Genomic DNA, 115,343 nt, shown 5'->3' with positions numbered 1-115,343 from the left:
TCAAAGATTTCTTTCGGCATACAATAGGTGCAGCGAAAATTGCATTGATCAGTGACTGAGATCCGCAAATCTTTAAGCGGTCTTTTCAGCCGATCATAAATCCCATTTTCTATAGCCATCTATACCACACTTCTTCGTTTAAATGATAGTTCAACATTATCATACTTCCAGTAGATTGAAAAATGATAAGAACAAAAGGGAACTTCACTTCCGGCGCTTCTTGAACATCAATCCCAGAGAAAAAGGGACCATGCCAAAAAGCGAAACGAGCACAGGCTGTTTTCGTTCCGCTTTTTGCTGTTTTAACATTTGTTTTTCCTCTGGAGACCTGCTCATTCTCTTAACGATTGCTTCAATGACAAACTTAAAATAGGTATTCATAAGATGACATCACCTTTTTATTGTTTGTCACCAGTTTGCCCGAAATCGGAACGACCTAACCTCGCTGTAATTTCTTCGACCGTTTCTTCTGGCTCATATCCCCCGGTCTCGAGTACCCAATGGCAATCACGGTAAAGAGGAAGCCTCCTATCGTACAGCTTCTCCATCTCTATCTTTTTTTCATGATTGAACAATGGCCGGCTTCTGTCTTCTTTCAGTCTCTCAAAAATGGTATCGAGCGGGCAGCTTAGAAAAATAACAAACCCCTTTTCCAGCATGTATTTCCGGTTTTCCGCTGAAACGGCCATTCCTCCGCCCGTCGTAATGATCGCATCCTGCTGAGGAAGTTCAGGAAGGATAGAAGCTTCATAGCCCCTAAACACTACTTCTCCATGAACTGCAAAGATTTCTGCCACTTTTTGATTGTATTTTTCTTCAATGTAGTGATCGGTATCAACGACCGGCAAGTCTAATCTCTTGCCGAGCAGCGAACCGATCGTGGTTTTGCCGGATCCCATGAATCCTGTTAAAAAAATCGGTTTCAACTTGCACCCTCCACCCACTTCGTAATGCTTTTAGTCTCGCTATTATAATATATAACCACGCTTTTTGTCTGATGGTTTCGCAAACTTGCCGATATTTTTATTTCCATTGCAGGAGGCTGCCCTGTGGACACCACGCAATCCACCACTCCATGGTCGAACGCAAACCGGCCGGCTGGATTCTTATTTTTCTTTATGCTGTTAATCGCATCCCGGCTGGACTTCTCGATCATTGCATCCAGCTGCATCCGTCCCCTCTGTGCGTCAATGAACTGTTTCTCACCGATAAAAATGAGAAGCTGATGTGCTGCCAGCATCGAGAAGATAAGACAAAAAACGAGAACCGCGGGGAAAATATATCCTCGGCTATTCAAGAATTCACCAGAACAATTTCTGCCTGTCTGGCAAACACGCGTTTATAGACATGGGAGGCTGTGTCAGTGATGGATACCGTAACCAGCTGGCCAGTTACAGAAGGGCGAAAACGCTTTACAGAAAACAGCCAGATTTCATATCCTTGTCCATTGATCTGCTTTCGTATCCGGTTTTGATAGAAGGAATAGGTGACGGACTGTCCAGAAGAAGTGGTTAAGGTAAGTTTCTCTTCGCTTGCTTCCGCATTAACCGCTTCCCTTATGGCCTGACCGATCGCTGAATAAAAAGATTCCAATTCTTCCATTGAGACACCGCTTTGCACCGGAGGCGAAAGTACTTTTATGAGCAGCGGTGCAAAGCCCGCCAGCACGATAAAGATGGACAGCGCCACCATTGCTTCAACGAGCGTAAACCCTTTTTGGCTAACCTTCATTGTTTAACAACATCACATTCACGATAGGCTCTTCCATTCTTCCCCGTAAATTCAATGCAGATCCTCCCTTCTTTCTTCTTCCATTGAAACTCTGCCGTACGTCCACGGATTATGGACGTCCCCCCTTCATCATCATTTCCGAATTCAATCAGTTTGTTAGATAAAAGCTCTAAAGCCTCCCTGTCTTGCTTAAGAGTGAAGCGTTCTGTATAAAGGGTGTGCAAGACCGGGCTAACTCCGCTAATTACGATTGACAAGACACTTAAGGCGAGAAGTGCTTCAAGCAAATAGTAACCTTTAGAATCTTTCAGCATAGAACCTGCCTTTTCCCAACAGAAATACCACCTTATATCTGCCAGCATCTGTTTTGATAATCATCGTTCCTGAAGTACTGATGTTTCCTATTTTATTGTACGTAATCTTCAAGGACATCGTTGCAGATTCAAATTGAATCTGCTTTGGGAATTTAACATTCTTATACACTTCGTTCATGCCGGTGGTAATAATATACCGGTTCTCACCCGGGAAAATATGCAAATGAACTAGCTTTTGCTCGTTTATCGCTGTTCGCTGTGTAAAATACAAGTCGCGCTTGAATTGCTCCAGAAAAAAATGCACTTCCCTTCCTTTGTAGTATTTCTGAAGTGAGGCACAGGCAACACTCAACAGGATACTCCCGATCGAAAGAACGATGATCAGCTCCAGCAAGGTATAGCCGTTGATCCGTTTAATCTGCCGTTTCAACGACCGTTCCGCCTTTTAATTCCAGCGCGTTTCCGTTCGGACATTTGACCGTATCCACATACCCTTCCGTCACCAACGTATCTAAATCCGTCAATTTTTCTTCTTTATCGGCTTCATAGGCACCTACCTGGCCCTGAACCAGATCCAGTGTTGCCTTGCATCCGAGATTTTTAGCGACGCCAAGGTTTTTTGCCATGCTCGGCAGCGCTATTAAAAGCAATACAGAAATGATGAGGAGAACTATCATCATTTCGATCAGCGTGAAACCTTTTTCGTTCATATCTTTCATCCTAACTCTCCTTAATTATTGAATGGAATCCATCATTTTAAACATAGGCAAAAGCATCGAAACAAACATGACAAGAATCATGACCCCTATGAATAGAAACAGTACCGGCTGAACCACAACGATGTACTTTGCCATTTTTTCTTCTGCATAAGCGAGCAGTATTTCACTGTAAGCAATCAATTCTTTACCGAGCATTCCGCAGGATTGTCCATGAGCAATAATCATAGACAGCTCAGGAACAAAGTAGCGCTTTTGAGCAACGATATCTTCAAATCTTAGCCCGTTCACGAGCTCTTGTTTCATCAAAGCAGCCTCTGTTCGAAAAAATCGCATGTATTGATTTTGTTCGAGGATCTTTAACGCCTCATTGATCGCCAATCCTCCTTTTAGCAGGCTGCCCAGCTGAATAGAAAATTGATGGGTGATCAGGACAGGAAGTGTTCTTTTTACAATGGGGATTCTTAAGAGCAGCGAGATGCGTTTGGAAGGAGAAATTTTTTTCATTACAGCGATATACGCTGCAGCAGCCGTGACAGTAAACGCAGCAAACAGAAAAAAGAGGAAAGGAACTTTCTTTATTATGGAAATCATTACGATTGTAAAATAAGGGAAATTGATGTCTAAAGAGGAGTACAAAGATAAAAAGTGGGGGATCAGCAAGCGAAACATGATGAAACATATCGACAAAACGACAGCAAATAAGAATATCGGGTACCTTGTCGCTTTAATGAATCGTTCTTTGATTTCTTCCCTCTTCTGCAGCATTTTGGCACCTTCCATGACACTGAAGCGCAAATCACCATGTTTTTCGGACAACTCAAGAAAACCGAGCACATCGCTTGAAAATCTCTCTCGTGCCAATGCTTCATGAAGGGAGTATCCTCTTTTCAGGCAATCATACACTCGGTGAAGACCGTCTTGCATCCAGCGGTTCTGATGCAGCTTAAGTATTGCAATTGCTTTTGGGAGTGTGTAGCCCTGTTCCAGCAGCCTGCCAAGGCGCATCAAAAAAGCTCCCTGCTGTTTGTTCGACCAGTTCCTTCCCTTTTTCACAGCCTGTCCACCCCCCATCTCTCAAGGCTATGGGCAGGCAGAAATCCTAGAGCAATGCCTTGTTTTATAAAATGATTCAATGTTCTCTCACCATCCGGCCGATTCGAGTTGCCCCGAATCCACTCTATACCTTTTTCCAGCCCGGATCCTGACAGCAGTTCAAATAAACCCATTCTTTTATTTTTTCTTCTCATAAAACAATTAGTGTCGCACACTTCACCGCAATAGGGGCAGCTCAGCGAAATCAACCGCTGAGCAACAATGCCGAGCAGTGTTTGTTCAAGTTCCTGAATGGTCAAACCAAATTCGATCAACCGGAATAAACAGCCTAATGTGTCTTCTGCATGGACTGTCGAAAGCACTAAATGCCCCGTCATTCCGGCCCGGACCACGAGCCTGGCTGTAGCTTCATCCCTGATCTCACCGATCATGATAACATCGGGATCATGGCGAAGGAGTGATTTAAAGCCTTCCCCATACGTAATTCCTGCTTTTTCATTCACTTCCATCTGCAAAAACAGATCGACTTTCTTTTCCACGGGATCTTCGAGTGTTAAGATATGGCGGGTATACAAGGATTGGATATGCTGAAGAAGAGAATACATGATGGTCGTTTTTCCTGAACCGGTCGGTCCTGAGAAGAGAATAAGGCCGCTGGCACGCCGCAATAGGGGGGAAAGTCCTTCGAGTGAGTGCGGAAACAGGGCTAAGGATTGAAATTCTGAAGGATGGGTCTGGGGAAGCAAGCGGATGACAAGGCTTTCATGAAAGGCAGTAGGCAGCGTGGAAAGCCTGAGATGAAGGAGATGGTCTTTGATGGTAACATCCATCGAACCGTCCTGTGGCCTGCGGCGTTCACCGATGTCCATACCAGCCTTAAATTTGAAATGGGAAACAAGTCTTTCAAAAAATACATAGGCTAATTCTTCTACCTGATGAAGCTGGCCATCGATCCTGAACTGGATCAGGCCTTTTTCCCTCTTGGGGACAAAATGAATATCTGAGGCATTGGTTCTTGCTGCGAGTTGAAGCAGTTCATCACTTTTCTTTTCAATGGGCAACGCGTTATCACCTTCTTTCTTATCTTAAAGGTAACTTTACGACATAATCTGCTAAATCCCTTCAAATAATTTACACTTTCTTGCATAAAATTTTCGACACAACCCATACTAAAATTATTCCGATGGGCTATAGCCAAGTGGTAAGGCAACGGACTTTGACTCCGTCATTCGTTGGTTCGAATCCAGCTAGCCCAGCCATCTTTTACGAAGAACACCTGCCATGTGTTCTTTTTTTGTTTTTCCAAATCCAGTTAGAATGGCATTTACAATCCAGTAAAAATTCATATATAATACAGAGGGAATGAGTTCTTCGGTGAAAAGGGAGGGATACATATGGCAAGAATGTACAAGGTCTTGGGCTTTTGGACTGGGATTATCGCAGTAATGGCCTATCTTGGGGACTTAACCAACATGTCACTGTTGTTTTTGGGCCAAACTATTTTATTTGTTTCACTAAGCTACTTAAATTTATCTGAGCGTATGTATATTTACATTTTTGGAGCTTATCTAACAGTCTTTTTTGTAGGTTTTACATACTGGACAACGTTCATGATGACTCCCGGAGCGGGTGGCCATTAATCATTAAAAAGAAAAAGAAAACGGTTGCCGTTTAACGGCAGCCGTCTTTTTTTTGGATTAGAACTTGAAAATAAGAGCTGATGGAGTTCTCCATGATCAGGGAACGGATCGCTCTGTTCTTCTTATGCACAGGTGAGAACGGATCTTGGCTGCCAGTATCGCGCAGATGATCTAGAATCCCGTTCTCCAGAAGAAAATCTGTCTGCTTTTGAAAATCATCCGCCCGGAATCCTGCTATTTTACCGATCGTTTTTACACTGTCCCAATGAACATGAGACGTTAGGTCCATCTCCCCGGGGAATTTCAGCGGATCGTTGATTTGCTGATGACGAAAATAACCGCGCAGACTCCCGTTTAAAAGATGGGGCATGTCCCACTCTTCCCTCGTATATCCGTAATCGACGAGCACTACTGCTCCGTTTTCAACCCATCCATAAAGATCGTTAAGCCAGTGTGTCATAGCCAGCGGAACCTCGATGGTCTGCCCGATGGAAAGCCCTCCGAGGTGTTCTGCGATCCACATGCCGAGTTCTGCATTAACCAATGGTTGTTCCTGCTCTACCAGGTTTCCTGTCTCATCTATGGATACCATGATTTCAGTCATACCTGTTTTTTCCTGTTTAACAACATGAACAGGCATCGCATCAAGAAGTTCATTGGCAAATAGAATCCCTTGAAAAAATGGGTATTCAGCCTTCATGTCTTCAAGAGAAAAATAATGGATGAAACGGTCCTCAGAAAGCTTGTCCTTTATTTTTCGTGCATGATAAGGACTCGACTCAACCACGATATATTCCAGATGCGGATAACCATTGGCCACCCATTCATGGAGGACGCTTTTGGCAAACCTGCCGTCCCCTGCTCCGATCTCACAAAGAATAAAAGGTAGCTGCTGTTCCTGGAACATTCTATAAAACGCGTTTGCCCAAACGGCTCCAAAAGCATCGGCAGCTGCACTGCTCGTATAAAAATCCCCGTTCCTTCCAATCTTCACCCGCTCGTTTTGATAATAGCCCATTTGAGGAGCATACAGAGCCAGTCTCATATATTCTTCATAGGATATGACCTGGTTTGGCGAGTTTTTTATCTTCTCCCTGATCAAAGAGAGCATTTTAAAAACCGCTTAAGAAAGGATTGGAATCCATTTCGGCGCCAATTGCTGTCTCCGGTCCGTGGCCCGAAAGAACCATCGTTTCTTCAGGAAGGTTCAAGAGCTTGTCATGAATGCTCTTCAAGAGCAGCTCCTGATTCCCGCCATATAAATCTGTCCTTCCGATACTTCCTGCGAAAAGAGCGTCTCCTGAGAAGACCGTTTCCATGCTTGAAACATAATAAGATACACTGCCAGGAGAATGTCCTGGAGTTTCCAGCACCTGCAGGGAAATGCTGCCGATCTGCAGCTCTCCTTCCTCCGTGATCAGATGGTCTGCTTTTTTTGCTGTTATATCCTGCATGAAATGAGCGGAACCGTTCTTGTTCGGGTCTTCCAGCCAGTCCTTTTCCTTTTTATGGACATAAACAGGAATCTGCCATTTTTCCCTTACATCGTCTACAGCACCGATATGATCAAAATGGGCATGTGTCAGCAACACAGCAAGCGGCTTTACCCCTCGTTTTTCAACCAAGGAGATAATCTTTTTGCTCTCGCCGCCCGGGTCAAAAATGATCCCTTCCTTTTTTTCATTCCATAAAACATATGTATTCTCCTGAACTGGTCCGACAGTCAGCCGTTCCCATTTCATATGTATCCCTCCATTGCAATCTATTTCCCCCTATTTTACACTAAAATTAAAAAAGATGCGGAGGAGATGGCTTTGTCGCTTTGTTATGGAATTGAGATAAAACCGGTTTCTAAAAAACACCCTGCTGCTGCAGCCCAAGTTGTCAGAAAGACAGCCGAACTGGCCAATGTGTTCGACCGGAGCGGAGAGATCATTATTGTAAAAACGATGGAAGAAGCTCTTGCACTAAAAGCCTATTATGAAACGCAGAACTATTTCGAAGAGTTGCATCCCCTTTACTCTCCAGAATCCTTCCAGCCTACAGACCGCTTTTGGGACTATGGATTCCGATCAGCTTCTCAACACTTTTACCTCTTTGAAGACACTGTTCTATCCTTCACGATAAACGGAGGTACCAGCCAGGAGATCAGCATGGCCCTGTTTCAGCTCGACGAACATTTAATTGGGACAGAACAACGGGACTACAGCTCAAAGTACTTCGTTGACAAAGAAGAAAGAGAACTGATCGAAAAATATGCAAGTGCTTACAATATTGCCATTACAGTCCAATCTTAATAAAATGGAGACTGTACAAAAGTTAACAAAACAAGTAAAATAGTACAAGGCAGTACCCGGATTTTTTGCTATACATAGGGAATTCAGTATTTAAGTAGATTACTCCAGAGTAAGGGGGGCATAGGATATGGCTTTAGCCATTATTTTCGCAATTGTTACAATTTTTGCTGCTCTAGGTTTACTGCGGTCATTAAAAATTAAGAATATGTTAGGTTCTGGTTTTGCGTTTCTTACATTTGCAGTATTTGGCTGGTTTACCATCATGACCTTTATCGATTTGTTCACAGGCGGAGGCTCTACAGGCCACTAAACCGAACAGCAAGAAACCATCCGCGAAGTATCGCGGATGGTTTTTTATTTACCCTTGCATTTTGTTCCGTACGCTTTCCAGTTTGGATTTCATCGTAGATTTCTTGTCTCTTCGATCATCAATGCGGATATTTGTAGCCACCCGCTGTATGCCCTCCTGAAAGGGCGCTTCATGCATTTCTTTGATGACGTTTAATAAAACATCCAGCTCCCCTTCTACAATGGTGTTCATCGGAGTCAGTTCGTAGTTAATCTGATCATTATATTTTTCAAGAACACGCTGTATTCCTGCAACATATGTACTGACACTCGGGGATTCTGTCCCGATCGGGATAACCGTAATGTCTATAATAGCCATAATAACCTCCTGAGTTAATAGAATCGAGAATACTAACAGTGTACCATGATTTAACCCATAAGAAAAAACCAGCACCTAGTGAAGTGCCCCCAATCGTTAGTTTGGACTCACAATTGGGGGCAATTCTTTTATGGCTGCTGGTTTCTCCGCTTCTTTACATGTACAGACTGGCCAGAAATATACCAAGCGTATCTTTATAAATTTCCTGGAATTGCGAAAGAGGAAGCGGATTTACACCGATCCCCAGTTCGATAGTAAAACCCGGTTTGCGAAACTCCTGTATGAACCAGTCTTTGTATCCCGCGTAACTGTCTACGTAGCGGACTGCTTTATAGCCGCTTACACGTTCGAATTCTTCGGCGATCTTTTCGGCTTCATCCGGTTCTTCCTTCTCAAAGCCCCAATAAAATTCTTTCCCTTGGGTGTGAAGAGCGATAACACGGTCAAAATTTTCGTCGACCGTCAGATTGGCTATCGCCTTCGCTTCGGGCTCGGAAAGCGGATAATCTCCCGGATAATCTCTTGGAGCCGGTTCTGCCGGCTTTCTAGCTTTTTCGATCTCCCACCGTGCCGGAAGCTGGTTGTTTAAATCCACTCCCCTGATGTTGGCCTTCCAGTCTTTAAAATTGGGATGCTGCTTGTTTAAGGTTTTGACCAGGCTGCGGTACGGCTCTATATCGGGCGGACCCTGCAGGACGAGATCGACACCATCAGGATCGACCATTGGAACGGCTGACAGCGTCGCTGATTCGTACAAAGGCAGCATATTGATTCCCCGGATGGGTGTATTATTTGTCAGCGCCAACAAGTAATCGTTTAAAAAAACCATCAAGATGCCGGTCGTTATCCATTCATTTGCATGAAAAGAGGCATTCACGTGCACCTTCTTTCGCCCTCTTCCGCATTTCAGCTGAACAAGGTCTTTTTTTAATACCGATTGTCCAAAACAGTCAGAGTGAATGAAGGGATAAAGTGAGCATAAACGCTGAAGATCGTATTTCAGAACACTATAATCATACGGCACACCGACTGAAACGACACGGTGTACCGCTCGCTCCGGAACATTCACGACCATTCCCTCTTTGAGAAGCTGTGCATTATTTTCCTGATTCAATATAAACAAGCCATCTAAAGAGACATTGTATCTCCTAGAGAGGGAATGGAATGTGTCTCCTTTTTTTACCGTATGCTCATGATGAAAATAGCCGGGAATGAGCAGCGAAGATCCGGGCAGCAAATATTCGGGATCCGTTTGCAAGTTGGAATCCAGCAGCAGCTGTAAGGGGAGTCCAAATAATTGGCTGTAATAAGAAAACGTATCTCCCTTTCTTACCGTTATTTTCATAAGCTCCTCCTCATCATGTAACTTCTACCTTTCAGTGTATTCATACAGAAGTTAAGTCATGAATGAAAAGAAAAAACCATGCTGGGCATGGTCTTTTAAAAAACTATGGATCGTTTATAAAATAGTTTCCTCATGCAATTTTTTCGCCATCCAGGCTCCCCCGTATACACCTGCATCGTTTCCTAGTGAAGCAATAGCAAATTCCGCTCCTTCTTTTACACGCGGAAGTGCAAACTTATCAAAGTTTTGTTTGACAGGCTGAAGGATTTTATCTCCAGCTTTTGATACTCCGCCGCCAAAAACAATTTTCCCTGGATTGATCGCATTCCCAAGGTTCGCGATCATAAAACCGAGGTGATATCCCACGAGCTCCAAGACATACAGCGCCAGCTCATCCTTCTTATCAGCAGCGTCAAAAACATCCTTAGACGTGATTCCATCCTCTTTTTCCTGTTCTTTATGAAGGATGGAATCCGGATATTTTTCCAAACCTTCACGAGCAAGGCGGCATATGCCTGTAGCAGATGCTATGGTTTCAATACACCCGGTTTTGCCGCAGTTGCATGGTGCACCAACTTCAGGAATGGCTGTAATGTGCCCGATCTCTCCTGCCATTCCGTTGGTTCCGTGAAGAATTTTCCCATTGGCGACGATTCCGCCTCCAACACCCGTACCAAGTGTTACACAAAGGAGGTCTTTGGCTCCATCGCCGGCCCCCCTCCACATTTCTCCGACAGCTGCAAGATTGGCATCATTATCTACGACTACAGGCAGCCCTGTCTCCATTTCCAGACGTTCTTTCAGCGGGAAGTTTACCCAGCCGATGTTGACCGCATGGTAGATAAATCCGCGGGACAGATCTATAAATCCAGGAGCTCCCATGCCGATTCCATTGAGCCTGGATTTCTTTTCGCCAAGCTCCTCCAGAACAGAGTCGATGCTTTTCGCAATATCTGTTGTGATATTTTTTCCTTTTTCAGAGATATCCGTTGGGATCTCCCACTTCTTGATCAGATCACCATAGTCGCTGATAAATGCCATTTTAATTGTTGTTCCGCCAAGATCTACGCCTACATACCATTTCTCAATCATAGCTGTCACCCTTTTATATCAATTTTATTAGCTGAATTTTTGATAGTTAGCTTTAATAATCAGCAGTGCCATCTTAAATTCCTGTTGATCGATCAAACCTGAATCGTACAGGGTTCTTAGTTCATCCTGCATCAGCTCAAGATCAGCCATCCGGTGTCCGGTATAAATAAAGATTCCAAATCTCTTTAAGAGCTGCTGCACATCATATAGCGTTTTCATTTTATCACCCTGATTATTATAGCAGAGACAGAAGAAAAAAACCGCTGAAAAGACAGCGGTTTCTTTCTGTTTCTTATGAAAAAATCTTCAAACTCATCAGACGAGTTCAGACTGCATGTAATGAAGCAGCAAAGTCGCCGTATGCCGCAAGGACTGTACGTGAGTGCGTTCATAGGCATGTGAAGCATCGATCCCTGCTCCTACCAATCCGTGCTTAATGTCATAGCCTGCTTTAATGGCCGCCGATGCATCAGAGCCATAAAAAGGATAGATATCCACACGGTAGTCGACACTATGCTCTTCAGCCAGTTTGACTAAATGTTTGCGCAGTCCGTAATGATAAGGGCCGCTGGAATCTTTCGCACAGATCGACACAGTGTACTCATCGGTCGCCTGCCCGTCACCGATCGCTCCCATGTCGACTGCGATATATTCAACCGTCTCTTCTGAAATATTGGAATTTCCGCCGTACCCGATCTCTTCATTGTTTGAGATAAGGAAATTCACAGTATAAGGCAGTTCAATCCTTTGATCTTTAATCACTTTAATAAGATGCATCAATATACCGACGCTTGCTTTATCATCGAGATGCCTCGATTTAATAAATCCGCTCTCTGTAATTTCCACCCTTGGTTCAAAGGATACGAAATCCCCTACCGAGATACCGAGTTTTTCTGTCTCCTCTTTTGTTTTCACCTGCTGGTCGATCCGAACTTCAATATTCACTTCGTCCCTTTTTGCGTCTCCCGCATCTTTATAAACATGGACAGACGTCTGATGCATTAGGATGGTCCCTGTATAAATTTTTCCGTCAGTTGTATGTATCTTGCAATATTCTCCTTCGACTGCGTTCCAGCGGAATCCTCCGATCATGGTGAGCTTCAGGCGTCCGCTGCCCTTTATCTCTTTCACCATTGCACCCAGCGTATCCACATGCGCCGTCAGCAAACGATGCTTCGAATCGTCCTTTCCTTTAATTGTCGCGATCAGTCCCCCTTTATGGTTAATGTAATAAGGAACGTTTTCCTTTTTCAGGAAATCGCTCACATAGGAAATCGCGTGATCTGTATAGCCCGCTGGGCTTGGAATACTGACTAAGTCACTAATATTCTGAAGTATTTCTTGTTCATTGATCATGATGTGCCTCTCTCCTATAATCGTCTAGTTTTTCACTATAAGAATTTCTTTCCTTCTCATTAAATTCCTTCTTCTTTCTTTAGCCGGCTATGCATAAACATGGAACAACAGTCTGTCCAGCGGGGTGGTTAATTCCTATGAAAATGAGAAATTGGCTTGGTGTCGTTCTGCCTGTTTTTTTCGCAATACTCTTTTTTATGTATTATTTTGGCAGGGAACCTGTTAAAGAAAGTATCATCTTCTTTCCCATAGACACCCAAGTAACCTTCACAAAAGCAACGACGAATGTAACTTTGGGCGGCTCAACTGCTGAAAATTATACACTCAATTGGGATGTATCATCTGAAACGAACAAGCCTGCCTATCTTCGGCAAGATATTTCCATGCTGTATGCGAACGGTGTATTAACAAGCACGATGAACAAATGGGAACAAGACACCAGAACACTTAATCAGTCTAAAAAAGTGCCTGGAGGGAACGATCAATTGTCTCAGAGTGTCAGCTATCACTATGCTGAAATTCATAGAAATGAAGACACCTATCGCAGCGCCCAGGCGATGAGCAAAAAAAATCTTTATGTCTATCACAAAGGCAGCTCCTTCTCTTCTTTCCAAAACCCAAAGAACAGCAGTGAGCGATCTGTAAAAACCAAATTGGATGTTAAGACCTATCCATTTCTTCAGCAGACCTGGAGCGGGGCCAAACAGTTCTACAATGTGAACGGCGCGAATTACAATGCTGTGGCACTAAACGATCTGCCCCAGTACCAAAACAGTCCGCTCCCTGGTTTCACACAAGACCAGACGAATAAAATTATCGGCAACCTGTGGGAAGGACTGTATAAAAATTATTTTCTCGGTGTCAAGAAAAGCAATGGATCCAAAGTGGGCCCCATCGGCAGCAGCATGCCGCTTATCCTGTTCAGCAAGGATAAGACCCATTTGATGGTTCTGTTTAAGCTCAAGGACGGAGAGTATATCCAGCTCATTCAATATACGAGATAAGAAGCTGATTCAGTTCAGAAACCGAAGCAGCTCTTCTGTATTCCAAATGACTGCCTTGTGTTTTCGGCTCACTCCTTCTTGTAGTGAGCCAGACCGCTTTCCATCCGGACACGGTGGCAGGAAAAATATCCTGGTCCCAAGAATCACCGACATAAAGAGGATTGCTGCAATCCGTTTTCTCTTGAATCTTTTCAAATATGGCGGGATTGGGTTTTTGTACATTCATCTCGTCAGATATAAAGACATGTTGAGGCTTTATCCAGTTCGTAAGGTTTAAGGCTGCTATTTTATTTCTCTGAACCGTTTTCTCTCCATTGGTAATGATGCCCATCAACATTTTACGATCACAAAGTTCCTGTAAGATTTGTGAGACCCCTGCATACAGCCTACAATACGATGGGATGTATGTTCTGAGACGTTCTTCAAAAACAGCAGCAGCCCTATGGGATCCTGCTTGCAGTCCGCATGCCTGCAAAGAAGTTATAAATCTTTTGTTCTGATACGCGGTACGGGAAAGATCACCGCACTCATAGCCAGCCCAAAAATGGTCGCAGTATGTTTTGAAAATTTTAAACCAATCCAGTTCAATATTCACTTTGGTGCACCCTACTATCATCCGTTCCCCATACATTTCTGAGAAGCTTTGCATAGCGGCAAGCCCAAAAGCACGGTCATAATCAAAAAGGGTATTATCAAGATCAAAAAAGATTCCGTTTGCTTTCATACCAAAAAGAAGAGGCGCGAACAGCGCCTCAGAACATTTCCTTCATAAATTTATCACGCAAACCCGGAAACGACATCATTCGGCCAACCGCGAATCTTCGGAGCAAAGGCACTCCCAGTATGACATTGAGCAGCCGATATCTGTACTGATAACCTATCAGGATCAAGGCAACAACAAGGGCAAGCTTGAATATAAATCTAGTCACAGAGCATTCCTCCTTGCTCTTACTTTTTGCCATGATTGTGCAAATTATTCCCTTAGCCCTTTTTCAATATAAAGGGAGTAATCTTCCTGTGTATTAATATTTATAAAATCATGTGGATTCCAATCGCCGCAGAGTTCATCGATGTACTTCGTATTTACAGATTGCAGCAAACCATGCATGCTCCTCTTTCCTTCAGTAAGAAGCTGGGATATGACCGGTTTGCAGCTCTTATGGTAAAGTGCGGCAAGCGGCTGCTGGCGTTCTTCCACCACAGGCACAACTGCCTGAATTCCCGGAATACTCAACGCAGCGGTTAAAAGGATCTCATATATTTCAGTTTTCATGAGAGGCATATCACACGTGATGACCGCGTACCAGTCAGCTTCCTCTCTGATGTTCATCGCCGTAAGAATTCCCGCCAGCGGCCCTTGTCCTTGCAGGTATGGAAGGTCCTGGATCACCATTGCAGATGAAGCTGACAGTTTATGGGCGATGGATGGATGCGCAACGAGATAAACAGAGGATACAACAGGTTTCAAACAAGAGACAGCCCTTTCATAAAAATATTCACCATCATAATGAGCAAATGATTTATGAATGGGAAAACGGGATGATTCTCCTCCGGCAAGTACTACACCCGTACAATTCATTTTCATAACCATAGGATAAGCACCCCTGCTGCTAGCCCTGCAGCTGCACTGGAAACAAAATTCACGGCATTGTTTGTGACTGCAGGCGAGCCTTTTAGTTTGCTGCATTTTACACCGCAGTGATCCGCCTCTTCCACTTCAATTCCACATACCTTACATCGGTAGGAAAGCTGAATTGTCCCGCCGATCAGAGTATCGAGAACATTGCCAAAAAATCCGGCAATGCCCACAGCCAAGAAGACGATAAAGGCCCGGGGGCCATGAAAAAACAGCATTGCCCCTGCCACACTGATCACAAAAGAACCCAGTGCTGCTGCCGTGAGCCCAAGGGGAGACACCGCGCCCGATATTCCTCTTTCTACCCTTTGTCTCCGGAGGATATGATATGGTTTTGCTCTAGAGAGGACTCCCACTTCAGAAGCCCAAGTATCAGCTGCGGCTTCTGCCAAACTGCCGAGCAAGAGAAGCAGCCAAAAAGGATGCGGAAACATTAAATAGCCTGCTCCTGCAAAAAACGCGCCGCCTCCATTCGCAAAGACCTGTCCCGCATCTCTCCCTTTTGATTCTTTTACGATCGTTCTCATCTGCTGCTTTTTCACTTTTCCCCATTTACTTAAAAGTGAGGAGCTGATAAAGAAAAGAAGGAGCACGCTCAGCCCGTTGAAACCAAAAGCCCCATAAACAACCATACCCATTCCCCAGCTGGCAAATGCTCCGCTCAGTGTGAGCATTTTAAGTTTAAAGGACGCAAAAACAAAGCAGCCCAGGATGATGCCAAAGACGATCCATCCCATCAAAATTCCGCCTTATGAACACCTAGATCTGTTACAATCCATTGGACAGGAATATCGAACGGTTCAACAGGTATCGAATGTGAGAGCTGAAAGTCGAAAGCCAAAGAAACCGTATTTCCGTCATAGGATGCCAGGTACCTGTCATAAAATCCGCCCCCAAAACCGATGCGGTAACCTTCTGGACTAAAGATCAAGCCAGGTACGATCATCAACTCGATATTATCGGCAGAAGAAAGCTGAGTTTTGGAACGAATGGGTTCATAAAGGTCCATGTATACATTTTCCAGGTCCTCAAAAGAGGTGATCTTATAAAAATCCATCGCCCTCTCCCCATCAGTACTGCACTTTGGAACACTTACTTCTTTTCCTTCAACCCATGCTTTTTTTATAATCTCCCGGGTATCTACTTCAAATCCCCTTGAAATCGTAATCCCGATATGCTCCGCGTTCGACCATAACGGCATGTTGAATAACTGCCTGGCAATATCTTTACTTTTCGTTTTATGTAACGTTGAGTCCAGAGTCAGCAGTTTGTTTTTCATTTCTTTTCTTAAGTTCTTCTTCTCCATACCGCATCTCCTCTTATAAATCATTCTCATTCTTATTTTACCAGTTACTTATCTAACAGCAACTGTATACTGACTGTTATTCCCTGCATCAAAACTTCCTCCATACAGCAAGGACTGCCGTTATCACTCCCTTTAAAGCTATGTGCTCATTATCAAAGGGTAATGGAGAAGTGATGAAGAGAAAAAACGGAAATAAAAAAGCCACCTAATCCCTTGTCTACCAAGGATTTAGGTGGCTTTTCCTTACATTACTTCGTTTCACGGTGCAATGTATATTTTTTTAGTCTTGGGCTGTACTTTTTAAGCTCTAAGCGCTCTGGGTTATTACGTTTGTTTTTCTTCGTAATATAGTTGCGATCACCAGTTTCAGTGCAAGCAAGAGTGATGTTTACACGCATGTATTTTCCCTCCAAACCTTAACCATTACAAAAATGGCGTACTGCTTTGATTGATTTGTTTCCAAATTAATTCATACTTTAATATAATACCAGACACATTTAATTTCAGCAAGTGCATTTTATTCAAGACGTTCATAAGCTTGAATATAATCGACAACGACATCCACGAAGGTCGCGTGGGACCATGTTAATGGTGCGACGGACAGCGGTTCACCAGAGAATGGATGCAGCTGCTCAGGCAGAACTCCGCTTGAAAATGCGTGGGAGACCACCCAGTGCAAGTATTCCCTGCATTGTTTGAGGCCGTTCCGGTCAACGGCTGCAGCAATTTTCCATTTCGCAAGCCACAGTGTACAGATTAGCCAAGGATTGCCTGGCACCTTCTCCACTTCATGGGTCTGCTGAAAATAATAATCGTTAAAATACCTTGCGACTCCGCCAATCGGTGTTTTGATATACAGTTCCCGCTCAATCGCCTCCATCGTAGACTGCACTCTTTCATCATTGGCGGAAAAAACACCGAATGCAAACAAGCCGTACATGCTGCTTTCTATCGTATAATCTTTCGTTATTTCCCGATTTTCCTCGTTCAAGTAAATTCCCCGGAGGAACCGTCCGGCTTCTTGATCGTAAAGATGGTTCTCCATTCCTTTTTTTACGCGCTCTGCTCCCGCTTTGTACCTTGCAGCCCTGTCATCTTCCCCAAATAAAAGAGCAAAAGAGTGAGCTGCCATCAAACCGCCGTAAACAGCTGAGCACGTAAACGAAAAGACTCCCCTTCTTTCTTCCCACAAGTCATAGGACGGATTGGGCAGATCAAGCTCCTCATCCATGAACTGAAGAAGAAAACGGGCACCCGGCCTTATAAGCGATCGGTAAAGAGATTGGGCAAATTCGATATCCCCGGTCTCTTTATAGTGCTCCCAAAACGCCCATAATACGAGTGCCGTTTCATCCTCTTGTATCGGCAGCTGTTCTTTCCCGTCTTTTCCGACAGTCGGATGCCAGCTTGAACCGATCGAGCCGTCTGGATTGTATTTATGGTGCAGAAAACCTTCTTTTGTCAGCACGTCTGCACACCTTCTATAGAAATTTTTCACCATCCCCTGATAGCCGGCTTTGGCGATTGCCGCTGCCACAAGTGCACCGTCCCTCGGCCACATATAGCTGTAATGATCCCGGTTATATTGCTGGATGTCAGAATCATTGGCAGCCATGATATAGCCATTTTCATTAGTCTGAGTACGGACAATGAGCAGGCTCCGTTTATACAGAGCTAAAATCTCTTCCTCCAGATCTGTATCTGGCAGCGGTGATTTATTCGCCCATCTCCTCCAGTAGATCATGATCTTATCAATAGTCAATGATGGTCCGATTTCTTTGATGTATTCGTTCAGTGCAAGGATCTCTTCCCTGTTCCTCCCAATGGTCATCCAATAAAAGGCTTCAACGGTTTCTTCTCCTCGAACTTCATGTTCCACAGAAAAGGTGCTGTCTACAGATCCCTGGGCGATCGGATTAATGTGCAGCGATCCATCCTCGGCATCCTTCCATGTTCCTTCAGCGCTTTGGAACCGTTTGATTCCTGTCGTATACTGTGATATGCCATTATCTCCAAAAAGAGCATTAAACAAAAAATAGCGATTCTTTTTGTAATGGATAATAGACCTTGAATCCGGGGCGTAAAAAGCAGTATCTCCAACCTCTGTCTCATAAATATTTAAATCCTGATGAAAAAAGAGCCGGATTTTCTTTTCCCTCTTCGAGGTGTTCGTCACTTTTATTCGGCGCAAAAACATATTTTCACGCTGATGAACACCGTCTTCAAATACAAGGCGAATGCCCATCTGTTTGTTTTCAGCCGTACAGCAGGTTACAAGAGAATCCTTATGATAGTCCGTATGGACGCTCCAGTGTTCCGAAGACAGCCAGGAGAAATGGCCATCTGACCATATCCCCACTCTGTTTGCATGTCCCTGAACGTGATTTTGCTGTCCGACATAAGGATAATAAATGTCTCTAATCTGAAGGTGCTGATCAATGTTTACGAGAATTTTTCCGTTTCCGGCTACAAGCTGCCTCGGCATGATCCATTAAACCTTCTGATACAGCCGGATTTTATCGATGAACTCAGCTGCAGCTTCTTTCGCCTGATCCATGTTCGATCCCTGCGAATACACAGTGAAGACCGGCTGTTCTACATCCGGAAGAATCAGTGTCCAGCCGCCTTCAGGATGAAAGACTTTGATGCCGTCGACGAGTTCCACTTTATTATCACGGATATCCTCCATAAGCTTTCTCATGACTTTTCCCTTTTTATCCCATGGACAAGGAACATACTCTCTCAGCATATTCACATTTGGCAGCAACCCTACTAGTTCTGACAGTGTGATCTTCTGGGTAGCCATCATCTCCAGGATGTGAATGAGTGCATACTGGGCGTCGTACTGAAAATTCATCACCCCGGTGCCGACTTCCATAATGGATCGAGGATTGGCTTTCGTGCGGATGAGCCTTCCGTTCAAACGGCCTGCCAGGCTGTCAAGGTCAGAAGAACCATAGACCGGGATAGCCATTTCGTGTTGTTTTCCTTCGTAAAACGTCACGAGAACATATAGAGAAAGCATCGTTTCCTCATCGAGCAGTTTTCCAGACTCCGTGATCAGGCTGAGCGTTTCTCCGGCCTCACCGACAAGAATCCCAAGATTGGCATTCGTCACTCTGACAAAGGAAGCCATTTCCTCAGGTCCCGTCTCAGATGGAACGGTCAAGAACTCACAATCCAATTTATGAAAAAGGATAGGAATAAAGCTGAGATACGGCTGGTGATTATAGTTTACAACGATTCGAAACTTTGAATTTCTGATTCTTTTTTTATTGACGGTCTGTAAAAGGGCTTCAATATATTCTTCGTTTTTATAATTGTTGTAGGTACTTTTGCCGATCATGTCAAAAGCGGCACGTCGGTAATCTTCTTGCCAATAAGCATTCTCGATCTTCCGTTCCTGATCAGGATGGATCGGCAGGCCTTTGTGGTCATAGAACTCGATTAACACTTGCTTTTCTCCGCCTCTGTTTGAAAAACGGATGTAGACACCGCCTTGAAGATTATCCATCTCAATCGCAAAACGGACGACAGGAGCTACCGTAGGGCTCGTATCAAGAGTATTTACCCCAGATGACAACAATCCCTGGATAAAGGCCTGTTTAATCATTCCGGAGAAAGAATGAGAATCACTGGCGATCGCGATGTTGGAACCGTAAGGCAGCACAGCTCCATACGCAGAAGCAAGTCTTGCGATATAATCAGGTGTGATCTCTACATTGGCGATCCCTGAGACCCCGCGGCTGCCGAACAATGACTTGGTCGCTTTTCTTCCCCAGATCAATGAAGTATGCACAAGTGCTTCATCATAGATCTCTTTTTCCGGCCAGATTTTCACTTCCGGCTTTAAAGTGGAGCGTTTTCCGATCTTGCAATGATCGCCGACAACAGCATGCTCGTAGATCGCTGCTCCCTGCTCGACCATCGTTCCATTTGCAATGGTTGCACCCCTCAGCTCGCTTTCGGATCCCACATAAACATCATGCCAAAGAATGCTTTTCTTTAATGACGCTTGAGAAGAAATGACATTATTCCGGCCAATGACAGAATAGCTTTTTATATCCGCTCCTGCCCTGACGACTGTTCCATCCGCAATATGTACCGGCCGTTCGAGTTTTGCGCCGTCTTCAATGACAACATTGTTCCCGACCCAGATTCCCTGGTCGATCTCATGCCCTGAGAACGGCAGGTTGACAAGGCCATCCAGCATGTCGCGGTGTGATTGCCGGTACTGATGGAGGCTTCCGATATCCGACCAGTAGCCTTCTGCCGGGTAGCCATACAATGGCCGCTCTTCTTTCATCAGGAGAGGGAACAAGTCTTTGCTGAAATCCGTCTGAAATTCCTTCTCCATATATTGAAAAATTTCCGGTTCGAGGACATAAATGCCGGTGTTGACTGTATCGCTGAATACTTCATTCCAGCTTGGTTTTTCAAGGAAACGGATGATCTCTCCGTTCTGATTGGTCATGATCACACCGTATTCAAGCGGAGATTCGACCTGTTTCATAAAGATCGTAACGAGGGCGTCCTTTTCCTGATGGTATTGGATTCCCTTTAGTAGATCAAAATCCGTCAAGGCATCACCGCTGATCACGATGAAGCGCTCATCCAAGAAATCTTCTGCGTTTTTAATGCTCCCTGCTGTCCCTAGCGGCGTCGTTTCCTCAAAATAATGAAGGTTAACGCCAAAGTCACTGCCATCTCCAAAATAATTTTTGATGGCCTCTGGCATATAATGCAGCGTTACTGCGATATCCGTGATGCCATATTTTTTCAGCAGCTCAATGCTGTACTCCATTACGGGTTTATGCAGCAGCGGCACCATTGGTTTAGGCAGATTGCAAGTCAGTGGACGAAGACGGGTTCCTTTTCCCCCAGCCATTATTACACCTTTCATTTATACACAGCCCCTTATACCGGATTTTTTTCTAAACATTGTTCATACAATGCGCTTGTTTGTTGAGCAATTTCTTTCCAGTTAAATACGGTTTCCGCTTCTCTCTTGCCGTTGATGGCGAGAGTGCGCCGTAAATGTTCATCTTGAGCAAGCGTCAGAACTGCCCATGCCAGACTTTCCGGATTGCCGGGATAGATTTTCAGCCCGGTCTCTTCATGGCGGATAATGTCTCTCAGTCCGCCCGTATCTGAAACAACGGTTGCTTTTCCTGCCACCATCCCTTCCAGGGCAACAATGCCGAACGGTTCATACAGGCTCGGAAATAACGCAATATCGCATTCCGACAGGATCCGGTTTCTGTCATCATCTGATACAAAACCGGTAAAAGTAACGTAATCTTCAAGTCCCTCCCTATGAATTCGATCGCGGTATTCATCCAGCATCGGACCTTTGCCGGCAATCATAAACTTGATGTTGCCCATCCTCTGTTTGACCAGATGAGCGGCTTCGATGATGGTCTGGAATCCTTTTTCTTTTACTACACGCCCTACTGAGAAAACAAGGATTTCATGGTGCTCTTTAAAACGGAAACCATCCAAAACCTCTTCTGTCTGAATCAGTTCAGGATCAACCCCGTTTGGAAGGATATGAATCTTTTCTTCAGGTAACCTGAACACCGCGGCAACTTCTTTTTTCATATATGGGCTGCACACGATGACTTGGCTCGCTTCATAGCAAAGTTCCCACTCTTTTTGATTGATCTCATATTGAAGGGCGTTATGAATTCCATTGTTGCGGCCATGTTCGGTCGCATGGATCGTTGCGATCAGCGGGATATTCAGTTCCTGTTTTAATCCTTTAGCGGCCACACTGACAAGCCAGTCATGGGCATGAATGCAATCAAAATCAATTTTTTTGGAAAGTTCTCTCCCTTGATCGGCGATCGCAAGGTTCAGGCTGCCCGTCCAGTGGAAGAACTCCTCGGTCTGAGGCTGATTGGACCTTACTCGATAAACATATATTCCCTGGTTGATCTCATAGTCAGGGTAACCGTCTACATGGCATGTGACGACATGGACCTCGTGGCCTTGTTTAACAAGCGTTTTGGCTAGATCAAATACATGACGGGCGAGCCCGCCGACTACCATTGGCGGAAACTCCCAGGATAGCATAAGGATTTTTCGTTTTTCTTGTTCAGGCTTCTGGTTGTAGTGCTGCTGTATATAGAGGTCATGCGTAGTTTCAAAATAACTTGTATCAATACTTTTTAAAAATGGGAAATCCTTTTCAAAAGCTTCGATTGATGCAGTATTATTTGGAGTTTGCTGTAACAGTTCCTTGATGGTATGGAATCGTTCAATGTGGGTTTTAAAACGCTCATTGGCATACTGTGCTGATGTTTCATTATCAATGATAAATGCCCAGTCTGAGCTGGCAGCCAGCATCCATTCCCTAATCAACTGTTGAACGTAGCGTTTTGTAACAGGTGTGAGCGGCGAGTGCAGCGCAACGGCTGATATGATCTCTCTTTCACATTTATGCAGATGCCGGTACATCCACGCATTCTTCTCATTTAACCAGACTTCTCCGTATTCATTGCGTCCCCAAGTTGAAAAAGAAGCGTGTACAGTTTCAAGGTCACGATAATGGCGGCTTATAAATTCAGATGGAGTAATCCATTCTACTCTCCCGGCACTTGCCTGCTGAAACGCAGAGATCCAATCTGTACCCTCGAACCACCAGTGCCCGAACAATTCAGCATCAAAAGGTGCCGTAATAAGATGAGGAGGGAAGCATTCGTCTTCCTTTTCTCTGAGCCGGGTTTCTATCGTCTCTGTAAAGTGCTCTGCGTGCTGTCTTATTTTTCCTTCTGCCCATTCACGGACATAGATCTGTTTATCTTCGACGGGACCTGTGATCCGGTGATATTTCAGGCCGGTATCGATCCTGATTCCTTCTGGATGGATATGAGGAAGGATATAATCAAGCTCCCTGTTATAGGCGATATCCCGGTAAAATTCACGGTAGTCTACATCACCCGGATAACCGTTCACCGAACTCCATACTTTTCCGGATATTTCGCGGTTTCTTGGAAATAGTGCCACTCCATGCGGCGAGTAGACGGGGGAACCGATGCCTCGTGCAGATTTGGGGCTGCTGTTCAGGAGCGTTTGTTCATCGACAAATGTGTACAAGATCCCTTTCTGATGGAGCAGCTGATCGATGCCGGGAGTGTACGCACACTCCGGGAGCCAGAATCCTTTAGGTTTTTCACCGAAATGATGTTTAAATGTTGCGATACCCATATCGATTTGAGCATGTAAGGCTTCGCGGGTCTGAACGTAAGGTAAGAACGTATGTGTAGCCGCTGTTGTGAAGCATTCGAGTGCTCCCGCCGAATGGTAATGTTTAAAACCATTGAGCAGATTCTGGTTCCATTTAAAAAATGTGTCCCGAATGTTCTTATAACGCTCACTGTAAAATTGGATGGCTTTCGCTTCGTCTTGATCGAGAGTGCGAAGTTTTTCTTTTTTAATGAGATTTTCCGTACTATCCAGATACTCCAAATATCTTCTTTGCAGTACAGGGTCTGCCAGCATTTCCATCACCGGCGGCGAAAAGGAAATACTCCAGGTGAAGCCTTCAGGCTGACGCTCAAGCACCCAAAGCAGCGGGATGTAGGTCTCTGTCATTGCTTCGAACACCCATCGTTCTTCGAGCCGGTTAGCCTCTCTGTGCTTTACGTAGGGAAGATGGGCATGCAGTATAAATGTGAAATAGCCACTTTTCATTGATTTAGAGCTCCTATCTGATTTTTTGATAGTATGAATAACTGCTGAAATTTTCCATCCATTCTGGTACATCAGCGTTACCATTCTTCCAGTTCATAACGCTCCCGGTACGGTGTTCATTTGACTGGTCCCTTGGTGTCTCTACAGGATTAGATCTAAGCACTGTGAAGAAGCTTCCATCAAACGTTCTTGTTCCTACATCAATGACGTAGGTACGATCAGGTTCCAAGTGCTGGATAAACCAGTTGTTGGTCATCTCAGGGATCTCGATTTCAAAGTTTCGGTGTGCGTTATGACCCTGGAAGATGATATCTGTTACATCATAGATTTTCATTCGTTTAGGCAGTTCACTCCAGGGTGTTCTGAAGTGATGTTCAACCATCTTTTGCTTCATGGACGAAATACTCCAGTATACATAAATACTCGTTGGGGACTGAACCATGGCAAACAAAGTATCTTCGTCAAATTCGTATGGCATCACCCACTGGATGCTATGCTCCTGTTTTGGAGGATCTGCCAGAATCAGTTCCTCTGCATTCTCCTCTTCCCTCACTTTTCCAGCTTCTTGCCGATACTTGTTCCACCGGTATTGCACTTTGCCGAGTGAGAGGTTCATCTTTTCGGCGATCTGCTGAAGGGTAAGACCCTTTTCCTTCATTTTGACGATCTCATTAATCATTTTTTTCCCCCCGGTCGTTTAGTTAGACATTGGTCTATTACATCTTGCAGAATAGTATTTATATGCCTCCCTATTAATTTGAAGTAATCGTATCATCACAAAATTTTTTTCACAATAAACGGAAATTGTAGAAAAATGTAGATTGCTTAGCATGTCTGATAGAATAAGCTTTGTAAATTTTTTGAAACCGTTTGCTTTACAAACTATTTACTGAATAGTATTAAAAATCGTCATTTTTCTACAAATCTTTGAGCAGATGCAGCAGTTTGCTAAATAAGAGGCCGAAGGGGATGTCGAAACACCGCAAAAATTTCGACAATTTGGCGAAAAATCTACTCTTCACATGAATACTATGGTATAAAAATAAGTGGTATGTTTTTATAAGAGGAGGATACAATGGAAATTATCATTTTTTCCCTATTGGCATTAGGAATCATTTTACTCGTCATCTCGTTCCGCAAGGACAAAAGCAATAACCTGGAAGTACAGCTTGAAAACTTTTCGATTCAATTAATGAAAGAAATGTATCAAGTAAGGAAAAAGCTTAAAGTGCTTGAAGATGAAATGATGATCAACGAGAAAGCTAAATAAATTAATTACGAGGGATTCATGATGACAAATAATACATTAAGAGGTTTCTCAGCCGGGATGATCCTGGCTACAGGATTAATTGCAGGAGTTTACTTTACACAGGCTCCTCCGGAGAAAGAAGCCGAATTAAATGACAATACAGTAAATACCTATCTACACTCCAAAAATATGACGGCTATTACCACCGAAGAACTTCAAACCCTCAAAGCAAGCCGGGCAGCTGCCGCTCCAAAAGCGAGTGAGCCTGCTACTGAGGCGAAACCTGCAGAAAAAGTAGTCTACAACACTACTTTGCACGTTTCAAGAGGAATGAGCACAGGAGAGGTTTGTGACTTCCTTGAAAAAGAGAAGATCATCAAGGACGGAAAATCGTTCCTTAAATATCTCCGCAGCCATAAGCTTGAAGGGGAAGTCCGGTTTGGAAGTTATAAGGTGAACAGCAAGATGAATTTCAAAAAGCTTGCTGACACCCTCACCTAATACACTCATTAACAAAATAAAAAAAAGGGGGGCCAGCTTAACTGCTGACTCCCTTTCTGTTGTGCTATTCATTTAAGCCGTAGCGTTTGCCCTTTACGAGATATAAAATGTTTTCAGCGATATTCGTCGCATGGTCTGCCGTTCTTTCAATATAGCGGCATACGAAAGACAGCTGGGTGATCTGAGCGAGAGAATCTGGATGCTGGGTCATCAGCTCTAACAGCTCCTGAATAATCTTTCCATACAGTTCATCGACGGAATCGTCGGTATCAGCAAGGTTTTTCGCCAGTACTATATCTTCGTCAACATATGCTCTGATGGAATCAGAGAGCATGCCGATCGCGATATCAGCCATCCTCGGAAGATCTACGAGTGGTTTGATCAGTGGTTTTTCACCGATTCGAATCGTTGATTTTGCGATATTGACGGCAAAATCAGCCATGCGCTCCACATCGGAAGAGATCTTAATCGCGGCAATGATTCTGCGCAGATCTGAAGCCACTGGTGCCTGCTTGGCGATAAGGAGGATTGCTGCGTCATTGATCTCATCTTCGAGCTGGTTGATCCGCTGGTCATTTTCAATTACCTCAAGAGCTTTATCCACATTTTGTTCCTTTAACGCTTCCATGGATTCTTTTAATGCGTACTCTGTTAATTCACCGATTTCAACGAGCATTTCTTTAAGTTCATTCAATTGGATCTGAAAGTTTTCACGTACCACCATTTTTCGTCACTCCTCTTCTTATTATCCAAAACGTCCGGTCACATAGTCCTCTGTCCGTTTATCTGAAGGAGCGGAAAAGATTTTGCTCGTCAGATCGTATTCAATCAGTTCACCCATCAAGAAGAATGCCGTACGGTCAGAAACCCTTGCCGCCTGCTGCATGTTATGGGTAACCATAACAATGGAATAGTTTTTTTTCAGCTCAAGAGCGAGTTCCTCGATTTTTATAGTTGAGATCGGATCGAGTGCAGATGTTGGTTCATCCATCAAAATGACATCCGGCTTGGTGGCAATGGCTCTGGCAATACATAACCGCTGCTGCTGGCCTCCTGACAAGCCTAAAGCAGATGTATTTAGCCGGTCCTTCACTTCATCCCACAAAAACACATCTCTTAATGAACGTTCTACAATCTCATCCAGTTTCCCTTTTTTCTTTACCCCATGAATTTTGGGTCCGTAGGCTACATTTTCATAGATTGACTTTGGAAAAGGATTGGCTTTCTGGAACACCATACCGACTTTTTTTCTCAAATCGACAAGGTCCACCTTTCCATTAATTAAGTTATGATGGCCGTAATTAATTTCACCGGACATCCTGACTCCCGGGATATTCTGGATCATTAGGTTCAACGTTTTGATAAACGTTGATTTCCCGCATCCCGATGGTCCGATGATTGCTGTTATCTCATTATTGTAAATCGTAAAATCAATATCTTTCAGTGCCAGATTTTTTCCGTACCACAAATTTAAATTCTTGATATCAAAAACCATTTTCTCTGCTGCCAATACTGCTTGTCCCATCATTATCCCCCTTATCCGAAGCGGCCTGTAATATAGTCTTCTGTATCCTTTTTTGATGGATTCGTAAAGATCTTATCTGTCTTATCAAATTCAACCAGCACTCCATTTAAGAAGAAAGCGGTCTTATCTGAAATACGTGAAGCCTGATGCATGTTATGCGTCACAATTACAATGGTATAATCCTTTTTCAGCTCTATGATCAGGTCTTCAACCTTAGCATTAGAAATAGGATCCAATGCAGACGCAGGCTCATCAAGGAGAAGGATGTTCGGTTTCATGGCCAGGGTTCTGGCAATACAAAGGCGCTGCTGCTGCCCGCCAGACAATGATAAAGCCGACTCATGAAGCCTGTCTTTAACTTCATCCCACAAAGCGGCCTTCCGAAGGCTTTCTTCCACAATTTCATCAAGCTTCTTTCTCGAACGGATTCCGTTGAACTTCAAAGCATGCGTAATATTATTGTAGATAGACTTAGGAAATGGATTGGGCTTTTGAAACACCATGCCGATTTCTTTCCGAAGAGCGACAACATTTATGTCATCGCCGATCAGATTAACATCGTCGTAGATGATTCCACCTGTGCTTCGTGCCCCGGGAATCAGGTCATTCATACGGTTAATGGAACGAAGGAAGGTTGATTTTCCGCAGCCTGACGGACCGATCAACGCTGTCACACCGTTCTTCTCGATTGAAAAATTGACCTCTTTTACCGCATGGTTGTCACCGTAATAAATATTCAAGTTTTCGATATTTAAAGCAACCGGATTATTCTCTTTATTCGGTTGTTCAGTTAATGGTTTTGTCTCTTTTTTTTCCATCACAGTTTTCATGTTACCCCACCTATATTCTAAAGTTATTTAGAAGCTGTTATCTTTCTGTGAACCACACTGCCGATCCAGCGGGCCAGCAAGTTAAAGATCAATACAGAGATAATCAGAACTGCTGAGGATCCGTCTGCCACTTCGCGCACATCTGGAATTAACCCTTGTGTGTTAACCGCCCAAATATGCACCGCAAGTGTTTCTGCCGGACGGAACACGTTAAGAGGAGAAGTCGAATCAAACGGATTCCAGTTTGCGAAATCAAGCGTTGGCGTTGTAAGTCCTGCCGTAAAGAGCAATGCTGCAGCTTCACCGAACACACGGCCTGATGCAAGAATCGCTCCAGTTAGAATGCTTGGAAATGCTGCCGGAAGCAGGACCGTTTTGATCGTGTGCCAGTGTGTGATTCCGAGAGCAAGACTAGCTTCTTTTTGGTCTCTTTGAACCGTACGGAGGGCATCTTCACAAACCCTTACCATAACAGGAAGATTAAACACTGTAAGTGCCAGTGCGCCGCCGAGGATTGAATATCCCCAGCCAGTAAGATTAACGAACATTAATAATCCAAACATACCGATGACAATCGATGGCAATGAAGCCAATACTTCAATACATGTTCTGATCGCATTTGTCAGCTTCCCTGGACGTGCATATTCTGCCATGTAAATTCCGCCTCCAAGTCCAAGCGGAATCGTGAACACCATGGTTAGGAAGAGAATATAGAAAGAGTTAAAAAGCTGGTTCCCAATACCTCCGCCTGCTCTGAAGGAGCTTGATGGTGAGGTTAAAAATTCAAGGTTAAGCTTTGAAAAACCATGAAAAATAATATATCCGAGCAGTCCGACTAGAACAGTAACGATCGTTGCTGCGATCAAGTAAAAAATAAAAGTAGCAATGCGGTCTGTAACTTTGCTGTTCATTAGAACTGCCTCCTTGAAGAAAGATAACGAATTAAGATGATAAAGATAAAGGACATCGCTAAAAGAATAAGCGCAAGCGACCAAAGAACATTATTTTCCACGCTACCAAAGGTCGTGTGCCCCATGTTCAACGTAATGATGGTCGTTAATGTAGCTGATGGATCAGTGATCGCAGATGGAAGTGTACGAACGTTTCCGATGACCATCTGAACAGCAAGTGCTTCACCGAACGCACGAGCCATCCCAAGAACAACAGCGGTTAAAAGTGTGGGCATAGCCGCAGGAATCAGTACTCTCCAAATGGTTTGCCAACGTGTCGCACCGATCGCGTAAGAAGATTCCCTTAGCCCCTTTGGCAACGAGCTCATCGCATCTGTAGCGATACTTGTTACTGTAGGGAGAATCATAATGGAAAGGACAATCATACCTGCGAGCAAACTGAATCCTTGTCCGCCCACTGTATCGCGGAGGAACGGAACAAGAACGGAAAGGCCGATGAATCCATAAACAACAGATGGAATACCAACAAGCAATTCAATAACCGGCTGGAGAATCTTTTTTCCCCAGGAAGGCGCAATTTCCGTCATAAAGATTGCACCGCCAATACCAAGAGGTGCTGCAATTAAAGCAGATAGGATGGTAACAGCAAAAGAACCGATTATGAATGGCAGGGCACCATAGGCTGGACTCTCTGCGTTGGTTGGATTCCAGTTCGTGCTGGTTAAAAATTCATAAATACTTACCCCGTTATTAAAAAAGGCTTGTAATCCTTTAGTACCTAGGAAAATCGTAATAGCAATCGTGGCACTTATAATGATCAGCGCACTGATTAACACTATGGACTTCCCCCGCATTTCCATTTGAAGTGCAGACTTGTTTGATTTTTTCAGCAGCCTTTGACTGGCTGTCATTGTCTTATTATCCATTTTCGTACCTCCCCAAAACGCCCTAACAGGGTAAATATCCAATTCAATATGGATACTTACCCTGATTTAGGCCTTCTTAACTTTCTTTATGGTTACTTTTTCGTAACTTTCCCTTCGGCATCACGTTTAACTTTCATTTTGCTTGCAGGGATGTATCCTTGATCAGGAACAAGTTTATTTTGAATGTCATCGCTCATTAAATAATCAAGGAACTGTTTTTCCAAGCCTTTTGGCTCTCCTTTAGTATAAGAGTGCTCATAAGCCCAGATTGGGAATTTACCTGTTTGTACATTTTCATCAGTTGGCTTAACTCCGTCAATGCTAAGTGGTGTCACACCGCTGTTATCTGTGAAGTAAGAGAAAGCAAGGTATCCGACTGCACCAGGAGTTTCTTTGATTAGCTTTTGAACTGTATTAGAAGAATCTTCTGTAGCTGCACCTTCAACAGGTGTGTTGCCGTCAAGACCGTATTTTACGAATGTAGCACGAGTTCCAGAAGAATCAGGACGGTTGATTAAAGCGATCTTTTGGTCTTTTCCGCCAAGCTCTTTCCAGTTTTTAACTTTTCCTGTGAATACTTTGATTAGGTCTTTTTTAGAAATATCTTTAATGCCTACTTCAGGGTTAACTGCTGCAGACATCCCGACTACTGCAACTTGGTGATCTTTAAGCTTGTCAGCTGGGATCCCTTCTTTTTCTTCAGCGAAAACATCAGAGTTACCGATCTTTACAGCGCCTTCAGATACTTGGCTCAAGCCAGTTCCGCTTCCGCCTGCTTGTACTTGAATATCAGCGTCAGGGTTATCTTGTTTAAATTGTTCTGCTGCTGCTGCAACGAGCGGCTGCATTGCACTTGATCCGGAGATAACGATAGAGCCTGATGCTTTTTTGCCGCCATCTGTTGATGCACCTTCATTGTTTTTGTTTCCACATGCTGTAGCGAACACGAGGAGCATAGCGAGTACTGCTAAAAGGTAAGCTGATTTCATTTTCTTCATGTTTTAGGTCCCCCTAGAATGGTTTTAAAAAGATTTTTTGATTTGATAGAGATTTAGCTTCTTCTATGTGTTCCTTGTCTCTATCGCACACCCCCAACAAGTTCTGTTAATCACTTTACATTTCTAGAATAAGCGACGATTATTAACGCTGTTTGAACGGAATGTAAAGAGATTGTAAATAAAGCGAGACTACAGTACTATGTTTTTCTAACTAGAATAATTTATGCACAATAAAAAAACACGCCCAAAGGACGCGTTTTTTATCATCATATCTAGTTAATTTTTCTTATTTCCGTCTTTCTTTAACTTAAAGTACTCATCAAGTGCCGCCGCACCGATCTCATTGTTGAGTGAGCCTTCGCGAATATTCGGCACAACAACGGCAAAAGCCACTTCAGGATGGTCATAAGGAGCATAACCAATTAATGTTTTATTGTTTAAGCGGGATTTCTTGTCCACCTCAGCCGTCCCGGTTTTGCCGGCGGGATTATAACTCTTATGTTTAAAATAAGCTGCGGCAGTCCCCTTGCTTCCGACCATAACCTGGCGGAACCCCTGGTGGACAACATCAAGATATTCCTGCTTCATTTCAATCTTGTTCATAACATTCGGTTCAAACTTATAGACGAGTTTACCCATTTTGCCAGGCTGAACAGATGGCTCGCGCACTTCCTTCAGCAGATGTGGCTGCATGCGGTATCCATTGTTTGCAATGGTTGAGACATACTGAGCCATCTGCAGAGGCGTATACGTATCAAATTGTCCGATCGCAAAAAACATCGCCTGTGCCAATTGGTGACTGACCCCTGTATTATAACCAGTCGCTTCGGACGGCAGATCGATTCCGGTCGGCACACCAAGACCAAACTGGCTGTAAGAATCTCTTAAGGTTTTAAAAGCCTGGTCGACATGGCGGTCAATGTAACGCTTATGGGAATAGTCATAGCCGGCAAGCTTCATGGCGATATTCCACATATAAACGTTCGAGGAAGCTTCCAGCGCTTTAACAGGGCCAATACTGCCCAAGCTTTCATGCGATTTCATCTTTCTGCCATCGCCAAACGTTAGGGGCGCATCGTAAAAATGCGTGTTCGGCGTGATCGCGCCTTGCTGCAAACCGGTAAGCACTGTTGCTCCTTTAACGGCAGAACCCATGGCAAATGAATTATAAACCGTTCCAAATGGAGCATTCTTATATTTTCCTGTTTTCTTATCATATTCCTTACCTGCCATAGAAAGGACTTCTCCGTTTTCCGGATTGAGCATGACGACATAAGCAGACGTCAAATCGCGGTTCGCGTAAGCGGAGCCTCCAGACTTGGCTTGTTTTAGTTCTTTTTCAATAATTTGTTCCACTTTTTGCTGAAGCTGCATGTTCACGGTGAGTATGAGGTCTTTGCCCCTGGATCCATCAACCTCTACCGGATCACCAACCGGATTGCCCGATTTATCGGTCACAAACTCCATTTTCGATTTTTGTCCTCTAAGCAGTGACTCATACTGCTGTTCAAGGAAACTGGTTCCCACTAGATCATTGCGTTCATTTCCCCGTGAAACATAATAATCCATCTTACTCTGCGGGATCTGTTTTACTTGCCCGAACAGTGCCTTGAACGTGTCACCATAAGGATAATCCCTTTTCGCATCAGGCTTTATATCTACTCCCGGCAATTCAGCCAAATGCTCACTTATGGCTGCAATCTCTTTTTGAGTTGCACCAATCTTAATTCGCTGAGGTGTCAGGGCATATCCTCTGTCCATCTCCCGTTTGATGGCCAATACCTCAATTTGATGAGGAGTAAAACTTTTCAGATCCTTCTTAGTGATCCGATCAAGCATAAGATTGTAATAAGCATCATCGCTCAGGCCTTTTTTCTCTTTCAGGCTGATCCTGCTTTCTACTTCTTTTTTATTTAAAAAGATAAAATAATCTTTCTTATCCCGTTCTGTTACGCTTTTTGTATCTTTCTGAATATAGCCCGCCAATTTTTTGGCGATCGCCTGGCGGTCCTCTGCACTCGTCTTCTGAGTGCGGGTATACGTGATGGAATAAAGCGGCTTGTTGTCAACCACCACTCGATCCTGTGTGTCGAACATTTTCCCTCTCGGAGCATCCAGCCTTGCAGTCACATTTTCCTTTTTATCAGCGGACCTGTGATATTCTTCACCTTGTACGATCTGAACATAGCCCAATCTGAAGATCAAAACTGAAAAAAGGAAAAAAACAGCCAGAAACAACGCATTCAGACGAACCGGTACATGATTCTTTTTCTTTTTTTCTTTAGTCATTCATTCCACCCTTACTTATGTATGGAAATAGTTCGATACTATTTTTCCATTTTCGACAAATTGATTTACTAAAATAATTTTAACAGTAAATCAATGTTTCCGAAAGAAAAATGTCATACCCTAGTTCCATCTTCCTTGTCTGAATTGTTCTGTGAATAGTTCGACATGATCTCAGATTTTTGAAGGGTAGCAAACCGAATTGATCTTACACAAAAATAAATGATAAAGTGACCGGCTCCCAGTACAGGCAGCAGCACCGGAATACTGTAGTCTCCATTAAAGTAAGTGATCGTTATAAGCAAAATAACAATAGAAAGAATCCGTCCTGCATTTAAATACAATTCCCTCACGACAATATATTCGACCCTCATCGGCCCAGCGTTATCCGAGCGTCCAATCACATCATATGTCAGGGAAACATACGGAACGAGCAGCAGCGGATAGGCGATGGAAATGACCACACCATAAAAGAGAAGCAGCGGAAACGTGACTTGAAGCAGAAAGAGGAACGGAGAAAGGAATAGGATCAATCCTCCGACAAAGATGGATTTCTTCCTTCTATCTCTGGTCATCATCCGGGAGACGATAAAATAACCAACAAAAGAAACGGCAGATTGAACAAGCCCAAATGTTCCAAGCGCAAATTCACTGTCTGAAATAATGTATACCCATATGACGATCAAAAAAATGAACGTCCCTTCCCTGAATCCCTGAAAAAAATGGGCATTTAGGATTCGGCCCCAATTTAAGTTGGTTTCTCTCGACTTAAGGATCTTCCAGACAAAAAACTTCCCCTCGGCCTTCTGTCTGCTTAAGAAAAAACTGATGATAACCGCACTGAAAAATAAAACCAATGAAACGCTGAAGATGATGCGGTAGCCAGTAAACTTATCCAGCTGCGAGATTAAGAATCCGGAGCTAATCGGACCGACCATACCGGACAAGGAAGTTAGCACCCCAAGGTAGCCGTTAAAGTTATCCCTTGTATCAGGTTCTGTCACTTCAAAGGTCAGCACGTTAAAAGCGAGCCAATAAAATCCAAGCCCAGCTCCGAGCAGTCCGCCAAGAATGAGCAGATACTCACTCGCCTGCTTCCCGAGGAAAAGCACATACAAATAAAAAAGCGATAATATGATGACACCAATCCGCAGTACAATAACCCTGTCAATTTTTTTTGTCAGCTTACCTGCAATAAAAAAAGCAACAGGCTGAATGCACACAATCGATAAATTATACAGAGCGATATCCTTCAGCTCACCAGATTGCTTCCATAAATAAATGTTAACAAACGTATTAGACAGAGCCGTACTCAATGCAAAAAGCCCTCCTACCACAAGCAATAGCAGCAATTCTTTCGTTCTGTCCGTGTCTCCAAACAAATTGAACTTCATTTTGTTCTCGCCCCTTTGCAATTCACATGTAGTTTTCACATCCTGAAAGGGGCTATTCGCCAAACGAAGAATTGGTTTTTATTGTATATCATTAGAAAAAGAGTATAAAAAAACCGGCCAGGGTCTTTTTCAAAGAACCTGGCCGGCTTTACCGCATTATTTTGCTTCGTTATAACGTTTTTCAACTTCATCCCAGTTTACTACATTCCAGAATGCATTAATGTAATCTGGACGTTTGTTTTGATAGTTCAAGTAATATGCATGCTCCCAAACATCAAGACCTAAGATTGGAGTTTTGCCTTCCATCACAGGGTTATCTTGATTCGCTGTGCTTGTTACTTCAAGCTCACCGTTATTAACAACTAGCCAAGCCCAACCAGATCCGAAACGGCCTTTTGCAGCATTTGCAAACTCTTCCTTGAATGAATCAAGGCTTCCGAATTTGCTGTTGATGCGTTCAGCTACTTCACCAGTAGGTTCGTTGGATCCGCCTGGTTTCAGGATTTCCCAGAATAAGCTGTGGTTCGCATGTCCGCCGCCATTGTTGCGTACAGCTGTGCGAATGTTTTCAGGCAATGCATCAAGATTGGAAAGAAGGTCCTCTAGGCCTTTGTTTTCAAACTCAGCTTGGCCTTCAAGCGCTGCGTTCAAGTTATCAACATACGTTTTGTGATGACGGTCGTGGTGAATATTCATTGTAGTCTCATCAATGTGTGGTTCCAGTGCATTTGCAGCATAAGGTAAAGCAGGCAGTTCAAACTTTGCCATGATCAATCTCCTCCTTGGTATGTAAACATTTTTTTATATTTCATTTTGGAGAAAAAACCCCAAAATTGAAAACATAGTTAAGCAACAATAATGTTTAATAAGTATCCCAACTCATACATTATCAGATTTACCCGGAACTTTCAACGATTAACCCTCTTTAATCAAAGCTTATTATGTACATAGCTGGACTTCTTTTATCCCTTGTTATGGGAGATATTAAAACAAAAGTTTTCTCATTAAAAACAAAAAACCTTCACCACGCTGGGCAAAGGTTGACTATGTATGAAAATGGTGGCTCGAGACGGAATCGAACCGCCGACACGAGGATTTTCAGTCCTCTGCTCTACCGACTGAGCTATCGAGCCACTTTAGGTATTATGGTTGCGGGGACAGGATTTGAACCTGCGACCTTTGGGTTATGAGCCCAACGAGCTACCAGACTGCTCCACCCCGCGATGGTATTAAGTTTACGGACGATGTTATTCCTCCGTAATTATTGACTGTCTCTCAGAGGCTTTACCTCTTCCACTACTCGAGTAATCATTGGAGTGTATCCGTCGAGATTACTCACAGCATAATCATGCTGTAACGCTCGTTGCTCCACCCTGCGATGATATAAAAATTAAGAAATTATGGAGGAGGTAGAGGGATTCGAACCCCCGCGGGTTGTTACACCCCTGTCGGTTTTCAAGACCGATCCCTTCAGCCGGACTTGGGTATACCTCCACGTGCTGAAAAATGGTGGACCCTGTAGGACTCGAACCTACGACCAATCGGTTATGAGCCGACCGCTCTGACCAACTGAGCTAAGGGTCCATTTTATGTATTAAGATAGTTATGTAAATAAAAATGGGGCGACCGATGGGAATTGAACCCACGAATGCCGGAATCACAATCCGGTGCGTTAACCACTTCGCCACGATCGCCATCGCCTTAAAAAATATGGTAGCGGCGGAGGGAGTCGAACCCACGACCTCACGGGTATGAACCGTACGCTCTAGCCAGCTGAGCTACACCGCCATATTTTGGCTCCACAGGTAGGACTCGAACCTACGACCGATCGGTTAACAGCCGATAGCTCTACCACTGAGCTACTGTGGAACAATGTTGTCCTCTAAGGGACAAGAATTACTATACCATTTTCAAGCTATGTAAGTCAAACCTTTTTTTCATGACCATTTTGAAAGCCCTCGGTGAGACAGACATAAATATAGCACGTCTCCAACATTTTAGCAAGCACTATTTTTATAATACGACAAAAAGAAAATAGCCAATCATGATCACTTGAATGATGATCTTGGCAACCGTTCCTCCCAAAAAACCAAGAACTGAGCCAAACCCTACCTTAGCCGCTTCTCCTATTGATTTTCGCCCGATGATCAATTCTGCAATAAACGCACCCAGAAACGGTCCGGCGATGATGCCGGCAACAGGAATCACAAATGGGCCAAGGAGCAGGCCGATCGTGCTGCCCCATACGGCCGCTTTGGAACCGCCCCGTTTTTTTACTCCATACAAATTGCTGAAATAATCCACTACAAAAAGAGTTGCCAGCAAAAACACTTCTACCCCGATGAAAAAGGGCGTAAATGGCTGAAAGGAATAAAAAATACCATAGAGCACAAACCCGAGAGCCAGAAAAAGCGCTCCAGGCAGTATGGGAAAGATCAGGGCAGCGAATGCCAGAACGAACGACAGGCCGATTAATATCCAATATACATAATCCATCAGTAAGCCTCCTGTAGTGTTTTAAGTAGGTTTATCGTTCAAGCACTGCTTCTGCAATATTGACAGAATGGTCTCCGATCCGTTCCAGATTGCTGATAAAGTCAACATACACTACACTTTCTTGGCCGGTGCTTAAATTGTTGTTGATGTCCTGAATGTGTTTCTTTCTCAGAGTTTTCTCCATTTCATCAATATCGTCCTCAATGTTCAGAACTTCCTCAGCCATCGGTTTATCGTTCGTCTCAAGAGAAATAATCGCTTTTGTCAGGCAGGATTGGGTCAGGATCATCATGTTTTCAAAGTCGCGTGATGTTACTTCTGAAAGTTTAATATTATTTCGTGCCATAAAGCAGACCAGATCAATCATATTTTTCATATGATCCCCGATTCTTTCGATGTCCTTGCACAGATTTAGAAGCATCGTATGCTCTTTAGATTCATTCTTGGACAATGAATGAATAGAAAGTTTAACGAGAAACTTGGTGATTTGCCTGTCAAACCGGTTAATCTCTTCTTCATACTGCATGGCTGTATCGGCATGCTTATTTTTCCGGGTCTGGAAGAAAAGCAATGCCTGGCTAAGCCCCTCTCTTGAATAGTCAGCCATTTTTAGCAGCTCCTGCCTAGCTTGATGCAGGGCAAATTCCGGAGAACTGTTGATGACTTTCTCGTCCAATTTTACCGTCTTGCTGTCGACAGACCATTGATCATCTTTAATCAATTTTGAGACTGTAAAGACCAGCAATGAAATAAATGGAAACAGGATAATAACATTGCCGATGTTGAAAATTCCGTGCGCAAAGGCAATTTGCATGGGCGGCTCCAGATGGAGACTGCTTGAAATCCATTGGATCAACCCTTTGTAAGGGATAAAGATAATCACAAAAATAATCGTCCCTATGATATTGAACAGCACATGAACCAGTGCTGCTCTCTTGGCATTCTGAGAGGCCCCGAACGATGCAATCACAGCTGTGATGGTGGTTCCGATATTATCACCAAAAAGAACAGCAAGGGCACCGTTTAAATGAATCAGGTCCATTGAAAACATCTGCTGCAGTATGCCCACGGTCGCGCTTGAGGACTGAAGGATCATTGTTGCCAAGGTTCCAATGGCGATGCCCAAAAACGGCTGATCGTTTAAATGTGCCGTGATGTTTTGAAAATCAAGGGAGGACTGCAAAGGTTCCATCCCTGCTCCCATTAGCTGCAGGCCATAAAATAGCCCGCCCAGTCCGAATAAAATTCTTCCGATGAAAACATATTTGTAATTCCGGATAAAAAAAACGAAGAATGCCCCTGCCGCAAGCATGGGCAGACCAAATCCCGCTGCATCAAATCCAATGATAAAGGCAGTGAATGTAGTTCCGATATTGGCCCCCATGATGATCCCAACTGCCTGTCTAAGCGTCAGCATTCTTGCATTTACGAGCCCTACCGTCAAAACCGTGGTGGCAGAACTGGATTGAATGAGCATGGTTACGAATAAGCCAGCCAGAATTCCTGTAAATGTATTGGTCGTCAGACTGTCCAAAAGGTTCCTCAGCCGATCACCGGCAGAGTTTTGCAGACCCTCACCTAAATATTTAATTCCAAATAGAAAAAGGCCGAGCCCGCCTAAGAATTGAAACAGCATATCCTGAACACCCAATTGAATTACAACCCCTTTTATCTAATCATTCTTATGCCATTATCTAGTTTTATGAAGGTGATGTAAAGGCGCTTCGCAAAACCTTTACAAAGGAATGGTCTTCTCATTGTCTGTTTCCACATTATTCGCTAAAATTAATACAGACCATTCAGGAAATGAGGAGTTCAATGAGAATTTTCAACCATTTTTTCAAAAGCCTGTATTCCCCTCCGATGATTGCCCGTCTTCGTTTTCAGGGAATCGGCAAAGCCATAGGCTATGTATTTTTTTTGATCCTGCTGACATCTATCCCGGTGGGTATTGCCTTTTCTTTAGCTTTTAAATCGGGCATAGATGAATTCAAGCAATCAATGACTTCTGAGATTCCTGACTTTTCGCTGCAAAACGGAAAGCTAACATCCGATCTGAAAAAGCCTGTTGTTCATACAGACAGCAGTGAAACCTTCATTTTTGATACAACAGGATCAATAAAAGAAGATGATCTATCAGATTATACAAACGTGATCGCTCTCTTGCATAACGAAGCAATCGTCATATCTGGCGGGGAAACTCAGAAGGTTCCTTACAATACCCTCGGCGATGTGAAGTTGACCAAGAAAGATATCAGCTCCTGGACAAACACCTTATTCGATCTGCTGCCGGTGCTGATACCTTTGTTATTTTTATTTATCTATGTCTTTACGGTCGCGTTAAAGTTTATCGGAGTTACGGTTTTGGCCGTCATCGGATTGGTGCTGCAAAATATCAGCCATCGAAAGCTTTCTTACAGGCAGCTGTGGATCATGTCTGCCTATGCCGTAACACTTCCTACTGTTTTCTTTGCCATCATGAAACTTTTACATACAGACGTCCCCTTCTCTTTTCTCATCTATTGGGCAGTGGCTTCTGTTTTTCTTCATTCTTCCATTAAAGAAACTCCACAGCCAAAAGGATAAAAAAAGAAGGAGCCCTAACTAGGCTCCTTCTTTGCTTTATCTTATTTTTGGAACAGGCCTTTTATGCCATCAATTATGGAAATAATAAAGTCGATGAACTTTTGGAGAAAAGATTGCGTTTCGTCTTTATTTAAAAATCCATCCAGGTTATCACGGACATTCTGCAGCTGATTTTGAACATTATCCCAATTAATGTTAAGATCCTTCATTTTGTTAAATAGTGAAACGAGTCCGTTCAGCTCTTCATCTGTCAGCTGAATTCCGAGACGCTCAGCTACCCGTTTGATGAGATCACGAAGTTCATCTTCATTATTAACCGGATGTTTGGCCAGCTCTTGTTTGATTTCTGTAATAAGCTGTGTGGCTTCCTTCGTTCCGATTCGATCACCAAGCTGTGCCGTTCTTACAACCTCTTCATTGGCAACTTGCTTCTTTTCCTCAGGGATATTCACGTTAGCTTTCTGTTCATAGGCCTTAAGGATTCCTGTAAGAGCAGCTGTTCCAGACACTTCGAACGGAGCAGTAACATAGATGTCTGCATCCTTTACTCCTGCTGTTACAAGAGCATTAACAATCATGCTGTCGGTTACCCAGTTGATGTTTTTCGAATCCACATGCAGCCCTTTCCCCTTCTCAGCAAGTGTGATTTTTGAAGATGAGATAGCACGTGTTCCTAATTGCGCTTTGGAAATATACTTACCGAGATATTGATGCTCTTCTTCGTTCGTTACATTTACGGAATCAACGTTAGAGTCAACACCCATCTCTTCTAAGATTTTTGCCTTTTGGTCCGGTGTCAGATCTTCGCCAAGTGTTACGATTACATCTCCAGGCGCTGCATCAGCAAATGCTTTTAAAGGTACCATGAATGTAAGTACGACCATTATGGGCACTAACCATTTTGCATTCCATTTCATGTTTATACTCCACCTCATTGTTTGTATTTCCCTTTTTGACCCTGTATCTTTCTCTTTTTCTTGCAGATATACTTCCATTTTACACCACATAACTTTCAAGGAGCAATTTAATACTTGAAAAATAGGTGTCTAAAGGAATAAACCGAGAGGCCGCAGCATATATATTCTCCATATATCAAAAGGGGGACAAGCCTTTGAAAAAATTTCTGCTCTTCTGCCTGTCACTAGTTATTGTTTATACCATTGCTTATGATCTCAAAATTGGAACTCTACAGTCCTATAGCTCAAAACCAGCCCCCGTTTCTGCGGTCAGTATAAAAAATAGCACACCTTATAAAAAAGTGAAAGTTTCTTCTGGAGATACAGTTCTTTCGATCATTGAAAAGGTGAACCCCGCTTCCCTTTCCAAGCCAATTCCTGAGATTATTAAGGACTTTCAGAGATATAATCACAATATCCGGCCTGAAAGCATTCAAGTTGGAAAGATGTATAATTTTCCGGTCTATAAAGAACTAAAACACTAGATTTCTTGCCAAACTAAAGGAACCCTTGATAAAATGTACTACTGTACAGATGTTGCTTTTTATCTGTCATACTAGAAATTAAAGGAGCGGTTCACCAATGAGTGAAATTACGCATCGTTCAAAAACGAGACCTGTCAAAGTCGGCCCTTTAACAATCGGCGGCAACGACCAGGTAATCGTTCAAAGCATGACGACTACAAAAACACATGATGTTGAAGCTACTGTTGCAGAAATCAAACGCCTGGAAGAGGCAGGATGCCAAATTGTCCGCGTCGCCTGTCCTGACATGCGCGCAGCAGAGGCTATTGCCGATATAAAAAAACAAATATCCATTCCGCTTGTCGTTGATATTCATTTTGATTATAAGCTCGCTCTTAAAGCGATTGAAGGCGGCGCCGACAAGATCAGAATCAACCCGGGCAACATCGGGCGCAAAGAAAAAGTAGAAGCTGTCGTTAAAGCAGCAAAAGCTAAAGGTATTCCGATTCGTATCGGTGTTAACGCGGGTTCTCTCGAGAAGAAATATCTTGAAAAATACGGATACCCGACAGCAGAAGGCATGGTTGAGAGTGCACTTGATCATATTAAGATTCTCGAAGATCTTGATTTTCATGACATCATCGTGTCCATGAAGGCTTCTGATGTTAACTTGGCAATAGAAGCGTATGAAAAAGCAGCACAAGCCTTTGACTATCCCCTCCATCTCGGCATCACCGAATCCGGTACTCTTTTTGCCGGAACCGTAAAAAGTGCAGCAGGATTGGGTGTTATCCTCAGCAAAGGAATCGGAAACACACTCCGTATATCTTTAAGTGCAGACCCTGTTGAGGAAGTGAAGGTGGCAAGAGAGCTGCTGAAATCGTTCGGATTGCTTTCTGATGCAGCTACACTGATTTCTTGTCCTACATGCGGAAGAATTGAAATTGACCTGATTTCAATCGCCAATGAAGTAGAGGAATATATCTCTAAAATCCGAGCGCCGATTAAGGTTGCTGTACTCGGCTGCGCGGTTAACGGACCAGGAGAAGCGCGCGAAGCTGATATTGGCATCGCAGGCGCAAGAGGCGAAGGTTTGCTTTTCCGCCACGGAGAAATTGTACGCAAGATTCCAGAAGATCAGCTGCTTGATGAACTGAAAAAAGAAATCGATAAATTGGCTGAAGAACATCATGCCAAACAACAAGCTGAATTTGTAAAATAACAAAAAGCCTGCCGGATGAACCGGCAGGCTTTTTTTGCTCCTGTATTTAAAAGAAGGGGGCAAATAATAAACTGATGACAATGGAAGCAATCCCAATTCCGATCGCCCAGTAACCTGAAGTGGTTGCTCCCCGCCTAGCTGCAATAAAACCGCCGATAATACCGGCAGCCCCGAAAAGGACAGGAAGAATGAACAATGACAGAACAGACAGGATAACGGAAAACATTCCGATTACCCTTCCTGCCTGGCCGCGGTCATCTCTTTCTTCATGTCTTTCTCTTTCTACATGCTCACGTTCGTCTCGGGGACGATCATACTCAGGAAGAGCTGCTCCGCTCGTGATCGGGACAACATCAGCAGCCATTTCCTCTCTGTAATCCGAATCCCGGTTAACAGGTTCTCTTCTGTATTCCGATTCAAATTCTTTATCTTCTGCCATACCGAATCCCTCACTTTCTTTGGTGGAGCGTTTTTAGTATGGCTTTAAACAAGGTAAATATAGTTGTTAATTTAATGAAAAGCTGAAGCGGCAAATAAAAAAGGAGCGGTAAACGCTCCTTTTTTATCATTGTTTTCGCTTGAATGTATGGCAGCAGGTTTCAGCCGGTTTATCGGCGTTGTCTTTGTGATTGGCATCTCCGCTCAGTTCACCGCTTGCTTCCATATCGTATCTATTGTTGGCATGCTTATCGATTTCAACAAGGATGGCATCGGCTACACAATTGTTGCCTTCTCCCCAATATGTGCAGTTGGCTACATTACATTTTACTGTTGGCAAAATGACTCTCCTCCTTTACGGCTAGGATGCCACATTTAGAGGAAAGTCATACCTCAATCCTCGATCAGTTTACACATACCTGGCAGATACCATAAATTTCAAATTTATGTCCGGTAACGGTAAAGTCCGACAAATCTGTGGTTACATTTTCCATCGGACAGGCATTGATTTCCTTTGTCTTTCCGCACTTCAAACAGATCAAATGATGATGATGTTCCTGTGTAGGACAAGTGAACCGGAATTTTTTCTCCCCTTCCAGTTCAGTCTCTTCTAATATATCCAGATCTGAGAAGGTAGAAAGATTGCGGTAAATGGTATCAAAACTCAATCCAGGATAATTCTCTTTCAGTGAATCTTGAACATCTCTGGCGCTTAGATACCTTTTTTCATCGGAAAACAATTGAAGGATGTCTTTCCGTTTATCGGTATATTTATAGCCCTTCTTTTTCAATAAATCAATGGCGGTTAAAACGTCCATACTGCACCTCCACTATTGGTTAATCGCTATTTTTCTTCTGGAACGCAGCTTTTTCCACAAGAGCGACAGCAATAAAATGATGACCGAGATCATTACGATAGTGCCTCCAGGGGCAAAGTCCAGATAATAAGACAGAATGAGGCCAAGAATGACCGCTGTTTCGCCAAAGATGACAGACAAAACAAATGTATGCTTAAACCCGTTCGCAAGCCGGATACTGGCTGCAACCGGCAATGTCATCAAAGAAGAAACAAGCAAAATGCCTACAATTTTCATGGAAGAAGCAATGACAAGAGCCACCATGACAATGAATAGAAACTGTATCCACTTTCCTCTAATCCCAGAAACAGTAGCCTGCTCCTCATCAAAGGAGAGCACAAATAATTCTTTATATAAAAACAGTACAAAGGCAAACACAAGCAAAAGAATAAAAAAGATTGTCCATACATCGGATTCTTTAACAGCCAGTACGCTTCCGAATAAATAATTGAATAAGTCCGTGTTAAAACCATTCGCAAGTGAGATAAAAATAACACTCAGTCCGATTCCGGCTGACATGATAATTGGTATGGCAAGTTCTTCATAATGCTTATATACTTTGCGCAGCTGTTCGATCCCCACTGCGCCCCCGACCGAGAATACCATCCCCATATATAGAGGATTCAGCCCGCTGAAAAATGCGACGTTACGGCCCAGCATCAGGTTTGCTGCAATTCCTGCCAGTGTAATATGCGACAGTGCATCTGCAATTAAAGATTGTCTTCTAACAACAATAAATACACCAAGTACAGGGGCCAATAGACCAATCATAATTCCTGTAAGAAATGCATTCTGCAAAAAATCATATTGAAAAAACGGGAATGACATCCACTCTTCCTCCGGTTAATGTTGATGTTCTATTACATGGACATGGTGCCCATACATTTGTGAAAAGCCTTCTTTAGAGGTTTTCTCAAACTCAGCTGTATTTCCATGAAAGTGCAGCTGTTTATTCAAACAGGCCACATGGGTGACATAGTCAGACATGACACCTACATCATGTGTAACAAGGAGCAGTGTCAGGCCTTTCTCGCGGTTCAGGTTTTTCAGCATCTGATAGAAGCTGGAAACCGATGCAGAATCGACACCGACAGTCGGTTCATCCAGGATAAGCAGATTCGGGTCGCTGACAAGCGCTCTCGCGATGAACACCCTTTGCTGCTGGCCGCCCGAAAGTTCACCAATATTTCGGTTCATGTAAGGTGTCATGCCTACGGTTTCAATCGCCTCAATGATTTTCTGCTTATGTTTCTTGGTCAAAAACCGGAACAGGCCAACCTTGCCGAACAGCCCCATCGATACCACCTCATAGACAGTCGCTGGAAAAGCTGTATTAAAACTATTGGCTTTTTGGGACACGTACCCTATCTCATCCCAGTTTCTAAATTGGCTCAAGTGCTCCCCGAACAAAAAAACTTTGCCGGATTGCGGTTTTAACAGCCCTAAAATACATTTGATCAAGGTGGATTTGCCAGAGCCGTTCGGACCGACAAGTCCCATAAACGATCCTTCAGGAATCTCAAATGTAATATGTTCAAGAACGTTTCGGTCTCCATAATGGAAGGAAAGATCCTCTATCTTAACGGCTGGTTTAACAGCTTGCTGTGACATACGCGCCTCCATCTAATAGTAACGGTTACGATTTAAATTCCAATAAAGTATACAAGAAACCTCTCATTTTGTAAAATAGCGAGCTTATCCTCTCAGCTTTCTCAGCAAGTACTCCTTCAACCTCCCATGATCTTTGAGAATTTCATCTGCCCTGGACTGCTTTTCTTCAGGAAGTGTGGTCAGCAGCGCAAGAACATAGGCACCGGAATCATCAGCGGCCTGAATACCAAGCGGTGCGTTTTCAACGACAATCCATTCTTCAGCTGAATACGAAAACTGCTTAAACACTCTTTCATAAGGCTCTGGTGAAGGCTTACCTTTTTTAACATCATCGCCTGTAATTACAGCATCAAATGAGACCCGGAGCTTTTCAAGTACTTCCTGTACAAACTCTTTTCTGCTCCCTGTCGCAAGAGCGATCGGTATCCCTGCTTCCTTTAAAGCCAGGATGGCATCAACGGTTTCGTCATAGAAGGCATAGGTAGAATTTTGTATAAAATGCGACCGTTTATTATGATAGATTTCTTCTTGTTCAGTATCAGATAATTTGAGCAGATGGCGGTTATTGACATGAAGAATGGTCTGCATCCCCGGCATTCCTTCCAGCTCGTAAAAGTAATCTTCACTAATGATGTGGCCCTGCTCACCAAAGGCATAGATCCACGCCTTTGCATGGTCTTTCATCGTATCAACCAATACACCGTCCATATCAAAACATACTGCTTTATATGTCATTTCTATCATCCTTTGCTCTGTTTAATGCTACTTCCCCTCCACTTTGAAACCTTTAAAAAGAAGGAGTAGTCAAGAAGGAGGCATTGCGTTATAATTTTTAATTGGCAGCTCTTGGCTGCTGGGTGGGAGAGGGATATAAGTAAATAAAGAAGGGAAACACTTGAACGTATCAAAATTTTTTCAGTTAGAGAAACACAGCAGTTCCATAAAACAGGAAGTACTTGCGGGTGTTACATCATTTTTCACCATTGCTTATATTATTATCGTCAATCCTTTAATACTGGCTGATGCAGGAATGCCTTATTACGGCGTACTTCTTGCCACTATCCTGACCTCTGTAGCCGGATGCTTTTTTATGGGATTCTATGCGAACGCTCCGATCATTTTAACGCCGGGTATGGGCGTAAACGCCTTTTTTACCTATACCATCATACAAGGTATGGGGCTTTCATGGAGAGAAGCGCTTGCTGCTGTTATCATCTCAGGTATTTTATTTTTGGCTGTTGCCTCAACCCGGCTTAAGGATGTACTGTCAGAAAGTATTCCAGCTTCTTTAAAGCATAGTATAACGGTTGGCATTGGATTATTTCTAGCATTTATCGGTCTGCAAAAAGGCGGAATTATTGAAGCCAGTTCTACTACTTTTGTGAAGCTTGGACATTTAGGGCATCCGACCACTTTGCTCACCATCATAGGGCTGGTCGTAACCTTGTTTCTTTTTTCAAGAAATGTGAAAGGCAGCTTCTTGATTGGAATTGCGCTTACTTGCCTGATCGGTTATCTAACCGGCTGGGCGCATGGCACGGAGGATACTCATAATAAGCTTGAATTGGCGCCCTTTATGGAGCTCTTTTTCGGAGCAGATTTCAAAGGAATCTTCAGCCTTCCATTCTGGATTGCTACGTTTTCACTTACGATGATTGTTACATTTGAAAACATGGGGCTCCTTCACGGCCTTCTGCCAGATCGCGGAAAATTCCCAAAAGCCTTTCAGGCAAATGCTGTTGCATCTCTCATTTCAGGCGTACTTGGTACAAGCCCTACCATTTCTACAGTAGAGAGTGCTGCTGGGATTTCCGAAGGAGGCAGAACGGGTTTGACGAGTGTCGTTACAGGGATCTTGTTCCTTGCCTCGATTGCTGTCACTCCATTCCTCAGCATGATACCAGACGGAGCAATCGCGCCTGTACTGATCATTATTGGCGGTCTTATGGTCCAAAATATACAGCATATCCCGCTTTCTGATTTTACAGAAGGATTTCCTGCGTTTTTGATCATCGCGCTCATCCCCTTAACATACAGCATTGTTGACGGGCTGGCCTTCGGTTTCATCGCTTATCCCGTTTTGAAAATGGCAGTGGGACAGCGCAAGCAGATCCCTGCACCACTGTATGTAATCGCCTTATTATTTCTGATAAATTTCATGTTTCATTCTGTGATATAAATTACTAAAAAGCCGCTCTAAGCGGCTTTTTTCTGTTCACTTTTTTTCCGCTCCTTCATAGGATAGGGTGAATAGGAGGGGATAAAATGAATCCTTTTATGGTCCACATGGTCAACTCGAAATTAAATCAGCTTACTGCCCAGGAACTCGTTCAATTGGCAGGACAGTATCAGTTTCCGGTTTCCATGCAGGAAGCCAATAAAGTGATCGGGATTTTAAGAAGATACAACATTAACATAACAAATGCTGCCCAGCGTGCAGAAATCATTGAAGCGATTGCCGCAGAAGTGAGCCGCGAGAAAGCAAATTACATCCAATACTTAATCAACAATTATTTAAACAGATAAAAAAGAGGCGTTTTTCCGCCTCTTTTTTTATACAGTTAGGAGCTGTTCCTGCAAAGTCGGAACAAACTCTTTATTCTTCAGCATTTCGATCTCCAGTTGATATGGAGGTTTTTTATTGTTCTTATCTGTTCCAACATAAGGTGTCTCTAATATTTTAGGGACATCGCCAAGCTGCGGATGGTGGACGATATAGTTTAATGCATCAAAACCGATCTTTCCGAATCCGATGTTCTCGTGGCGGTCCTTTCGGGCGCCGCGCTCATTCTTGCTGTCATTGATATGAAGAACCTTCAGACGATCAAGGCCGATCAATTTGTCAAATGTGTTCAGCACTCCATCAAAATCATTGATGATATCATATCCAGAGTCATGCGTATGACAAGTATCAAAGCAGATGGAAAGCTTATCGTTAAGGTGAACCCCATCAAAGATAGAGGCCAATTCTTCAAACGTACAGCCGCATTCCGAACCCTTTCCTGCCATAGTCTCCAGTGCAATCTGAACATTTTGTTCAGGTGTCAGCACCTCATTCAAACCTTCAATAATTTTCTTGATCCCATCTTCTGTTCCCGCACCAACATGGGCTCCGGGATGAAGAACGATTTGCTTTCCGCCAATGGCAGCTGTACGTTCGATCTCAGAAGTAAGAAAGTCAACGCCCAGCTGGAAAGTTTCCGGTTTGACTGAGTTTCCGATGTTAATGATGTATGGTGCGTGCACGACCAATTCTGTCATGCCATTTTCTTGCATATGCTTGATACCCGCTTCAATGTTCAGATCTTCAATCTTTTTTCTGCGGGTATTCTGAGGCGCACCAGTATAAACCATGAAAGTATTGGCTCCATAGGAAGCTGCTTCTTCACTTGCCCCAAGAAGCATTTTCTTTCCGCTCATTGATACGTGTGATCCTAGTTTCAGCATACTTGATCTCCTTCTCTAACCTTGATGATTATCTTTTATTGCGATTTTGCTTTTTTTCCATTCTGCGTTTTTCTTCTGCCATCTTCTTTTTATAGCCTGGCTTCACTTTTTTAGGTTTCTGTACACTTACTCCTGAGCTTCCTTTTTGGACAGCGGCCTTTCTTATTCGAAGGGGCACCTCTTTCCATTCCCCGTTCTTCAGCTCTTCTTGAACAAACAAAATTTTACGATTCTGCAGTTTTTGAATAGCTAGCTGATCAGACGGTTCAATGAGGGTTGCCGCGATGCCTGACATTCCAGCACGGCCTGTCCGGCCTGTACGATGGATATAATAATCCAAATCGGCTGGGAGCTCGAAGTTAATGATATGACTTACCCCTTTAATATCAATGCCCCTCGCTGCCAAGTCAGTCGCTACGACATATTGAAACTCAGCTTTCTGCACTCGTTTCATGATATTCTTCCGTTCACGCGGAGGAACATCGCCGTGCAGCCGCTCGGCATTCATGCCTTCTGCGAGCATGGCGTCCGCTACTTCATCTGCTGTTTTCTTCGTGTTGACGAAGATTAAACAAAGATAAGGATTATAAGCTTTTGCAACTTCGATCAAAGTCTTTATTTTGTCCTTATGCTTTAGCGGAATCAAAACATGTTTGATTTCTTTCGCTGTCGCCTGTTCAGGGCTCACATGAACATGGCGCGGATTATTCATATATTTTTTAAGCAGCGGCTGCAGCTTTTCCGGGATTGTCGCGGAAAACACAAGCATTTGAATTTTTGTTGCCATACGTGCTGCCACTTGGTCGACGTCTTCAATGAATCCCATATCGAGCATTTGATCAGCTTCATCAACAACAAGCATCGTTGCCGAAAAGATATTGATTCCTTCATTGTTCACCAAGTCTTTAATGCGCCCCGGTGTACCGATGATCAAATGCGGGGCATTCTTCAGACGGTCAGCCATTCTTTTTCGGTCGGTTCCACCAACGACTGTCTTCGCACGGATGAAATCATCTTCAGGAAAGTATTCTGACAGCTTTTCATACTCCTCAAAGATCTGCTGTGCGAGTTCACGGGTAGGCGCCGTGATGATTGCTTGAATTTCATTTTTTTCGGTATTGATCTTATTCAGTACCGGCAAAAGGAAAGCTAAAGTTTTACCTGAACCGGTCTGTGACTGTCCGATAATGTCATAACCGTTCAGAATTCCCGGAACAACTCGCTCCTGAATATCTGTCGGTTTTTTGAATCCTTGCTCGATCATTGCGTTTAATAAAAACGGTTTTATATTTAAACGGTCAAACGCTGTTTTCATTTTTTATCACCTGACTTTTTTCCATTTGTATTGTCTACTTTTAGTATTATAGATGAAGTCTTGAAAATTAGCTATGAAGATCTGCCGTTTTGCCAAGACATCCGCACACCTTTGAGCCAGACTTTCATATCTTTAAGTGAAGGGTATTTTTCTGAAGGGAGGGTCAAACAATGCATCCATATCCCCCTATAGGTCCTCAGCGCGGACGATCGGCGGGTATACCGCCTGGACAGCGATTCACTCCTCCAGCGGGCATGCGGTCTCTAGCCGGTCTAGGCGGTGCGGCCAGATCGCCGTTGAACGTTCTGACCATGGTGGAAAACGTTCAAAAAATGCTGCAGGTTGCTGAAACAATGGGTCCCATGGTAAAACAGTACGGGCCAATGGTAAAAAATCTACCGGACATGATGAAGTCCTTAAAAGAATTTAGAGATAACACAAACAAAACGATAAAAGAAAAAAAAGAAGCCAGAGACGAAAGAACAAAAGCAAAAAAAGAAGCAGCTCCTCAAAGCAAACCTAAAAAGAAAGAGAAACCCAAAACTGAAGCTAAGCCTGTAAAAGTTGCAGTAGACAGCGAGATGCTGGAAGAAAGCAGCTTTCCTTATGATATACCGGCAGGCACTCCAGAAGACGCTAAAATTATTATCGGTCCTGCAGCCAGAAAAGTAAAAAATGTTGGAAAGCCGCCGAAATCATCGAGTAAAAGACCGGTCACACGCCTGCAGCCTCCACCAAAGCTGTTCATTTAGCTCAAAGTCCGCTTCATTGTTTTCTTATACGCTCTCCTTTATAATGGGAAGAGGTGTTCAGACCATTTCATCTGAACAGCCGATCTTTTTAGTTTATAAGGGAGAGATGAAAATGAAGGTTGTTAGAATATCTCCTCGAGGTTATTGCTATGGCGTAGTTGATGCCATGGTATTAGCAAGACAGGCGGCTAAAGATCCATCATTGCCCCGGCCTATCTATATTTTGGGCATGATTGTTCATAATAAACATGTTACCGATGCTTTTGAAGAAGAGGGAATTATTACGCTGGATGGGAAGAGCCGTTTGGACATCATCCGCAACATTGAGTCGGGCACTGTTATTTACACAGCTCATGGAGTATCTCCAGAAGTGAGACGCATCGCTCATGAAAAAGGGCTGATCGAAATTGATGCAACGTGTCCAGATGTTACCAAAACACATGACTTAATCCGGGAAAAAGAAAAAGAAGGATATGTAGTCATTTATATTGGCAAAAAGGGACACCCTGAGCCGGAAGGTGCGATTGGCATCGCTCCCCATGCGGTTCATTTGATTGAAAATACGCAGGACATTGCCAACCTGACGATTGAGAACGCCAAGATTCTTATTACGAATCAGACGACGATGAGCCAGTGGGATGTAGCTGAGATCATTAAACAGCTGCTGATAAAATACCCTAACGCCGAGGTTCATAAAGAAATCTGTTTGGCTACACAGGTCCGACAAGAAGCTGTTGCAGAGCAGGCAAAAGAATGTGATCTTGTTCTTGTTGTAGGCGATCCGAAAAGCAACAATTCGAACCGTCTGGCACAAGTTTCACAGGAAATTGCAGGAACACCAGCTTACCGTATTGCCGATGTCACTGAAATTGAACTGGATTGGCTTAAAGATGTGAACATCGTCGGCATCACATCCGGCGCCTCCACCCCTACCCCCATCACGAAGGAAGTTATCTCTTTTTTAGAGCAATATGACGATAAAGATCCTTCGACTTGGGAAAAAGAAAGAAAAGTAAGCTTAAGCAAGATCTTGCCAAAAGTAAAAACGAAGCAATAATAAAAAGGGGCTGTCCAGAAAGTCGAAAATTGACCTTCAGGCAGCCCCTTTTTGGCTTGAAAAATCTTCAATGAAAAGTTAATTGAAGTGGAAGATGNGGCTGTCCAGAAAGTCGAAAATTGACCTTCAGGCAGCCCCTTTTTGGCTTGAAAAATCTTCAATGAAAAGTTAATTGAAGTGGAAGATGCGAGACTCCTGCGGGACTAGCGTGACAGGTGAGACTCCCGCCGGTGCTAGCACCAAAAAGTAGGCGTTCACGCCGGTAAGGCTCACCGCACGCCCCGCGGAAAGCGAGCAGCCTGGAACGGAAATCAACAGCTTACAGACTTCTTGGACAGCCCCTTTTATTTTTAATAATTGGCTTTGTTAAAGCATATTGTTGTTTTTCTATCCTATTGAACATCGCATACTGATGATTAAAAGAGACCCTCAAGTCTTTTTTTCAATATTAAGGGGTGATAGCCGGCTTATCAGCGTTTCAGAGGGCGGTTCAATCACACCCCACCCAAAAAGAACAACATTGACTATCTGAGCTTAATAGAAAAGAAATGGATCGGTATGAACTGCAGAAGAAATGACTTTGGTAGTGTAGCCCTTTTTTTTCAATTCTACTGATAAAAAATTAGAGAGTCCTGTTTTCATGATCTTCTCCACATTATGTCCGGGATCGATTATGGACAAGCCTGCTGCCTGGGCATCATGGGCATTATGATAATACATATCCCCTGTTACGAGCACATCTGCCCCCTTCATGATGGCAGCAGATATGAACTTGTTTCCATCACCGCCTACCACAGCAACCTTTCTGACTGGCCTCGAGTGCCCTTTCACCGCACGCAAGGCTGGTACATCCAATGTTTGTTTAACGTGCTGGATAAAATCTTCAAACGGCATTTCTTCCGCAAGACGGCCAATCTTTCCAATCCCGAGGGTTTCTCTTTCGTTTTTCAGTTCATACAGATCATAAGCCACCTCTTCATAGGGATGAGCTTTCTTCATGGAGGATATGACTTGTTTCACCAGGTCTTCAGAAATCACCGTTTCTATTTTGATTTCATTTACCCTTTCAATCTTTCCTTTCGTGCCGATAAAAGGATTTGTCCCCTCAAGAGGCTTGAAGGTACCTTCACCTGACGTATTAAACGTACAATGGCTATATTGACCGATATGACCTGCTCCTGCAGCGGCCATGGCTTCTCTGACAGTATCCGCCTGTTCTTCCGGCACATATACCGCAAGTTTGACAAGGGATATCTCTTTGGTGCCTTTAAGAACTTCTGTCTGTTCGAGGTGCAAGGCCTCAGCCAGCCAGTCGTTCACTCCGCCCTTCGCTACATCCAGATTCGTGTGTGCTGCGTATACTGCTATGTCATTTTTAATGAGCTTTTCAATCATTCTTCCCTGCGGCATGGAGAGATCAATTTTTTTCAGCGGTCGGTAAATCATCGGGTGATGGGCGATGATCAATTCCGCTCCTTTTTCAATCGCTTCATCCACTACTTCTTCCAATACATCCAGGGCAATCATGACTTTTTTTACAGGCTTGTTCAAATTTCCGACCTGCAATCCGATCGGGTCTCCTTCTTCCGCAAGATGTTTTGGTGCCAAGGCATGCAGCTCACCAATGACCGAGTGCCCGTTTGCGTATTTATTCACGATTCCAGCTCCTTCTTTACGGATTCTATTCTTTTCATCAATTGCCGTTTTCGCTCCATCGAATCAGGAGATTGGCTTGATTCCATTTGCTGAAGGATTTTGGTCCACTGCTCAAGCTCGCCTCTCCATTTTTCAATGAATGCCTCATTCTTTTGCTTCATCAAAAAAGGGCCCAGCAATAGTTCAAGCGTTTCATTCTCAGTATATGGCTGGTTCCCTTCTTGGAGATCTGCCACCAGTACTTCATAAATCTTGCCGTCTTCTTTTAAAATTTCCTCCTGAGTTAAGGTCCATCCTTCATTTTTAAGCCAAATTCTGACCGAGTCTGCACCTACATTCGGCTGCAATATTAGTCTTTTAACACCTTCCAGCTTGGATTTCCCTTTTTCTAAAATACTGGCAATCAGTTGACCGCCCATTCCGCAAATGGTGATTACATCCGTTTCGTTGGGAGAGATCACTTCAAGACCGTCTCCTTTGCGGACTGATATTTTAGTCTGGAGGTTCGCTGATTGTACTTCTTTTAATGCTGATTGATAGGGACCCTCATTTACTTCACCCGCAATCGCATATACAACTTGGTGTTCAAGTACTAAATAGCATGGAAGGTAGGCATGATCCGAACCAATATCAGCTATCACTGCCTCCCGGTGCACATAATTTGCTACTGTTTTAAGTCTTAAGGAAAGGTTATCTCGTTTCATTTTTATCCACCTGTTTTTATTATCGTACTACTTATTATTATCATGTCACAGGAAAAAAGTAAAAAAGCCGACTCAATCATAACGCCATAAGGCTGTTGATTGAAGTCAGCTTCTTTTATTTTTTCTCTGAAAGCCATTTTGCAATGATTTGTTGCTCTTCGCCTTTTACGACACCAGCGGGCATTCCGCCAGGTTTACCATTTTTAAGAATATTAGTGATTTGCTCTTTTGAATATTTGGCTCCGACTTTTTGAAGGTTAGGACCAACCGCGCCTTCCAGGTTTTGGCCATGGCAGGAAGAACAGTTTTGTTTAAAAATTGCTGCAGGATCAAGTGCAGCCTGTTCTTTTTCCTTTTTCGCTTGTTCCTGATTATGTATTCCCCAAAATGACATGCCGATAATGAGAATAATGCCAATTACTCCTGTAAAGATAAAAGGAATAAGCGGATTACGTTTCATCATTTTTCCTCCTTCATCTGTTATACATTTGATGTACATTTTGCCTGCTTATGTAAGTGCTAACAATCCATATCCTATTTTACTTGAAAAAAGAGTCGAAGGAAAGAGAAAGTTAAACTTTTACTAGTTTTGTAAAAAGCCTTCAAACTTGGAATTAAACATAGTGTATGGATTTCATATTAAATGATCACCTGATGCAGCAAAGAAAAAACGCCCGCAGTTGCGGACGATCAGGTCACTATACCTTGTTCTGCTTCAATTTGCTTTTTAGCCTCCTCACGCAATTTATACTTTTGAATTTTACCAGATGCCGTCATTGGATATTCGTCTACAAAAATCATGTATTCAGGAATTTTGAACTTGGATATCTTTCCTTGGCAATAGGCAGCCAGTTCTTCTTTCCCAATACTATGCCCCTCTTTTAGCTGGATGCAGGCAGCCACTTTTTCTCCAAATGTTTCGTCCGGAACTCCGATCACCTGAACATCGAGAATTGAAGGATGCGAATATAAAAATTCTTCGACTTCTCGCGGGTAAATGTTTTCACCGCCGCGGATGATCATATCCTTCAAACGGCCTGTGATGGCCACGTAGCCCTCATCGTCCATCACAGCCAGATCACCGGTATGGAGCCAGCCCTCCTGATCAATCGCATCTCTGGTCGCATCAGGCATCTTATAATATCCTTTCATCACGTGGTAGCCTCTTGTACAGAGTTCCCCCTGTTCTCCAAAAGGTACCGTCTTGCCTGTTGCAGGATCGATAACTTTGATTTTAACACCCGGGTGCTTTTTCCCAACCGTCTCCACCCTCTTTTCAATAGGATCATCAGGTGTCGTTTGAGTAAAGACCGGCGAGGTTTCTGTTTGTCCATAAGCAATTGTGATTTCTGACATTCCCATTTTACTGATGACATTCTTCATGACTTCAATTGGACAAGTAGATCCTGCCATCACTCCTGTCCGAAGCGAACTTAAATCGTACTGCTGGAAATTTTCATAATTCAGCTCTGCAATGAACATTGTAGGTACACCGTGAAGCGCCGTGCATTTTTCCTTTTCGACGGTCTCCAGGACTTCCTTTGCACTGAATTGAACGATAGGTACCATAGCTGCTCCAGCGGAAACTGCTGTTAACGTTCCGATCACACACCCAAAGCAGTGAAAGAACGGTACCGGAATACATAGACGGTCCTGTTCAGTTAACCTCATGGCTGCCGCCAAACGATGAGCGTTTCCAAGAATATTACTATGCGTCAGCATGACCCCTTTTGGAAAACCAGTCGTGCCTGACGTGTACTGCATGTTAATGACATCTGAAGGCTCCAGGCATTTTTCTCTCTCTAGGAGTTCCTCATCGGAAATGTTTTCTCCTGAACGAAGCATCTCTTCCCAGTTTGACATCCCTTCTGGCTGGCCATTGCCTATATAAATGAATTGATCCAGCAGAGGGAATTGTTCGTTTTTGGATTGAACAGCCTGAGCCATTTGTACATAGGACGTGTTTTTGAAGCCCTCTATGAGAAATAAGGCTTTTGAATCTGACTGTTTTAGGAGGTATTCCAGTTCAGTCTGCTGGTAGCTGGTATTTACCGTTACTAATACCGCCCCCGCTCTTGCTGAGCCGAATTGCAGCAATATCCATTCCGGCACATTGGTTGCCCAGACTGCAATATGATCTCCCTTTTTAATACCGAGTGACATTAATCCTTTAGCTACTTTCGCAGTTAAATCGTAAAATTTTTTATAGGAATACCGGATTCCTAAATTGCTGTATACAACAGCTTCACGAGAGCCGAATTTCTTCACTTGCTCTTCAAGATATTTTCCAATAGTTACGGATTGCAGCTCTGTCATAATTCACCCCATTCTTTAGAATTAACAGCCGATTTCTCTGGATATTACCATTCTTTGAATCTCAGACGTTCCTTCACCGATTTCAGTCAGCTTAGCATCACGGAAATAGCGCTCTACATGATAGTCTCTCATGTACCCGTAACCACCGTGAATCTGAACCGCTTCCGAACAGATCTGCATGCAAGCCTCTGAAGCGTAAAGCTTCGCCATTGCTGCTTCTTTGGAAAACCTTTTCCCTTGGTCTTTTAACCAGGCGGCTTTGTATACCATGTTCCTCGCCAGTTCAATCTTCATTGCCATGTCAGCAAGTTTGAATTGAATCGCCTGAAATTTAGAAAGAGCGGTCCCAAACTGCTTTCTCTCTTTAGAATAAGCAAGAGCCTTGTCATAGGCAGCCTGTGCAATGCCTACTGCCATCGCACCTATACCAATACGTCCGCCGTCAAGCGTGATCAGAAATTGCTTAAAACCATCTCCACGCTGTCCGAGCAAATTCTCCTCTGGAACTTTTACTTGGTCAAGGATTAATTCAGTAGTGTTTGAAGAATGAAGCCCCAGTTTCTCATAGTTATCGATCACTTTAAAACCTTCAGAGTCAGTTGGAACAATAATGGCACTGATCTCTTTCTTGCCGTCATTTTTCCCTGTAATTGCTGTCAGTGCGAGATGCTTGGCATAGCTTGCATTTGTAATGTAGCACTTGCTTCCGCTGATCACCCATTGATTGCCTTGTTTCACAGCGGTTGTTTGTGTTCCCCCAGCATCTGAGCCAGCGTTCGGTTCAGTCAGACCAAAAGCACCCATCGATTCTCCTGTACAGATTGGCACAAGATATTTTTGCTTCTGCTCTTCTGTTCCAAACAAATAGAGGGGAGCTCCGCCAAGAGAAACATGTGCCGAATACGTGATACCGGCAGAACCGCATGCTCGGCTTAGTTCTTCTACTGCGATCGCAAAAGAAATGGTATCTGCCCCTCCGCCGCCATATTCTTCAGGGAAAGGCAAGCCCATGATTCCCAGCTTCCCTAGCTTCTGAAAAATTTCAACAGGAAACTTTTTTTCTTTGTCCCTCTGTTCTGCGCCAGGCGCAACTTCTTCATCAGCAAATTCCCTCATCATTTTTTGTATCATTGCTTGCTCATCTGTCAATGCGTAATTCATGGATGACCCCACCTTTTGTATAATTTCACCATTGTGTGTAATCGCTTTCAAGTTTATTATAGATATAAAGGCAGAATTTTTACAACATTAACATTATTATTTTTACGTTTATTTTCCCTTCTTTTGGAAGTCCTTTTTTATCAGGGTGATTTGCATTCAGCAAAATTTATCAGTAAAATGGATAATAATAACTGGTAAAAATGTTATTATGTTCTATTTTCCTGCGTTCGTTCAATAAATCATTGAGCAAAATAAAAAAGCCTGCCGGCAAGGGCAGACTTTATCACTGATCTATTTTATTCCAAGAAATCCTTCAATCTCTTGCTTCTGCTTGGATGGCGGAGTTTACGAAGTGCTTTAGCTTCGATTTGGCGGATCCGTTCACGGGTTACTCCGAAGACTTTCCCAACTTCTTCCAGAGTACGTGTACGGCCGTCATCAAGACCGAATCTTAAACGCAAAACATTCTCTTCTCTGTCGGTGAGGGTATCGAGTACATCTTCGAGCTGCTCTTTTAACAGCTCATAAGCTGCAGCTTCAGAAGGAGCTAGTGCGTCCTGGTCTTCAATGAAGTCACCAAGGTGAGAATCGTCTTCTTCACCAATTGGTGTTTCAAGAGAAACAGGTTCCTGGGCGATCTTCAGGATTTCGCGTACTTTGTCCGGAGTGAGATCCATTTCCGCACCAATTTCTTCAGGCGTCGGTTCGCGGCCCAAGTCTTGCAGTAGCTGCCTCTGGACGCGGATCAATTTATTTATTGTCTCTACCATATGAACAGGAATACGGATGGTTCTTGCCTGGTCAGCGATAGCTCGTGTTATAGCCTGTCTGATCCACCATGTGGCATACGTACTGAACTTATAGCCTTTACGGTAATCAAACTTCTCAACCGCTTTAATAAGTCCCATGTTGCCTTCCTGAATAAGATCAAGGAAGAGCATCCCGCGGCCTACGTAACGCTTTGCAATACTTACAACCAGCCTAAGGTTCGCTTCAGCAAGGCGGCGTTTTGCTTCTTCGTCACCTTCTTCGATTCGTTTAGCAAGGGAAATTTCTTCTTCTGCAGAAAGAAGATCCACGCGGCCGATCTCTTTTAAGTACATTCGGACAGGGTCATTAATTTTCACCCCTGGAGGAACGCTGAGATCGTTGAGGTCAAACTCTTCTTCTTCCTTGCCTGCTTCAAATTTAGGCTCTTCTTCATCAGAATCAGATTCATCGGTTACTTCTACACCCTGTTCTTCAAGGAAGTTGTAGAACTCATCCATTTGCTCTGAATCCTGATCAAAAGGCGCTAGTTTGTTGGTAATGACCGTATAGGTCAGCGCACCATTCTTTTTCCCTGCTTCAATTAATTGCTCTTTTACTTGATCGATGGTTAATTCGCCCTCCGTCTCGCGACGGTTTGGTTTCTCAGCCATTCGATCCCCTCCTTCCACACTTCAACAAAAAAATAATCAGCCTTTTAATTCTTTTTTCATTTGAAGTATCTCCATTGCTATTTGGGCCGCCCTGGCAAAATCCTGCCCGCGTTCCGCTTCCTTTTTGTGCTTTTCTTTACCCTGTATCACCAGCCATTTAGGATAGTTGGTGATCTGTCTTATATAATCACTCATTTCCTTATCGGAAAGATGTTCATTGACAGTCAGCATCGCCAGCTCGGAAGCAATCTTTTTTAACCTGTCATCTTCAATGCGCTGCAGGAACAAACCAACATTGGGCAAATTTCCTTCTTCATAGAAGGCATATAAATAAGCTGCAACCGCATTGTGTTCTTCAATGTTAAATGATGCTCCCAGTAACTCCTGAACCCTGATGGCAACGTCTGTGTTTTTCAGCATATGCGCAAGTAGAATCCGTTCAGCATTATGATAGGCAGGCAAAAGCGGTTTGTTATAGTAAGTATTATTCCTAGGATTATTATTCCTGTTTGTGTCAACATTATCCTTTTTTCGCTTTTGCTGCTTAGCTGTATAAAACTGCTGCTGCTTTAGAGCTTCCAGAGAGAGGTTAAATTCATCAGCAAGCTGCCTTAAATAATGGTCTTTTTCAACCGCATTAGGCAATTGGCTGATTTCCTTTATTATCTCTTCGATATAGAGCATTCGTTCTCCTTCATCGTTGAGATTTTTACCTCTTCTGTAATATTGAATTTTAAAAGCCATTACGGTTAAACTTGCCCCTATTACATCCCTGTTAAACTTCTCGGCTCCATATTTTTGGATATAGTCATCGGGATCAAGACCGTCTGGCATTTTCGCAATTTTCACATTGCATCCTGCTTTTAATAAAATCGATGAAGCTCTAAAGGAGGCTTCAACACCTGCATGATCCGAATCATAACAGATAACGACAGAAGGTACATTTCGTTTCAGCAGTTTTGCCTGATCTTCTGTCAAAGAAGTTCCAAGTGTAGCCACCCCATTTTCAACGCCTGCTCTCCAGGCAGCAATCGTATCAACATACCCTTCAAATAGAACAGCCTGCTGTTTTTTCCTCATTTCCGGACGGGATAAATGCAAGGCATACAAGTTCTTGCCTTTATTAAACAGCAAGGTCTCAGGGCTGTTTAAATATTTGGGTTCCCCGCTGTCCAAAATTCTGCCCCCAAAGCCGATGACTTTACCGTTTTTATCCCAGATTGGAAACATGATCCGGTTTCTGAACCGGTCAAAGAATTTACCGTCAAAGTCCCGTTTGCCAAGCAAACCGGCTTTTTCAGAGAGCTCCAGCGAGAAGTTTCTTCTGCTGAGGAAGTTGGTGGCCGCATCCCAGGAATCAGGTGCAAACCCGATTTGAAACCGGGAGATGACTTCATCCGAAAACCCTCTGCCCTTTAAATAGTCGAGAGCTTTCAAACCTTGCTCAGTATTGAGCAGATAATGATGAAATAGTTTCGCCAAAAGTTCATGAGCCTCGCCCATGACTGCCCGGTTATCTGAGGATTTGCTGTTTCCAGACTGCCGTTCCAGTTGAGGTAAATCTATTCCCGTTCGCTGTGCAATATGCTTCACTGACTCAAGAAATGAAAATCCTTCGATATTCATTAGAAAAGAGAAAGCATTACCGCCTGCTCCGCAACCGAAACAGTGGTAGATCTGCTTATCAGGCGAAACAGAAAAGGAAGGGGATTTCTCTCCGTGAAATGGGCATAAGCCAAAATAATTGCGCCCTTGTTTCTTCAAGGTTACATAGTCACTGACTAGTTCAACAATATCTTGAGATGTTCGTACTTTTTCTATCAGTTCGTCCGGAATTCGTTCTGCCATGTTTAAACACCGCTTTATTTACTTTCCTATGTAAAAATCACACAGGTTATAGTTATTCGTTAAGAGTTATTGAAATCCTTCAATATTCGACAACATTTTTTTAAATTGTCCGGAGAAACGTTCAAGATCAGAATCCTGAAACTTCGCTGGTCCTTTTGTACGTTTGCCGGCTCTTCTTTCTTTCCCGGAAATGTACCTTTCAAAAAGCATTTTTTCCATATTTTCCTCCCGGTATAAAAAACCGCGGGGATGGAACGTAATCACACCTTTTGGGACCAGGATACTGGCCAGGCCAAAATCCTGAGTAACCGCAATATCTCCTTTCATTGAATGATTCATTAAATACAGGTCTACTTCTTCACGGTTGGCATCGACCAGAATCCATTCTACACCAGGTGAAGGGGCTGTATAATGGGCATATGAAATGACAAAAAATGCCGATAAATTAAATTCCCGACAATGTTCGATAATAGAATTCCTAATCGGAACCGGGCATGCATCTCCATCTACCCATACTTTTGATTTTGAATTAGACATAAATTAAATTTCTACATCCTCCATAAGAATCCTTCTACAAAATAAACATGTCGAAGAAAACCTTTTTTTGTTTTACGTCTTGTTGAAGAATGCTGTTTCATAGAATCAGTCTGTCCCGTGCTCTGGAAAGAACATTCTTATCCTATTCTAGGTTCCATTGCTAACTTTTAATCACAATTTTATATTATAGCTAAAAATTTATAATAATGCCAGAAAAATAACTTCCGCAGAAAAAAGCGTACAAAATCAAACGATTTCGTACGCGATATGGTTATCGGTAGTTTTTGCCCGTATAAATGTTATAAATGAGATTTGCTGATTCCTCTACGGCTTTGTTTGAAACATCAATGACCCGACAGCCGATCCGGTCTATTGTTTTAGTGAAATAGTCAAGCTCTTGCCTGATGCGGTTGATATTGGCATAATTAGCCTCAGAATTTAACCCAAGAGCCATCAGTCTTTCTCTGCGGATATCGTTTAGTTTTTCAGGAGTGATGCTTAAACCGAAACACTTTTTAGCAGAGACTTTGAACAATTCCTCCGGTGGCTCGACTTCAGGAACAAGCGGAACATTGGCCACTTTCAGTCGTTTGTGAGCCAGATACTGCGACAAAGGTGTTTTAGACGTCCTTGACACTCCTACCAAAACGATATCGGCTTTTAAAATTCCCCTTGGATCTCTTCCATCATCATACTTAACAGCAAACTCGATGGCTTCAACTTTCCGGAAATAATCATCATCCAGCTGATGTACAATTCCTGGCTCATATCTCGGAACCTGCTGAAGAAGCTGCTGCATCTGGTTCATCATCGGACCGATAATATCTACTGCAACCACTCCCGAAACCAGTGCCTGCTGGAGGAGAAACTCCTTCATTTCTGGTATGACAAGTGTAAACGCGATTAGAGCCTGATGTTCTTTAGCTAATGCCACTACTTCTTTAATGGTTTCCTTATCTTCTACATATGGAACCCGCTTAAGCTCAATGGCAGTTGAATTAAATTGGCTGGCCGCGGCTTTTACAACAAGCTCCGCAGTTTCGCCAACAGAATCGGATACAACATAAATCATTGGGCGATTTATATGGTCAGTCATCATTACCTCCTGATTGCGAAGATCAAATAATCATTTCATCCCTGGCCAATTCAACAAAGGCCTTTGTAATATTCGTTTTCGTGATTCTTCCCACTACTTCATACCCTTCGTCATTGGGAGCTTTTTTTACGACCGGCAGCCCGTCAATCTGCTTTTGGATGAGAATATGGGCAACATCCAGTAAATGGTCTTCTTTAAAACAGTATGTGATATTCGGCATCCTGGTCATAATAATGTTGATAGGGACGGCGTTTAATTCCTGTTTTCCCATACTTGCTCTCAATAAGTCTTTTCTTGAAACCACTCCAACAAGATGAGAGTTTTTATTCACAATAAACAAAGTTCCCACGTCTTCAAGGAACATGGTACAGATCGCTTCATATACGGTTGAAGATTCAGGAACCACAACGGGGATCGATGAAAATTCATGGACTTGTATCTTCTTGATTTTTTCAGTCAATAGCTGGGAGCCTGTTTTGCCTGTATAAAAATAGCCAACACGGGGTCTGGCATCCAAATAACCCGCCATCGTTAAAATGGCTAGGTCAGGCCTAAGCGTAGCTCTTGTCAAATGCAAACGGTCTGCAATATGTTCCCCCGTAATAGGTCCATGGTCTTTTACGATCTGCAATATTGTTTGTTGCCTTTTATTCAGTTCGATTGTTCGCACCACCTTAGCAAACTTGAAATGTGTTATACTCTTTATTAAACATTATATACTAATTAAGGGAGCAAACGAAGCTAAAAGGTATAAAAGCAACATTATTATTCAAATTTATTCAATTGATCCAAAAACTTTTTAGATTTGAAGAACATCCCTGAATACTCATCAATGTAGGTAGATAGAATAAACTGGATTTCGTTCTTTGTCTGTTTTTTTAACGATACATTTCCAAGCCGGTTTAAATCAAAATGATAAAACAGGCGAAGGAGTCTTGCAGTTGGTCGAGTCAGCGGAATCCTGTTAGGGTCCAGGTGATAGCACCTGTCACAGAGAAAACCACCTTCCCGCACGGAAAAGGCAAATTCCCCTTCGGTTCTGCCGCAGTTGGCGCAGTGATTTACTTGGGGGCCAATGCCCGCTTGCTGCAGCATTTTCATCTCAAAAATAAACGTGATAACTTCTGGATCTGCACCTTCATTTATAAGGTTGAAAGATTGCCAAACATGTTCAAATAAATAGGGCTGAGTTTTTTTCTCTTCTGTCACCTTATCAAGAAATTCAACCATATAAGCACAATAAGCTGTTTTAAACAAATCTTCCTTGATGCCTCTGAACGAGTCGATGATTTCACCTTGACTCAGAGAACCCAGCCCCCTGCTTTGCTGAAAAACAAAATGACCGTATGTAAAGAGCTGCGCAACAGAAGAGAGGCGACTTTTTGGTTTCTTCGCCCCTCTTGCCATAACTCCTATTTTTCCGTTTTCTCTCGTAAAAAGAGTAAGAATTACGTTTGTTTCACCGTAGTCCACTTTTCTGATAACAATTCCTTCAACCTTTTGCAGCATGATTACACCACCACCAGGTCATTAATGAAGGCACCCTATTGGATGGGAGAGTCAATATGCACTTGCTGATCTTCTAGCTGAGCCACACTTGTTGACATGTCGACCTCAAGTTCTTTAAACAACAAATAGGTATCGATACTGCCCGTTTCGCAAAATACCTTCCAGGTAAATTCTTTCATGGGAATGCTCCACCTTTCAAGTTGTTTTATAAAACTCCCTTGTCCTTAGGTTTGCCTTATATATCTTTTTCATGTGAAGGAAAATATGGAAGATCAATATTCGTCTTCGTTGAATCCGAATTCCTTTAGATTACTCAGCTTGTTTCTCCAATCATTCTGTACTTTCACGAAAAGCTCCAGAAAAACTTTAGATCCAAGCAAGTTTTCAATATCTGTACGGGCTCGTTTTCCGACCTCTTTAAGCATCGAACCTTGTTTTCCTATGATGATCCCTTTTTGAGATTTTCGTTCAACGATGATGGTGGCGTTTATAAATACCACATCACGGTCCTCACGTCGCTGCATCTGTTCAATGACAACAGCAATGGAGTGAGGAATCTCCTCTCTCGTCAGATGCAGTACTTTTTCACGAATCAGCTCACCGGCAATAAATCGTTCAGGATGATCTGTAATCTGGTCTTCTGGATAATATTGCGGACCCTCCTCCAGATATTCTGTAATCTGGTTCATGAGCGTATTCACGTTGTTGCCCTTTAGAGCAGAGATCGGAATCACTTCCTGTACATCAACCTTGCCTCTGTAAAAGTCGATCAGCGGAAGCAGCTGGTCAGGGTGGATCGTATCAATTTTATTGATCACAAGGAAGATCGGCTGTTTGATGTCCTGAAGTTTATCAATGATAAACTGATCTCCTCTGCCATACCCCTCTTCTGCATTGATGACAAAAAGAATCAAATCTACTTCCCTTAATGTCTGCTGAGCGATTTTTGTCATAAAATCGCCTAAACGGTGCTTAGGTTTATGAATACCCGGAGTGTCTATAAAAATAACTTGTGCTTGATCCGTTGTATACACTCCCTGGATCTTATTCCTTGTTGTCTGCGGCTTGTCACTCATAATGGCGATCTTTTGGCCGATGATATGATTTAACAACGTTGATTTCCCAACGTTCGGCCGTCCGATTATAGAAACAAAGCCTGATTTGTAACCTGTTTTATTCATTCAAATCCCCCGGTGAAAACGCCCCTGGAAGCAATTCTTCCACAGTCGTTTCCATGATGTTTCCTTTTAAATTTGTCAAATAAACTCTCATGCCTGGCGGGCATAGTTCTGATATGACTTGTCTGCAAGCTCCGCAGGGCGGAACGGGCCGATCTGTATCTGCTACTACAGCTATGGCAGCAAACTCTTTATCACCTTCAGAAACCGCTTTGAACAATGCTGTCCGTTCTGCGCAGTTTGTTACACTATAAGCAGCATTTTCAATGTTGGATCCTCGATAGACCTTGCCGTCTTTTGTTAAGAGTGCAGCACCCACTTTAAAATTCGAATAAGGCACATAAGCATAATCTCTCGCTGAAACCGCTTCCTCAATCAGTTTTTCTTTTTCCATCTCTTGTTCCACCTTTCAACACCAGCCTTTACTCATTTCAAGCGGCTGATATCTAAGAGAAATAGTGTAAGGCAGGTTTTAAAAATAGCAGTAATCCGATTATAACAGCAATCACCGAAAAAACCAAAACTGCACCCGCCGCCATATCTTTGGCCTGCTTTGCTAACGGGTGGTAATCATTCGTGACCAAATCGACGAGGCGTTCAAGTGCCGTATTTACGATTTCAAGACAAATCACATTCCCAATGACAATCAGCAGAATGGAAAACCTCTCAGCTGAAAATTCAAGGACATAGGCCGCCAGTAAAACGATACAACTCACTGCGAGATGAATTTTAATATTCTGCTCACCTTTAACTGCAGCCTTAATTCCTTCCCAGGCATATCCAAAACTTCTAACAAATCTGCGGGCTGATGGCCGCATCTTATCTGCTGAGACCGTATTCGTTAAGAATTTCATCTTGCCTGCTGAACATTTTCTTTTCTTCTTGTTCGTTCAGGTGATCATAGCCTAAGAGGTGAAGAAAACCATGAACGGTCAAAAAGCCAAGTTCTCTCAAGAATGAGTGTCCGTATTCTTCTGCCTGATTTTTAGCAATCTCTGCTGAAATAATAATGTCGCCAAGAATTCTCGGTAAACCATCTCCAGTTATTTCCAGTTCCCCCTCACCCATTTCTTCCATCGCAAAAGAGATCACATCTGTTGGCGTATCTTTGTTCCGATATTGTTTGTTGATCTCATGGATCCGCTCGTTTGTTACAAAGGTAACAGAAAGCTCAGTCTCATCGGGAATGTCTTCCATGACCGCTGCCTGATTTAAAAGGTTCGTTAACTCCTCGATCTGAGCTGGGGAGATTTGTTCGGTTTCGTCTGTAAAATCAATGTGTAAGCTCATTATAAGTCCACCTTCTTTTTAATTTGCTGCTCAGGATATTCAATTCTTGAATGAAAAATCCCGTTCAATGTTTCACTGAGTGTCTTTGCTACCGTATTTAATTCTTTAAACGTAAGATCACATTCATCAAACTGCCCGTCCTCAAGGCGTTCAGTAATAATCTTGCGGATAATGGCTTCAATTTTAACCGGTGTCGGTTTGGAGAGGGAACGGACAGCTGCTTCCACACCGTCTGCAATTCCTACTACCGCGGCTTCTCTGGATTTAGCTTTCGGACCAGGATACCTGAAATCTGTTTCCTGGATCTCGGCATTACTCAGTTCAACTGCCTTGTGGTAGAAATATTGAAGCAGGGATGTCCCGTGATGCTGTTCAGCTATATCAATAATTTCTCCAGGCAGCTTATATTCTTTCAACATTTCTGCTCCGTCATACGGATGGGCAATAATGATGGTCTTACTAAGCTGCGGTGTCAGTTTATCATGCGGATTCTCCATATTCATCTGGTTCTCAATAAAGAAATGAGGCCTTTTTGTTTTGCCGAGGTCATGATAGTAAGATCCTACTCTGGCAAGAAGGCCGTTAGCTCCAATGGATTCACAGCCGGCTTCTGAAAGGTTGGCCACCATGACAGAATGATGATAAGTGCCAGGAGCTTCAATCAATAGTTTCCTTAACAGCGGGTGATTAGGGTTCGAAAGCTCGATCAGCCGTGTCGTAGATAAGATGCCGAACCAGGATTCAAAAACCGGCATCAGCCCCAAAGCTAGTACAGATGCCAGGCATCCGGATAAAAAGCCAAATCCGATTTCCACCCCAATCTGTACAGGAGAGTACTTTCCATTTTGAAGCAACAGAATGATCAATATGGATAAAATATTGGTAAATGAAACGAGAACACCAGCCTTTAATATTCTTGATTTTAAATGCCGTTTTCCCAGATAAATGATTCCTGCCACACAGCCGAGCAATACGTAGATGCCAAGTGGAAAATTAAATGTTCCGGTAGATCCTTCATTAAAAATAAGTGTCGCGCAAACTGCAAATAGTACACTGGAAAGAATAGCTGTAAATTCGTTGAGCAGCATTTTAATCATCATAGCTCCTGCAGCGATCGGAACCACAAAAAAGATTCCTGTGATCTCCAGTTTATCAATGAAGCTTGTCAGTTTCATTACGATCAAGGAAAACGTAATCAGGATGACATACAGCAGCATCTGTTTTTTTTGCAGAGGCGCCGTAGCTTTTAAAGATTCTTTAATAAAATAATACAGGCCTATGACTAAAATAAGAACAAAAAGTAAAAGACCTAAATACGGATATATCGCAACTTCCTTATCAAGAAGCCCAACCAGCTTAAGCTGCCTGAATTTTTCAGGAGTCACAACGTCTCCCTCTCTGACGATGATCTCTCCTTCTTTAATCTCGACTGGTTCCGCTTCATCGATCGCTTTTTGTTTCGCCAATTTCGTTTTATCAACGTCCAGCAGAAAATTAGAGATGATATTGCTTCGGGTCAGTTCAACAACAGCATTTTTTAAAGAACTCGAAAAATTTGAATTCTGCTGTATTTTATCTTCTGCCCTGTCACGGAAAAATTCGATCTGATCGACCCTGATCTTATTTTTAAGCGTGTCGTTGATCACTGAGCTTGCAAGGTCTCTGCCGGTTCTGAGTTCAGACGGAGAGGCATTAAACAGGGCAGTATACGCTTCGGGAGAGATCTGATCGTTTCCAACCATCCCCTTGATCTGATCTATTTTCTGGTCAAGTGTCAGTGGGTCTTTATCTTTTTTATTCTTGCTCTCCGCTTCGTTGATCTTTTCGATAGCCTTAAAGATTTCATTGGACTTTTCCGCCTGTTTCAGCGGACTGTCTTCATCATAGGAATAAATATTCTCTACTTTGTCCGCTGCATCGTTTTGCTTTTTCAGCGTTTCTTCTTTCATCTCAATCGTGATCGGTGATTGAATATCACGCGGGGAAATGGAGTACGGCCCAACATCCACCGTATCAGGGGTTACATTGCTGAGCAAGCTGGCGTAGATAATAAGAGCTAGCAATCCAAACATAAAAAAATTCCATTTATTATGCAGTCCCTTTTTTATTCGCAAACGTTTTTTGATCTGTTTCGTCACCTCTTACCATCCCCCGCCTGTCTCTCCTATTGCTATCTTCATATTAACAAAAACTGGACATAGAGGATAGCAAAGAAAAAGAATAAAAAATTCAGCATGGATTGAAGTGGTGTCCAGCTCCGGCGCATAAAGCTGAAAACGTTTTTCCTGTTTTCAGCATGGGTCCTCGTTAGATGAAAAGTAAGATCTTCTTTTCATCTTAGTCGTCTTCACTCTTACTTCTCAACACAAAGGAGTGTTGTTGTGTAAGTGTTCCAGCCCTTGTCGGACCTTTGCAGGGTGCTAACGCTTTTCTTCACAAAAAAAGAAAAAGCATTCAGGTTTTCTTTCAAAAACCCTCAAGCTTTTTCTACTTCTCTGTCTTTTCGTATGCTGAAATAATTCGTTGAACAAGCGGGTGCCTTACTACATCCAGCTGCTTTAAGAATATAAATTGAATGCCTGGCACACCATTGAGCGTCCGTTCAGCGATTTTAAGGCCTGATTCTTTTCCTTTCGGAAGATCGATTTGTGTCAGATCCCCCGTGATGACCATCTTAGAGCCGAAACCAAGACGGGTTAAAAACATTTTCATTTGTTCTGGCGATGTATTCTGTGCTTCATCTAAAATGACAAAGCATTCATCCAGCGTCCGTCCCCTCATATAGGCAAGCGGAGCTATTTCAATCGTGCCTCGTTCCAGCAACCGTTCCGTATGCTCCATCCCAAGAAGGTCATGAAGTGCATCATACAAGGGGCGAAGATATGGATCGACCTTTTCTTTTAAGTCACCCGGCAGGAATCCTAAGCTTTCGCCCGCTTCAACCGCCGGCCGTGTAAGAACTATCTTTTTTATTTTTCCTTCTTTTAGAGCAGCAACAGCCATAACAACGGCTAAGTAAGTTTTACCCGTACCTGCTGGACCGATTCCAAAAACGAGGTCTCCTTTTTTCATCGCAGATACGTAATGGCGCTGACCGAGTGTCTTTACCCTGATTGGTTTACCTTTGACGTTGGTTGTAATCTCCTGCTGATACAATTCGGTGATCTCTTCAAGCATCCCCCGTTCAGAAAGCTGAACAGCATAAACAATGTCTCTTTCTGAAATATGGATCCCTTTACGGATAAGGTTTAGAAGTACGATTAAGACATCCTCCACTTTCTGAACCGTGTCGGATGTTCCACTGACAGAAATATCTTCACCTCTAGTGACAATCGTGACTTCAAGCTTATCTTCAATTATCTTCAGAAAAGCATCGTTAGGTCCGAAAAGCGCTTGGGCTTCCCCTTGATTTTCTAGTTGTAATAGCTGTAATTTAATGGGTTCTGACAAACTACTCAGTCTCCTTGTTGGATAAGTATAGGTTGTTCAGATGCAATATTTTCAATTACCTGGTAGTGCATCGATAAATTAACTTTACCATTAGATACTGACTGGCGCAAAATTTTCTCTTCTTTTATCTGAGCATCATGAGCAAGCAGTTTTCTCACTTCTTTTTTTGCCATGGCCCTGCCTGCTTGCACAGCTTCTTCCTTCGTATAGACCCTTTTTACACCATCTGTTTCCCTGATCACTTTTTTAATATATGAGACTGGGAGCGTCCATTTCCAAAACTTCAGAGGTGTTTCGTTTTCACTGACATCTTTGGTTTTATATTCCCCGTCTTTCCATCCCCAAATCGGGATCCTGAGACCAAAAAGGCGGAGTTTATGCTGTGTCACAGTGTTGCCTGTATACGTCTGAAATTTCGTTGCAAGCGGGATGGTCACATTGGTCGTATACCACGTTTCACCAAGGACTACTCCTTTTGCAGTGACAAGCTTGGTTTTTCCTTCTTTACCGATATATCCAGAGACAAGAAGAGCCCCTTTATAAACAAATTGATGCGGAGCCACAACAGGTTGTCCCTTTTCAACGAACATGTCATAGATCACAGCATCTTTTTTTGCCACTAAATGTCTTGGTGATAGAGCTTCTTTCCGCTTGGGGATCTCTTTTTCCACCACTTGAAAGTTATAGGTTGTCCCATTAAGGCTTACTCCGATCCACGTCACATTATCCATGGCGTTCGTTAGCTGCTGCTGAAGCTGCCTGACATTCGGCAGGAGAAAGATAAATTTCCCTTTCTTAATGCCCAGTTCTTTTGCTGCTTTTAGCAGCTGGTATTCTGTTTTAGGATTTGCTCCTGTCACATTAATATTCCAAACCATGTTAGATAATAGGAATAGAATGACTAAAAAGCCTGCAAGACCCAAGATAAGGCCGTTTCTCCTCCACATTCTGGCTGCCCAGAACGGCAAACCGTTCTTTTCTATAAAACGAATTTTGCACCCTGTCTGTTTTAAGAGGGGCCGGAAACCCTTAATATTCTTAGTATAAAGATAAGCTGTTACGGCGTTCTCATTCGTCCGCCTAATGTTCCATATCGAGATATTTTGAGCGAGACATTCGTTAATAAAGTCTTCGATGTTTTCTCCCCGTATTTCAACTTTCACATAACTGTTTATAGGTTCCAGCCAGTCCTTTTTCATAACAGCCTCCTGTCCACAGGTTTACGTGGCTTTGTCATAATAAACTCCATCTATGCTGCCCTCAAGCAGAATTTCTTCCGGCAATATCGTTTTAATTACAAAATCCTGGCCCTTGATCACGAGGTTGCCCTGCTTCAAGCGGAGTTTTAATTCCTCTTTTGAAAAAGCTATGACTCCCCTGTGATTTTCTATATAAATATGTAACTGGCCAATCATTGTAATACGGGGCAAATCCATCATGGCATCCGCAGGGAGATCCAATTTTTCCACAAGCCACTTTGTTACCTGCTGTCTCAACTTTGCCATCCGCAACACCCCTCTCATCTCATTTTTATGAAGACGTGGGATAAACTATCACACCTAAATGAAAAAAAGACCGCCAAATCTGGCAGTCCTTTTCGTCTAATCTTATTTTTTTCTTCCGTGCAGTGGATTGATGGCCCTTGGTTTTCCCAATACCTCTGACCAGATGATACCTTGCACAATGTTCTCTTTTTTTACTTTAACTGTAAAGATCTCATTGCTTCTGTCTTTATAACGGTTACTCTTAAGTGGTTCTATTGTAAAGGTTTCCTGAGCACTTCTTCTGGCTTGCTGGTAGGTCGCTTCAGACAACGGAGGCGCTTTTTCCTTTGATTCTTTCGTCTCAGGATGAGAAAACGTGCTGGCACTTCTTTGCGGCTTGGCCGTGCGCTTTGGAGGGGTTGAAAACTTCTGCTCCAGTCTTTTTTTGATTAATCCTAACAGCCCGACAACCACAAAGATTAAAAAAGGGATCAGGTCACCAATGGCATCCAGGATATGATCCATCGGTTATTTTCCTTTTTTTCCTGGAAGTTCATCGTCACCATTCGGATCTGCAGATTTTCCGATGGACTCCCGCATCGAAGTATCAGCCATCACATTTGTTAAGTTGGCATAATCAAGAACTCCAAGCTTTCCGGAACGAAGCGCTTCAGCCATAGCCAACGGAACTTCAGCTTCAGCTTCCACTACTTTCGCTCGCATCTCCTGTACTTTCGCGATCATTTCCTGTTCGTTTGCAACCGCCATCGCTCTTCTCTCTTCAGCTTTTGCCTGTGCTATATTCTTGTCGGCGAGAGCCTGATCTGTCTGCAGTGCAGCACCTATATTTTTGCCGATGTCAATATCCGCAATATCGATGGATAAAATTTCAAATGCAGTGCCTGAGTCCAGACCTTTTGAAAGAACAGTCTGTGAGATCGTATCAGGGTTCTCCAGCACTTTCTTATGATTTTCACTTGAACCAATGGTGGATACAATCCCTTCACCGACCCTTGCAATAACCGTTTCCTCACCCGCACCGCCGACGAGCCGTTCGATGTTGGCTCTTACGGTAATTCTAGCCTTCGCTTTCACTTCAATCCCATTGAGCGCTACACCGGCAATGAACGGAGTTTCGATGACCTTCGGATTAACACTCATCTGAACCGCTTCCAGTACATCCCTCCCAGCCAGATCAATAGCTGCCGACCGTTCAAAGCTCAGTTCGATATCCGCCCTGTGCGCGGCTATTAAGGCGTTTACAACACGGTCCACATTTCCCCCTGCCAGGTAGTGGCTTTCCAGCTGATTCGTCGTTAAGTTAAGCCCTGCTTTCTGAGCCTTGATCAGCGGATTGATAACTCTGGAAGGGATAACCCTTCTTAGTCTCATTCCAATCAATGTAAAGATGCCAACCCGCACACCTGCAGCCAGTGCAGAAATCCAAAGAGCGACTGGAACAAAGGTAAACAAAACAGCCAGGACGATAACGATGACTCCTATTAGAACCAGTGTAGCAATAGGTCCTGTAAACATTTACATTCCTCCTTCATGATGATCTTTCACTTCTCTTACTACAATTCTTGAACCTTGAACTTTTACAATCTTAATCCGCTTTCCTTTTTGAATGAAAGACCCTTCAGTCACAACATCCAAGTATTCTCCATCCAGTTCTGCTGTTCCGGACGGCCTAAGCGGGGTAATAGACTCTGCAATCCTTCCGGTTAAATCATGCCTCTGCCTGCTTGAAACATAGCCTTTCTCGGTACTCGTGCTGTCGAACAAAACAAGTTTTCGGAGCGGGCCTTTGTATCCGAAGAATTTAAGGAACAAGAATGCTCCAATGATTGTCACGAGTATGGCGATGGCGATTGAGGTCACTATGGTGGTTAATGACCCTGCAGCCATGACCAGGCTGGCAATCACCGCAGTCAGCCCTAATATCCCCACAATACCGCCCGGAACAAAAACTTCAAGCAACAGAAAAATGATTCCTAAAATAAATAAGGCAATCGATTCCCATCCCGCTAGCCCTGCAAGAAGGTGTCCGAAAAAGTATAGAAACATTGAAGAAAGCCCAATGATTCCAGCTACGCCAAAACCAGCTGTGAACAGCTCGATAACCATTCCGAGGAAGCCAATCGAGAGCAAGATCGGAACAACGACCGGACTGGTAACAAACCGGGCAACCCTTTCCGCTAAACTTAAATCTTCTTGTGTGACAGAAGCATCATCCAGTTTTAAATAAGAAAGCAATTCAGAACGGTCTTTTACAATCTTTTCTGCATAGCCGACTTTAACCGCCTGATTAGCAGTCAATGTTAATAATTCTCCTTTTTTTAGGCCGAGCTCTTTTAACTCCATATCATCATCAGCCATCGCACGAGCGTACTTTGGATTTCGGTTATTTAACTCTGCTGCTGCTTCCATTTCCGCGATCCATGCTGATTCTGCTTTTTTTCCAGCTGTATTCCCGCGCGAGTCTATAACAGCTGCTGAACCTATCGTTGTGGAGGGTTTCATCACAATTTCATCTGCATTCAATGCAATATATGCTCCTGCAGAAAAGGCATCCTTCACTATGTATGCTGTAGTAGGTATCTTCGTATCTCTTATCACTTCAGCGATGTTATTTGCTGAATCCACCCTTCCCCCAGGCGTATTGATTTCAAAAATGATATGGTCTGCCCCTGCACTTTCTGCGTCTTTAATACTGCGTTTTAAAAACGCTTCCAGTCCTCTCTCAATTTCCTGCTGAACAGGGATAACGTACACCTTTTTTCCGCTTCCCTCACCGCTTACAGGTTGAATTGAAACCATCAGAGGGATCATGATTAACGCAAGAAAAAATACGAATCGGACTTTTTTCACTATTAGCCCCCCTTTTGCTCCCTCTTTAATGATTACGCTTGACGAGTGAAAAAGTTTCAAATATTGGAAAGAACTCATATTTATTTTACAGGATGTACTCTTGTAGGACCAGAACTTCTCCAGCTTTTAACGCATGCAAAAAGACGCCCTCAAGGCTAGAAACCTTTCAGACGTCTGTTCGAGTTTAAGATAAATTTTGTTGGACAAGGCGATTGACAAGAGCACCATCGGTTTTGCCTTTAACTTTTGGCATTACCGCTCCCATCACTTTCCCCATATCTGCTTTAGATACAGCTCCAACTTGTTCAATTGCTGCCAGGACGATGTCTTTAACTTCTTCTTCACTTAACTGTTCCGGCATGTAATCCGTAATGATGACAATTTCGTCTTTCAACGCATCCGCCAAGTCATTGCGGCCGGCTTTTTCAAATTCTTGGAGGGAGTCTTTTCTTTGTTTCATTTCACGTGCAAGAACAGTGAGCTCTTCTTCTTCATTCAGGTCGTGCCCGAGCTTGATTGACTCGTTTTGAAGAGATGCCTTCAACATACGAATCACAGAAAGCTTTTGCTTGTTTTTGTCCTTCATCGCTTGTTTCATATCCTGGTTTAATCGATCAAGAAGACTCATAACTTACACCTCTCTTAGAACTTGCGCTTTCTTGCTGCCTCAGCCTTCTTCTTACGTTTCACGCTTGGCTTTTCATAATGCTTGCGCTTTTTAACTTCTGCCAAAGTTCCATCTTTGGAAACGGATCTTTTAAAACGACGAAGAGCATCATCAATGGATTCGTTCTTGCGAACACGAGTTTCTGCCATTTTCTTTCCCTCCCTCCAGACCATTCCGGCATGAAAACCATGTCAGGAATGCGTCACATATCTTTTGCCATTATAATATACCAATCGGTAATGGTCAATAAGAAACCGCTTAGTTTTAATAATCAGAATTGGAATCTTCGCCTTTTACAATGGCAATCCCAGCACTTGCACCAATTCTTGATGCACCTGCTTCAACCATAGCCAGTGTGGCCTCTCTGTCGCGTACACCGCCTGAAGCCTTTACACCGATATTAGGACCCACTGTTTTGCGCATTAATTGAATATCTTCAGCTGTAGCCCCTGCAGAAGAAAAACCAGTCGAAGTCTTCACAAAATTAATTCCTGCTTTAACAGCAATTTCACACGCTTTAACTTTTTCTTCATCCGTAAGGAGCGATGTTTCGATAATTGCCTTAGTTAAGGCCTTTCCTTTCGCTGCTTCAACCACAGCCCGTACATCCCGCTCTACAAGATCATAATCCTGCCCTTTTAAAGCTCCAATATTGATGACCATGTCCACTTCGGTCGCACCATTTTCAATGGCATTTCTCGTTTCAAACGCCTTTACTTCCGGCGTGCTCGCTCCAAGTGGAAAGCCGATCACTGTACAGACAGCTACATCTGATCCTTTAAGCTGTTCAAAGGCTGTGTACACCCAGGTTGGATTAACACAGACAGAGAAGAAATTATATTCTTTTGCTTCTGAACAAAGTTTCAGAATATCTTCCTTTGTTGTTTCAGGTTTTAATGCTGTGTGGTCAATTAATTTTGCAAGATCCATAGCAGACATCTTCTATCATCCCTTCAGACATTAGTACATTCTTATATATTTTACCAAAACTTCTCTACAAATTCGAGATAGTTGTGATTAAGCAAAAGAAAGCCCGGTTTCCCGGACTATACGATTGTGAATTTTATAGGTTAACGATCTGTTTTGATGACTGGTCCTCTATCACTTTAACAAATTGTCCATCACTATATGGATAGCCTGCTTTTTCGATTTTTACCAGCACCTGTTTTCCGATCATTTCTTCATTCGCAGGGAATCTAACCTTCAAATAGTTAGGTGTATACCCTACATATAGACCTGTACCGGCTTCTTCCTTGTACGCTTCTTCAGGGATTACTTCTACCACTTCCCCTTCGTAGTCGGATGCATACTCTTTTGCCAGCTGGTCAGAAAGCTCAATCAACCGATGGACGCGTTCGTTCTTAATATCCTCAGGAATCTGATCATCCATTCTTGCCGCCGGAGTGCCTGTCCGTTTTGAATATGGAAAGACATGAAGTTCTGAAAATTTATGATCACGGATGAAATTGTACGTTTCCATAAATTCTTCTTCTGTTTCGCCTGGAAACCCTACAATAACATCTGATGTGATAGCTAGGCCAGGCAAAGCCTTTTTAAGCTGCGTGACCCGATCTGCAAACAGCTCCATCGTATATTTTCTTCGCATTCTTTGCAGCACAGTATTAGAGCCTGACTGCAGTGGAATATGAAGGTGAGGAACGATCTTATCGGAACGATCCATTACTTCAATAACCTCATCAGTAATTTGGCTAGCTTCAATGGATGATATTCGAAGACGCTTTAATCCATCCACTTTTTCATCCAATTCAGAAAGAAGCATGGCAAAATTGTAGTCCTTTAAATCTTCTCCATAGCCGGCAGTATGAATGCCTGTCAGGACGATTTCTTTATATCCTGCATCAACAAGCTGCTGCGCCTGATGGACGACTTCCTTTGAATCCCGGGAACGCAGAAGGCCACGAGCCCATGGGATAATGCAGAACGTACAGAAATTGTTGCATCCTTCCTGAATCTTGAGTGACGCACGAGTACGGTCAGTAAAGGACGGAACATCAAGCTCCTCATAGACGCGTGCTTTCATAATGTTGCTGACCCCGTTTATCGGAAGACGTTCTTCTTTATATTGAGCAATATAAAGAAGCATTTTAGATCGATCCTGTGTTCCTACAACAATATCCACTCCAGGAATCGCCATAATTTCGGCAGGCGAAGTCTGGGCATAGCACCCTGTAACACAGATCACAGCGTCGGGATTTTTTCGGATCGCACGGCGGATGACCTGCCTGCTTTTTTTATCGCCTGTATTCGTAACAGTACATGTATTGATTACATAAACGTCAGCTGCCTGCTCGAACTCCTTACGTTCGTAGCCATCACCTTGAAACAGCTGCCAGATTGCTTCTGTTTCATAATGGTTTACTTTACAGCCTAATGTATGAAAAGCCACTGATGGCATTTCAATCACCTCATTAATTCAAAATGGTAAGATATTGCGGAAAGTATATAAGAGCTTGCCGTTTCCGTACGGAGTATCCTTGGTCCCAGCCCGCATGGGATAAAGCCGGCTTCTTTTAACTCATCAACTTCCTGCTCGCTCAAACCGCCCTCTGGACCGATGGCACACAGGATGGAAGTACCTGGAGCCATTTGGTTAAAAAGCTCAGAAAGACGCTTGGTCTCCCCTATTTTAGCCTCTTCTTCATAGGCAACGATCTTATAGTCAAATTCCGCGGCTTGTTTTAATAAAGACTTAAAAGAAACAGGAGATAAAATGTCGGGTATACGGCTTCGATGCGATTGCTCTGCAGCTTCTTTTGCAATCTTCTCCAGCCGCTGTGTTTTTTTCTGCCCTTTCTTTTCATCCCATTTAACAATACACCTCGAAGAAGAAAAAGGCAAAAAGGCCTTAGCACCCAGTTCTGTGCCTTTTTGGACGATGGTTTCAAGTTTGTCCCCTTTTGGAATTCCCTGGGCAATGGTAACCCGTATTGGACTCTCTTTACTCTCCTGAATGGACTCTACAATGCTGGTCTGTACGGTATCACGATCGATTTCCGTTATTTCGCAAAGCGCCACTCTGCCTTGATTATCAGAACAGATGACATGGTCGCCGATTTCCATTCTCATCACCTTAACAATATGGTTAGCGTCGTCTCCGATAATGGTCACGGAAGAATCATTCATCTCTGCAGATGAGACAAAGTATCTCTGCATGGGTTAAACCTCTTTCGCAAATGGTCCATCATTTCGTGCAATGATGGCTACCCAGTCTTCCATCTCTAAAATTTCAACAATTGAAAAACCGCTGCGTTTCAATTTTTCCTTCACATCATTCTTTTTCCCTTGAATGATGCCTGATGTAATAAATAAACCGCCTTTTTTAAGTACCCTTGCCGCATCTGGAACAAATCGCAAAATAATTTCCGCGAGCAGATTTCCTGCAATTAAATCAACAGGACCTTCAATTCCGTTCAACAGATTATTTTGTTTTACAGTAACAGAAGCGGCTACTTTATTTAATTTTACATTAAGCCTGGCACTCGCAACTGCTACATCATCCAGATCATATGCCTGAACATGCTTTGCTCCCAAGTGGGCCGCAGCGATACTTAAAACCCCGGATCCTGTTCCAACATCAATGACTTCATCATCTTTTTGCAGGTATTTCTCGATCGCCTGCAGACACATGACAGTCGTTGGGTGGGTTCCGGTACCAAATGCCATCCCCGGATCTAGTTCGATGATGACTTCATCAGAGCTAACCGGCTTATAGTCTTCCCATGTCGGCGTAATGGTTATTTTTTCAGAGATCTTAACGGGCTTGTAATATTTCTTCCAAGCCATTGCCCATTCTTCTTCATTTACTTCACTGATCGTAACCTTATTATGTCCAAGGTCAATATCGTAGGTCATGAGATTATTGATAGCTTCTTTAATCTCATCAACCGTTTCCCCGAGAAAGCTGGTCACAGGCAGATAGGCCTTAACAATAACTCCCTCATCAGGATAATCATTAGGATCGAGCTGATAGATTTCCCCATAAACGGATGATCTCTCTTTAACTAAATCTTCCGGGTCCTCAATGACGACTCCGCTTGCACCTGCTTCGTGTAGAATGTTTGAGATTGGTTCAACCGCTTCCTGGGTAGTGTGAATGCTAATTTCTGACCATTTCAATTCTATCAACTCCATTCCTATGATCCTTTACTCGCCTTTAAAGGCTCTTTTCACTTTATCAAAAAATGATTCTTCATGTTCATCAGGCACATCGCCGCCGATTTCAGCAAAATCACGGAGCAGCTGTTTCTGTTTCTCAGATAATTTCGTAGGAGTCAAAACTTTTACCTGGATATGCTGATCACCCTGGCCTCTTCCCCTTACGTTTTGAACTCCTTTGCCTCTTAGGCGGAAATGAGTTCCGGTCTGCGTTCCTGCTGGAATCTTAAGCTTGATCCGGCCATGCAGGGTAGGGACTTCAATTTCGTCACCTAATGCGGCCTGAGCATAGGTAATCGGCATTTCACAGAAAATGTCGTCTCCGTCTCTCTCAAAGAACTCGTGAGGAAGCACCCTGAAGACAACATAAAGGTCGCCGGCTGGACCGCCGTTCACTCCTGGTTCTCCATGCCCTGAAAGACGGATCTGCTGTCCATTGTCCACTCCCGCAGGAATCTTAACTTTGACTTTCTTTGTAGTCGTTACCTTCCCTTTTCCGTGGCATGTTCCGCATTTTTCTTTTATAAGCTTGCCTGTTCCGCTGCAATATTGGCACACACGTTTATTGACAATCCTGCCAAACGGTGTGTTTTGTTCAACATTCAGCTGGCCCGTTCCTTTACAATGGGTACAATTTTCCGGATGGGTACCCGGTTTAGCACCTGAACCGTGGCATGTTCCGCACGTTTCTTCTTTAGGAATTTCAATTTCGGTTTCTTTTCCGAAAACAGCTTCTTCAAATTTCAAGTTCATATTATACTGCAGATCGGATCCCTGGCGAGGAGCATTTGGATTTCTTCTTCCACCACTGCCGCCGCCAAAGAACATATCAAATATGTCTCCAAAACCGCCAAAGTCGGCTCCAGCTCCTCCAAAACCGCCGAAACCCTGGTTTGGATCGGTATGCCCGAATTGGTCATACTGCGCTTTTTTTTGTGGATCCTTTAATGTATCGTATGCTTCACGGACTTCTTTAAACTTTTCAGCTGCATCCGCTTCCTTGTTAACATCCGGATGGTATTGCTTCGTCAATTTCCGGTAAGCTTTTTTTATTTCATCGCTGGATGCGTTTTTATCCAGTCCTAGCACTTCATAGTAATCTCGTTTACTCATAGAAATCCCACTCCCGAATCTTCACATAAAAATTATCTTACCATTGTTCCTTTTCTTTTTTCAAGAAAGATCTTTAAATATGTGAAGGGTTATTTAGTAAAGCGCAAGCGCCCTGCTAGGTCCGACAAGCGCTGGAATTCTTACACAGCAACACGCTTTTTGTGTTGAGGGGTAAGAGTGAAGCGACCAAAGACGAATTGTTTAATTCGTCCTCGAGGACCTATGACGAAAATTGCAATTCATTTTCGTACTAGGCGCTGGAGCTAGACATTACATCTTAAAACGGAAAAAAAGTCAAAGCCAAGATGCTCGCCTGACTTTGACTTTTTCCTCACTGAAAATCAGTTATTATTTCTTTTCGTCGTCGTTCATTTCTTCGTATTCAGCATCGACTACGTTGTCATCGGTTTTTTTCTCGCCTTGTTCTTGGCCTTGAGCTTGCTGTGCTTGTGCAGCCTGCTCATAAAGCTTGACAGAAAGCTGCTGAACGATCTCGTTCAAAGCGTCTTTCGCTGTTTTAATTGCTTCGATATCTTGGCCTTCAAGCGCTTTTTTAAGCTCATCTTTCGCGTCATTTGCTTTTGTTACTTCAGCTTCTTCCACTTTTCCTTCAAGATCCTTCAATGTCTTGTCAGTAGCAAAGATCAGCTGATCAGCTTCGTTTCGAAGATCAATTTCTTCACGTTTCTTTTTATCTGCTTCAGCGTTTTCTTCCGCATCTTTTACCATTTTTTCGATCTCTTCATCTGAAAGGCCAGAAGAAGATTTAATCGTAATGGATTGTTCTTTGTTCGTTCCAAGGTCTTTGGCACGAACATTTACAATTCCGTTTGAATCGATATCAAATGATACTTCGATTTGCGGAACTCCGCGCGGTGCTGGAGGAATATCCGTAAGCTGGAAGCGACCCAATGTTTTATTGTGAGCAGCCATTTCACGCTCACCTTGCAGTACGTGAATGTCTACAGATGGCTGATTGTCTGCTGCTGTTGAGAACACTTGAGACTTCGTTGTAGGGATAGCCGTATTTCGGTCAATAAGCTTCGTAAATACGCCGCCAAGTGTTTCAATTCCTAGAGAAAGTGGAGTTACGTCAACAAGAACAACATCTTTAACGTCTCCTGTGATAACACCGCCTTGAATCGCTGCACCTAGTGCAACTACTTCATCAGGGTTAACCCCTTTAAACGGATCTTTACCAGTAAACTTCTTGATCGCTTCTTGTACAGCAGGAATACGTGTAGAACCACCGACTAAGATGACTTTGTCGATATCGTTTGGAGAGAATCCTGCATCATTAAGCGCCTGACGAGTTGGCCCCATCGTGCGTTCAACAAGGTCAGATGAAAGCTCTTCAAATTTCGCACGGCTCATGGAAACCTCTAAGTGTTTAGGTCCTGTAGCATCTGCTGTGATGAACGGAAGAGAAATTTGAGTTTGTGTAACCCCTGATAATTCCTTTTTCGCTTTTTCAGCAGAATCTTTTAAACGTTGAAGCGCCATTTTGTCTTGAGATAGATCGATGCCGTTCTCTTTTTTGAACTGATCAACAAGATAGTCGATAATGACTTGGTCAAAGTCGTCTCCGCCCAGTTCATTGTCACCAGATGTAGCAATTACATCGAAGTTTCCGTCGCCGATTTCAAGGATGGATACGTCAAATGTACCGCCGCCAAGGTCAAATACTAGAATTTTTTGGTCGTTGTCTTCTTCTAAACCATAAGCTAGTGCAGCTGCTGTAGGTTCGTTAATGATACGTTCAACTTGAAGGCCTGCAATCTGACCGGCATCTTTTGTTGCCTGGCGTTGTGCATCGTTGAAGTATGCTGGAACCGTGATAACGGCGCGCTCTACTTTTTCTCCAAGGTAGCTCTCAGCATCATTTTTCAATTTTTGAAGAATGATTGCAGAGATTTCTTGAGGAGTATACTCTTTTCCTTCTGCATCCACTTTATGGTTTGTTCCCATATGGCGTTTGATGGAGATGATTGTATTTGGGTTCGTGACAGCCTGACGCTTTGCAACTTCCCCTACTGAACGTTCGCCATCTTTAAAGGCGACAACTGAAGGAGTTGTACGGTTTCCTTCAGGATTAGGGATAACTGTTGCTTCTCCGCCTTCCATAACGGCAACACAAGAGTTTGTTGTACCTAAGTCAATTCCAATAATTTTGCTCATGTTACATACCCTCCACTTTTATATGTAATATTAAGAACTTAATATTACTGATTTACTTTAACCATTGCTGGACGAATGACACGATCCTTAAGTCTGTAGCCCTTTTGCAGGGTTTCAACAACGACATTGGATCCGTATTTTTCATCCTGGACTTGCATAACTGCCTGATGCAGTTTTGGATCAAACGCTGAGCCTTCGGAGTCGATCACTTCCAAGCCTTCACTCTTCATGGCCTCAAGCAGCTGGCGGTATACCATCTCCACCCCTTGAAGGACAGAAGCAGCTTGAGCATCCTCAACCTTCACATCCAATGCTCTTTCGAAATTATCAAGAGCAGGCAGAAGCTGTGTCAAAAGGCTCTGTGATTTATATTTTAACTGAGCGGCGTTGTCTTCACGTGTACGCCGCTTAAAGTTTTCAAAGTCAGCCTGTACGCGGAGCAATCGGTTTTCAGTGTCAGCAAGATTGGTTTCAAGCTCTGAAATTCGTTGCTTCTCTTCAGTTGTCTCAGCCGTTTCCCCTTCATTTTCCAAAGGCTCAGAGCCGGCTGTTTGATCAGCTTCCACATAAGTTTCAGCGTTTTCCGTTTGTTCAAATTCAGCAGTTTCCTTTTGTTTGTCTTCCATGTTGTCACCTCCCTAAAATAATCGGAGTTTATTGTTATTGTTAGAACCTAGCGTTAAATAAGTTCGTAAACTCTTTGCTGATCGTGTCAAGCAGACCGATTACGCGTTTATATTCCATTCGGGTAGGACCGATCAAGGAAATCGTGCCGATATGCTTGCCGTGAAACGAATAGGAAGCTTTAATCAGGCTGCAGTTTCTGACAGCTTCTACCTGATTTTCCTGTCCGATCGTTACGGTTATGCCATCATTATTCGCTGAAAGCATCTGTTCAATGACCGCCTTTTCCTCCAGGGCGTCCAAAAGAATACGAACTTTTTCTACATCCCTGAATTCAGGCTGATACAGCATTTTGGTTTTACCGCCAAAAAATATCTTATCTTTGTTGCTCCATTTAAAGATATCATCAATAAACAGGGAAGCCTGCCGATGATTCATCAGATGCTTTCTGAAAACAACGTTGAGTTCATCCTGGATTTTTTTGTGAAGTTCAGCGAGAGGCACCCCTGCCAGCTTCTCATTTAAGATATTGACCAGCTTCTCAATCTCTTCGGGCGCAATTCCTTCGGGCAGGATCACATGCCTGTTTTCAACATGTCCCGTACTCGTCACAAATATAGCAACGGCCTGCTGGGATCCTAAAGGAATCAACTGAATGTGTTTTAATGTCGTTTCAATCGCTTCCGGTCCAAGAATGATTGATGTATAGTTGGTAAGTTCAGAAAGAATTTTAGCTGATTGTTCAAAAATACGTTCGGTTTCTTCCAATTTCTCGTTGAATAGCGCCTGTATATTAAAAATATCCGCTGTCGAAAGAACCGTGGGGCTCAAAAGGTGATCGACGTAAAAGCGATACCCTTTCTCGGACGGAATCCTGCCTGATGAAGTGTGAGTCTTTTCAAGGAATCCCAAATCCTCCAAGTCCGCCAGCTCATTCCGGATGGTCGCCGGGCTGAAATGGACATCTTCTCTTTTGGAAATGGTCCTTGATCCTACAGGTTCAACATGCTGGATGTAATCATCAATCAGCACTTGAAGTATAAAAAGCTGTCTTTCAGATAACATCCTTTCACCTCCGAGGCTGTTAGCACTCCGAAAGAGCGAGTGCTAAATCTAATATTAAATTACCAAAAGCAACTGAAGATTGTCAACGATTAAACCACACCGATAAATTCCTGAAACACTTCATTCCCTAAAAACGTTCCATCCTTCGTCAGTGATACCCTGTCATCGGACTTTTTAAGCCACCCCTTTGCCAGCAGCTGTTCGATCTGCGGGCCAAATACTTCATACATGGACTTTCCGTACCTTTGTTTAAATCGGGTATCAGATACACCATCCATTTTTCTCAATCCCATAAAAAGTTCTTCCTCCATTTTAGCCGATGGAGCCAGCGTTTCAGAATGAACATAAGGAAAGCCTGTCTCATCGATCAACGACATATATTTCTTCAATGGCCCTGCATTGGCCATGCGTTTGCCATTTACATAGCTATGGGCACCGGCTCCTATGCCATAGTATTCGTTATTATCCCAGTATTGCAGATTATGCTTGCTTTCATAACCGGGTCTCGCAAAGTTTGAAATTTCATACTGGACATAACCGTGCTTCTCCATCTGTTCCATAAGGACTTCATACATTTGGGCTTCTTCCTCCTGCTCCGGCAGCAGCAAGTCCCCTTTTACCGCACGATTGTAAAACACCGTCTTTTTTTCAAGCTGAAGGGAGTAGGCCGAGAAATGGGGGACGTTTAATGAAAATGCAATTTCGAGCGTTTCTTTTAGCATATCAACGGTTTGATGGGGCAGTCCGAACATAATATCCAGAGAAATATTCTCGATGCCAACAGCTTTTGCTTCAGAGACTGTTCGAATAACGTCCTTTTTCACATGTGTCCGTCCAAGTTCTTTTAAAAGCTGTTCCTGAAAGGCCTGCACACCAATGCTCAGCCTGTTCACCCCAAAGGCCCCCATGATCTCCAGTTTCTTTCGATCGGTTTGTTCCGGATTAGCTTCTACGGTGAATTCATCGAGTTCGTCAGAAGAAAAGTGTCGGTTCACCATCTTAAGAAACGTTTCAAATTGTTCGTAATCGAGTGCAGTGGGCGTACCTCCGCCGACAAAGATGGTTTTCATCCTGGAATATGGGGTCTGTCTAACTGTGTTGATCATTTCTTTTTCCATATAGGTTAAATATTCGTTAACGGGCTGTCCTTTTAAGAACACCTTGTTAAAATCGCAATAATGGCAAATGTTCACACAGAACGGGATATGAAAATAAGCCGCTTCTGGCATATGATCCCTGCTTTCTTGTCTAAAATTTGTGAAAGACCGCAAAAATATGCGGTCTCGTCCTGTTGCTTATTTTATTTCGTTGTGGAATTAATCGTTGTCCATTCGCAGTACCGCCATGAAGGCTTCCTGCGGCACCTCGACTCGTCCAATGGTTTTCATGCGCTTCTTACCTTCTTTTTGCTTTTCAAGCAATTTTCTTTTACGGGAAATATCTCCGCCGTAACACTTGGCAAGAACGTTTTTACGAAGTGCTTTAATATTGGACCTTGCAATGATCTTTTGTCCGATTGAGGCTTGAATAGGTACCTCAAACTGCTGGCGAGGAATCAGTTCTTTAAGCTTTTCAACGACTACTTTTCCGCGTTCATAAGCAAAATCTTTATGAACGATGACAGAAAGAGCATCGATTTTTTCTCCGTTTAGCAATATATCCATCTTAACCAGCTTGGAAGGCTTGTAGCCGATCAACTCATAGTCAAGTGAAGCATAGCCTTTCGTGCTCGATTTCAGCTGGTCAAAGAAATCATAGACAATTTCAGAGAGAGGGATTTCGTAAAGCACGTTTACCCGGTTATTTTCCAGGTAATCCATCGTCTGGAAAATCCCGCGTTTTTTCTGGCAGATTTCCATGATGGTCCCTACATAATCATTCGGTGTCATAATCGTCGCTTTTACATAAGGTTCTTCTACCTTTTGAAGGAGCTGTGCTTCCGGCATGTTGGCCGGGTTATCAACGATCATCTCTTCACCGTCAGTTAACAAAACATTGTAAATTACACTTGGTGCTGTTGCAATGAGGTCAATGTTAAATTCACGTTCGATCCTCTCCTGAATAATCTCCATGTGAAGCAGCCCCAAGAATCCGCAGCGATAGCCGAACCCGAGTGCTTGAGAGGTCTCAGGTTCATATTGAAGAGCAGAATCATTTAAAACAAGCCGTTCCAATGCCTCGCGCAAATCATTATATTTTGCGTTATCAACTGGATATAATCCGCAATATACCATCGGGTTCATTTTTCGGTACCCAGGCAGCGGTTCGCTGGCTGGTTTGACAGCACTCGTAATGGTATCCCCGACTTGAGTATCGCCTACATTTTTAATGGCAGCAGTCAAGTAGCCTACGTCACCGACTGTTAAGAAATCCTTGTTGACAGCTTTTGGCGTGAACACACCGAGTTCCACTACCTCAAATTCTTTCTCTGTCGCCATCATTTTGATTTTATCGCCGATTTTAACCGTGCCTTCGGTTACACGGATATACGTTACTACTCCCCGGTATGGATCATAAAGCGAGTCGAAAATAAGAGCTTGAAGCGGGCCGTCCGGATCTCCAGATGGCGCTGGCACCTTTTCGACAATCTGTTCCAGTATTTCTTCAATCCCGATCCCAGCTTTCGCTGAAGCTAAAACAGCTTCGGATGCATCAAGCCCGATGATATCTTCAACCTCCTGCCTCACTCTCTCCGGTTCAGCACTCGGAAGGTCGATCTTATTAATGACAGGAAGGATTTCCAGATCATTCTCTAGTGCAAGATAAACATTAGCAAGGGTTTGGGCTTCGATTCCCTGGGCAGCGTCAACAATCAGAAGCGCCCCTTCACAGGCCGCAAGGCTTCTTGATACTTCATACGTGAAGTCAACATGTCCTGGAGTATCAATCAGGTGAAATGTATACACTTCTCCATCTTTAGCTTTGTAGTTTAACTGAACAGCATTCAGCTTTATGGTTATCCCCCGTTCACGTTCAAGGTCCATGGAGTCCAGAAGCTGTTCTTTCATTTCTCTTTGAGTCAAGGCGCTGGTTTTCTCAAGGATCCGGTCAGCCAGCGTTGATTTTCCATGGTCAATATGAGCAATGATGGAAAAATTGCGAATCCTTGATTGCCTGTCCAGTTTTTGTTCTCGATTCATTCATTTCACTCCTACATTTTGCGCAAAGTACACTATTTTAGATTATAGCAATACAAAGACCGTTGTTCAATGCTGAACCAAATGAAAAGTGGAGACGCCTTGAAATGTTCCACTTGATAACAAACATGAAAAAACAGTTATTTTTCTTAAATGAAAATAACTGTCAGCTTAATGATCCAAATATCTGTGAAAGTATTGCGGAGATAAGACCGATGACCGCTCGAAAAAGAGATGAAATGAGAACAGACACTTTCTCACCCAGCGAAGAAAAGAAGTTGAAGGCTTTAGACTCTTCTAATAGTTTCTGTTTCGCCGTTAAATCTTTAGCATCTATTGCAGCCCCCAGTACTTCAGCATCAGTATGTCCTTTGCTTTCCTTTATCGCCAAAGCCTTACCTGTGTCTGAATTGCCTTTTAAATGATTCATCCCTACTGAGGCCCTCTGCATTCCAAGCAGGACACCGAAAAACAAAACAGCCGTGATCAGAAAACACTTCAGCATAAATTTAACCACAGGACCCACCCCGTTTACCATTGGTTTCTTTACATCCTATGAAACAGCTTGTCCTTTTATGTGTCAGTGCGTATAGGAAGAACTATTGGATTGGTCAACCTGCCTGTGAAGCGCTGTGTTCAATCCTACGGCAAGAACATTTGCCATGTCCTCAATAAATGTATCCACCTCTTTTGGCGTTACCATGAGATTATGTCCGATTGGAGAGAGGACCTCCCGAATCAGCATTCTTTTTTCATCTTCATCAAGGGTTCCTATCATTCCCAGGAAGGATTGCCGTTCCGCTTCTGGCGGAAGATCGTCTTCTTTCAGGATTTTCTTTTCCCCAAACGTCATCCATGTTGGTGCGAGAGACTTGGACGGCTTATCCTTTTCTTTGATCTCCCTGCCAAAATGTTTGAGGATATAATCAATGGCATCGCTCGTGATCGTAACGGCATCGACAACGGTAGGAATACCGATCGCGATAACTGGGATACCCAGTGTGTCTTTGCTCAGCTCTTTTCTTTTGTTGCCGACACCAGACCCTGGATGGATTCCACTGTCAGAGATTTGAATAGTCGTGTTTACCCGCTCGAGCGATCTCGAAGCCAGAGCATCGATCGCGATCACAAAATCAGGGTTAACTTTTCGAATGACGCCTTCAATAATATCGCTCGTTTCGATCCCTGTTATCCCCATGACCCCAGGCGAGATGGCACAGACCGGCCGGAACCCTTCTTCCACATTTTCAGGCGACAGAGCAAATAAATGTTTTGTGATCAATAGATTTTCCACTACGTTGGGTCCTAGAGAATCAGGAGTAACATTCCAGTTTCCAAGACCGACAACCAGGCACGTGTCATCATCCTGAATTCCAAGTTCATTAATAAAGTCTTTAAAGTCACGGGCAAAGACCTCCTGCACCCGTTCCTGAAGCTCCGAATCCTTTTCCCTAATCCCCTGCATCTCGAATGTTAAATATGTACCCGGTTTTTTCCCGGTAGCCTGTGCCCCATTTTCATCTATCTCTACCCTCGTATATTTAATTCCATCATGATCCCGTTCTTTAATGATGATGCCTTTAACAGAGCTCTCCTTCTCCTTCATCTTCTCTTCATTTACCAGCATTTCATGTGCTTCGATCGCTAAGTCTGTCCGAATGGAATAGTTGTTCAGATCCAAATCTTTGTTGTTCATTTTGGCACCGTCCTGTGATAGAGATATATTGTCTCTATTTTTGCCATTAAAAAGCCATTTCATTCTTGTATTGCAATTGAAGAATTAAACTGATAAAATACTCTGTGTCCTATTTTTTTGCAATCCAGTTGCAATGTTAGGGAGGTGAATGGATTGGCTAATATTAAATCTGCTATTAAACGTGTAAAAACAAACGATAAGAACCGTGTTCATAATGCTTCTTTAAAGTCTGCTATGCGTACAGCTGTGAAAAACTTTGAAACTAAGGTCGCTAACAAAGATGCTGAAGGTGCTAAAGAAGCTTTCACAGTTGCTACTAAAAAAGTTGATAAAGCGGCAACTAAAGGACTTATCCATAAAAATGCAGCTTCCCGTCAGAAGTCTCGTCTTGCTAAAGCGTTAAACGGAATCAATGCATAATCACGGGAAATGACACGAAACGGCCTTACAGGTCGTTTTTTTCATGTCTTTTTTTGAAAAGCTACTGTTAACAGTCGCTTTTCAAAAAAATGACATTCCATATTAATAATAATAAAAGATTCACCATGTTGTCCGTGATGTTCTGGTTTAAAACGAATGCGTTGAACCCTGTCGTAAGTTGTCGCGTATAAACGACTTGAAAATAAAAGCGTAGATTTTAAACATAAATCAGATTTTTTAAACATAAATCGGTATTTTTCATTTTCCTTCTATAATTGCCAAATGGATGGTTTTTGGCAACCTAAAACAATATCAACAGTATGATTTAACACAGCATGAAAAAAAAATGTCCAGCCGATATCCAATCGGCTGGACGTTTTTTAATTTGCCATCTTCAGCATAATCAGTTCCAAAATAAGCTGTTTATCCATTTTCCCTGTTTTCATCTCATAATCCGCCTCAGCTATGCGATCCAGCATGCTGAGAAGCTCTTCTTCCTCAAAAAGCCTCGCTTGTCTGGAAGCCAGCTTTACTGCATAGGGATGCAGCTTTAAAGCTCCTGCAATCTGTTTTTCTCCATAGCCTTTTGAAAAAAGTTCTTTCACCCCATATATAATACGAAACTGTCTTGCCATTAGGGAGAGAATTTTAATCGGTTCCTCATTCTGCTTGGCTAGGTCATAAAAAGTTCTTAGTGCAGCGTCAATTTTTTTATGAACAATATCATCAATGAGCGAAAAAATATTATCTTCCAGTGTTCTCGGTACAAGTTCATCAATGACGGGTATCGTGATATTTCCGCCATCCCCAACGAATAATGCCAGTTTGTCCATTTCCTGAATGAGTGCCATCAATTCATTTCCTACCTTGGCCGTCAAATATTGCGCTGCATCTGTATCGATGTGCACTTGCCGCTGAATCGCCCGGTCCTTAATCCATTCCACTGCCGAATCACCGCTTAAAGGGAGAGCTGCGATCAGTTCTCCTGACTTTTTCAGCGTTTTAACTATTTTCTTTCGTTCATCTAATTTCTCAGCTGGGACCACGAAAACGAGAAGCGTAAACTCAGCTGGATTCTGAATATATCTTTCAACGGTTGCAAGATCATGCTCAACTTTGCTCTTGTCCTTTACCCCCGTTAGAAAATAAGCATTTTTCACGACGACAACACGCCTGTCCCCCATAAACGGGAGCGTTTCCGCATCTTCCATAATCGCTTGTATAGGAGTTTCCATATAATCATATACAGAGAAGTTAAAATCCTTATCCTCTTCATTCAGCGAATGCTTCACAATGGCGGATATGGCTTGCTCAATAATATAAGATTCAGTTCCGTACAGAACATAATACGGAGAAAATTCCTTCTGTTTCAACTTTTTTTGTAATGGGACGATCGACAAAACCACTCACCTCAAACTTTCTCTGTTCCTATCGTATGCCGTATAGCTGTTTTTTTCAATAGGAATCAAACCAAAAAGAAGAAGCAGCTTTTGCTGCTTCTTCATTTATATTAAACGCTGATCACCAAGACCCCGGGACTCCCAGTGAACAGCGAGTAAACCGCTCTATTCCTTGTAATGTTATGATATCCTATGCCAATCTGCAGTATTGGTGACAACAGGTAGCAAAAAAGGAAAAGAATATGCATTTTATAGACAACGCTTCCAATCAAATATGGATTTTTTTATCTGAATGACTTATACTTATTATCGAAACGGGAGGGTTGCGGAAATGAATCATTTCGAAAAAGACGTCCAAAGCAAACGCAATGATTTAATCGATTCAGGCATGGGCTTCGTTTGGTCCTTTGGTTTTTTCACGTTAATCTTTGCAATTGGAGTTATTATCAAACTTATCGCTACATAATCAATAAAAAGAAGCCTGAAAAAGGCTTCTTTTTATTTGGATCCGGTTACACTGTGATGTATCTTTAACTTGTGACCCAGCATTTGGATCTCGATATCCCCAAGCTGATCGGTACGCAAAATGACCGCAGCATTTTTTTTGAAACGTGACACAACATCCGGATGTGGATGTCCGTACCGATTGTTTTTCCCGGCTGATATGACGGCATAAATGGGATCAACAGCGTCGATAAAAGCCTGTGAGGACGACGTTTTACTCCCATGATGGCCAGCCTTTAAAAAATCTGCCTTTAAAGGGGCATTTCCACTTAAAATACGCTTTTCCCCTTCTTCTTCTAAATCCCCAGTGAATAGAAAGGAAAAACGCTTCATCTTTGCTAATAGGACGATGGATTGGGCATTGCTCTCGGTCTCATCACCATAAGGAGAAAGTACATAAAAAAGATGATCCCCAACCGACCACCTTTGCCCGCGCTGAGTAACACGAATAGGAATATCCAGACTGGCCGCATGATTCAGCACACTGGTTTCCAGCACTCCGTCAATTGTGCCTTTTGGATACAACAATTCACCTATCCTGACTCCAGACAGAACCGTTTCAGCCCCGCCGATGTGATCCATGTCTCCATGCGTCAATATCAATTTATCGATCTTCCGGATCCCCCGCGCTTTTAACGCGGGCAGAACGACCTCTTTCGTAATATTATAATCCACCTTTCTTTTTCTCCATTCTTCCTTTTCAAAATTCAGTGTTCCTCCCGTATCTATTAAATAAACCCCTTGCCTGAATGGAAGTTCAATCAAGGTGCTGTCTCCCTGCCCAACATTTAAATAGGTAATTGTGCTGCTTGGATCAAGGGAATGAACATTCCAATGAAAAACACCGGCCAAAACAAGAAAGGAAGCAGGATAAAGCAGACGCTTATGACATCCATACCTTTCCCATTGAACGAACAAATTGAAGATCCCAAAATAATAGATCGGGATAAGATAGGCAGGAGGCTGTCCAAACACAAAGTTAAGATTGTTCTTCTGCGCGTGAAGAAGGATTGAATTTGTGAATTTCATGAGGATGACAGGAAGATAAAGGATTATTTTAGCTGCATTGAGCGATAGGAACAAAATCGGAAGTGAAAGACAGGCAAGGGGCAGAACCACAAAAGACAGTAAGGGAATAAACAGAAGGTTCAGAGGCACTGACCATAATGACGTTTCATAAAAATGATAGATAATGACGGGGAAAGAAACAATTTGGCATAAGAGGGTAGTTACCAAAGCTTGAGCTAAGTAGGAGGTATATCGGCTGAAAATCAGACGCGATGATATCAGTAAAGCAAACACATTCATAAAAGATAGCTGAAAACCAAGTTGAAAAACGTAATAAGGGTTCATCAGAAGCATAAGAAGGCACACACCGCTCACAGGTGACAACGGATGAATCCTCTTTCTATATCGCCGGAACATCAGCAGCGCCATACCCATAATACCTGCACGGACGATGGAAGCTTCACTGCCGGTCATCACAACATAAAGAGGCAGGACCGAAGCGATACCTAGAGCTGCTCTTTCCCTGGTGATGCCCATTCGAAGACTGCCCGCAAAGAGCATGCCCATGATGATCGCCACATTAAACCCTGATACCGCAAGCAAATGTGACAAACCCATTCGCTGGTAGGCCTCATCAATATCGACCGGTATTTTTTCACGATAGCCAAATACCAAAGCATTGATTATCCCGGAGACATCCTCTTCAACCACTTTTTCTATCAGACGGATGCCCTTTTCACGCAAAGCAGCTGCATGCCCCAATAGATCAGGCGGTTTATCCCGGCAAGCAGAGACTGAAAGATGGGCCGCCTTTATGCTCCAGTGGATTCTCTGGCGTTTTAAGTACGAGGCGTAATCCATTCCTTCGAAATTCCCCCGCCCCTCAGGGACGATCAGTTCACCATCAAACGTACAGACCATCCCCTGATGAAGATGCTGTTTAAGCCGTTTCTGCATCCCATGAGATGGTATGATATGGTGAACAACAAATTTCTCATGTTTTGTTTGAAGTTTGAAGGATAGTAAATCTCCGTCAATCTCCGGAATGGTCATGACGGTCCCGGTAAAGGTTCGTTCATCTCCAGAAAACTTCGTCACATTTTGCTTATCGGTAAACTGGTAATAGACGTAAAAGAATACAAATACGGCTAAGCAAAAGCTGATGGTCAACGTATTCGCACCTTTTTTGCCATAAAAAAGAGCGATGCCTGCGATCGCCCAGATGTAATGGTAAGATGATAAAAAAACGCCTGCTGCCGCACTTATCGCGAAGAAGTATCCGGCTCTCATGTTTTATTCCAAGTGCAAAGAACGGGGATACAGATGCTGCACCTTGCTTTTCAAAGCCTCAAGTTTTTCTTGATCTCCCGCTCCACCTTCCTCTACAGCTCGCAACAGTTCAAAGGTTAATTCCATCTGTTCTATGTAATGAGGGTTGATATTATGGTCATTAAAAGGGACTTGCTTCACAACCAGTCCTGCTTCTTTAAATTGTTCAATTGCGTACGGGTGATTCTTATAATCTTTGGCATAGTAAAGTGTCTTTATTCCGCTTTGAATAATCGTACGGCAGCAATGCAGACAAGGAAAATGGGTGACATACATTTCTGCCCCCTCCACTGGTACACCAAATTTTGCACATTGCAAAATGGCATTCATCTCGGCATGGATCGTCCTCACACAATGGCCGTCTATCACATAACAACCTTCATCTATGCAATGCACGCCCCCGGATATGGAACCATTGTAGCCACCCGCAATGATCCTTTTATCCCTTACGATTGTTGCTCCCACCGCAAGTCTTGTACATGTGCTTCTGTAGGCAAGCAGATGGCTCTGTGCCATAAAATATTCATCCCAGGAAATACGGTCCATCTTTTCTCCTCCAATCTTATTTATTTTTAGTGTAGGCATTTACGCTGCTTTGAGTCAATGATAACTTAGTCAACCTCAATCTGTTCCTTCATGTTTTCCAGAGACTTTTCTCCAATTCCTGGTACATTCAGCAAATCCTCAATTGTTTTAAACGGTCCGTTCTCTTCACGATAGGCCATGATCGCTTTGGCTTTAGAAGGACCTATGCCATTCAGCGTTTCCAGCTCCTGCTCTGCTGCAGAATTAATATTAACCTTTGTTGTGCCACCACCATCCTGTCCTCCTGCATCAGGCCCAACCGGCAACCGTTCTTCGCCTTTAGCTGGGATGTAAAGAAGCATTTCATCCTTCACCCGTGCTGAAAGGTTAACTCCTTTTTCCTCCGCTTTTTTCGAAAAACCTCCTGCTCGATTAACTGCATCAATCACTCGGTCCCCTTGCTTCATCTCGTACACTCCCGGTTTCCTGACTTCACCTTTTATATCGATCTCAATTCTCTGAGAATCTGCATCCTTTGCAATAGGGGTTATTTTACTCGCTGCCCCTTTATTCTCCATCAATTCGACCGGAATGCCTTGCGCAGGCTCTACTTCATCCGGCATTTTTCCTGCAAAATAGAAAATTACGGCTAACAAGCATGCCGCAGCAGGAAGAATGTAGCTGAGTTTGCGAACGGCTCCATCATATTTTCTGATCATCATTCGTCTCCTTTCAATACGTTTATTTCAATTTTCATATTCTGGGCAAATCAAGCATATACATCAAGGTAGGAAAGATAAGGGAGAGGAGGAGTTAAAGTGAAACTAGGTTTTATTGGAACCGGGAACATGGGGAGCATTTTAGTGTCATCTTTTATAGAATCATCGTCTGTACAGCCTTCACGTATTATGGTCACAAACCGGACGCTTTCTAAAGCAGAACGTCTGCAGTCTGCCCACCCCAAACTCCGAGTGGGAGCAACAGCTGAAGAGGTGATCCGTTTTGCCGATATCCTTTTCATCTGTGTAAAGCCGCATCAATTCTATGATGTTCTTTCTGAAAATAAAAAGTTTATATCCAAACATAAACTCGTGGTCTCGATCACAAGCCCCATTTCCTGTGAACAAATTGAAAACTTGCTTGATTGCAGTGTCGCCCGCGCCATTCCAAGCATCACAAACCGTGCCCTTTCTGGAACCTCATTGATCACATTTGGTTCGAAATGCCACACGGAATACAAAGAGAAACTCTTATCATTGATGTCGTTTATCTCTAAACCAGTGATCATCGATGAAAATGTGACACGCATCTCATCCGATATCGCAAGCTGCGGCCCGGCATTCATTGGGTATCTCGTACAATGTTTTGTTGACAGTTCCATTAAAAAAACAGATTTGACAAAAAACCAGGCGACATTGCTTGCCAGTGAAATGATTATTGGAATGGGAAAATTGCTGGAGAACGAAGTGTTTTCTTTGCCTTCACTCATTGAGAAAGTTTGCGTGAAGGGCGGAATTACTGGTGAAGGAATAAGAATATTGAACGAGGGAGCAGGTGATGTTTTCGATAAAGTCATAGACCGTACGCATGCAAAATACCACGATGAGTGTGAAAAAATCAGTGAACAGTTCGAGGTAAAAGAGGAATTAAAGTAATCATTCGGCAGCATTTGAAATATTCCTTCAAGAATAAAATAAAAAATAAGCCAATCCATGGCTTATTTTTTATTTTTTACAGATGAAGAATATCCGTTCGGCTTCAGGCTGAATATCATTCTGAGAGAAATCTCCTGTTACTGCCATAACTCGAAATCCGGTGCTTTGAAGCATCCTTTTATAAACCTCAATTGACAAGGTTCTTTGAATATGTACTTCATCAAATCGTATATAACGGTTTTCGTCCTCTTGAACAAAGAAACTAAGCTCATGTTCAACACTGTCTGGTTCTTCCCCTTCATAGCACTGCCAAATATACGAAAGCGGCTCTTCGTTGGATCCAAACGTGCTGCCCATAAATATGTTATGAATTTTATAAAGACTGTGTACATCGAATAAAAAGAGGCCGTCTTCTTTTAAATGCTGATAAACGGATTGAAACGCAGCCAAGACCTTTTCTTCAGAAAGAATATAATTAAGTGAATCACAAAAAATGACGGCAGCATCAAATTCCTGAAGCCCTTCCAGTTCCGTCATATCCTGCTGAATGTATTGTACGGGCACCTTCTGCTGCAAGGATTTTTCATTTGCCATCACCAGCATGTCCTCAGAAAGGTCAACGCCAGTTACGTCATAACCCTGTTTTGATAAGCGGATGGACACAGACCCTGTACCGCAGCCAAGATCCAGGACACTGCTGACGTTTCCCCCATATGACTGAACGGCCTGTTTAAAAAAAGCAACCCATTGATCATACGGTGCATCTTCCATTAGCTGATCATAGTAATACGCAAATTGTTGATAGCTCATCGCTGCTCCTCAATTAGGAAAGGATCTTATTCAGATCAACGGTAGGGGCGTCTCCCCAAAGCTTCTCCAGGTTATAATAAGATCTCTCATCACGATGGAATACATGGACAACCATATCTCCCATATCAACAAGGACCCATCTCGCCTGGTCATAGCCTTCCATGCGCTTGATGATGATCTCTTTTTCAGCTGCTACATCTTTAATTTCCTTAGCAATGGCCTGCACCTGCTTTTCGGAGTTCCCATGACAGATTAAGAAATAATCAGCAACAAGGGAAATGCCTTTCATATCGAGCATCATAATATCTTCCGCCCGTTTGTCATCCACCGCTTTTACGACTAACTCAATTAGTTCCTGTTCTTTCAAAATTATATTCCTCCATTCACTTTTTGTTTTTCACTTCAGCCAACAAGCTGTTGTACGTATAAATTGTTTCCGGGTATATCAGTTGATTTTGTTTCATTAAGAATCCTACAGTATTTTTTAATGCCTGAATACAAGCGAGGTTCAGGTTTTCCTTAGCCTGTTGACGGACTTCATCAACGCCTGGAAAATTCCTGCCCGGTTCGATATAATCCGCAAGAAAAATAATTTTCTCAAGCGTACCCATCGCTGCTCTGCCCGTCGTGTGATAGGCGATAGCCTCGAGTACCTCAAGGTCTTCGATTCCTGCTTCTTCTTTCACCAGATAAGCACCGACCGGGGCATGCAAAAGTTCTGTACCATAATGAAGGAGGCTCTCTGGCATGCCCTGCTGCATGACTATCTCCCGCATCTCATCCTTTGAACGGAATTTGGCATAATCATGAAATATGGCTGCAAGTTCGGCTTTTTCCTTGCTTGCTCCATATCGGTCTGCAAGCTCGATAGCCGTTTCCATTACACCAAGTGTATGAATGTACCGATGTTCCGTTAATTGAGCCTTAACAATTTCAAGGGCTTTTTCTCGATCCATAAAGTCCCTTCACCTCTATAATTTTTCTTACATCATCCGGAATTAAATATTTTGTGTTCTCTCCAGCTGCTATTCTCTTTCTGATCAGGGTCGAAGAAACATCAAAAACCGGTACTTCCAGCAACTGGACTCCATAAGGATTATGGTTATCATCAAGGGGATGGCCACTGCGGTTAATACCGATAAAGGTTACAAGCCGGCTAAGCTCCTCGATCCCATGCCAAGTGGATAACGAATCAGCCATGTCCCCGCCAATAATGAAAAAATAATGATGGTTCGGTTCCCTCTTTTTCAGTTCCCTGATGGTATCTATAGTATATGAAGGGCCTTCCCTTTCAAACTCTATAAGAGAGAGGGAAAATTTAGAATTTCCCTGGATGGCAGCTTTCACTAAGTCGATCCGGTCCTCTGCTGAAACACCTGATACCAAATCCTTATGAGGCGGATGGCTTGCCGGTAGCCATTCAACCCTATCAAGTGAAAATGCGGCTAATGCCTCCTGGGCAATGAGAAGATGCCCGTTATGCGGAGGGTGGAAAGAGCCGCCGAAAATACCGATTCTCGCCATGTAATCAATCCTTTACGGAAGTACAATCTCTTTATTTTCTTTAGATTCTTTATAGAGAATAATGACATTTCCAATCACTTGCACGAGGTTGGCCTTTGCGCCTTTAACCAATGCCTGAGCGACGTCTTCCTTGCTTTCCTCGCAATTTTGCAGGATGCTGATCTTGATTAACTCACGCGCCTCAAGTGCATCTTCAATTTGCTTGACCATATTACTGTTGACTCCGCCTTTTCCTACTTGAAAAATAGGCTGAATCGGATTTGCTTTTGAACGTAAAAAACGTTTTTGTTTACCTGTTAACATAATTTCCTCCCAATTTCTCGATCACGATCGTTTCCATCAGTTCGATGTCTGGCTGCATACCTGTCCACTTCTCAAAAGAAAGAGCACCTTGAAGAACCAGCATGGACACTCCGTTGTCAATAACTGCTCCCCGCTTCTCACCTTCCTGCAAAAAAGCAGTTTTATACGGGTTGTATATGATATCGGAGAGCACTGTACCCGGTGCAAGATGAAGGAGATCGATAGGAGTGCTCCCATCATTTTTCATTCCGATAGACGTCGTGTTAATTACGATTTGAAAATCTGAAAGAACGGCAGCTGCTTCTTGTAAGCTCATCACCTTGTCATGCTCTCTCAAACACTCTTTTTGAATATCTCTTGCTTTTTCCATCGTCCGGTTAGCAATGACGATGGATTTAGGAGCCGTTTGCGCCAGAGCATAACCAATGGCTCTAGATGCCCCGCCTGCTCCAATAATAAGAACCTTCGCTTGCTCAATAGGAAAATGGACATGCCGCATTAATCCTTTTACAAAACCGGCCCCGTCCGTATTGTATCCAATCAGCTTTCCGTTCTCATTCACCACCGTATTTACGGCTCCGATCTTTTTAGCCTCGTCCGAAATTTCGTCCAGATAAGGCATAATGGTTTGTTTATGCGGAATCGTCACATTCCAGCCTGCAAAACCCTTTGTTCTCATATTGTAAACTGCCTCTTCCAAACGATCAGGATGAACTTCATATTTGTCATAATAAAAAGGAAGCCCTGATTTTTGGAAAGCTGCGTTATGCATCTCCGGTGACATGGAATGGCTGACAGGATATCCAATTAGACCGACTAATTTTTTCATTTTGATCACTCCCGGCTATATGAGTGAAGGCCTCAATGTTACCGCAACGCCTTCAGGTGCATAAGCTGCGATTTGAGCGCCCGGTTCTTTAACCGACACCCATCCAAGTCCAGAAAAGACAACATCAGTATCTTTATCTTTGATCTTAAATTCATGTCTTCTGAGCGGCGGCAAATTCTCCGCTTCTGAAGGAGGCGATAAAAGATCACCCAGGTGGTTCTTGTATAGTTCATCCGCCTTTTCAAGCTTGGTTCTATGAATGGTTAACTCATTGGAAACGTGGCAGACAAATGATCTTCGTCCCCCACTGATGTAATCAAACCTGGCCAGTCCGCCTAAAAATAAAGTCTGGCCTTCATTTACCTGATAAACCATCGGCTTAATCTCTTTTTTGGGCATGATGATTTTCAATTCATTCTTCCCGACAAAGTGAGCCATCTGGTGATGGTTGATGATTCCCGGCGTATCATACAGTGCTGTTTCAGCATCAAGTGGTATATCGATCAAATTCAATGTTGTACCAGGAAAGTGAGAGGTTGTGATAATATCATCCTTCTCTGTTCCAAGCTGTTTGATCAGACCATTAATGAAAGTGGACTTTCCTACATTGGTACAGCCGACAACGTAGACATCCTTGCCATCTCTCAGTTCATCAATCCGTTCAGCTACGTTCAACAGGCCGGTGCCTTTCACTGCAGAAACAAGATGTACTTCTTCTGCCTTTACACCAAGTTCCTTTGCCATAGTTGACATCCATTGAGTCATCCTGTTTTTATTGACCGATTTTGGAAGCAAATCCACCTTGTTTCCTACAAGTATAAGCTTATTGCGTCCAATGTAGCGGTGAATACCAGGAAGCCACGAGCCGTTGAAATCAAAGATATCTACAATTTTGACGACAAGGGCATCTGTTTCTCCAATGCCTGACAAAATTTTCCGGTAATCATCATCGGTAAGACTGACATCTTGAATCTCGTTATAATGCTTAAGACGGAAACAACGCTGGCAGATCACAGCATCCCTTTTTAAACTGGACGGCGGTGCATAGCCTAGCTCGTCCTTATTTTCGGTCTGAATGGGTGCTCCGCATCCAATACACTTAATTTGTTCCTTCAATCTTATTCCTCCCAGTTAAGCATGCCTTTCCTTTTCATCCATGATAAAATCATTCTTTCAATTTTCCTGTTTACTCTTGTCCATAGACCATCGGTGCTTGCCACAGGTACAACCATGATCGTATGGAGATCCAGCCGATTCCCGCCAAGGACATCCGTCAGGAGCTGATCGCCGATAACTACAATTTCTTCTCGTTGAAGTTTCATATCGCGAATAGCCCGCTTGAATGCACGGGACATTGGTTTTCTGGCACTATAAATAAACGGGATTTTAACAGGATCGGAGAAGCTGCTCACACGCTGCTGCGTGTTATTTGAAACAATGGTAATTAAAATTCCCTTCTCTTTAAAAGAGCTAAACCATTTTAAAAGTTCAGGAGTAGCTTCCGGCCGATCCCATTCAACCAGGGTATTATCCAGGTCTGTAATGATCCCTTTTACATTTCGTTTCACTAGCATTTCAGGGGTTATATCAAAAATGCTCTGGACATGTTCATCCGGCAAAAAATTTTTTAACATGCTGGACACCTCTATACTATTCATTCAGATTACACTTTTACATTGTACCAGTTATTCGACGGGTAACAACTTTTTTATTGTTTTCAGTTACATTTGCCTTGAAAGGATGCATCCTTTTAAAGAAAAGTTTTCGACAAAATGTTCGCATTCCGACAATGTGGATAACTTTATTAACATTGTTCCTCTATGCAATGAGCAGAATTTTCTGTCTTATCTACAGTCTACCCACAAGTTATCCACCAAACATTGTGGATAATCGAACGATTGTTCTGTTTCATGTTTCATGTTAAGCTGATTTTAGAAAACTACCAGAACATATAGTTTATGCGGATCTATGAGAAATCATGACACATACAGCGATGAAAATGCATCAATATGCATTAAAAACAGGAGGTGAACATGCCACCCGATTGGCATCTCACTTATGGAAAACTTATCGGACGAACTGTTGATCGAATCTTATTTTAAAGCGAAAGAACTTCAATTAAGTACAGACTTTATTTCATTAATTCAAAAAGAGATCGAACGCAGATCACTTCAGACCCGTCTCAGCACTCACTTTTGGAAAGCCCATCACTAAAAAATGGGCTTTTTTTTATGTTTTAATAGTAGGCATGTTTTCTTGAATGATACAGTGTTCTATTCCAAAGTCTTACCTTTTTTTATTTTTCTATTAAATAGGAAGAAACAGAAACAGGGACTTATTCCCAATTATCCCCTTTCCAATTTTATAAAATTAACATATAATGATAAGAATCAAATATATTTCATTAACAGTGAATAATATTAATACACAAGTACTCTTTCCATTCAGATGAAGAAAGGTACAGGGAGCGATGTGATGTTATGTCCATGATTGCAAGAGAGCGGGTTGACTCTACAGTTAAGAAAATGAAAGGCCAAACGGCCAACGTTCTTACGCTGATCAACCTTTCACTAGGTGCTCTCGCTTTGATGTTTATTTTTAAAGATGATTTAAAAGTTGGCTTTATTCTAATTTTTCTAGCAGGCCTTTTTGACAGATTTGATGGTATGGTTGCACGGAAATTAAACATAGAATCAGAATTTGGTAAGCAGCTGGATTCACTTTGTGACTTAATTTCCTTCGGGATTGCACCTGCATTCTTGCTGTATCAGGGCTCTCTTTTCAATTTTGGGGTTCCCGGCATTATTTTTACCATTCTATTTATCGTGTGTGGAGCGATCCGTCTGGCACGATTCAATATTACCGAATTCAACGGTTCCTTCGTTGGTGTTCCAATCACAGTGGCAGGATGTATCATCGCCATGTGCTATCTTCTTATCCCTTTTGTTCCAGGATATGTTTTTATGTTTTTCATCATCGCTTTTGCTTTTCTAATGATCAGTTCGATCTCCATCCAGAAACGGTAATTAAAAACCATGGCCGACTTGGGCCATGGTTTTGTTGTGGCTTATTATTTTGTCAGATCAAGAAATTCCTTCACATCTTCCATTGCAACCTCTATGCCCTTTTTCCAGAACGCCGGTTTGGTTACATCTTCATTCAAGTGTTTCATCGCCAATTCTTCGACCGTCATGCTTGCCGTGTCTCTGAGAAGAGCGATGTACTTCTCTTCGAAACTGCTGCCTTCTATTTTGGCAATCGCATAAATGCAGGCACTGAACAAATACCCAAACGTATATGGGAAATTGTAAAATGGAACGTCGGTAATATAGAAATGAAGCTTTGAAGCCCAGAAATATGGATGATAGCTTTCAAGAGAGCCGCAGAAGGCTTCTTTTTGTGCTTCAGCCATCAGTTCATTCAAACGCTCAACAGGTACAAGCCCTTTTTTGCGCTCTTCATAAAATCTTGTCTCAAACAAGAACCTGGCATGAATGTTCATAAAAAAGGCTACAGAGCGCTGTGCTTTATCTTCTAGCAGGGCAATCTTTTCTTCTTTTGTTTTCGCAGTCTTTACTGCAGCATCTGATACGACCATTTCAGCGAAAGTAGACGCAGTTTCTGCGACATTCATCGCATAGTCCGTAGCCAGATAAGGCATATCTTCCATTACATATGAGTGGAAGGCATGGCCAAGTTCATGTGCTAGAGTAGAGACATTGCTTGGTGTGCCCGAAAACGTCATGAAAATTCGTGTTTCGTTCTTTACTGGGAAACCAGTACAGAACCCACCAGGCCTTTTACCTGTACGGTCCTCAGCTTCAATCCATTGCTTTTCGAACGCTTGTTTTGAGAACTCTGCCATCTTAGGGCTGAAGGACTGAAACTGCTCGACAATAAAGTTGGCTGCTTCATCATAGCTCATTTTGCTGTCGGCACTTGATAATGGTGCATCAACATCGTGCCAGCTTAATTTATCCAAGCCAAGGAGAGAAGCTTTTCTGTCCAGGTAGGACACGAAAAGACCTTTATTCTCTTCGATTGCCTGCCACATGGCGTTCAGCGTATCAGCGGACATGCGGTTGATATCAAGCGGTTCTTTCAGTACTTCGTCCCACTTGCGATGCTTATATAGGCTGTTTCGGAATCCTGCAATATGATTTAAAGCTTCTGCACAATAATCACCCTGCTGATCCCATGCTTCCGTATATTTAGCGAAAACCGTTTCTCTTTCCTGCCTGTCCGCACTAGTCATCCGGTTTTCTGCCTGGCCGACAGAAAGCGTTTCATTCTTGCCGTTCAGTTCTACCTCGATGCCGATTTTCCCTACGACTGTGTCATAGAGGGTAGACCAGCTATGATATCCATCCACAGCCAGGTCATTCATCAAAGCTTCTTGTTCATAAGACAATTTTTGAGATGCTAGATTACGTCTCTCATTTAACGAAAATGCAATGCTGGACAAATATTCGCTTTGAAGGGCTTCGTTCCACTCTTCATCCGGAATTTCAGCCATTTTATTATCAAGAAGCACCAGAATGGTAGTGTAGGCCGCATTCATAGACTCGAGCTTTCCGCGAAGATTTAAAGCCTGTTTGTCATTAACATCTTGAGCAGCAAGACACCCAACATAGGATATACATTCATTCAATAAGGCAGCTGTTTCTTGAACATCCTTCATGATCACCTGAAATGATTCCTTTGAAAATTGAAAGTCTTCTACCTTTTTGTTTAGAGCCGCAAGCTGTGCTTCAATGCTGGAGATAGCAGATAAAAGCTCTTCCGATCGGCTTCCTCCGCTGAATATAGAATCCAAATCCCAGCTCTCGCGCAATCCCTGTAATAACATGGTAATCCCCCTTGTAAATAAAGTATTCGATCTTTTTCCATTATAATGAAATTCCCAATAAAAATCGACTATTTAGTTTATTTAAAATAAAAAAACTCTTCTCCCTTACAGGAAAAGAGCAAAAAACCTATTCTGCGATGCAAAGATACATGAAATAGACTAGTGTCAGGATCATAACTGCAAATAACAAAACTTCCTGCATATTCCGCAGCCTCCTTATGTATATTTCTTACTTCATCTATTCCCTTTAATAATAGGTTCAATCCTAATTCCTGTTTTCCTTTTTAATTAAATTGTAAATTTCTTACTATTTGGTTATATTTCAAGAGAGCTTGCTTAATTCATTTTTTTAAAGGGGGAGCACATTGAAAAGGAAAAATAAAAATTTTCATGCTGCCGGTATTATCCTTACTCACCATCCTCTCGATGACACTTGTCCAAAACTTAAAAAAGGAGCGTTCACTCCCCGATCCTCATTGGAGCCGCTCCGTATCTTTGCCTCTCGTTACCAGTGAAAAGCAAATTGCCTTCACTGAAGTAAAAAACGGAAAGTATCAACTCTATCTAGTGGGTGTCCGAGAAACGAAGCATGAATGACAAATTGCCTCTTTCTCCGCTTCAGCTGTCCGGAAAAACGATGATCTGGCTTGACTTTGCCGGAGAAGAAAAACAAAATGAAGACCTCTACACGTTAAAAGGAACTACGACTGATCCAAAAGAAATTGAGATCCGCCGAACTTTGACCAAACAAGATTGGATCAACGCTTGTTATTCTACCCTGATGTCTGTCATCTTCTTCTTTCTCATGCTGGTCACTGCATTAGTCTGGGTCGTACCCACGATTATTTTTCTATTCATTAAGTATATAGTAAATACCAATCGAAAAACTCCTGCCTGGATTTCCAATGCAGTAATAATGTTGTACGTAATTACACAATTTATCGTTATATAGATGTTTTTTAATCACACCTTTTATTCTTTTGCTCCGAAGTACTTGACCTTCTCTGGCGAAGGATAAGGATTGAGGTATTCTTGAAACCGTTGTACTTTAACAGGATGAAAGGAAGCATATATTCCGATGCTTCCTTTTTTATTTCTTATTTGTTGCATTTTCCTGATTACTCGCATATATTATAGTCAAATCTCAAAAAGTTGAACAAAGGAAACTTTTTAACCTGAAGGACACCCTGTGACCTATTTTGCAAGGAAGGTGAGCAACAATGAATAGTAAAGCACTGGCTGCTGCTATCCCAAAGAAGGGTAAATTTCGCAGAGCGTTTCCTTTTCTTGGACCAGCGTTTCTTGTGAGTGTGGGCTATATCGACCCTGGTAACTGGGCAACGAACATTGAAGGCGGCGCCACGTTTGGCTATACGCTGTTATGGGTTCTCCTGCTTAGTAATTTAATGGCGATTCTTTTACAGATTACAGCTGCCAAACTCGGAGTAGCTACAGGAAAATCATTGGCAGAAAACTGCCGCCAGCATTTTTCAAAGCCGGTTGCTGTTTTTTTATGGATAACAGCAGAACTTGCTGCCATGGCTACCGATCTTGCAGAGTTTCTCGGTGCTGCACTCGGGATCTATATACTTCTTGGGATCCCTTTATTTCCAGCCGCATTAATCGGAGCTGCTGTTACATTTGGAATCTTGCTTCTTCATAAGTATGGATATCGTTTCATCGAACAGATCATACTGGCTTTCGTGTTAGTCGTAGCCGCTGTTTATATCATGGAATTACTTTATGCTAAACCAGATTTTGCCCAAGTAGGCTATCATATGGTTGTGCCTCAACTTAATTCAGCCAGCATCTTAGTGGCCATCGGTATGCTCGGTGCGACCGTGATGCCGCATAATATCTTTCTTCACTCTTCGGTAGTGAAAAATCGTTTGAAGAAGGACCAGCCAAAACATAATCATCGCGTATATAAGTTTGCCATCGTAGATTCCCTTCTTGCTTTGAACATTGCCTGGTTCATTAACTCGGCCATGATCATTGTCGCAGCTGCAGTCTTTTTCAAAAATGGAGTGAGCGTCAAATCGATCGAGGATGCCTATTCAACGCTTACTCCTCTGCTTGGCGGGTTTGCCAGCCTTGCTTTTGCGATCGCGCTGCTCTCAGCCGGCTTATCGTCCTCAGTAACAGGAACAATGGCAGGACAGTATATATTGGAAGGATTCTTGAATGTAAAACTGCCAATCTGGGTTAGAAGGGTTGTAACGATGATTCCCGCTCTTATCATCATTGGGATGGGAATTGATACGTGGAAAGCACTCGTTGTCAGCCAGGTTGTGCTCAGCATGCAGCTGCCGTTTACAATCATTCCGCTTATCATGTTTACACGCAATAAAAAGATTATGGGCAAATATGCGAATCGTCCATTGACGAACGTTTTATTATGTATTGTAGCCACACTCATTATCTTTTTGAATGCCCTTCTGATTTACCAGACATTCGGCGGGAATTTCTAATAAACAAGAAACAAGCCAGCATAGACTGGCTTGTTTTATTTCGCTTCATTATAAGAACTTGCTGATAATAATGGCAATAACACCCAGGAGGTTCTTTAATTTAGACCCGGCAGATTTGTGAAACAAATGAATGCCCGAACAGATGAGAAAATGCTTGCATATACCCTTCTGCTTTTCAATCGGCGCTTCAATCACAACCTACAACAAATCAATAAAATCGACTAAAAGAACTTTAACAAAAATAAAAGTACTGAGTCCATTCTCTGGCCAGTACTTTTATTGTATTTAATTAATAGGAGGGCTTTTCTTTCTGCCCCTGCTGCCGGCTTCGGTAAAACTCATGAAACAGTTTCATTAAGGCCCGCTTTTCAATCCTTGATACATAGCTCCTGGAGATTCCCAGCATTTTCGCGATCTCCCGCTGTGTTTTTTCCTTCTGAAGATCCAGTCCGAACCGACCGACGATGACTTCTTTCTCCCGATCATCCAAAACATGAATGTAATCATAGATTTTCTTTTTCTGCATTTTCAGCTGAATGGCATCGACGACATCCTCGGTTTCCGCTTTCAGGACATCAATCAAGGTGATTTCATTGCCTTCCTTATCGGTACCGATCGGATCATGAAGAGAAACATCTTTCTTGGTCTTCTTTAACGCACGCAAATGCATAAGAATCTCATTTTCGATACATCGCGCAGCGTACGTCGCAAGCTTCGTTCCCTTCCCTCTCGAATAGCTTTCTATTGCCTTGATCAGCCCGATGGTTCCGATTGAAATCAGATCTTCGGTATCTTCACCTGTATTTTCAAATTTCTTTACAATATGTGCAACCAAACGCAAGTTGTGTTCGATCAGTTTGCTTCTGGCCTCCTGATCTCCCTCGGCCATCAGCTTTAAGTATTCTTTCTCCTCATTTTCGGAGAGGGGTTGCGGAAACGCATTGTTTTTTACATACGAAACAAACAGCATTACCTCTTTGAAAAAGTACGCTAACACGGCTAGCAACCCGGACATACAGACACCTCCCGGCTTTTTTCGTTACTCTTATCTGTATGCCGGGTTGGGCTTGTTAGGTGTCTGTACCAAAGAGGAATGATTGCCACACTTAAAATATATAAAAGCTCAGTACCATATTAATCTGTACCCCTTGTAAAGGACATTGTAAAAAAAGCTAGGCTACTTTAAGAAGATGATCTCTAAAGTTGATTTGATTCTACTTCCACGTGCCACCCAGCATACTATTATTATGCCATCTTTCCTTTAATATACTTGGAATCAGTGCCGGCACAAAGGGACTGAGAGTTAGTCATGGTGCGGATGGAAAGACACGGGTAACTGCATCGATTCCTGGTACAGGTCCTAAAAAGGAACCCAAGGTGTCTCGAACTAAAAATCGCTCACATAATCCTTCTGACTTGCTATACCAATTTGAGGGGCTCTGCCCTTCTGGAGCATGCTGCTCAAACAGCGAAAGCCGGTGAGGTTTATGAGGCAATCGATATCTATGCTAATGCGCTAGCAATTGAAGAGCGGCTGAAAGAAATGTATCGCAAATTCCCCTTGGTTAACGTACCTAAATTAGGAAATCTTCAATAGCTATGCTATACTGAGTTAAACCATTTAAACGAGCCTCACTTTACTTGTACCATTTACCTGCTCTTGCGTTGAGCGGGTTTTTTAATGTACTTTTTTAAACAAAAAAACAGATCCTTTTAAAAAGGACCTGTTTTTATATAATTTATTATGCTTTTTGAACGTTTGCAGCTTGAGGTCCACGAGCACCTTGCTCAACGTCAAAAGTAACTTTTTGACCTTCGTCTAATGATTTGAAACCTTCAGATTGGATAGCAGAGAAATGAACGAATACGTCCTCTCCACCTTCGCGTTCGATAAATCCGAAACCTTTTTCTGCATTAAACCATTTAACTGTACCTTGTTCCAAAATTATTTCCTCCTAGTGCGTCAAACACACAAAATGTTACTATTCTTGCCCAAAGTGATCATCAAGATGAAAAGTCGAATACTTAAACTGCTTTTACACCGAACAAAAATAATTCTTTTTTATTTTAACAGAAAATAGAAGTGAAACCAAGGCAAAAGAAAATAGGTACCAATAATATTTATAACCAACGTTATATTATGACCTTCGTTTAACCTATTCCTTCAAATCCAGACAGCCAAAGAATAGCCCTGGTATCTAAAACCCTGCTGAGATTTAGAAGCAAAACCGACTTTTCATTTAATTGCAAATTTTAAATTTTTTTCATGAACTTGTTTCTTTTATCTACTCGCAAAAAGAGCCGCGGAGCTTTTGGGCAAAAGAAGAAAACTAAAGTAGTTTGATTCTAAATTAATGCATTTCGTAGTGTTTTAACAAACGAGGGTTTTTTTCCCCAACGTATAAAAAAACGTTCAAACGAAAAAGGTAAAGGCATCCAAGATTGATATGGATGCCTTTGCTTTCATTTGTTCTCTTGAAGCCATTAGCACTACTTTCCATTCACTGGTGTTAATGGCCCTTAATCTAAACTTTTCGATTTATTGTTCTCTAGAGTTTTTGGAATGTATTCGAAAATCTCTTGGGATTCAAACAAGGTTACGACACGGCCGAGCCAATTCATATATTCGAGGCCGGCATACAGCTTCTCTAAATCTTTCTCTATCAACGCTTTTGTTTCCACGTCTAATCCTTCATTCCCTAATAACTCATTTAATTCATCGATTGATTTTTTCATAGGGTTTAATTTAAGCGTTAATATTTTTCGCCAATGATAACAAAAGTACTTAATGAAGCTTTGATAATTATCCTCTTCGACCTTATATAGATCTTTACGTTCTCCTTTTTTCCATACCTTTTCCACCAACCCGATATCGAGCAGTTCCCTGACAGAGTTACTCATACTGGCTTTGCTCATCCCAAGAAGCTCTGTCATATCATCTAATGTCATGGATTTTTCATAATAATACATTACGGACATTAAACGTTTAACCGTATGATTCATTCCAAATAATGTCTGATTTTCAGAGTTATGCTCAATGATTCGGTCTCTCGCCTTTTTAAATTGTTCATTCAAGCGGTTTCCCACCTTTGCTGTCAAAACTTAAAATTCATGAATCTATAAAATTAATCTACAGTATAAAAAATTTGTTGTAAAGCAATAGATTGGCAATGGAGTCAGGGTTTGAAAGTGAAAATACCTTTTAACTATTTAGAACGGCTGAGATGAATATTTTGCCTATAATGATCATTGATTTCTCATCGACATCAAATTTTGGATGATGATGCGGGTATATCGCATCGAGATCAGGATTTCCTCCACCTACCCAGAAGAATGTACCTGGTACAGCATCCACATAATAAGCAAAGTCTTCTCCACCCATATCCGGTAGTTTAATGGTTACATTTTTTTCTCCCACAATCTCAGTTGATAGTTTCCTGATAAATTCTGTTTCCTTCGGATGATTATACAGTGATATATAACCCTTTGTATAATTCACTTCGATTTCAGCCCCATGTTGTTCCCCCGTTTTTTGAGCGATCAGCGTGAGCTCCTTCTCTACCTGAAGTCTTACAACTGGATCATAGGTCCTTACCGTTCCCTTCAAATAGGCTTTATCTGGTATGACATTATGAGCGTCTCCGCTATGGAACGAACCTACAGTAACCAGTGCCTGTTGAAGAGGATCAACACGTCTGCTCACGATATTTTGCAAGTTGACTACCAGATGGCTCCCAATCACAAGAGGATCAATACAACGATGAGGTTCTGCACCATGCCCTCCTTTGCCATAAATGGTGATATTGAATGCATCTGAAGCTGCATGAACGTATCCATCGTTAAGGGCCACTTGGCCAATAGGAAAATTCACTTCAACGTGTGCTCCGTATACAGCGTCAACCCCTACTAAACATCCATCTTCAATCATGCTTTTTGCTCCACCCGGTGCAAGCTCTTCAGCATGCTGATGAATAAAAACTACATTTCCTTCAATGTCATCTTTCACATGGCTCAGTACGTTCGCTACTCCAAGTAAAGCTGCTGTATGTATATCGTGACCACATGCATGCATTACTCCGGGAACCGTAGATTTATATGGAACATTTTTTTCATCCGTGATCGGCAAAGCATCAAAATCAGCACGAAGAGCAATCGTCTTACCTGGCTTACCTCCTTTCAAAAAGCCGACAACCCCATGACCGCCCACTTTAGTCCTCACCTCTAAACCTATATCTTTAAGATAATTGGCGATAAACTCAGAGGTTCTTATCTCTTGAAAGGAAAGTTCCGGGTTCATATGTAAATCTCTTCGTATTCCAACCATTTCGGTATAGATTCGTTCTAGGTGATCAAATGTTTTTTGTAACAAGGGTAAAACTCCCTTCTGCTCCTTAATTACCATTGATGAGAACTTTTTAAAACTATTTCATTTAGAGATAGAAGGGCTACTCCCAAGAAGCCGCCCCTCTCTCTCATTTCCCAGCGCCACTCTCTATTTGAATGCAATCTTTGTTGTAATGACTCTTCCTGTCGGATGGGGATCGAAACCAGTAATATCCGCTCTAGCTGCCAACGCGGGTGTTGTATGAACTAATGGAAGAATCGGCGCATCCTCGTGCATGATTTCTTGTGCTCGACGGTAGAGCTGTTTGCGCTTTTCTTGATCTATACTTGTTCTTGCTTCATCTAACAGGCTATTTAGTTCCTTATTCGCATAGAAGGTTGAATTCATGCTTCCAATGTTTTTTTCATGCCATAACGTGTAAATGAAGTCATCCGCATCTCCGTTAGCGCCTGTCCATCCAAGAAGAAATGAATCAGCTTCCCCGCCTTTTACCTTATCTAGGTACGTGCCCCATTCGTAGGTGACTATTTTTGCCTTAACGCCGATTTTTTCAAAGCTTGACTGCAGGAATTCAGCCACTCTGTCGGCATCAGGCATATATGGACGAGATACAGGCATAGCCCATAATTCCATTTTAAAACCATCCGGATAACCCGCCTTTTTTAATAGAGCTTTTGCTTTTTGAGGGTCATAAGGATAAGCATCTATCTCATTATTGTAGCCATCGATCGTAGGCGGAATTGGGTTTTTCGCGGGAATCGCCTGATCGGCAAAAAATGATTTGATCATTGCTTTCTTATCTACAGCAATATTTAGCGCTTGGCGAACCAACTTATTGTCGAATGGTTTTCTTTTTACATTAAACCCTAAATATCCAATGTTAAGAGGAGGTCTATTCAAAATTTGAAAATCTTTATTGTTTTGAATTTGTTCAATATTCCCAGAATCAAGTCCGTCCGCCATATCGACTTCCCCACTCCGTAATGCATTTAAGCGTGCACTGTTTTCTTTGATGGTTCGAAATATGACCTGATCCAGCTTTGGAAATCCTTTTAACCAATAATTTTTATTTTTGGATAATACTATTCGATCGTCTCGTTTCCATTCTTTAAAGATAAATGGACCCGTTCCAACTGGATGACTGCCATATTTATCTCCTTGTTTCTTAATCGCTGAAGGGCTAGAAATAGAAAATGGGGTTAATGCAAGATCTTTTAAAAATGTGGGTTTTGGATATTTCAATTTAAATGTAACGGTATGGGGATCAACCGCATCCACTGCTTCAATGGCATGATTTTTATCACCGCTGAAGCCGCCAAAAACTGAACCATACATGTAAAATTTGTCATGGTCTTTTGCATTCATCCAGCGGTTGAAATTGTACTCGACGGCTTTGGCATTAAAATCTGTTCCATCCTGAAATTTTACCCCTTTACGAAGTTTGAATGTGTAGGTCAAGCCATCATCTGACATGGACCATTTCGTTGCCAATAGAGGTTTAACGGTGGTTTTCCCTTCAGCAAAGGTTACTAGTGTTTCTAAAATACTCTGAGAAACATTCTCTGACTCGCTGTCAGTGACTTCTGAAGGATCCAGGGAAACGGCATCTCCTCCACGCGCAAAAATGAAAACGCCTTTCGAACCCGTTTGTTCACTGTTTGATCTCTTGCTTGAACACGCAGCTAGCGAGAAGCTAAGCAACAGAATCATCAGTAGTGAGATAAGCTTACGGCTTTTGTTCATTGATACCTCTCCTTCGAAAGTTTATTTTAGTTAAACATCTTAAGGGTGGTACAGCATACAGTTAACTTGTTTTCTTGAACTCATGCTTTTATTTCATATCAATAAACATACGACCATAAATAGGGGAGAAAACGCTTTGTCCCGATTTGCCGTTAACGATTCGATTCATTTAACAATTAAGTCATTAGATAGATTGGTTAGAAGTTCACATCCGTTTTCTGTTATTCTTATCGATTCGCTTACCACAAACCCAATTTCTGCTTGAAAGAGACCAGGGAGAACATGAAAGGTCATGTTCTTTTGTAAAATACTTGTATCACCAGCACGAATACTTACGGTCTGTTCACCCCAATCGGGCGGATAGCCGATTCCAATGGGGTAACCGACTCGGGATTCCTTCGTAACGCTCGATTGAGATAATACTTTATTCCATTCTTCCGCAACCTCAGCGCACGTGATCCCCGGTTTTATGAATTCTAGCATGTTATTTAAGCCTTCTTGTACGACATTGACAATGTCCATGTATTCTTGTGAGGGAGCTCCTATGTATATCGTTCTTGCTAATGGTGTGTGATAACGATGCAAACAACCTGACAACTCGATAGAAACAATATCATCTCTTTTATAACGACGGTTCGTCCATGATAGATGTGGAGCTGATACTTTCTCACCAGAAGACAATAATGGAATAATCGCTGGATAGTCTCCAGCATATTCACCCGTGCCTCTGATTAAGGTCTGATAGATGTCTGCCGCTACATCAGATTCCCTCATTCCCTCGCCAATTGCATCGATGGCAACCTTCATAGCATTCACAGTGATATTACCTGCTATTTTCATATAGTTAATCTCTGTTTCCGATTTAATCATTCTCACTTGATTGATTAGAAATGATGCATCGGTAAACTTACAATCGGGCATCTTTTTTTGCAATTCATTATAAGATGTAACATTAAAGGAATCTTGGCCCCATTCGAGCCCGATCCTTTGGTTGGTTATCCCTCGCTCTTTTAAAATATCAGCAAAAAAATGCATCGGATGTTTGGTGTCTGACTGAAAATAATCATCTTCATATCCTCGTATATTTTCTCCACTTAACCACGTGGAAAACAAAGCACCAGGAACATCCATATTCCTTCCAATCCAGATGGGTTCTGGTTCATCCAACAGTACCACCAGCCCTTGGACGACATAAAACGAATAACCATCATAGCCTGATAGATAATTTATGTTAGCCGGATTCGTGCTAATCAAAAGTTCGATTCCTCTCTTTTGCATCTCAATTTTAGTCTTATTTAATCGGATTTTAAATTCACACTTTTCAAACGGCAATACAACTCCCTCCCCTTCAATTTGTTCAATTTGTTTAAAATATATTAAACGTATTGAATAAATTATACTGAAAACTTCGAATATTGTAAATATATGAATCTTGTTTATTAACGGTAAAAAGTTTTCCAATCATGCAGTTTAAGGGATTATGTCAAGGCCGGTAAAAACTTCACCAAAATGTCCGGTTTAAAAATCCCCAGAAGGAGTTCTTACGAACCCTTCTGTTTTTCATTTTGAAGCTTTTTTTCTTTCATTAGATAAATTTCTCCATTTAAGTTAAAGATTAATTGAATGATGTAAGAGATGATTGTGCTTGACGGGTCATTTGTAGATGGCATACATGTCCATTATTTGTGGGAAACAGAAAATAATTTTAAAATTAGTTGACCATTGAAAAAGCTCCCTCTATTGGGAGCTTTCAGAACGTCGACAAACCCCTCTACCAATATAAAATTGGAGAGGGGTTTGTCTCGTTCTGACTTGTGGTATATTTAGGCGGCTACAACTTTAGTTGCCATCTTTGCAAAAACTGTTCAAAGCCCGAATTTTTGAATTTTTTTATAAAAGGTGCTTCGCGGGATTTCACACAGTTTTGCAGCGAGCGTCACGTTTCCTTTTGTTTTCTTTAGTGCGTCCATGATCACATCACGCTGTACTTTATCGCGAAAGGAAAAAGATGGTTCCTCTTTTACGGGGAATCCGTAGTCTGTTTCCTGATGTTCCAATGGCAGCAGCAGACGATTCAGTTGATCCGTGTCCATTGCGGCCGCAGGCAAAATATGCAGCCGTTCGATCACATTAAACAACTCTCTGATGTTGCCGGGCCAGTGGTAGGCCATCATTTTTTCCATAAAATGCTCCGGCCAGTTTGGAACAATGCCGTTTTTCTCGCAATAATACCGGATAAGATCTGGGATATCTTCCTTTCTCTCGCGGAGTGCAGGAACAGCCAGCGGATAGACGTGAAGCCGATAAAATAAATCTTTCCTAAAAGACCCTTTCTGAACGAGCTGTCCCAGATCCTGATGAGTGGCACAGATCACCCGGAAATCGACCGGGGTTTCCTTAGTCCCTCCTACAAGGGTGACTTTTTTCTCCTGAAGCACTCTCAGAAGAGCCACCTGCATGGATGGTGGAATTTCCCCGATTTCATCAAGAAAAATGGTTCCTCCGTCCGCCTGCTGAAATTTCCCTTCGGTCCCTTGTTTTTTTGCGCCTGTAAATGCACCCGGTGCATAGCCGAATAGTTCACTTTCCAGCAGTTCTGCCGAAAGTGCCCCGCAGTTTACGGCGACGAACGGTCCTTTTTTTCTTGGACTGTTTTCATGAATCGCACGCGCCACCAGCTCTTTTCCTGTACCGGTTTCTCCTGAAATATAGACACTCAGAGAACGGGGCGCAACCCGTTGGATCTCTTCGATCGTTTGTTGAAAGGCAGCACTT

Annotated in this window: 127 protein-coding genes and 8 tRNA genes (2 of these 135 only partly in view); 23 read left to right on the top strand and 112 right to left on the bottom strand. The window is 42.7% G+C overall.

The features are described from left to right. From moaA to comGA, 10 genes are all read right to left on the bottom strand, one after another. Positions 1-119 carry the start of a GTP 3',8-cyclase MoaA gene (gene moaA, locus AR335_RS10140; protein WP_062235030.1) on the bottom strand. The gene continues 898 nt to the left of window position 1, outside the view, so 119 of the gene's 1,017 nt are visible here — the first part of the coding sequence; the start codon lies at positions 117-119; the stop codon falls past the left edge of the window. Between the two features lie 85 nt (positions 120-204). Then, the gene (locus AR335_RS23125) at positions 205-381 is read right to left on the bottom strand and encodes a YqzE family protein (RefSeq protein WP_082683439.1); all 177 of its coding nucleotides are present in this window, start codon (positions 379-381) and stop codon (positions 205-207) included. A gap of 17 nt (positions 382-398) precedes the next feature. Continuing rightward, entirely contained in the window at positions 399-926 is a 528-nt protein-coding gene (locus AR335_RS10135; RefSeq protein WP_062235027.1) for a shikimate kinase, read from the bottom strand. Further along, on the bottom strand, positions 923-1,297 hold the full coding sequence (gene comGG / locus AR335_RS10130) for a competence type IV pilus minor pilin ComGG (RefSeq protein ID WP_062235024.1): 375 nt from the start codon (positions 1,295-1,297) through the stop codon (positions 923-925). The genes AR335_RS10135 and comGG overlap by 4 nt, the downstream gene beginning before the upstream one ends. Beyond that, positions 1,294-1,731 carry a competence type IV pilus minor pilin ComGF gene (gene comGF, locus AR335_RS10125; RefSeq protein WP_053357901.1) on the bottom strand — a complete coding sequence of 146 codons (438 nt, stop codon included), beginning with the start codon at positions 1,729-1,731 and terminating at the stop codon, positions 1,294-1,296. The genes comGG and comGF overlap by 4 nt, the downstream gene beginning before the upstream one ends. Then, positions 1,728-2,045, bottom strand: a complete 318-nt coding sequence (locus AR335_RS10120) for a hypothetical protein (protein ID WP_062235020.1) — start codon at positions 2,043-2,045, stop codon at positions 1,728-1,730. Before AR335_RS10120 ends, comGF begins: the two co-directional genes overlap by 4 nt. Continuing rightward, entirely contained in the window at positions 2,029-2,475 is a 447-nt protein-coding gene (comGD, locus tag AR335_RS10115; protein WP_062235018.1) for a competence type IV pilus minor pilin ComGD, read from the bottom strand. Before comGD ends, AR335_RS10120 begins: the two co-directional genes overlap by 17 nt. Beyond that, on the bottom strand, positions 2,459-2,764 hold the full coding sequence (gene comGC / locus AR335_RS10110; protein WP_053357898.1) for a competence type IV pilus major pilin ComGC: 306 nt from the start codon (positions 2,762-2,764) through the stop codon (positions 2,459-2,461). The genes comGD and comGC overlap by 17 nt, the downstream gene beginning before the upstream one ends. A 15-nt stretch (positions 2,765-2,779) precedes the next feature. Next, positions 2,780-3,817 (bottom strand): competence type IV pilus assembly protein ComGB, encoded by a 1,038-nt coding sequence (gene comGB, locus AR335_RS10105; RefSeq protein ID WP_053357897.1) that lies wholly within the window; start codon positions 3,815-3,817, stop codon positions 2,780-2,782. After that, positions 3,814-4,878, bottom strand: coding sequence for a competence type IV pilus ATPase ComGA (comGA, locus tag AR335_RS10100; RefSeq protein WP_062235015.1), 1,065 nt, complete (start codon positions 4,876-4,878; stop codon positions 3,814-3,816). The genes comGB and comGA overlap by 4 nt, the downstream gene beginning before the upstream one ends. 123 nt (positions 4,879-5,001) lie before the next feature. Between comGA and AR335_RS10095 the strand changes: the two genes are divergently transcribed. Beyond that, a tRNA-Gln gene (locus tag AR335_RS10095) sits at positions 5,002-5,076 on the top strand. A gap of 135 nt (positions 5,077-5,211) precedes the next feature. Then, on the top strand, positions 5,212-5,457 hold the full coding sequence (locus AR335_RS10090) for a DUF2626 domain-containing protein (RefSeq protein WP_062235012.1): 246 nt from the start codon (positions 5,212-5,214) through the stop codon (positions 5,455-5,457). Positions 5,458-5,488: 31 nt separating this feature from the next. On the opposite strand, the gene AR335_RS10085 is transcribed toward AR335_RS10090, so the two are convergent. Continuing rightward, positions 5,489-6,568, bottom strand: coding sequence for a class I SAM-dependent methyltransferase (locus AR335_RS10085; protein WP_062235009.1), 1,080 nt, complete (start codon positions 6,566-6,568; stop codon positions 5,489-5,491). 1 nt (position 6,569) lies between these two features. Then, positions 6,570-7,199, bottom strand: a complete 630-nt coding sequence (locus tag AR335_RS10080) for an MBL fold metallo-hydrolase (RefSeq protein ID WP_062235007.1) — start codon at positions 7,197-7,199, stop codon at positions 6,570-6,572. Positions 7,200-7,271: 72 nt separating this feature from the next. Between AR335_RS10080 and AR335_RS10075 the strand changes: the two genes are divergently transcribed. Together AR335_RS10075 and AR335_RS10070 are read left to right on the top strand one after the other, a co-directional pair. Continuing rightward, entirely contained in the window at positions 7,272-7,754 is a 483-nt protein-coding gene (locus AR335_RS10075; RefSeq protein ID WP_062235004.1) for a hypothetical protein, read from the top strand. 127 nt (positions 7,755-7,881) lie between these two features. Further along, on the top strand, positions 7,882-8,064 hold the full coding sequence (locus AR335_RS10070; protein ID WP_053357891.1) for a DUF2759 domain-containing protein: 183 nt from the start codon (positions 7,882-7,884) through the stop codon (positions 8,062-8,064). 48 nt (positions 8,065-8,112) lie between these two features. On the opposite strand, the gene AR335_RS10065 is transcribed toward AR335_RS10070, so the two are convergent. From AR335_RS10065 to AR335_RS10045, 5 genes are all read right to left on the bottom strand, one after another. Beyond that, positions 8,113-8,421, bottom strand: coding sequence for an MTH1187 family thiamine-binding protein (locus AR335_RS10065; protein ID WP_053357890.1), 309 nt, complete (start codon positions 8,419-8,421; stop codon positions 8,113-8,115). A gap of 154 nt (positions 8,422-8,575) precedes the next feature. Continuing rightward, a complete protein-coding gene (locus AR335_RS10060; RefSeq protein WP_062235003.1) occupies positions 8,576-9,766 on the bottom strand; it encodes a M14 family metallopeptidase in 1,191 nt (396 codons plus the stop codon). Positions 9,767-9,880: 114 nt separating this feature from the next. Further along, positions 9,881-10,858, bottom strand: a complete 978-nt coding sequence (locus AR335_RS10055; protein WP_062235001.1) for an ROK family glucokinase — start codon at positions 10,856-10,858, stop codon at positions 9,881-9,883. 27 nt (positions 10,859-10,885) lie between these two features. Further along, entirely contained in the window at positions 10,886-11,077 is a 192-nt protein-coding gene (locus AR335_RS10050; protein WP_053357887.1) for a YqgQ family protein, read from the bottom strand. 96 nt (positions 11,078-11,173) lie between these two features. Further along, positions 11,174-12,214 carry a M42 family metallopeptidase gene (locus AR335_RS10045; RefSeq protein WP_062234998.1) on the bottom strand — a complete coding sequence of 347 codons (1,041 nt, stop codon included), beginning with the start codon at positions 12,212-12,214 and terminating at the stop codon, positions 11,174-11,176. 137 nt (positions 12,215-12,351) lie between these two features. Between AR335_RS10045 and AR335_RS10040 the strand changes: the two genes are divergently transcribed. Next, on the top strand, positions 12,352-13,218 hold the full coding sequence (locus AR335_RS10040) for a hypothetical protein (protein ID WP_062234995.1): 867 nt from the start codon (positions 12,352-12,354) through the stop codon (positions 13,216-13,218). On the opposite strand, the gene AR335_RS10035 is transcribed toward AR335_RS10040, so the two are convergent. From AR335_RS10035 to AR335_RS09995, 10 genes are all read right to left on the bottom strand, one after another. Further along, on the bottom strand, positions 13,199-13,942 hold the full coding sequence (locus tag AR335_RS10035) for an HAD family hydrolase (RefSeq protein ID WP_062234992.1): 744 nt from the start codon (positions 13,940-13,942) through the stop codon (positions 13,199-13,201). The genes AR335_RS10040 and AR335_RS10035 overlap by 20 nt on opposite strands. A 28-nt stretch (positions 13,943-13,970) precedes the next feature. Further along, a complete protein-coding gene (locus AR335_RS23925) occupies positions 13,971-14,147 on the bottom strand; it encodes a hypothetical protein (RefSeq protein WP_156316364.1) in 177 nt (58 codons plus the stop codon). Positions 14,148-14,191: 44 nt separating this feature from the next. Next, complete coding sequence (locus AR335_RS10030; RefSeq protein ID WP_062234989.1) at positions 14,192-14,809, bottom strand: molybdenum cofactor guanylyltransferase; 618 nt, start codon at positions 14,807-14,809, stop codon at positions 14,192-14,194. Beyond that, complete coding sequence (locus tag AR335_RS10025; RefSeq protein WP_062234986.1) at positions 14,800-15,591, bottom strand: DUF92 domain-containing protein; 792 nt, start codon at positions 15,589-15,591, stop codon at positions 14,800-14,802. Before AR335_RS10025 ends, AR335_RS10030 begins: the two co-directional genes overlap by 10 nt. After that, positions 15,591-16,160 (bottom strand): 5-formyltetrahydrofolate cyclo-ligase, encoded by a 570-nt coding sequence (locus AR335_RS10020; RefSeq protein ID WP_062234983.1) that lies wholly within the window; start codon positions 16,158-16,160, stop codon positions 15,591-15,593. The genes AR335_RS10025 and AR335_RS10020 overlap by 1 nt, the downstream gene beginning before the upstream one ends. A gap of 248 nt (positions 16,161-16,408) precedes the next feature. Next, entirely contained in the window at positions 16,409-16,558 is a 150-nt protein-coding gene (rpmG, locus tag AR335_RS10015; RefSeq protein WP_007202187.1) for a 50S ribosomal protein L33, read from the bottom strand. 119 nt (positions 16,559-16,677) lie between these two features. Further along, the gene (locus tag AR335_RS10010; RefSeq protein WP_062234980.1) at positions 16,678-18,645 is read right to left on the bottom strand and encodes a glycoside hydrolase family 15 protein; all 1,968 of its coding nucleotides are present in this window, start codon (positions 18,643-18,645) and stop codon (positions 16,678-16,680) included. A gap of 6 nt (positions 18,646-18,651) precedes the next feature. Further along, positions 18,652-21,063: a sugar phosphate nucleotidyltransferase gene (locus AR335_RS10005; RefSeq protein WP_062234977.1), complete on the bottom strand. Its 2,412-nt coding sequence runs from the start codon at positions 21,061-21,063 to the stop codon at positions 18,652-18,654. 14 nt (positions 21,064-21,077) lie between these two features. Beyond that, a complete protein-coding gene (locus AR335_RS10000; protein ID WP_062234974.1) occupies positions 21,078-23,855 on the bottom strand; it encodes a 1,4-alpha-glucan branching protein domain-containing protein in 2,778 nt (925 codons plus the stop codon). Positions 23,856-23,868: 13 nt separating this feature from the next. Further along, on the bottom strand, positions 23,869-24,534 hold the full coding sequence (locus AR335_RS09995) for a DUF4912 domain-containing protein (RefSeq protein WP_062234971.1): 666 nt from the start codon (positions 24,532-24,534) through the stop codon (positions 23,869-23,871). A gap of 396 nt (positions 24,535-24,930) precedes the next feature. Here AR335_RS09995 and AR335_RS09990 point away from each other — a divergent pair, with 396 nt between their 5' ends. Next, on the top strand, positions 24,931-25,125 hold the full coding sequence (locus tag AR335_RS09990; RefSeq protein WP_062234969.1) for a hypothetical protein: 195 nt from the start codon (positions 24,931-24,933) through the stop codon (positions 25,123-25,125). A 21-nt stretch (positions 25,126-25,146) separates the two neighbouring features. Further along, a complete protein-coding gene (locus AR335_RS09985) occupies positions 25,147-25,605 on the top strand; it encodes a hypothetical protein (protein WP_062234966.1) in 459 nt (152 codons plus the stop codon). 64 nt (positions 25,606-25,669) lie between these two features. Here AR335_RS09985 and phoU read toward each other — a convergent pair whose 3' ends face one another. The 18 genes from phoU to AR335_RS09895 all read right to left on the bottom strand — a co-directional run bounded on the left by phoU (position 25,670) and on the right by AR335_RS09895 (position 38,607). Beyond that, positions 25,670-26,329, bottom strand: coding sequence for a phosphate signaling complex protein PhoU (phoU, locus tag AR335_RS09980; protein WP_062234963.1), 660 nt, complete (start codon positions 26,327-26,329; stop codon positions 25,670-25,672). Between the two features lie 21 nt (positions 26,330-26,350). Beyond that, positions 26,351-27,130: a phosphate ABC transporter ATP-binding protein PstB gene (gene pstB, locus AR335_RS09975; protein WP_062234960.1), complete on the bottom strand. Its 780-nt coding sequence runs from the start codon at positions 27,128-27,130 to the stop codon at positions 26,351-26,353. Between the two features lie 11 nt (positions 27,131-27,141). Then, complete coding sequence (gene pstB / locus AR335_RS09970) at positions 27,142-27,960, bottom strand: phosphate ABC transporter ATP-binding protein PstB (protein WP_062234958.1); 819 nt, start codon at positions 27,958-27,960, stop codon at positions 27,142-27,144. Positions 27,961-27,983: 23 nt separating this feature from the next. Next, the gene (pstA, locus tag AR335_RS09965; protein WP_062234955.1) at positions 27,984-28,871 is read right to left on the bottom strand and encodes a phosphate ABC transporter permease PstA; all 888 of its coding nucleotides are present in this window, start codon (positions 28,869-28,871) and stop codon (positions 27,984-27,986) included. After that, positions 28,871-29,782 carry a phosphate ABC transporter permease subunit PstC gene (pstC, locus tag AR335_RS09960; protein WP_248254681.1) on the bottom strand — a complete coding sequence of 304 codons (912 nt, stop codon included), beginning with the start codon at positions 29,780-29,782 and terminating at the stop codon, positions 28,871-28,873. The genes pstA and pstC overlap by 1 nt, the downstream gene beginning before the upstream one ends. 107 nt (positions 29,783-29,889) lie before the next feature. Beyond that, entirely contained in the window at positions 29,890-30,795 is a 906-nt protein-coding gene (locus AR335_RS09955; protein WP_062234952.1) for a phosphate ABC transporter substrate-binding protein, read from the bottom strand. Between the two features lie 276 nt (positions 30,796-31,071). After that, positions 31,072-33,084 carry a peptidoglycan D,D-transpeptidase FtsI family protein gene (locus AR335_RS09950; protein ID WP_062234949.1) on the bottom strand — a complete coding sequence of 671 codons (2,013 nt, stop codon included), beginning with the start codon at positions 33,082-33,084 and terminating at the stop codon, positions 31,072-31,074. A gap of 113 nt (positions 33,085-33,197) precedes the next feature. Further along, on the bottom strand, positions 33,198-34,475 hold the full coding sequence (locus tag AR335_RS09945) for an MFS transporter (RefSeq protein WP_062234948.1): 1,278 nt from the start codon (positions 34,473-34,475) through the stop codon (positions 33,198-33,200). A gap of 156 nt (positions 34,476-34,631) precedes the next feature. Next, positions 34,632-35,243, bottom strand: a complete 612-nt coding sequence (locus AR335_RS09940; protein ID WP_053357866.1) for a superoxide dismutase — start codon at positions 35,241-35,243, stop codon at positions 34,632-34,634. A gap of 289 nt (positions 35,244-35,532) precedes the next feature. Beyond that, positions 35,533-35,608: transfer RNA gene (locus tag AR335_RS09935), tRNA-Phe, on the bottom strand. Between the two features lie 13 nt (positions 35,609-35,621). Beyond that, positions 35,622-35,698, bottom strand: a tRNA-Met gene (locus AR335_RS09930). 178 nt (positions 35,699-35,876) lie between these two features. Beyond that, positions 35,877-35,969, bottom strand: a tRNA-Ser gene (locus AR335_RS09925). Between the two features lie 13 nt (positions 35,970-35,982). After that, positions 35,983-36,059: transfer RNA gene (locus AR335_RS09920), tRNA-Ile, on the bottom strand. 34 nt (positions 36,060-36,093) lie between these two features. Further along, positions 36,094-36,169 (bottom strand) — tRNA-His (locus AR335_RS09915). A gap of 17 nt (positions 36,170-36,186) precedes the next feature. Further along, a tRNA-Met gene (locus AR335_RS09910) sits at positions 36,187-36,263 on the bottom strand. A gap of 6 nt (positions 36,264-36,269) precedes the next feature. Next, positions 36,270-36,344 (bottom strand) — tRNA-Asn (locus tag AR335_RS09905). Between the two features lie 144 nt (positions 36,345-36,488). After that, positions 36,489-36,971, bottom strand: a complete 483-nt coding sequence (locus AR335_RS09900; RefSeq protein WP_062234943.1) for a DUF456 domain-containing protein — start codon at positions 36,969-36,971, stop codon at positions 36,489-36,491. Positions 36,972-37,002: 31 nt separating this feature from the next. Then, positions 37,003-38,607, bottom strand: a complete 1,605-nt coding sequence (locus AR335_RS09895; RefSeq protein WP_053358530.1) for a Na/Pi cotransporter family protein — start codon at positions 38,605-38,607, stop codon at positions 37,003-37,005. A 182-nt stretch (positions 38,608-38,789) separates the two neighbouring features. Here AR335_RS09895 and AR335_RS09890 point away from each other — a divergent pair, with 182 nt between their 5' ends. Beyond that, positions 38,790-39,557: a DUF1189 domain-containing protein gene (locus AR335_RS09890; RefSeq protein ID WP_062234941.1), complete on the top strand. Its 768-nt coding sequence runs from the start codon at positions 38,790-38,792 to the stop codon at positions 39,555-39,557. A gap of 41 nt (positions 39,558-39,598) precedes the next feature. Here AR335_RS09890 and AR335_RS09885 read toward each other — a convergent pair whose 3' ends face one another. Continuing rightward, on the bottom strand, positions 39,599-40,474 hold the full coding sequence (locus AR335_RS09885) for a DUF1002 domain-containing protein (RefSeq protein ID WP_053357863.1): 876 nt from the start codon (positions 40,472-40,474) through the stop codon (positions 39,599-39,601). Positions 40,475-40,668: 194 nt separating this feature from the next. Between AR335_RS09885 and AR335_RS09880 the strand changes: the two genes are divergently transcribed. Continuing rightward, the gene (locus tag AR335_RS09880; protein ID WP_053357862.1) at positions 40,669-40,998 is read left to right on the top strand and encodes a hypothetical protein; all 330 of its coding nucleotides are present in this window, start codon (positions 40,669-40,671) and stop codon (positions 40,996-40,998) included. A gap of 97 nt (positions 40,999-41,095) precedes the next feature. Further along, positions 41,096-42,199 carry a flavodoxin-dependent (E)-4-hydroxy-3-methylbut-2-enyl-diphosphate synthase gene (ispG, locus tag AR335_RS09875; protein WP_062234938.1) on the top strand — a complete coding sequence of 368 codons (1,104 nt, stop codon included), beginning with the start codon at positions 41,096-41,098 and terminating at the stop codon, positions 42,197-42,199. A 46-nt stretch (positions 42,200-42,245) separates the two neighbouring features. Here the strand turns inward: ispG and AR335_RS09870 are convergent, their stop codons facing one another. The 6 genes from AR335_RS09870 to AR335_RS09845 all read right to left on the bottom strand — a co-directional run bounded on the left by AR335_RS09870 (position 42,246) and on the right by AR335_RS09845 (position 45,840). Then, on the bottom strand, positions 42,246-42,638 hold the full coding sequence (locus AR335_RS09870; protein WP_053357860.1) for a hypothetical protein: 393 nt from the start codon (positions 42,636-42,638) through the stop codon (positions 42,246-42,248). A gap of 126 nt (positions 42,639-42,764) precedes the next feature. Further along, positions 42,765-42,977: a DUF1540 domain-containing protein gene (locus AR335_RS09865; RefSeq protein ID WP_062234933.1), complete on the bottom strand. Its 213-nt coding sequence runs from the start codon at positions 42,975-42,977 to the stop codon at positions 42,765-42,767. Positions 42,978-43,041: 64 nt separating this feature from the next. Further along, entirely contained in the window at positions 43,042-43,455 is a 414-nt protein-coding gene (locus tag AR335_RS09860) for a Fur family transcriptional regulator (protein WP_062234930.1), read from the bottom strand. Between the two features lie 12 nt (positions 43,456-43,467). Then, positions 43,468-44,322, bottom strand: a complete 855-nt coding sequence (locus tag AR335_RS09855) for a metal ABC transporter permease (protein ID WP_062234927.1) — start codon at positions 44,320-44,322, stop codon at positions 43,468-43,470. A 15-nt stretch (positions 44,323-44,337) separates the two neighbouring features. Next, positions 44,338-45,105, bottom strand: coding sequence for a metal ABC transporter ATP-binding protein (locus AR335_RS09850; protein WP_062234925.1), 768 nt, complete (start codon positions 45,103-45,105; stop codon positions 44,338-44,340). 84 nt (positions 45,106-45,189) lie between these two features. Further along, positions 45,190-45,840, bottom strand: coding sequence for an HAD family hydrolase (locus AR335_RS09845; protein WP_062234923.1), 651 nt, complete (start codon positions 45,838-45,840; stop codon positions 45,190-45,192). Between the two features lie 160 nt (positions 45,841-46,000). Between AR335_RS09845 and AR335_RS09840 the strand changes: the two genes are divergently transcribed. Together AR335_RS09840 and AR335_RS09835 are read left to right on the top strand one after the other, a co-directional pair. Then, entirely contained in the window at positions 46,001-47,284 is a 1,284-nt protein-coding gene (locus AR335_RS09840) for an NCS2 family permease (protein WP_053357854.1), read from the top strand. Positions 47,285-47,370: 86 nt separating this feature from the next. Next, entirely contained in the window at positions 47,371-47,631 is a 261-nt protein-coding gene (locus AR335_RS09835) for a DUF2624 family protein (RefSeq protein ID WP_053357853.1), read from the top strand. A gap of 27 nt (positions 47,632-47,658) precedes the next feature. On the opposite strand, the gene AR335_RS09830 is transcribed toward AR335_RS09835, so the two are convergent. Beyond that, on the bottom strand, positions 47,659-48,552 hold the full coding sequence (locus AR335_RS09830) for a deoxyribonuclease IV (protein WP_062234920.1): 894 nt from the start codon (positions 48,550-48,552) through the stop codon (positions 47,659-47,661). 28 nt (positions 48,553-48,580) lie between these two features. Further along, the gene (locus AR335_RS09825; protein WP_062234917.1) at positions 48,581-49,867 is read right to left on the bottom strand and encodes a DEAD/DEAH box helicase; all 1,287 of its coding nucleotides are present in this window, start codon (positions 49,865-49,867) and stop codon (positions 48,581-48,583) included. A gap of 170 nt (positions 49,868-50,037) precedes the next feature. Between AR335_RS09825 and vrrA the strand changes: the two genes are divergently transcribed. Then, complete coding sequence (gene vrrA / locus AR335_RS09820) at positions 50,038-50,619, top strand: VrrA/YqfQ family protein (RefSeq protein WP_062234914.1); 582 nt, start codon at positions 50,038-50,040, stop codon at positions 50,617-50,619. 112 nt (positions 50,620-50,731) lie between these two features. Beyond that, positions 50,732-51,676 carry a 4-hydroxy-3-methylbut-2-enyl diphosphate reductase gene (locus tag AR335_RS09815; RefSeq protein ID WP_062234911.1) on the top strand — a complete coding sequence of 315 codons (945 nt, stop codon included), beginning with the start codon at positions 50,732-50,734 and terminating at the stop codon, positions 51,674-51,676. Between the two features lie 168 nt (positions 51,677-51,844). Here AR335_RS09815 and AR335_RS23920 read toward each other — a convergent pair whose 3' ends face one another. The 38 genes from AR335_RS23920 to gpr all read right to left on the bottom strand — a co-directional run bounded on the left by AR335_RS23920 (position 51,845) and on the right by gpr (position 88,853). Next, positions 51,845-51,991: a hypothetical protein gene (locus AR335_RS23920; protein WP_156418919.1), complete on the bottom strand. Its 147-nt coding sequence runs from the start codon at positions 51,989-51,991 to the stop codon at positions 51,845-51,847. Between the two features lie 219 nt (positions 51,992-52,210). Next, on the bottom strand, positions 52,211-53,332 hold the full coding sequence (locus tag AR335_RS09810) for a Nif3-like dinuclear metal center hexameric protein (protein ID WP_062234908.1): 1,122 nt from the start codon (positions 53,330-53,332) through the stop codon (positions 52,211-52,213). Next, entirely contained in the window at positions 53,329-54,036 is a 708-nt protein-coding gene (locus AR335_RS09805) for a tRNA (adenine(22)-N(1))-methyltransferase (RefSeq protein ID WP_062234905.1), read from the bottom strand. Before AR335_RS09805 ends, AR335_RS09810 begins: the two co-directional genes overlap by 4 nt. Before the next feature lie 115 nt (positions 54,037-54,151). Further along, the gene (cccA, locus tag AR335_RS09800) at positions 54,152-54,496 is read right to left on the bottom strand and encodes a cytochrome c550 (protein ID WP_053357846.1); all 345 of its coding nucleotides are present in this window, start codon (positions 54,494-54,496) and stop codon (positions 54,152-54,154) included. Positions 54,497-54,726: 230 nt separating this feature from the next. Next, the gene (locus AR335_RS09795; protein ID WP_062234902.1) at positions 54,727-56,352 is read right to left on the bottom strand and encodes an AMP-binding protein; all 1,626 of its coding nucleotides are present in this window, start codon (positions 56,350-56,352) and stop codon (positions 54,727-54,729) included. 21 nt (positions 56,353-56,373) lie between these two features. After that, positions 56,374-57,513, bottom strand: coding sequence for an acyl-CoA dehydrogenase (locus tag AR335_RS09790; protein WP_062234899.1), 1,140 nt, complete (start codon positions 57,511-57,513; stop codon positions 56,374-56,376). Between the two features lie 296 nt (positions 57,514-57,809). Beyond that, positions 57,810-58,934: an RNA polymerase sigma factor RpoD gene (gene rpoD, locus AR335_RS09785; protein ID WP_053357843.1), complete on the bottom strand. Its 1,125-nt coding sequence runs from the start codon at positions 58,932-58,934 to the stop codon at positions 57,810-57,812. Positions 58,935-58,970: 36 nt separating this feature from the next. After that, on the bottom strand, positions 58,971-60,782 hold the full coding sequence (gene dnaG / locus AR335_RS09780) for a DNA primase (protein ID WP_062234897.1): 1,812 nt from the start codon (positions 60,780-60,782) through the stop codon (positions 58,971-58,973). 66 nt (positions 60,783-60,848) lie between these two features. After that, positions 60,849-61,319, bottom strand: coding sequence for a YaiI/YqxD family protein (locus AR335_RS09775; RefSeq protein WP_082683435.1), 471 nt, complete (start codon positions 61,317-61,319; stop codon positions 60,849-60,851). Positions 61,320-61,590: 271 nt separating this feature from the next. Continuing rightward, a complete protein-coding gene (locus AR335_RS09770; protein WP_175501848.1) occupies positions 61,591-62,415 on the bottom strand; it encodes a pyruvate, water dikinase regulatory protein in 825 nt (274 codons plus the stop codon). A gap of 22 nt (positions 62,416-62,437) precedes the next feature. Next, a complete protein-coding gene (locus AR335_RS09765) occupies positions 62,438-63,088 on the bottom strand; it encodes a helix-turn-helix transcriptional regulator (RefSeq protein ID WP_082316198.1) in 651 nt (216 codons plus the stop codon). A 92-nt stretch (positions 63,089-63,180) separates the two neighbouring features. Then, positions 63,181-63,924 (bottom strand): DNA repair protein RecO, encoded by a 744-nt coding sequence (gene recO / locus AR335_RS09760; protein ID WP_062234894.1) that lies wholly within the window; start codon positions 63,922-63,924, stop codon positions 63,181-63,183. Positions 63,925-63,959: 35 nt separating this feature from the next. Continuing rightward, positions 63,960-64,103 (bottom strand): YqzL family protein, encoded by a 144-nt coding sequence (locus AR335_RS23120; protein WP_082683434.1) that lies wholly within the window; start codon positions 64,101-64,103, stop codon positions 63,960-63,962. A 93-nt stretch (positions 64,104-64,196) separates the two neighbouring features. Beyond that, positions 64,197-65,105, bottom strand: coding sequence for a GTPase Era (gene era, locus AR335_RS09755; RefSeq protein ID WP_062234891.1), 909 nt, complete (start codon positions 65,103-65,105; stop codon positions 64,197-64,199). Further along, complete coding sequence (locus tag AR335_RS09750; RefSeq protein ID WP_062234887.1) at positions 65,098-65,496, bottom strand: cytidine deaminase; 399 nt, start codon at positions 65,494-65,496, stop codon at positions 65,098-65,100. Before AR335_RS09750 ends, era begins: the two co-directional genes overlap by 8 nt. 52 nt (positions 65,497-65,548) lie before the next feature. Beyond that, positions 65,549-65,956, bottom strand: coding sequence for a diacylglycerol kinase family protein (locus AR335_RS09745; protein WP_304438384.1), 408 nt, complete (start codon positions 65,954-65,956; stop codon positions 65,549-65,551). Continuing rightward, positions 65,922-66,392, bottom strand: a complete 471-nt coding sequence (ybeY, locus tag AR335_RS09740) for an rRNA maturation RNase YbeY (RefSeq protein WP_062234884.1) — start codon at positions 66,390-66,392, stop codon at positions 65,922-65,924. The genes AR335_RS09745 and ybeY overlap by 35 nt, the downstream gene beginning before the upstream one ends. Then, positions 66,392-68,530: an HD family phosphohydrolase gene (locus AR335_RS09735; protein ID WP_062234880.1), complete on the bottom strand. Its 2,139-nt coding sequence runs from the start codon at positions 68,528-68,530 to the stop codon at positions 66,392-66,394. Before AR335_RS09735 ends, ybeY begins: the two co-directional genes overlap by 1 nt. A gap of 349 nt (positions 68,531-68,879) precedes the next feature. Next, on the bottom strand, positions 68,880-69,842 hold the full coding sequence (locus AR335_RS09730; RefSeq protein ID WP_062234878.1) for a PhoH family protein: 963 nt from the start codon (positions 69,840-69,842) through the stop codon (positions 68,880-68,882). Between the two features lie 5 nt (positions 69,843-69,847). Then, positions 69,848-71,041 carry a sporulation protein YqfD gene (gene yqfD, locus AR335_RS09725; protein WP_062234875.1) on the bottom strand — a complete coding sequence of 398 codons (1,194 nt, stop codon included), beginning with the start codon at positions 71,039-71,041 and terminating at the stop codon, positions 69,848-69,850. Positions 71,042-71,062: 21 nt separating this feature from the next. Continuing rightward, complete coding sequence (gene yqfC, locus AR335_RS09720) at positions 71,063-71,347, bottom strand: sporulation protein YqfC (protein ID WP_062234874.1); 285 nt, start codon at positions 71,345-71,347, stop codon at positions 71,063-71,065. A gap of 102 nt (positions 71,348-71,449) precedes the next feature. Then, a complete protein-coding gene (locus AR335_RS09715; RefSeq protein ID WP_062234871.1) occupies positions 71,450-71,851 on the bottom strand; it encodes a hypothetical protein in 402 nt (133 codons plus the stop codon). Positions 71,852-71,854: 3 nt separating this feature from the next. Beyond that, positions 71,855-72,862, bottom strand: a complete 1,008-nt coding sequence (gene floA / locus AR335_RS09710) for a flotillin-like protein FloA (RefSeq protein ID WP_053357832.1) — start codon at positions 72,860-72,862, stop codon at positions 71,855-71,857. Further along, positions 72,863-74,197, bottom strand: a complete 1,335-nt coding sequence (locus AR335_RS09705) for an NfeD family protein (protein WP_062234868.1) — start codon at positions 74,195-74,197, stop codon at positions 72,863-72,865. Positions 74,198-74,381: 184 nt separating this feature from the next. Next, positions 74,382-74,825 carry a GatB/YqeY domain-containing protein gene (locus AR335_RS09700; RefSeq protein ID WP_062234864.1) on the bottom strand — a complete coding sequence of 148 codons (444 nt, stop codon included), beginning with the start codon at positions 74,823-74,825 and terminating at the stop codon, positions 74,382-74,384. Between the two features lie 14 nt (positions 74,826-74,839). Beyond that, complete coding sequence (rpsU, locus tag AR335_RS09695) at positions 74,840-75,013, bottom strand: 30S ribosomal protein S21 (protein ID WP_007202240.1); 174 nt, start codon at positions 75,011-75,013, stop codon at positions 74,840-74,842. A 115-nt stretch (positions 75,014-75,128) separates the two neighbouring features. Beyond that, on the bottom strand, positions 75,129-75,794 hold the full coding sequence (gene deoC, locus AR335_RS09690; RefSeq protein ID WP_062237012.1) for a deoxyribose-phosphate aldolase: 666 nt from the start codon (positions 75,792-75,794) through the stop codon (positions 75,129-75,131). A 133-nt stretch (positions 75,795-75,927) separates the two neighbouring features. Next, the gene (gene mtaB, locus AR335_RS09685) at positions 75,928-77,280 is read right to left on the bottom strand and encodes a tRNA (N(6)-L-threonylcarbamoyladenosine(37)-C(2))-methylthiotransferase MtaB (protein ID WP_062234862.1); all 1,353 of its coding nucleotides are present in this window, start codon (positions 77,278-77,280) and stop codon (positions 75,928-75,930) included. 5 nt (positions 77,281-77,285) lie between these two features. After that, positions 77,286-78,038: a 16S rRNA (uracil(1498)-N(3))-methyltransferase gene (locus AR335_RS09680; protein WP_062234859.1), complete on the bottom strand. Its 753-nt coding sequence runs from the start codon at positions 78,036-78,038 to the stop codon at positions 77,286-77,288. A 3-nt stretch (positions 78,039-78,041) separates the two neighbouring features. After that, the gene (gene prmA, locus AR335_RS09675) at positions 78,042-79,001 is read right to left on the bottom strand and encodes a 50S ribosomal protein L11 methyltransferase (RefSeq protein ID WP_062234857.1); all 960 of its coding nucleotides are present in this window, start codon (positions 78,999-79,001) and stop codon (positions 78,042-78,044) included. Positions 79,002-79,028: 27 nt separating this feature from the next. Continuing rightward, the gene (dnaJ, locus tag AR335_RS09670) at positions 79,029-80,153 is read right to left on the bottom strand and encodes a molecular chaperone DnaJ (protein WP_062234855.1); all 1,125 of its coding nucleotides are present in this window, start codon (positions 80,151-80,153) and stop codon (positions 79,029-79,031) included. A gap of 348 nt (positions 80,154-80,501) precedes the next feature. After that, positions 80,502-82,331, bottom strand: a complete 1,830-nt coding sequence (gene dnaK / locus AR335_RS09665) for a molecular chaperone DnaK (protein ID WP_062234852.1) — start codon at positions 82,329-82,331, stop codon at positions 80,502-80,504. A gap of 44 nt (positions 82,332-82,375) precedes the next feature. Continuing rightward, entirely contained in the window at positions 82,376-82,957 is a 582-nt protein-coding gene (grpE, locus tag AR335_RS09660; RefSeq protein WP_062234851.1) for a nucleotide exchange factor GrpE, read from the bottom strand. Positions 82,958-82,997: 40 nt separating this feature from the next. Further along, positions 82,998-84,020, bottom strand: coding sequence for a heat-inducible transcriptional repressor HrcA (gene hrcA, locus AR335_RS09655; protein WP_062234850.1), 1,023 nt, complete (start codon positions 84,018-84,020; stop codon positions 82,998-83,000). Positions 84,021-84,109: 89 nt separating this feature from the next. After that, the gene (gene hemW, locus AR335_RS09650; RefSeq protein WP_062234849.1) at positions 84,110-85,249 is read right to left on the bottom strand and encodes a radical SAM family heme chaperone HemW; all 1,140 of its coding nucleotides are present in this window, start codon (positions 85,247-85,249) and stop codon (positions 84,110-84,112) included. A gap of 87 nt (positions 85,250-85,336) precedes the next feature. Further along, positions 85,337-87,160 carry a translation elongation factor 4 gene (gene lepA, locus AR335_RS09645; RefSeq protein WP_062234847.1) on the bottom strand — a complete coding sequence of 608 codons (1,824 nt, stop codon included), beginning with the start codon at positions 87,158-87,160 and terminating at the stop codon, positions 85,337-85,339. 163 nt (positions 87,161-87,323) lie between these two features. Further along, positions 87,324-87,662, bottom strand: a complete 339-nt coding sequence (locus AR335_RS09640; RefSeq protein ID WP_255357584.1) for a DUF3679 domain-containing protein — start codon at positions 87,660-87,662, stop codon at positions 87,324-87,326. A 75-nt stretch (positions 87,663-87,737) separates the two neighbouring features. Continuing rightward, the gene (gpr, locus tag AR335_RS09635) at positions 87,738-88,853 is read right to left on the bottom strand and encodes a GPR endopeptidase (protein WP_062234843.1); all 1,116 of its coding nucleotides are present in this window, start codon (positions 88,851-88,853) and stop codon (positions 87,738-87,740) included. 153 nt (positions 88,854-89,006) lie between these two features. On the opposite strand from gpr, the gene rpsT reads away from it, so the two are divergent. Beyond that, positions 89,007-89,273, top strand: a complete 267-nt coding sequence (gene rpsT / locus AR335_RS09630) for a 30S ribosomal protein S20 (RefSeq protein WP_062234841.1) — start codon at positions 89,007-89,009, stop codon at positions 89,271-89,273. A 380-nt stretch (positions 89,274-89,653) separates the two neighbouring features. On the opposite strand, the gene holA is transcribed toward rpsT, so the two are convergent. Beyond that, on the bottom strand, positions 89,654-90,673 hold the full coding sequence (gene holA, locus AR335_RS09625; RefSeq protein WP_062234839.1) for a DNA polymerase III subunit delta: 1,020 nt from the start codon (positions 90,671-90,673) through the stop codon (positions 89,654-89,656). A gap of 331 nt (positions 90,674-91,004) precedes the next feature. On the opposite strand from holA, the gene AR335_RS23115 reads away from it, so the two are divergent. Then, the gene (locus AR335_RS23115; RefSeq protein ID WP_082316196.1) at positions 91,005-91,139 is read left to right on the top strand and encodes a YqzM family protein; all 135 of its coding nucleotides are present in this window, start codon (positions 91,005-91,007) and stop codon (positions 91,137-91,139) included. Between the two features lie 32 nt (positions 91,140-91,171). Here AR335_RS23115 and AR335_RS09620 read toward each other — a convergent pair whose 3' ends face one another. The 3 genes from AR335_RS09620 to AR335_RS09610 all read right to left on the bottom strand — a co-directional run bounded on the left by AR335_RS09620 (position 91,172) and on the right by AR335_RS09610 (position 94,758). Then, the gene (locus tag AR335_RS09620) at positions 91,172-93,475 is read right to left on the bottom strand and encodes a DNA internalization-related competence protein ComEC/Rec2 (RefSeq protein ID WP_062234837.1); all 2,304 of its coding nucleotides are present in this window, start codon (positions 93,473-93,475) and stop codon (positions 91,172-91,174) included. A gap of 3 nt (positions 93,476-93,478) precedes the next feature. After that, entirely contained in the window at positions 93,479-94,060 is a 582-nt protein-coding gene (locus tag AR335_RS09615) for a ComE operon protein 2 (protein ID WP_053357815.1), read from the bottom strand. Positions 94,061-94,125: 65 nt separating this feature from the next. After that, on the bottom strand, positions 94,126-94,758 hold the full coding sequence (locus AR335_RS09610; RefSeq protein ID WP_062234836.1) for a helix-hairpin-helix domain-containing protein: 633 nt from the start codon (positions 94,756-94,758) through the stop codon (positions 94,126-94,128). Positions 94,759-94,857: 99 nt separating this feature from the next. Between AR335_RS09610 and comER the strand changes: the two genes are divergently transcribed. Then, positions 94,858-95,694, top strand: coding sequence for a late competence protein ComER (gene comER, locus AR335_RS09605; protein ID WP_062234833.1), 837 nt, complete (start codon positions 94,858-94,860; stop codon positions 95,692-95,694). 69 nt (positions 95,695-95,763) lie between these two features. Here comER and AR335_RS09600 read toward each other — a convergent pair whose 3' ends face one another. Genes AR335_RS09600 through AR335_RS09565 form a run of 8 tightly spaced genes read right to left on the bottom strand, consistent with a single transcriptional unit; the run spans position 95,764 to position 100,794 of the window. Beyond that, on the bottom strand, positions 95,764-96,504 hold the full coding sequence (locus AR335_RS09600) for a class I SAM-dependent DNA methyltransferase (RefSeq protein WP_062234831.1): 741 nt from the start codon (positions 96,502-96,504) through the stop codon (positions 95,764-95,766). Positions 96,505-96,517: 13 nt separating this feature from the next. After that, positions 96,518-96,871, bottom strand: a complete 354-nt coding sequence (rsfS, locus tag AR335_RS09595; RefSeq protein ID WP_062234829.1) for a ribosome silencing factor — start codon at positions 96,869-96,871, stop codon at positions 96,518-96,520. Positions 96,872-96,887: 16 nt separating this feature from the next. Then, complete coding sequence (gene yqeK / locus AR335_RS09590) at positions 96,888-97,460, bottom strand: bis(5'-nucleosyl)-tetraphosphatase (symmetrical) YqeK (RefSeq protein ID WP_062234827.1); 573 nt, start codon at positions 97,458-97,460, stop codon at positions 96,888-96,890. Next, positions 97,438-98,028 (bottom strand): nicotinate-nucleotide adenylyltransferase, encoded by a 591-nt coding sequence (locus AR335_RS09585; RefSeq protein WP_082683431.1) that lies wholly within the window; start codon positions 98,026-98,028, stop codon positions 97,438-97,440. Before AR335_RS09585 ends, yqeK begins: the two co-directional genes overlap by 23 nt. A 12-nt stretch (positions 98,029-98,040) precedes the next feature. Then, positions 98,041-98,331, bottom strand: coding sequence for a ribosome assembly RNA-binding protein YhbY (gene yhbY, locus AR335_RS09580; protein WP_053357809.1), 291 nt, complete (start codon positions 98,329-98,331; stop codon positions 98,041-98,043). Further along, positions 98,318-99,160 (bottom strand): shikimate dehydrogenase, encoded by an 843-nt coding sequence (aroE, locus tag AR335_RS09575; RefSeq protein ID WP_062234818.1) that lies wholly within the window; start codon positions 99,158-99,160, stop codon positions 98,318-98,320. The genes yhbY and aroE overlap by 14 nt, the downstream gene beginning before the upstream one ends. A gap of 15 nt (positions 99,161-99,175) precedes the next feature. Then, positions 99,176-100,276, bottom strand: a complete 1,101-nt coding sequence (gene yqeH, locus AR335_RS09570) for a ribosome biogenesis GTPase YqeH (RefSeq protein WP_062234815.1) — start codon at positions 100,274-100,276, stop codon at positions 99,176-99,178. Positions 100,277-100,278: 2 nt separating this feature from the next. Continuing rightward, positions 100,279-100,794 carry a YqeG family HAD IIIA-type phosphatase gene (locus AR335_RS09565; RefSeq protein WP_062234812.1) on the bottom strand — a complete coding sequence of 172 codons (516 nt, stop codon included), beginning with the start codon at positions 100,792-100,794 and terminating at the stop codon, positions 100,279-100,281. Between the two features lie 424 nt (positions 100,795-101,218). Here AR335_RS09565 and AR335_RS09560 point away from each other — a divergent pair, with 424 nt between their 5' ends. After that, positions 101,219-101,374 carry a sporulation histidine kinase inhibitor Sda gene (locus AR335_RS09560; RefSeq protein WP_053357805.1) on the top strand — a complete coding sequence of 52 codons (156 nt, stop codon included), beginning with the start codon at positions 101,219-101,221 and terminating at the stop codon, positions 101,372-101,374. A 272-nt stretch (positions 101,375-101,646) separates the two neighbouring features. Further along, entirely contained in the window at positions 101,647-102,186 is a 540-nt protein-coding gene (pssA, locus tag AR335_RS09555; RefSeq protein WP_062237009.1) for a CDP-diacylglycerol--serine O-phosphatidyltransferase, read from the top strand. A gap of 44 nt (positions 102,187-102,230) precedes the next feature. Here pssA and AR335_RS09550 read toward each other — a convergent pair whose 3' ends face one another. Then, the gene (locus tag AR335_RS09550; RefSeq protein ID WP_062234809.1) at positions 102,231-104,009 is read right to left on the bottom strand and encodes a M3 family oligoendopeptidase; all 1,779 of its coding nucleotides are present in this window, start codon (positions 104,007-104,009) and stop codon (positions 102,231-102,233) included. Positions 104,010-104,399: 390 nt separating this feature from the next. On the opposite strand from AR335_RS09550, the gene AR335_RS09545 reads away from it, so the two are divergent. The 3 genes from AR335_RS09545 (at position 104,400) to AR335_RS09535 (ending at position 106,480) form a co-directional block, all read left to right on the top strand. After that, complete coding sequence (locus AR335_RS09545) at positions 104,400-104,606, top strand: hypothetical protein (protein WP_053357803.1); 207 nt, start codon at positions 104,400-104,402, stop codon at positions 104,604-104,606. Beyond that, on the top strand, positions 104,599-104,961 hold the full coding sequence (locus AR335_RS09540; RefSeq protein ID WP_062234807.1) for a hypothetical protein: 363 nt from the start codon (positions 104,599-104,601) through the stop codon (positions 104,959-104,961). Before AR335_RS09545 ends, AR335_RS09540 begins: the two co-directional genes overlap by 8 nt. Before the next feature lie 268 nt (positions 104,962-105,229). After that, entirely contained in the window at positions 105,230-106,480 is a 1,251-nt protein-coding gene (locus tag AR335_RS09535; RefSeq protein ID WP_062234805.1) for an Nramp family divalent metal transporter, read from the top strand. Positions 106,481-106,769: 289 nt separating this feature from the next. Here AR335_RS09535 and sigK read toward each other — a convergent pair whose 3' ends face one another. Further along, positions 106,770-107,495, bottom strand: a complete 726-nt coding sequence (gene sigK, locus AR335_RS09530) for an RNA polymerase sporulation sigma factor SigK (protein ID WP_053357801.1) — start codon at positions 107,493-107,495, stop codon at positions 106,770-106,772. Between the two features lie 209 nt (positions 107,496-107,704). Here sigK and AR335_RS25500 point away from each other — a divergent pair, with 209 nt between their 5' ends. Beyond that, positions 107,705-107,962, top strand: coding sequence for a DUF4236 domain-containing protein (locus AR335_RS25500; protein WP_156418918.1), 258 nt, complete (start codon positions 107,705-107,707; stop codon positions 107,960-107,962). Positions 107,963-108,222: 260 nt separating this feature from the next. Here the strand turns inward: AR335_RS25500 and AR335_RS09525 are convergent, their stop codons facing one another. From AR335_RS09525 to AR335_RS09500, 6 genes are all read right to left on the bottom strand, one after another. Further along, entirely contained in the window at positions 108,223-108,423 is a 201-nt protein-coding gene (locus tag AR335_RS09525; RefSeq protein ID WP_026694123.1) for a cold-shock protein, read from the bottom strand. A gap of 577 nt (positions 108,424-109,000) precedes the next feature. Next, the gene (locus AR335_RS09520; RefSeq protein WP_062234803.1) at positions 109,001-109,555 is read right to left on the bottom strand and encodes a GbsR/MarR family transcriptional regulator; all 555 of its coding nucleotides are present in this window, start codon (positions 109,553-109,555) and stop codon (positions 109,001-109,003) included. Positions 109,556-109,682: 127 nt separating this feature from the next. Then, positions 109,683-110,849, bottom strand: coding sequence for an amidohydrolase (locus tag AR335_RS09515; protein WP_062234788.1), 1,167 nt, complete (start codon positions 110,847-110,849; stop codon positions 109,683-109,685). 123 nt (positions 110,850-110,972) lie between these two features. After that, entirely contained in the window at positions 110,973-112,568 is a 1,596-nt protein-coding gene (locus tag AR335_RS09510; protein WP_062234785.1) for an ABC transporter substrate-binding protein, read from the bottom strand. Between the two features lie 165 nt (positions 112,569-112,733). Beyond that, entirely contained in the window at positions 112,734-113,900 is a 1,167-nt protein-coding gene (locus tag AR335_RS09505; RefSeq protein ID WP_234293243.1) for a M24 family metallopeptidase, read from the bottom strand. Positions 113,901-114,433: 533 nt separating this feature from the next. Then, positions 114,434-115,343, bottom strand: the end of a protein-coding gene (locus tag AR335_RS09500) for a sigma-54-dependent Fis family transcriptional regulator (protein ID WP_062234782.1). 941 nt of this gene lie beyond the right edge of the window; the window shows 910 of its 1,851 coding nt (coding positions 942-1,851); its start codon lies beyond the right edge, outside the window; its stop codon occupies positions 114,434-114,436.

Origin of the sequence: Fictibacillus sp. FJAT-27399 (genome assembly GCF_001510655.1) — a bacterium.
In the GTDB taxonomy this organism is placed as follows: Bacteria; Bacillota; Bacilli; order Bacillales; family Fictibacillaceae; genus Fictibacillus_C; species Fictibacillus_C marinisediminis.
This window is presented reverse-complemented; position numbering and strand designations above follow the sequence as displayed.

Coding starts and splice junctions, on each gene's coding strand:
- AR335_RS23125 (WP_082683439.1), bottom strand. CDS start 381: ATGAATACCTATTTTAAGTTTGTCATTGAAGCAATCGTTAAGAGAATG.
- comGF (WP_053357901.1), bottom strand. CDS start 1,731: ATGAAGGTTAGCCAAAAAGGGTTTACGCTCGTTGAAGCAATGGTGGCG.
- AR335_RS10120 (WP_062235020.1), bottom strand. CDS start 2,045: ATGCTGAAAGATTCTAAAGGTTACTATTTGCTTGAAGCACTTCTCGCC.
- comGC (WP_053357898.1), bottom strand. CDS start 2,764: ATGAAAGATATGAACGAAAAAGGTTTCACGCTGATCGAAATGATGATA.
- AR335_RS10090 (WP_062235012.1), top strand. CDS start 5,212: ATGGCAAGAATGTACAAGGTCTTGGGCTTTTGGACTGGGATTATCGCA.
- AR335_RS10085 (WP_062235009.1), bottom strand. CDS start 6,568: ATGCTCTCTTTGATCAGGGAGAAGATAAAAAACTCGCCAAACCAGGTC.
- AR335_RS10080 (WP_062235007.1), bottom strand. CDS start 7,199: ATGAAATGGGAACGGCTGACTGTCGGACCAGTTCAGGAGAATACATAT.
- AR335_RS10070 (WP_053357891.1), top strand. CDS start 7,882: ATGGCTTTAGCCATTATTTTCGCAATTGTTACAATTTTTGCTGCTCTA.
- AR335_RS10065 (WP_053357890.1), bottom strand. CDS start 8,421: ATGGCTATTATAGACATTACGGTTATCCCGATCGGGACAGAATCCCCG.
- AR335_RS10060 (WP_062235003.1), bottom strand. CDS start 9,766: ATGAAAATAACGGTAAGAAAGGGAGATACGTTTTCTTATTACAGCCAA.
- AR335_RS10055 (WP_062235001.1), bottom strand. CDS start 10,858: ATGATTGAGAAATGGTATGTAGGCGTAGATCTTGGCGGAACAACAATT.
- AR335_RS10050 (WP_053357887.1), bottom strand. CDS start 11,077: ATGAAAACGCTATATGATGTGCAGCAGCTCTTAAAGAGATTTGGAATC.
- AR335_RS10045 (WP_062234998.1), bottom strand. CDS start 12,214: ATGATCAATGAACAAGAAATACTTCAGAATATTAGTGACTTAGTCAGT.
- AR335_RS10040 (WP_062234995.1), top strand. CDS start 12,352: ATGAAAATGAGAAATTGGCTTGGTGTCGTTCTGCCTGTTTTTTTCGCA.
- AR335_RS10035 (WP_062234992.1), bottom strand. CDS start 13,942: ATGAAAGCAAACGGAATCTTTTTTGATCTTGATAATACCCTTTTTGAT.
- AR335_RS10030 (WP_062234989.1), bottom strand. CDS start 14,809: ATGGTTATGAAAATGAATTGTACGGGTGTAGTACTTGCCGGAGGAGAA.
- AR335_RS10025 (WP_062234986.1), bottom strand. CDS start 15,591: ATGGGATGGATCGTCTTTGGCATCATCCTGGGCTGCTTTGTTTTTGCG.
- AR335_RS10020 (WP_062234983.1), bottom strand. CDS start 16,160: ATGGAGAAGAAGAACTTAAGAAAAGAAATGAAAAACAAACTGCTGACT.
- rpmG (WP_007202187.1), bottom strand. CDS start 16,558: ATGCGTGTAAACATCACTCTTGCTTGCACTGAAACTGGTGATCGCAAC.
- AR335_RS10010 (WP_062234980.1), bottom strand. CDS start 18,645: ATGCCGAGGCAGCTTGTAGCCGGAAACGGAAAAATTCTCGTAAACATT.
- AR335_RS10005 (WP_062234977.1), bottom strand. CDS start 21,063: ATGAAAGGTGTAATAATGGCTGGGGGAAAAGGAACCCGTCTTCGTCCA.
- AR335_RS10000 (WP_062234974.1), bottom strand. CDS start 23,855: ATGAAAAGTGGCTATTTCACATTTATACTGCATGCCCATCTTCCCTAC.
- AR335_RS09995 (WP_062234971.1), bottom strand. CDS start 24,534: ATGATTAATGAGATCGTCAAAATGAAGGAAAAGGGTCTTACCCTTCAG.
- AR335_RS09990 (WP_062234969.1), top strand. CDS start 24,931: ATGGAAATTATCATTTTTTCCCTATTGGCATTAGGAATCATTTTACTC.
- AR335_RS09985 (WP_062234966.1), top strand. CDS start 25,147: ATGACAAATAATACATTAAGAGGTTTCTCAGCCGGGATGATCCTGGCT.
- phoU (WP_062234963.1), bottom strand. CDS start 26,329: ATGGTGGTACGTGAAAACTTTCAGATCCAATTGAATGAACTTAAAGAA.
- pstB (WP_062234960.1), bottom strand. CDS start 27,130: ATGGGACAAGCAGTATTGGCAGCAGAGAAAATGGTTTTTGATATCAAG.
- pstB (WP_062234958.1), bottom strand. CDS start 27,960: ATGAAAACTGTGATGGAAAAAAAAGAGACAAAACCATTAACTGAACAA.
- pstA (WP_062234955.1), bottom strand. CDS start 28,871: ATGAACAGCAAAGTTACAGACCGCATTGCTACTTTTATTTTTTACTTG.
- pstC (WP_248254681.1), bottom strand. CDS start 29,782: ATGACAGCCAGTCAAAGGCTGCTGAAAAAATCAAACAAGTCTGCACTT.
- AR335_RS09955 (WP_062234952.1), bottom strand. CDS start 30,795: ATGAAGAAAATGAAATCAGCTTACCTTTTAGCAGTACTCGCTATGCTC.
- AR335_RS09950 (WP_062234949.1), bottom strand. CDS start 33,084: ATGACTAAAGAAAAAAAGAAAAAGAATCATGTACCGGTTCGTCTGAAT.
- AR335_RS09945 (WP_062234948.1), bottom strand. CDS start 34,475: ATGAAGTTCAATTTGTTTGGAGACACGGACAGAACGAAAGAATTGCTG.
- AR335_RS09940 (WP_053357866.1), bottom strand. CDS start 35,243: ATGGCAAAGTTTGAACTGCCTGCTTTACCTTATGCTGCAAATGCACTG.
- AR335_RS09900 (WP_062234943.1), bottom strand. CDS start 36,971: ATGGATTATGTATATTGGATATTAATCGGCCTGTCGTTCGTTCTGGCA.
- AR335_RS09895 (WP_053358530.1), bottom strand. CDS start 38,607: ATGCTGTTTCAATTCTTAGGCGGGCTCGGCCTTTTTCTATTTGGAATT.
- AR335_RS09890 (WP_062234941.1), top strand. CDS start 38,790: ATGAGAATTTTCAACCATTTTTTCAAAAGCCTGTATTCCCCTCCGATG.
- AR335_RS09885 (WP_053357863.1), bottom strand. CDS start 40,474: ATGAAATGGAATGCAAAATGGTTAGTGCCCATAATGGTCGTACTTACA.
- ispG (WP_062234938.1), top strand. CDS start 41,096: ATGAGTGAAATTACGCATCGTTCAAAAACGAGACCTGTCAAAGTCGGC.
- AR335_RS09870 (WP_053357860.1), bottom strand. CDS start 42,638: ATGGCAGAAGATAAAGAATTTGAATCGGAATACAGAAGAGAACCTGTT.
- AR335_RS09860 (WP_062234930.1), bottom strand. CDS start 43,455: ATGGACGTTTTAACCGCCATTGATTTATTGAAAAAGAAGGGCTATAAA.
- AR335_RS09855 (WP_062234927.1), bottom strand. CDS start 44,322: ATGTCATTCCCGTTTTTTCAATATGATTTTTTGCAGAATGCATTTCTT.
- AR335_RS09850 (WP_062234925.1), bottom strand. CDS start 45,105: ATGTCACAGCAAGCTGTTAAACCAGCCGTTAAGATAGAGGATCTTTCC.
- AR335_RS09845 (WP_062234923.1), bottom strand. CDS start 45,840: ATGACATATAAAGCAGTATGTTTTGATATGGACGGTGTATTGGTTGAT.
- AR335_RS09835 (WP_053357853.1), top strand. CDS start 47,371: ATGAATCCTTTTATGGTCCACATGGTCAACTCGAAATTAAATCAGCTT.
- AR335_RS09830 (WP_062234920.1), bottom strand. CDS start 48,552: ATGCTGAAACTAGGATCACACGTATCAATGAGCGGAAAGAAAATGCTT.
- AR335_RS09825 (WP_062234917.1), bottom strand. CDS start 49,867: ATGAAAACAGCGTTTGACCGTTTAAATATAAAACCGTTTTTATTAAAC.
- vrrA (WP_062234914.1), top strand. CDS start 50,038: ATGCATCCATATCCCCCTATAGGTCCTCAGCGCGGACGATCGGCGGGT.
- AR335_RS09815 (WP_062234911.1), top strand. CDS start 50,732: ATGAAGGTTGTTAGAATATCTCCTCGAGGTTATTGCTATGGCGTAGTT.
- AR335_RS09805 (WP_062234905.1), bottom strand. CDS start 54,036: ATGAAACGAGATAACCTTTCCTTAAGACTTAAAACAGTAGCAAATTAT.
- cccA (WP_053357846.1), bottom strand. CDS start 54,496: ATGAAACGTAATCCGCTTATTCCTTTTATCTTTACAGGAGTAATTGGC.
- AR335_RS09795 (WP_062234902.1), bottom strand. CDS start 56,352: ATGACAGAGCTGCAATCCGTAACTATTGGAAAATATCTTGAAGAGCAA.
- AR335_RS09790 (WP_062234899.1), bottom strand. CDS start 57,513: ATGAATTACGCATTGACAGATGAGCAAGCAATGATACAAAAAATGATG.
- rpoD (WP_053357843.1), bottom strand. CDS start 58,934: ATGGCTGAGAAACCAAACCGTCGCGAGACGGAGGGCGAATTAACCATC.
- dnaG (WP_062234897.1), bottom strand. CDS start 60,782: ATGGCAGAACGAATTCCGGACGAACTGATAGAAAAAGTACGAACATCT.
- AR335_RS09775 (WP_082683435.1), bottom strand. CDS start 61,319: ATGTCTAATTCAAAATCAAAAGTATGGGTAGATGGAGATGCATGCCCG.
- AR335_RS09770 (WP_175501848.1), bottom strand. CDS start 62,415: ATGACTGACCATATAAATCGCCCAATGATTTATGTTGTATCCGATTCT.
- recO (WP_062234894.1), bottom strand. CDS start 63,924: ATGCTGCAAAAGGTTGAAGGAATTGTTATCAGAAAAGTGGACTACGGT.
- AR335_RS23120 (WP_082683434.1), bottom strand. CDS start 64,103: ATGAAAGAATTTACCTGGAAGGTATTTTGCGAAACGGGCAGTATCGAT.
- era (WP_062234891.1), bottom strand. CDS start 65,105: ATGAATAAAACAGGTTACAAATCAGGCTTTGTTTCTATAATCGGACGG.
- AR335_RS09750 (WP_062234887.1), bottom strand. CDS start 65,496: ATGGAAAAAGAAAAACTGATTGAGGAAGCGGTTTCAGCGAGAGATTAT.
- AR335_RS09745 (WP_304438384.1), bottom strand. CDS start 65,956: ATGAAATTCTTAACGAATACGGTCTCAGCAGATAAGATGCGGCCATCA.
- ybeY (WP_062234884.1), bottom strand. CDS start 66,392: ATGAGCTTACACATTGATTTTACAGACGAAACCGAACAAATCTCCCCA.
- yqfD (WP_062234875.1), bottom strand. CDS start 71,041: ATGAAAAAGGACTGGCTGGAACCTATAAACAGTTATGTGAAAGTTGAA.
- yqfC (WP_062234874.1), bottom strand. CDS start 71,347: ATGGCAAAGTTGAGACAGCAGGTAACAAAGTGGCTTGTGGAAAAATTG.
- AR335_RS09715 (WP_062234871.1), bottom strand. CDS start 71,851: ATGGATCATATCCTGGATGCCATTGGTGACCTGATCCCTTTTTTAATC.
- floA (WP_053357832.1), bottom strand. CDS start 72,862: ATGTTTACAGGACCTATTGCTACACTGGTTCTAATAGGAGTCATCGTT.
- AR335_RS09700 (WP_062234864.1), bottom strand. CDS start 74,825: ATGAGTCTTCTTGATCGATTAAACCAGGATATGAAACAAGCGATGAAG.
- rpsU (WP_007202240.1), bottom strand. CDS start 75,013: ATGGCAGAAACTCGTGTTCGCAAGAACGAATCCATTGATGATGCTCTT.
- deoC (WP_062237012.1), bottom strand. CDS start 75,794: ATGGATCTTGCAAAATTAATTGACCACACAGCATTAAAACCTGAAACA.
- mtaB (WP_062234862.1), bottom strand. CDS start 77,280: ATGCCATCAGTGGCTTTTCATACATTAGGCTGTAAAGTAAACCATTAT.
- AR335_RS09680 (WP_062234859.1), bottom strand. CDS start 78,038: ATGCAGAGATACTTTGTCTCATCTGCAGAGATGAATGATTCTTCCGTG.
- dnaJ (WP_062234855.1), bottom strand. CDS start 80,153: ATGAGTAAACGAGATTACTATGAAGTGCTAGGACTGGATAAAAACGCA.
- dnaK (WP_062234852.1), bottom strand. CDS start 82,331: ATGAGCAAAATTATTGGAATTGACTTAGGTACAACAAACTCTTGTGTT.
- grpE (WP_062234851.1), bottom strand. CDS start 82,957: ATGGAAGACAAACAAAAGGAAACTGCTGAATTTGAACAAACGGAAAAC.
- hrcA (WP_062234850.1), bottom strand. CDS start 84,020: ATGTTATCTGAAAGACAGCTTTTTATACTTCAAGTGCTGATTGATGAT.
- hemW (WP_062234849.1), bottom strand. CDS start 85,249: ATGCCAGAAGCGGCTTATTTTCATATCCCGTTCTGTGTGAACATTTGC.
- lepA (WP_062234847.1), bottom strand. CDS start 87,160: ATGAATCGAGAACAAAAACTGGACAGGCAATCAAGGATTCGCAATTTT.
- AR335_RS09640 (WP_255357584.1), bottom strand. CDS start 87,662: ATGCTGAAGTGTTTTCTGATCACGGCTGTTTTGTTTTTCGGTGTCCTG.
- gpr (WP_062234843.1), bottom strand. CDS start 88,853: ATGAACAACAAAGATTTGGATCTGAACAACTATTCCATTCGGACAGAC.
- AR335_RS23115 (WP_082316196.1), top strand. CDS start 91,005: ATGAATCATTTCGAAAAAGACGTCCAAAGCAAACGCAATGATTTAATC.
- AR335_RS09620 (WP_062234837.1), bottom strand. CDS start 93,475: ATGAGAGCCGGATACTTCTTCGCGATAAGTGCGGCAGCAGGCGTTTTT.
- AR335_RS09615 (WP_053357815.1), bottom strand. CDS start 94,060: ATGGACCGTATTTCCTGGGATGAATATTTTATGGCACAGAGCCATCTG.
- AR335_RS09610 (WP_062234836.1), bottom strand. CDS start 94,758: ATGATCAGAAAATATGATGGAGCCGTTCGCAAACTCAGCTACATTCTT.
- AR335_RS09600 (WP_062234831.1), bottom strand. CDS start 96,504: ATGAGCTATCAACAATTTGCGTATTACTATGATCAGCTAATGGAAGAT.
- yqeK (WP_062234827.1), bottom strand. CDS start 97,460: ATGGATCGAGAAAAAGCCCTTGAAATTGTTAAGGCTCAATTAACGGAA.
- AR335_RS09585 (WP_082683431.1), bottom strand. CDS start 98,028: ATGGCGAGAATCGGTATTTTCGGCGGCTCTTTCCACCCTCCGCATAAC.
- yhbY (WP_053357809.1), bottom strand. CDS start 98,331: ATGTTAACAGGTAAACAAAAACGTTTTTTACGTTCAAAAGCAAATCCG.
- aroE (WP_062234818.1), bottom strand. CDS start 99,160: ATGAAAAAATTAGTCGGTCTAATTGGATATCCTGTCAGCCATTCCATG.
- AR335_RS09565 (WP_062234812.1), bottom strand. CDS start 100,794: ATGTTAAAAAATTTTTTGCCGGATGAACATGTCCAGAGCATTTTTGAT.
- AR335_RS09560 (WP_053357805.1), top strand. CDS start 101,219: ATGGAAAACTTATCGGACGAACTGTTGATCGAATCTTATTTTAAAGCG.
- pssA (WP_062237009.1), top strand. CDS start 101,647: ATGATTGCAAGAGAGCGGGTTGACTCTACAGTTAAGAAAATGAAAGGC.
- AR335_RS09550 (WP_062234809.1), bottom strand. CDS start 104,009: ATGTTATTACAGGGATTGCGCGAGAGCTGGGATTTGGATTCTATATTC.
- AR335_RS09545 (WP_053357803.1), top strand. CDS start 104,400: ATGCTGCCGGTATTATCCTTACTCACCATCCTCTCGATGACACTTGTC.
- AR335_RS09540 (WP_062234807.1), top strand. CDS start 104,599: ATGAATGACAAATTGCCTCTTTCTCCGCTTCAGCTGTCCGGAAAAACG.
- AR335_RS09535 (WP_062234805.1), top strand. CDS start 105,230: ATGAATAGTAAAGCACTGGCTGCTGCTATCCCAAAGAAGGGTAAATTT.
- sigK (WP_053357801.1), bottom strand. CDS start 107,495: ATGTCCGGGTTGCTAGCCGTGTTAGCGTACTTTTTCAAAGAGGTAATG.
- AR335_RS09510 (WP_062234785.1), bottom strand. CDS start 112,568: ATGAACAAAAGCCGTAAGCTTATCTCACTACTGATGATTCTGTTGCTT.